The sequence below is a fragment of the Roseivirga sp. genome (genome assembly GCF_049099775.1).
In the GTDB taxonomy this organism is placed as follows: domain Bacteria; phylum Bacteroidota; class Bacteroidia; order Cytophagales; family Cyclobacteriaceae; genus Roseivirga.
Genome location: NZ_JAGDZM010000007.1, coordinates 230,686 through 346,028, shown reverse-complemented (window position 1 = coordinate 346,028; position 115,343 = coordinate 230,686). Strand labels below are relative to the sequence as shown.

Here is a 115,343-nt window from a genome sequence, read left to right as displayed (position 1 = left end):
TACCATCAGCAGCCATAAACATTTCGCCTGTTCCTCTCATTAACCATTCCGCAGAAACCTGCTTTTGCTCTTTTTCTAAGCTTAATATTTTCTCTAGCACCGGCCCACTAGGATAGCTCAATCTACCCTTCTTATTCACTATGTTGAACATAACTGAGCTAGACACTTGAATCCGCTTTGCGAAACCACTCTCGGAGTCTCCAAATGCTTTAATAAGTTCTCCTATTCTGTGGTTTATAGTAGACATTTAGAAATAACTTGGTCTAGAAGTAGAATTTGTAATTGCGCTGCAACTTAAGCAACCTGGTTCAATTAATTTTTCATCTAAAAGACATTGAACGCATCCGAAAGGTACCGTTAGGAGTGGAAAGACCTTATCTCCTAAAAAAAGACATGGGTCAACAAAAAAGACCGGTATATCATTGTTCGTCATCAGTAAGCGCGTGGTATCAATACCGATTACCTCAAAGAATCCAAAGACTTCCTCCTCCGGATCGGAGCTCTTGATATTCCCTTGCAACTTACCTACAATCGGATCGAATATCGAACCATTTGTGATTGTCAGTGTACGCACTTTTTCCCAATAATCATGATTTTCTTCACTAATAGAAGACTGAATCAAATTGAAGTAATGTTTATTCTGAAAGCTGTTATCTATTTTTCTAGTGATTATTGGCCGATTGTTTAAATCGCTTCTCCGGATGTTTCGCCCATCTAGTAAATAGATTTGGTCGGCACCTAGTTTATTTTGGATATAGCATTGGCCTCTACCTCCTGCTCCCGGAAACCAGAAGACTGGTAAAAAGGCAGTCAGCGTAGAGTAAACTTCTTCAATTTCCCAACGAATGAAAAAGTCTTCGGGTAAATCAGAGGGTAGCTTAGAATCACCAAAAATTCTGACCACATCGTTTTCAATATTGGCTCCTGAAGATGTTATATCACGTTCTACACCAATCTCGTATCTCAATTCATCTTGCGCAATAATAGGCATCAACTCTTGAAAGTCTGTACGATAAATTCGACCTGATACATCGGCTTCTAAACGATATGAATTGCCAAAATCGCCTGGAGAGTCCGAAGGCTGCATTGTATAAACACCCGGCTCTTTTTCAAGAAATATTCTTACCAAACCATTATTATCAATTACACGAACTGTTGCTCCAGAAATTGGCGTTGGTGCTGTTTCCGGGCCGCGTGTTCTAGATATGATCACCTCATTAGCGCTATTACTATTGCTGATTCTACCGTAAATAACAAGACCATCCTCTACTTCTTGAATATCTAATTCAATTACTTCAGTACACCCAGTAAACAATACTAACAACAATAAAACCATTCTCGCTTGGCGCTTGATATAGTTTGGGACGTATGACGTATTATATGGCATTAGTAAGCATTTAAAAATAGCTCGGTCTACTAGTTGAATTAGATATTGTGAAACAAAAAAGACATTCTTCCTCTATCAATTTTTCATCTAAAAGACATTGAACACAGCCGAATGGTACTGTTAAAAGCGGTGGTACTTTATCACCCAAAAAGAGACATGGATCTACGAAAAAAACGGGTATATCGTTATTTGTCATTAGCAGTCTCGTTGTATCTATGCCTATCACTTCAAAAAAACCAAACACCTCTTCGGTTGGATCTTCACTTGAAATATTACCATTCAATTCTCCAACAACTGAATCGAAGATTGACCCATTGGCTACGGTTAAAGTTTTTACCTTTTCCCAGTAGTCATGATTTTCTTCACTAATAGAGGATTGAATCAAATTGAAGTAATGCTTATTCTGAAAGCTATTATCAATTACTCTTGAAATGATCTTTCGGTTGTTCAGTTGGCTATTTCTGATTTGTCTTCCATCCAGTAAAAAGATATTATCGCCTCCCAACTTATTCACGATGTAACATTGCTGTTGCGGTGGTGCGCGGGGAAACCAAAATACTGGTAGCACTGTGGTTAATGTACTGTAAGCCTCTTCTATTTCCCATCTGATAAAAAACTTTTCAGGCAGATCGTTTGGTAAACTAGAATCGCTAAAAATATTCACCACATCATTGCTGATCGACGCACCAGAAGCTGTGATATCTCTTTGAACGCCAATTTCATAGCGTAATTCATCCTGAGCGATGACTGGCATTAGCTCTTGAAACGCTGTTGAATAAACTTGTTGATCGACGACGGCTTCTAAACGATAAGAGTTGCCAAATTCGCCTGGAGCATCTGAATTTTGGAGCACATATAAACCGGGTTCGGTTTCGACAAATAGCCTTGCCACATCATTGTTGTCTATCACACGAACGGTAGCTCCACTTACCGGTAACTGTGCTCTTTCTGCTCCTTGAGTTCTAGCAATAGTAACCTCGTTGGCATTGTTACTATTGCTGATTCTACCATAAATAACAATGCGATCGGCAGCTTCTTCAATGTTCAGTTCTATAACCTCCGCACAAGCCGTTAGGAAAAGTAGAGGCAATAACACAAGGCTAGTTCCTTTCTTTAAGGTGGTAAGAAAAGAATGTGCCTTTTTATTCATTGTGCTTTATTAAAAATAACTTGGTCTACGAAGACTACTGTTCGGTATTAAATTACAATAGATACATTCTGCCTCAACAATTTTCTCTTCAATAATACAGCTTACGCACTCAAACGGAACCCTGAGTATTCTAATGAAATCCTCTCTATTAACTTGACAAGGGTCAAGAAAAAATACTGGTATATCATTTTGGGTAATCAGTAATCGGGTTGTATCAGCACTTGATGCCTCGAAGAAACCAAAAACCTCTTCTTCCGGATCTGTACTGGTGAAATTACCAGGTACTGCTGCAGGTGCCACATCGAAAATAGAACCTTGTCGAGTGGTTATGGTCTGTAGTCTCTCCCAATATTGGTGAGACTCTTTATTTAAACCGAATTGAATGATGTTAAAGTAGTGCTTCTTATCAAAACTGAAATCTAATTGGCGAGCGGCAACTTCCCGATTCGATAACTGAACATTGCGCACCTCAGTACCGTCCACTAGGAATATATCCTGTGCACTCAATTCATTAGTGACATAGCATTGTAAGGGAGAATATCTTGGAAAATTTTGAAGTGGCAAAAGCATTCCCGTTACCGTATATACCTCCTCCATTTTCCATCGCAAGTAAAACTCTTCCGGCAAGGTTTCAAACGTACTATTGGCGATAATTCTTATCACTTCTCTACTAACTTGCACACCAGCGGGGGTTATTTCCTCTGCAATATCAAGCTCATAGTCAAGTTCGTCGTTTGCAATAGCCGGCATCATTTCTTGTAAAGAAGATGTGTACGTTTTACCATCCAGCTCCACTTCTAAGCGATAAACACCACCAACTTCTCCCACCACAAGATTGCGACCTAAGTCGTATACGCCAGGCGACGATTCTACATACTGTTCGCGATTTCCATTTTCGTCAATCACTACAACAGTAGCACCACTTACATTCAATGGCGCTAGCCCTTCTTCCTGTGTTCTAGTAATGTTCACGCTATTGCCATCTCCTCCGTTAGTAATTCTTCCGAAAATCACCAATTGGCCACCGGTACGCTCATTTTTCAAGTCAATTACCTCAGCACAACTGAAGGTTATAAAGACAAGTAAGAGCAATAGTACTATTCGCTTCATAACTGATTAAAACTTAAAATTGTATGTGATGTTTGGGAAAGCTGCACCTAGTACAGTAAGTCGGTGAGCGCGCGGTATCAAGCTCAGATCATCTGGTCTTTTAAAGAACACCGAAAAAGCATTCTTCCGAGATAGAATATTATAAATACCAATGGTTAAAGTACCGCTATAGTTTCTGCCCTCAAGTTTTTTTCTTGTCTCAGCTTTCAGAATATCTCGGCCGAAAGTAAAACTCAAATCAAGTCTGAAATAATCCGGAATTCGGAATTCATTTCTTTCCGAGAAATGTGGAACCACCGTACTGCCTATTCTATAATTAGTAACTATACCGTTTATTGGTCTGCCTGTGCTATAAACTATATTCCAGTTAAATGAGCTTTGTCCTCTTAGCTGCACTGTAGACACCCAAGAGAAATTATGTGTTCTATCGAAATTGGCTGGGTACCAATCCCCATTGTTGATCGTATCATCTATACCTTCTCCGTCAATCTGAATTTCTGTTCTTGAGAGCGTATAGGACAACCACCCCGTCATTGGTCCTCGTGTTTTCTTCACAAATAATTCTAATCCATACGCTCGGCCCTTACCCGACAATAAATCTGTCTCTAGGTGATTATTTAAGAGCAAATCAACAAAATCTTTATAGTCTAAAAGATTGTCTATATCTCTGATGTAGGCTTCAATACTGGTTTCCCAGAGGTTGTCTTTGAAATTTTTGAAATACCCAATAGAGGCATTATTTGAAATTAGTGGTTTGATGTAGCCATTACTCAATTGTAAGATATCGGTTGGCGTAGCGGCCGTACTATTTGAAAGTGTATGAATATACTGTCGTGTACGGTTTAGACTGGCCTTAATAGAACTTTCATCATCCACTTTAAAGCGAAGGCCAATTCTTGGTTCAAACCCTGAATATCGGGCAATCACATCGCCTTCGCCGTATGAGATAGTATCAGTAATGTTTTCAAGCAAAATATCGGCACCATCGGCATATTGAAACACATCATAAGGACCTCTATTCTCAAACATGGAGTACCTGAGTCCAACTGATAGGGCTAAATCCTTTGTAATAGTTACTTCATCGTTTACAAAGAAACCATATTCATTGCCCTGCTCCTTAAATACTCTTTCGGCTTGAATTCCAGAATCAGGACCAATAGGCCTAGCTGTTTCATCAAGGCCGTCGTAACGAACGAAATCAAAACCGAAGTTGATATTATGCTTATTACTTGGGTTATAAAAGAAAGTCTGGTTGGCCTGATAGTAGTCCATGCCATTAGCAACTTCCGCAGCATCTATTCCAGAAGGATCAAATAACTTACTCTGATAAGTTCCTTTTACTAAGCGTGTAGACGATATCAGATTATCAGTAAGACTACTCTGCCAATTAAAGTTGAGAATATCGGTATCCCATTCGAAGCCAAAATCTTGCGCAAAACGGAAGAAATCTCCACTTCTATAATAACTGGCAGTCACTTTATTTTTTCTACCAAAGCGATGGCTCAATTTTAAATTGACATCATGAAATCTTGCCGCACTGTTTTGTACATCGAAGTTTCTTGCTTGGCCGAGCACCCAATCGGAATAGGAAGACCGCCCTGCAACAAGGAACCTTGTTTTTCCTTCATTAATTGGTCCTTCAACCACTAATCTACTGGCAACAAGCCCTAGCCCACCCCTTACTTTTACCTTTTCGCTATTGCCCTCTTTCATGGTTACATCTAAAACCGATGAAATTCTTCCGCCAAATTGCGCCGGCATATTTCCTTTATATAATGAAAAGGTTTCAGTAGCATCCGGATTGAAAGTGGAGAAAAAACCGAGCACGTGAGAGGCATTAAAAAGAATGGCACCATCCTGAAGAATAAGGTTTTGATCGGTACGACCGCCCCTTACATTGAATCCACTTGCTCCTTCGCCAACACTAGAAACGCCTGGCAATGATTCCAAACTTTTCACAACATCTACTTCACCCATAAAGGCGGGTAAACTTTCAATTTCTCTAATATTTAATCGGTTAACTCCTGCACTAATTCTTTGCACATTTTGATCTTCCGCCTCCCCTTCGATTAAAACTTCGTCCAAATCTACGGCAGCATCAATCATTTGTACATCTAGGCGACCGCTACCAATAATTTGCACCTTATAAGTGAGTGTTGTTTTACCTACAAATTGGAAAACGAATTCATAAGATCCGGGCGAAATTCCGAATTCGTAGTTACCGTTTTCGTCGCAGACTCCGCCGATATTTGTCCCCTTTACGGCTACAGTAGCACCAAAAAGGCCTTCTCCGTCTTCTTTCCCCGTTATTTTACCCTGAACTCTGGCTCTTCCTGTAGAAGTTTTTGATGGGTCGCCGATGACAACCTCTTTATTTTTTTGAGCATACGAGCATATAGATAGGGAGGTAAGTATCAATACGATCAAACATTTTATTCCCTTTTGCATGTGGTGTTTATTGTTAGGTAATCAACATTAAAAGTGCATTTATCTGAATGTAGTCTTTAATGCATAGAAAATTAGTTAATTACTCTATGCAAACGATTTCATAAACTATAAACGGTCGCTCTTTTGTCTTGATTGTGGCATTTAAACGATATGTATTACATAAAGGGACATAGAAGCCAATGATAATACCACTTTTGAACTGACGTTTATTACTTTTGAAAATCAAACGTATAGGTGTTGAGCAAGAAATTATTTCTCATTTACGGCATTGCAATGTTCGCTACTTTATGGAACACAGAAGTTCCTAAGCGGGCCTTTAGGCTCTATGATAAAGGGGACATTGCAAAAACAGTAGAAGCGCTGGATAAGTCTTTGGAAAAAGATACGCTAAATCCCGGTGCATATATGCTATATGCTAAGGTTTACATTGATACAGCTTTTGCCGGTTTTAATGTAGATACGGCATATGCTTATACGAATAAGGCCATTCAACAACTGCCGCTCGTAACGGATGAAAAAGACATTTCTTCACTAGGGAGTCTGTCCGTCGATTCTGTGAATTTGGAACTTCTGAAGGACAAAATCGACAGCCTGAAGTTCTTAGACATACAGGCATTGCATACTATCGACGATTACAATGCCTTTGTAGCCAAATTCGACGATGCGAAAGAAAGGCCAGAAGCTATTCGCTTGCGAAATACCATCGCCTTTAAAAATGCAGCCAATACCAATACTTGGGAAGCCTATGAACAATTTATAACGGGCTACCCTATTGCTGAAGAGTTTACCGAGGCCAGAAACAGATATTTAAGACTTCTTTATGAAGAACGTACGGCCGATGGGTCTTACCAAAGCTTGGTTTCTTATTTAGAAGACTTTCCTAACTCACCTTATCGAGCAGCCGTAGAAAGTGGCATTTTTCCTTTTGCTACAACTTCTAATACACTAGATGCCCTAACTGATTTTCTAAGGAAATATCCGAATAGAGCTTATTCCAAAAATCTATCCGATCGGGCTTACCACATTTATAAGGAAAAATATCCTGACAGCTATTTCTTAAATGACTTTGACTTTGGCCTTAATACTGATTCCCTAAAAAACGCAATAAGTTCAGAAAGTGGCGTTTGGCTTCCAAAACTAGAAGAAGGCACCATCTCCTTTATGGATGACGGCGGACAAACGAAGCTGAAAACAAACTTTAAAACGATAAGCGAAGATTGCCTTTGCGCACCACAAACCGTCGATTTTGTTTATGGATCGAATGGCGAACAAAGCCAAGTTTGGGGAAGAAATGGGGCTTTGATTTATGAGGGCACATTCGACCACGTATCTGACCTTGGGTATGGCCTTTTGAACATTCATAGTGCTGATGGTGAACGACTGATCCATAAATCTGGCGAAGTAGTCATTGAGACGCCGAAGGAAGATATCTCTGTTTTAGACAATCGGTTTATTAGAACCCGAACCAAAGGCTTGTACGGGTTAGAAAGCTATGCTGGCATTCCATATCTAGGTAATGAGTATGTCCAAATAGATACTTTCGGCAATTATATCTGGCTAGAAAAAGAGAACGGAATTGCACTTGCAAACCCTGATGACATTGCCGCGATTTTAGACGGAAAACCGTTCAGTTTCCAACCTCAATTCGACGAAATCGAAGCTTTGCCAAATGGTCAGTATTGGGTAACGAGAAATGAAGAAGAAAGTATCTTGAATAGCGATTTAAGTACTTTCATTCCTTTTGCAAAGCACGAAATTTATGACCGTGCTTACGGATGGCGGATTCAATCTTCACAAGGTGTTTCCATAATTCACAAGCGTTACGCAGGCTTAGATAAAGACACTTTCTATGATCGTGTCCAAGAAAACGACAAATGGTTGGCCTTAGAAAAAGACAGCTCTTGGTTGCTGCTAGATCAGCTCGGAGAAATCGCACCTTCAAAAGGTTATGATTCGCTTGCTTTTTGGGGTGAAAACATGGTGATGCTTTTCAGAAATGATTCGTCGTGGGCTCAGTTTAAAACAGGCAAACGCATACTTATGAAGCGCGCGTGGACTCCCAAACTGTTGATTCCACAGGAATATATTTCAACAGGAGAGAAAGCCACCACTGACTTTTTTATGCTTTCTAGCGCGAAAGATTTCCGTAAGATTTACAACAATACAGGCCGAGAAATTCTATCGTCCACCTACAAAGATGTGACAGCCTTAGGCCCCAATATGATCCGCCTGCAAAAACGTAATGCTGCTTTAGCCGATAGTACGGGTAAGTACCTGCTAAATTTTATTTATGATGGCATAGGGTCGAGTAACAAAGGCTACGTTAGCATATTAGACAAAGGAAAAGTTGGTGTAATCAATCCTGAAAAAGGAATTAAAATTGCTCCATTCTACGACAAATTGATAGAGCCTTATGCCGACACAGTATTGGTTGCTTCTGATGGTAAATTCAAAGGCTTCATAAATAAAGACAATAAAGAACTCACCACTTTCGAGTTTGATGAGGTAAAGTATTTATCAGACACAATTGCCCTCACAAGGATAGAAAATGAGTGGCTGATCTATCACATTGGATTAGATGAAGCGCTTATGGAGGGAATTACAAACTACAGAGAACTCGACATCAATGTGGATGATAAATTACTCTTGATTAAAACGGCATCTGGGGAAGGCATTTATAGTTTAAGCAAAGGGGAATTAGTAGAGCCTACCTATACCGAAATAAAAGTATTGGGGACTTTAGAAAACCCTATATATTTTGCCATGAAGCTTGTAGCAGAAGCTAATTTTTATGTTGTTCTCTATTTTGACAAAAACGGTAACAAACTTTTTACACAGAGCTTTCGGCAAGACGAATATTTTAGAATAGCTTGCCCATCAAAATGATACTGTCATGAAGAAGTCCATCTTATTGATTTGCCTTTTTACGCTTACAATAGCTTTAAAGGCACAAAACGATAACCCAAAATTAGTTGTTGGCATTATGGTCGACCAGATGAAACAAGAATATATCTGGCGTTTTCAAAGCGATTTCGGTGAAAATGGATTCAAGAGATTAATGCGCGATGGTTTTGCGGCTAAAAACGGGCATTACAATTATGCTTCTACCAGTACAGGCCCTGGACATGCTTCAGTATACACCGGGACTACACCTTCAGTGCATGGTATAGTAAGCAATACTTGGTATAGCCGATTACTCAATAGACCTGTTTATTGTGCGGAAGATACTGCCGTTGTAGCGGTAGGGGGTTCAGCCAGAAACGGGAAAATATCTCCAATGAATTTATACAGTTCTACCATTACTGATGAGTTGAAGATTTCTACCATGCAGCAGGGAAAAGTTATTGCCATGTCGATAAAAGACAGAGGTTCTGCTCTTCCTGGTGGCCATTATTCAGATGGTTCTTACTGGTATGATTCTAGAACGGGTACTTTCATGACATCCTCTTATTATATGGATGAATTGCCAGATTGGATGGTCAAATTTAATAGTCAAAAACTAGCTAACCATTACCTGAACCAAACTTGGAACACCATTAAACCCATAGCGGAGTATACTGAAAGCGGTATTGATAACTCTCCGTATGAGGGAGGTTTTAGAGGAAAAGACACCCCCACTTTCCCATACGACTTAAAAGAACTTAGAAAAACGAATGGCAATTTCAGTCTACTTTCCAGTACACCATTCGGAAATACTATACTGAATGATTTAGCATTAGCGGCCATCGATGCAGAAAGCTTAGGTGCCGATGCTATCACAGATTTTCTAGCCGTAAGCTTTTCTAGCACTGATTATATCGGTCATAATTTTGGCCCACAATCGAAAGAAGTACAAGACACTTACATAAGATTGGATAAAGAAATAGAAAGACTTTTAAATGCATTAGATAGCAAAGTAGGTAAAGGCAATTATGTGGTATTCCTTTCGGCGGACCACGCCGTAGCTGAGAACTCTAAACGCATGAAAGACGATAAATTTAGAGTAGATAACCTAAATGGAAGTGAATATTCAAAATATTTGAATACGGCCGTTAATGAGAAGTACGGAGAGGCAGAATGGTTTGAAGGCCCAATGGGTTATGACTTGTTCTTAGATCATGATGTTGTGGCAGAAAAGAATGTTGATCTCTATGAATTACAAATGTTTGTGGCGCGCAAAGCCATGCAGTTTGAGGGCATTCATTTGGCGCTTACAAGTACTGATATGGCGCGTAATAGTTACACCGAAAAGACTCGTTCTTTAATGCAAGAATCGTTTCACCCAAAAGAATCCGGCGACATTAAAACCATTCTCGATCCAGCTTGGCAAAGAGGAAGAGACAAAGGAACAGGGCATGGTAATGCATGGACTTTAGATACGCATGTACCAATAATCTTCTATGGATGGGGCGTGAAACAAGGTACTTCCGTTCGGGAAATGCACATCACTGATATAGCAGCTACAGTAAGCATGCTGTTGCAAATCCGCTTGCCAAATGGTTCCAAAGGGCAACCAATAATTGAAGCCATCCGCTAGTTGCTAGCTGAAATTTCACTAATTGATTATAAGGTTATTGTTCATCAATTAAACCTCCAAACAATCCGTTTGTCCAACTGGCACTTAATGCCCCATTCCATGAAAAGAATATTTTTACTCATGGTGATTGCAGTTTTTGCCAATCACCTAAATGCTCAAAACACAACATACTTTACCGGAACATCCTCCATAGATGGTTTATCTTCCGATTGGTCTAATGAACTCATTTCAGTAGATGAGAAAACGAAGTTCAGTACAGCCATAAGAAACGACACAGAAAACCTCTATATACTTTTCCAAACAGCCGATCGATTGGCGATTAATAAGCTGCTACAAGCAGGTATGGAAATCAGCTTTAAAGCTAAAACCAAACCAAAAGTAAATGCCAAACTAGAATTCCCTTTAGAAACTGTTAGAGCGCAAGGTGCTGCTAGAGGACAGGGCCAAGGTCAAGGACAGCGCAATACCGATGAGGATATTGACAGAGAAAAGCTTTTAAAAGAGCGCATGGAGAGACAATTGAAGACAAAAAATCAAGCAAAACTCAAAGGGTTTAGTGCTAGCAACGGCCATTTATTACTGTCAGATTTAGATGGTGTAGAAATGGCACTTGGCATGGATGATACTTCCGAAACGCCAACTTTTGGCTATGAATTAAAAATCTCCTTAAAAACACTTTATGGTTTAGACCCGAACTGGGACAAAGTTTACAATACTGATTTGAATATCAATATTACTGTTAACGGACTTGAAAGACCTCAAGGTGCTGGCGGAGGAACTGCCGTGAGAGGCGGTGGTGGTAGAGGTGGTGCCGGAGGCGGTCGCGGTGGAGGAGGCCGTGGCGGAGCTGGCGGTAGAAGACCAAATGCTAATCAAGCCCAATCTAATAGCGGCGTTGATATGTTTAGCGATCAAACCATCAAGCTAAATTATACTTTGAGTAAGGAGAATTAGAAAGATCAATGCATAAAAAAAGCCTCGCATATGCGAGGCTTTTTTTGTGGAGAATACCGGAGTCGAACCGGTGACCTCTACACTGCCAGTGTAGCGCTCTAGCCAGCTGAGCTAATCCCCCATTACTTTATCTACCCTGAAGCTTCTTTCAGAGGGCAGGCAAATATAGGATTGCCGTTTATTAAATCAAAGGATTCGTCGACCGCTCAAAAAGCGTTTCAAATAATATGGAGAATAGAGGTTACTTTCGATTACACCCAATGAGGTAGAAGCATGAATAAAGCGCACCTGATTTTTACCTGAAACGGAAGTAACAATTCCGGCATGGGTTACTTTTCTTTTCTTATCACCAGTCGCAAAAAACACAAGATCTCCTACCGCCAATTGCTTCAATCGAACTTTATCACCTCTTTTCGATTGGTCGGCGGTAACGCGGGGCATGTCTATGCCAATACTTCTGTAGGAATGGTAAATCAAAGCGGAACAGTCCAAACCAACTCGGGTTGTGCCGCCCCATTTATAAGGCGTTCCTGTATAGGATTTTGCCGTTTGAATGACTCTATTAATATTGTTGCTTCGTGAAGTATTTCCTGCGCAGCCCACAAAAAGCAAGGTGCATAACACTAATAGACCAATACTTCGTTTTTGAACTGTAGACAACGTATTTCTCTTTGGTTTATCAAAAATAAGACAATTGATGAAATCACTGTTAATCGAGCGAAGCTATCAACAAATCTTTATCTTGCTATCCGAATGAAAAAACCTATTATCCTGCTGTTACTTCTCTTAGGCATAAATACCTCTACGCTTGCTCAGCGGAAATGGAAGGACAGTTATTATACTACTTTAACAGACGAAAATTTCAGGGATTTTAAGTTATTTCAGAAGTCTATCAACCTAAAAAAGATCGATTACAAAGTTTTAAACGCAGCAGTATTCTTTGTTACTAATGAAGCGCGATTAGAGCGCGGTCTGAAGGAGTTAGAGTTTCAACCTAACCTAGAAATAATGGCATATAACCATTCTATCAGTATGGCAAAGAAGGACTTCTTCGATCACTATAATAAAAAAGATAAAAAAAGGCGCGATCCGCAAAAAAGAGCCGGATTAGCAGGCGTAAAAAACCCAGCAATAGCCGAAAACATATCAGCTGTTGGTGGAAGAACATTTGGCACTTATTTAGACCTTGCCGATCACTTAGTGCAAGGTTGGTTAGATTCACCGCCACACCGCAAAACGTTATATTCAGAAACTGCCGTTCAACTCGGCTGTGGTACTTACTATTACGATGGTATTTGGCAAAAAAATAAAGCGGTTTACCGACAAGGCAATGGCTTCTGGCTAGCCACACAAAATTTTCAACTTTATAAACAGGTCGTTACCAAAAAAGCAAAAGATAAGGGCCCGTCTAACTAAATTCGATGATGAACAAAAAATTCCTTTATACACTCCTCGCACTTGTTCTGATGACCGCATCAGTATCAGCACAGCGCTTATCCAAAGAGACCCAATCCGATATCACCAAAACAGTAGCCGCTTTTATTAAAAGCACTATAAATAATGATTACGAAGGGGTATTGAAACATACGTACCCGAAGTTATTTACAATGGCGAGTAAGGAAGATATGTTGGCCTCTTTACAGGGTATGGAGGCCATGGGACTCCACATGCTGGTTGACGAAATGGGAATCAAACGCATTGAAGCACTGCATGAAACAGAAAAAGATCAGTATGCCTTGGTAAATTATACTACTAAAATGCGCATCGGCCTTTCTGGTCAATTAGCTGAACCAAATGCTATGGCATCGATGGAAGAATCCTTTAAAAATACTTATGGCAAGGATAACGTTAGTTTTGACGAGGAGAATAAGCAGTTCAACGTTTCTGGAGAAAAATTTATGGTGCTGATAAAAGAAGAAGCCTATGGTCCGGAGTGGTACATTATGGAATGGAACGATGAAATTCCAGAAGTAATTTCTGCGTTATTGAGTAAAGAGGTAATTGAAAAAGCTACCAAAAGAATAAAACCATAAGCCGTAAACAATATGGCACTTGGTACGTCTTTTGTGTACAGATAGAAAAATTTAGCAATGAAAAGAATCATATTAACGCTGGTAATCGCACTCACAACAGTCGGGCTTAACGGACAATCACTCAGTGGATCAGATGATAAAGCGATAGAAAAAAGAACGGAGAGCTTTCTCGAACAAATTAAAGCTAGGAAGTATTCTAACGTAGCCAATTACATATACCCGCCACTTTTTGAGCATACTGATAAAAAAGGAATGTTTCAAATTTTCAATATGCTCGAGCAAGCTGGCATTAAGCTTAATTTCAATGAATTAAACATTACTGAAAAGAAGCTCTTGCCATCGGATGACGACGTAAAATACGTTTTCATTAAATACGCAATGGACATGACCTTGCCGCTAGATACTGATGATTTAAAAGGGATTGCAGCGTTGTTAGTCCCTGCAATTGAAAGCAGTTTCGGTAAAGAAAACGTTGATTATAACCGATCTGAAAGCTTCGTAAATGTAAAGGGCGAAAAATTCTTATTGGCCATTGAAGACCCAAAGTATTCTGAATGGATGTTTATCATCTATGACGACAGCTTCAAAAGTGCTATCCAAAAAACGATTCCTGCCAAAGTAAATCAAGCGGCAGCAAGCAACACAAAATAATATAGGAAGGCCTCGCCCGACGTTTCGGATGCGAGGCCTTTCCTTTTGCCAAACTCAACTCATTGAATAAATAAGTAGAGAATTATCTTACTGCGGCGAGCCCTTTTAGACTCTTTGCCAAGAACCTTGCCCGTGCCTCTACGCTATCTTGCACCACATCTATTTTAATATTTTCGAATAAGGAGATCATCTTAGGGTCATGCGCTATACCTTGCCCCTGCTTGAAGTCGAAATGATAGAACTTTGTCCATAGCACCGCTTTTACGTGCGTAGCGTCTTTATCCAACATGGCCATTTCGGCTTTTACATAGCGTTCTGTAAAATCGATAAGTGACGTTTCAATACGTACTTCCTCCATTACATTGGCGGGCTTTAAATAGGCAATCTCATTGTGTCCGACGAGCCATGAACGCTGTTCTTTTTGAGCCATCGCGAATACGTTGACATCATATTCATGAATCAAATGATCTTCTCGAACATTGATCATGTAATCCAAATATTTCGCATTGTTAAGATGACCGTAAGGGTCACAATCCTGAAACCTGATGGTTCTTAAGCCGAATGGCCTTTTGGTTATTTCCTTCATAGTACAAAATTTTACAGACCAGTCGGTCTAATTGTCTTCAAATTTTTTTATGCTTCCAATATCACCTTGATAAACTTCTTCTGCATTTCCAGATAGTTTAAGTCTCTGTGTGCCTTACTTAAGACATAGCCACCTTCGAACATAGCATAGAGTTCATTGGCTTTTTCTTGTGCGTTGGTCACCCCTCTTCTTTCGAGGTAACCTGAAAGGCTACTTTGCCAGCCTTTAAACACCCGATCGCAGGTCTTTCGGATCTTCTCGTCAATTACACCAGAAGCCAAGGCAACCGCTGCAATAGGGCATGCATCCTCAAAATCGGAGTTTCTGAGCTCATTAACCATTACATCAACCATAGCACTTAAGCCTTCCTCAGCTTCTTTTCCGCGAAGGGCCTCTCCGTACTTCTGCATCATGGCTTCTCCGCCATAAAGAATAGCCGCCTGAATCAATTCATCCTTTCCTTGTGGGAAGTGATGATAGAGACTTCCTTTCGGAACTTCTATTGATTTAAGAATCTCATTTATCCCCGTACCGAAATATCCTTTCTTACGAATAAGCTTAGAAGTAGTCGATACAAGTTTCTCTCGGGTATTCACACTTCAAATATATACAAATAGACTGAATGGTCTAGCGTAATAACGAAAAAAGCCTCAATAAATATTGAGGCTTTTTAATCTATATGAATGAGAGGTTCTTATTTAACCTCCTCGTACTCTACGTCTGACACGTCATCCGCACCACCTTCTGTTGCTGTAGGATCTTCACCTGCAGCTCCAGCATCTGAGCCTGGTTGACCAGCAGCTCCACCTTCAGCAGCTTGCTGTGCAGCATACATCTCTTGTGATGCAGCTTCCCAAGCTTTATTTAAGGCTTCCATGGCCGTGTCGATAGAATCAACGTCTTGGCTACCGTGCGCTGTCTTTAAGTTAGCTAAAGCTTCTTCGATTGGCTTCTTGTTCTCATCAGACAGTTTGTCACCGTAATCTTTCAACTGCTTTTCAGTTTGGAAGATCAGTGAATCAGCACCGTTCAGTTTGTCGATTTTCTCTTTCTCCTTCTTATCCGCTTCAGCATTTGCTTCAGCTTCCTGCTTCATTTTATCAATTTCCGCATCAGTTAAACCAGAAGAGGCTTCAATTCTAATATTCTGCTCTTTTCCTGTGCCTTTATCTTTAGCAGATACTTTCATGATTCCGTTAGCATCAATATCGAAGGTTACTTCAATTTGAGGTACGCCTCTTTGTGCTGGTGGAATATCACTTAAATGGAAACGACCGATAGTTCTGTTATCCTTTGCCATAGGACGCTCGCCTTGTAATACATGAATTTCTACAGATGGCTGGTTATCAGCAGCGGTTGAGAATACTTCAGATTTCTTAGCAGGAATTGTAGTGTTAGACTCAATAAGCTTCGTAAAAACACCACCCATTGTTTCAATACCAAGAGAAAGCGGCGTTACATCTAGTAACAATACATCTTTCACTTCACCGGTTAAAACACCACCTTGGATAGCAGCGCCAATTGCTACAACCTCATCTGGATTTACTCCTTTAGACGGCTTCTTACCAAAGAATTTCTCAACTTCTTCCTGAATAATCGGGATTCTTGTAGAACCACCAACCAAGATTACTTCATCAATGTCAGAAGTGCTGTATCCAGCATCGTTCATGGCCTTTTTCACAGGCTCCATTGATCTTTTCACCAAGTTATCGGCCAATGATTCAAACTTAGCTCTTGAAAGAGTTCTAACTAAGTGCTTTGGCACACCGTCAACAGGCATGATATAAGGCAAGTTAATTTCTGTAGAAGCAGAAGACGATAATTCAATCTTTGCTTTTTCTGCAGCTTCTTTCAAACGCTGAAGTGCCATTGGGTCTTTTGTTAAATCAATGCCTTCATCAGCTTTGAATTCACCTGCTAACCAGTCAATTATCACTTGGTCGAAGTCATCACCACCTAGGTGAACATCACCATTAGTAGATTTTACTTCAAAAACGCCGTCTCCTAATTCAAGTATTGAGATATCGAACGTACCTCCACCTAAATCATATACCGCAATCTTCTGATCAGTATCTTTTTTATCTAAGCCATATGCTAAAGCAGCAGCAGTTGGCTCGTTAATAATTCTTTTTACTTCAAGGCCAGCAATTTGTCCTGCCTCTTTAGTCGCTTGTCTTTCAGCATCGTTAAAGTAAGCTGGAACTGTTACAACAGCTTCCGTTACTTCCGTACCCAAATAATCCTCAGCCGTAGACTTCATTTTCTGAAGAACCATTGCTGATAATTCCTGAGGCGTATAATTTCTGTCACCGATTTTAACCCTTACGGTGTCGTTATTACCTTTTTCTACTTCGTAGGCAATACCTCTTAACTCTTCAGAAACGTTGCTGTGCTTTTTGCCCATAAAACGTTTCACTGAGCTGATAGTGTTTTGCGGGTTGGTTATGGCCTGTCTTTTAGCAGGGTCACCAACTTTTCTTTCACCGTTACCGTTGTCCAAAAACGCCACAATTGATGGTGTCGTTCTTTTTCCTTCACTGTTAGGAATTACAACTGGCTCGTTACCTTCCATTACCGCTACACACGAGTTGGTAGTACCTAAGTCAATTCCAATAATTTTTCCCATGATCTATAAATAAATATCTTTCAAAATTCTTTTCAACATCCTCCTTTTATCAATGGTTGTGCCAATTGGTTTTCGCTGACATTTGGTGACACATTGGCAGAAATGAGCGCTGGTGAGTAAAACATGTCTGACACATGTTATATTTGCAGCTTATAATTGAATAACCATTGCGACTTTTCTACTATTTAGTCATTAAGCCCATTTCACTACTCCCTTGGCCAGTGATCTATGGCATTTCTAACCTCTTATATATTGTCGGTTATAAGATAATCAGACATAGAGTTGATGTTGTAAAGCAAAATTTAGCCAACTCCTTCCCCGATAAATCTCCTAGTGAGTTAAAACAACTTCAGAATGATTTCTATCGCCATTTCTGCGATATCATGCTGGAAAGCTTCAAAATATTTAGCATCAGTCAAAAAGAAGCAAATGAACGATTTGTAGCCTTGAACCCTCAAATACTAAAACCCTTCCATGATAAAGGGCAAAGTGTTATTCTAGTGGGAGGTCATTACAATAACTGGGAAATGCTAGCCGTAGGGTTAGACTATTATATAGACCACCAAAGTGTTGCTATTTATCATCGCATGAAGAACAAATTCATGAATGATAAGGCACTGAAATCCAGAGGTAAGTACGGTTTAAAAATGATTTCTCGCCAAGAAGTGAAAGAATTCTTTGCAGAATCAAAAGACCTGACCATTACCATTTTTGGTGCTGATCAATCGCCGAGCATTGCTAAGAAAGTATATTGGACAAACTTCTTGAATCAAGAAACTGCTGTAATGTTTGGGGTAGAGAAATTTGCAAAAGAAAAGAATCTACCCGTCATTTTTGGAGGAATTACCAAAGTAAAACGGGGCCATTACGAGTTCAAAATGGAGGTTCTTATCGAAGATCCTAGTCAATATGCTCATGGTGAAATTACAGAAGCCCATACCAAACGATTAGAGAAACAAATCCTAGAAGACCCTCAATATTGGCTTTGGTCTCATAAACGATGGAAGCGAAAAAGGAAGTCGGAAGACGCTTAGTGTTTCTTTCCAAAACAGGCATCTGTTCCATTTAGAAACACAGTACAAAAGCGCGATAACAGTAAATATCTTATTATCAATTAGTTACATGATTGGCACAAGCCTTGGCTACTGACTAGCCAAACGAGAAAATCATGAAAAACTTAAAGATATACATCGCCGCTTTATTACTAATCATTACAAATCAATTTGCAATTGCTCAGGTCAAGGGAAATGGTCAACCTGAAATGAGGGCATTCGATATGAAGAATATCGAAAAGATTGTTTTCAATGTAACAGTGGATGCTGAAATAGATATGTCGGTTTCAGATGAGCTATTCGTTAGTGTAGATAATAACCTATTCGATCATATGGTCATTAAGCAAAAAGGCAATACGCTATACATTGATCAAAAAGATTGGATATCCCCTTCAGAAAATATCAAAGTAATATTTGGAGCCCAAGGACTTAAAAAACTCAAAAACACGGCATGGGGTCATATTAGATTAATCAATGTTGATCAAGGCGCTTTCGATGCCCAAATGAACGTAGGTACTTTGCAAATGGTAGGCAAACTGAAAGAAATCACGGTTTCTACTAACTCGGGGAAGGTCGACCTCAGTAAGCTACAAGCCGATAAAGCCAAAGCCACAATTAACGGGAATGGACGCATAACGCTGAATGCAAACGAGATTGATTATAAAGGAGAAAGCTTTGGTCAGTTAATCTACTTAGGTTCACCGAAGCTAAATGCCAAATCGACAAATGCTGATTTCAATGTGACATCATACGAGCAGTTTCAAAAACAAGCAAGCGTAGCAGTAGAATTTGTTGATGTGAAACTCAAAAACAACACCTTGAGAAGACGCAACATCAAATTTCAAGGCCCTATTGAAAAACCATTCGGATATGGCGCACCTATCGGCCCGAAAGCGGTGAAAAATGAAACACTACCTGTCGGAACAAGAATTTATCAAGAAAATGCCCTTGGAAAAGACAAGCTACTCGTTACCATTACTAAAGCCAATGCCGGAAAGGTTGTGAAACTGTTTAAAGACTAGATAAAAGTCATACGCATTATTTAAAACCATTTGCCAAGAGCGTGAATGGTTTTTTTATGCCTTTACATTCCATATTCTACCTGACGCCAATCATCAATAGAAATGGCCTAAAAAAGGCGAACTGTTTCTAAAGCTGGGTTTGAATAATTAAATTCAGATTTCAGGAATATGTTAAAGAGCGCAAAATCAAAATTAGACTTCAGGCATGTAATCATTGCCTTAATTCTTTTTACAAGTCTTGTAGTTTTAAAATCTTGTCAAAAGAAAGCGCAGAACGATTCTAAAAACATTTCTGAAGACGAGGCTTTAACTGAATCTGCCTACATACCAGAAGTTGTTGATTTCAACATTCATGTAAAACCGCTCCTTTCTGATAGATGCTTTGCCTGCCATGGACCGGACGCTAACAAAAGAGATTCTGGGTTCAGACTCGACACTGAAGAGGGTGCTTATGCAGCCTTAAAAGATAGAACAGACGTTTTTGGTATCGTACCAGGAGATGTTTCGCAATCTGAGGTAATCAAAAGAATAACATCCGAAGACCCAGACCTTATGATGCCACCACCGGCATCGAACCTCGCACTGTCGGAAACCGAAAAAGAAATTCTTGCGAAGTGGGTAGAACAAGGAGCAAAATGGAAAAAGCATTGGTCTTTTATTCCAGTGGTAGCTCAAGACCTACCTGATAGTAATGACTGGACTCAGAATGAAGTCGATCATTGGGTAGCTCAAAAGTTCGAAGAAAAAGGCTTCACCCCTGCTAAAAAAGCATCGAAAGAAAGGCTTTTACGTCGAGCCAGCTTCGACTTAACCGGACTACCACCAAGCGACGATCTTCGAAGATCGTTTTTGGCCGACAATTCGGAGGAGGCCTTCGAAAAAGCCGTGGACCAACTGATGGGCACTCCAGCGTACGGAGAACACATGGCATCGGCGTGGCTCGACTTGGCGCGCTATTCGGACACACACGGATACCAAGATGACCTTGAGCGCATTATGTGGCCGTGGAGAGATTGGGTAATCAAGGCTTTTAATGAAAACATGTCGTATAAGACTTTTGTAACGTGGCAACTTGCTGGTGACTTGTTACCAAACCCTTCAAAAGAGCAAATACTAGCAACCGCTTTCAATAGAAATCATAAAATAACCCAGGAAGGCGGGGTAATTCAAGAAGAATATCGAGTAGAATATGTTACTGATCGCGTGAACACCTTTGGTAAAGCTTTCATGGGGCTTACACTAGAATGTGCCAAATGCCACGATCACAAATACGACCCCATTTCGCAAAAAGAGTTTTTCAGTGTTTATTCTTTCTTTAACTCCATTCCGGAAAAAGGCAGAATTGATTATGGCGAAATACCAGCGCCAAAAATCAAAATCACTGATAAAGATTTGAAAGGTGTACTGAAATTCGTGAACACCAAAAACTTTAAAGGCGACGATCTGAGTGTAATGGTGATGAAAGATTCGGTAAAACCCAGACCAACTTTCGTTTTAAATAGAGGACAATATGACGCTCAGGGCGAGCGTGTTTACCCAACTACGCCAGAAGCCGTAAATGCTTTCGGCAATGAACTTTCTAAAGACAGAATGGGCTTAGCGAAATGGCTCTTCGACGAAAAGAACCCACTTACTGCTCGTGTTACTGTCAATAGAGTTTGGCAAGCCTTTTTTGGTACCGGTTTAGTCAATACACCTGCAGATTTCGGCAACCAAGGCAGCCTACCTTCTCATCCAGAATTGTTAGATTATTTGGCCTATGAATTCATGAAGTCGGACTGGAACATGCAGGCACTTCAGAAGAAAATATTGCTTTCTGCCACCTATCAGCAAAGTTCTAAAGTAACACCCGAACTGCTTGAAAGTGACCCTGAAAACAAATGGCTTACGCGCGGACCACGCTACAGAATGTCGTTTGAAATGATTCGAGACAATGTACTTGCAGTAAGCGGTTTATTGAATAAAGAAGTCGGTGGACCTAGTGTAAAACCCTATCAACCCGAAGGCCTTTGGGCTGAAACAACTTCAGGTGTCGGCTTAACGAAATACATTCCTGATGATGGTGATGCCTTGTACAGACGGAGTCTTTATACTTTCTGGAAGCGAACAGTGCCACCTCCTGCCATGATTACTTTCGATGCGGCATCACGAGATTTGTGTGAAGTTGACCGTCAAAAAACGAATACCCCACTTCAGGCCTTGGTAATGATGAATGATCCTCAAGTGTTAGAAGCCTCGAGAGTTTTGGCTTACAATGCCATCGGCCAGAAAGAGAGTAATACAGAACGCATAGACTATGTCTTTGAAAAAATTCTAGGCCGATCGCCATCTGATGAAGAACAAAGGATTTTGAGTGAGTTTTTAACAGAGGAACTTAGTCGATTTAAAGCATCCCCCGAAAACACTGAAGCTTATTTAAACGTGGGTAATTACCCACAAGAAATAGAATCTGCCGAAGCAGCGGCATATATGTCTGTAATTAACACCATTTTCAATTTAGACGAGGCTATATCTAAAACTTAAGATGCATAAAGAAGAGCAAGATTTTCATTATAACATGAACAGGCGGCACTTTCTATCGAAAGCAAGTCTTGGATTGGGTGGCTTGGGTTTAGCGTCGCTACTCTCCCCCAAAAATCTGTTTGGTGGATCAAGAACTCCAGGTCCTGAAGATTTTAGGCACATAGCGCCAAAGGCTAAAAGGGTGATTTATCTATTCCAAAGCGGTGGCCCTTCTCAGCTAGAACTTTTCGATTATAAACCGACTCTTAGGCAAATGAATGGCGAAGAACTGCCAGAATCTGTTCGAAATGGACAACGCTTAACGGGTATGACTTCAGGGCAAAAGAACTTTCCCCTAGCCGGATCAATTTTTGACTTCAAACAGTATGGGCAAAGCCGTGCTTGGGTGAGTGACATTATGCCCTATACTTCGAAAGTGGTCGATGACCTCTGCTTTATTAAGAGTGTTCATACAGAAGCTATTAATCACGACCCAGCGATCACTTTCTTTCAAACCGGATCGCAACAGCCCGGCCGACCGAGTATGGGGTCTTGGCTGAGTTATGGTTTGGGGAGTGACAATGATAATTTACCGGCCTTTTCGGTGCTATTATCGCGTGGTAGCGGACGGCCGCAAGGTCAACCGCTTTATTCAAGATTGTGGGGAAATGGTTTCTTAAATTCGGTACATCAAGGAGTGCAATTCCGTTCTGGAAAAGACCCCGTACTCTACTTAAAAGACCCCAAAGGTATGTCTAAGATGGATCGCCGCAGTATGCTCGACCATTTATCTCAATTGAATTCAATACATTCTGCTGAATTTGGCGATCCTGAAATCAACGCCAGAATAGCACAATATGAGCTGGCATACCGTATGCAGACTTCGGTGCCTGAAACTATGGATATTTCGAAAGAGCCAGACCATATCTACAGAATGTATGGTGCAGACGTGGCACAGCCGGGCACCTTTGCAGCAAATTGCCTTTTGGCTAGGCGTTTAGCAGAACGTGATGTACGCTTTATTCAATTGTATCATATGGGTTGGGATCAGCACGAAAACCTGCCCGGTGCTATTGAAAAGCAAGCAAAAGACGTAGACCAAGCATCGGCAGCACTGATTCTTGATTTGAAACAACGGGGTATGCTAGATGATACTTTGGTGATTTGGGGTGGCGAATTCGGTCGAACTAATTACTCACAAGGCGCACTTACTGAAACTAATTATGGAAGAGATCATCACCCAAGATGTTTTACCATTTGGATGGCAGGCGGTGGTGTAAAACCGGGTATTTCTTATGGCGAAACAGATGATTTTGGATACAATATTGCCAAAGACCCAGTTCATGTACATGATTTTCAAGCAACTATGCTTCACTTATTGGGTATCGATCACGAAAAACTAACCTATAAATATCAGGGAAGAAGGTTCAGGCTGACAGATGTTGGTGGTAGAATCATTCATGATATTCTTGCATAAGATGATGAACAGAAGGGCTTTTGTACAACGATCTTTGACAGCGGCAGCGGGTATTGCGACTATGCCTACTTTGATTGTTCCCAACCGTACGGATGACTTGATTTTAGGCCATAACTCGCATCGTTATACCATTGACACTAATTGGGGGAAACTTAATCCAAAACAATACCCTGTTAAAGACTGCCACGAAATGGTGCAAGACTCCCAAGGCAGAATCCTCTTATTAACCAACGAAACAAAAAACAATGTGCTCGTGTACGATAAATCGGGCAAGCTCCTGAAATCGTGGGGCACAGAATACCCTGGCGCTCATGGATTGACACTTTCGAAAGAAAATGGAGAGGATTTTCTCTTTATCTCTGATAACAACAGACACCAGGTGATAAAGACTACGATAGATGGTAAGGTAGTCATGACCCTAGATTACCCTAAAGAATCGGGTCACTATGAAAAACCAGAACAGTATGTACCCACTGAAGTGGCTATAGGGCCAAATGGGGATATTTATGTGGCTGATGGTTATGGTGAACAGTGGATCACCCAATACGATCATGGAGGAAAATTCATCCGTTCATTTGGTGGAAGAGGTAATAGCGAGGAAAACCTTCAAAATGCACATGGTATTTGTTTGGATACTAGAAACGCAGCAAACCCTACACTGATTATATCCGCACGCGAGCAAAACGCTTTTAAGAAATACACGCTATCAGGAGAATACTTGGAAACTATCCCCCTACCCGGCGCCTATGTGTGCAGGCCCGTTATTAAAGGGGACTATCTGTATGCCGCAGTTTTAAAATCGAGAGCTTATGGTGACGATCCTTCGGGCTTTGTTACCATTCTGGACAAAGAGAATAAAGTGGTCTCCAATCTGGCAGGAAGCGACCCTACTTATTCCGGAGGAAAGCCAGACGAGTTGTATCAAACGATGAAAGTGTTCCTATACCCTCATGATGTATGCGTAGATGATGACGAAAACCTATATGTTGCCCAATGGAATTCAGGGCACATTTACCCCTATAAACTGAATAGGATATGAAAAGAATATTGATGCTTGTTATGTTATGTTCAGGATTCCTATTGACCGGACAAGAGTATCAGTTGGCAAAGCCATTAGTGAAAGTTGAGGGAGAAAGCTTCTTTGAAAATAGTGCTATCGTTCGCTGTGAATTCGATTTAAAGGGAGCTGTGATTCGCTACACATTAGATGATAGTGAGCCTAATCAAAGATCAAAACGCTACAAAAAGCCACTAACAATCAAAAAATCTACAACGATCAAAGTAAAAACATTCAAAAATGGTTTTCAGGCTTCGAAAACTGTTCGTCTGGACCTTTTCAAAATGACGGCTCCACTAGCCTCAATCAAACTTAGCCCTGAACCTAGCGGTACCTATATGGCCGAAGGAGCCAAAACATTGAATGACCAAAAGGCAGGCTCCTTCAACTTTCGGGACGGTCGTTGGGTAGGTTACAACAAGGGACCCATCACGATAGATATTGATTTAGGCAAGATCGTTGAAAAAGAAAAGATTGTATTGAATACCCTTGTAAGTCCAGACTCGTGGATCATGAGGCCTGAATACCTCAGCTATACACATTCACTTGATGGGAAAAAATTTGAACAGGAAACCAGAATTGGGATGATTGGGATGATCTCTAGTGAAACAGCCTACAAGACGTTCTGGCGTTTGATTATGGATGGACCTTACAGGTATGTGCGCATCACAATTAGCCCCCTCTCTTCCATTCCAGACTGGCATCCTGGCAAAGGCCAACCAGGTTGGTTGTTTATTGATGAAATATTTATTCAGCAATGAGCTTAAAAAAAGGACTAAATATCTCTCTTTTGGCTGGCAATGCCCTACTAAGTTTACTCTACTTAGTACCATTTGCTGAACCTCCCGTCTTTTTCCAATTTGTAGGACGTTTACACCCATTATTGCTTCATTTTCCTTTAGTATTGCTGCTGGTGGCCTTCATCTTCGAGATTTATGGCAAAAGAAAACCCAACTGGAAAGAGCCTGCTGAATTTCTATTGATTGCTGGTGCTGCTACTGCCTATGTCAGTGCATTGGCTGGCTTCCTACTATCCTCAGGTGCCAACTACTCGGGGCAAACCTTCGAACTACATAAATGGCTGGGACTGACCATGTCTTGGTTAGCGACTATCATTTACACGGGTAAAAGTTATTTGGCCTCCAAAAATTACTATCTACCATTGTTTGGTGTCGCCTGTTTAGTAATCATCGTAACAGGACATTATGGCGCTTCGCTCACTCATGGCGAAAGCTTTCTTACCGAAGTTTTCGATGAAGAAAAGGTAATGACATTAGAACCTACCGCACCAGTATTTGCACAAGTCGTACAACCTTTATTGAAGTCGAAATGTGAGAGTTGTCACAATCCTAATAAGCTAAAAGGATCATTGTCACTTGCCTCGAGAGATGATATGCTAAAAGGTGGGGAAACTGGGGCAATTTTTATTCCGGGTGATTTAGAAAACAGCATTTTAATCAGTCACTTATTGCTTCCTTCAGAAGATAAAAAACATATGCCACCGAAAGGAAAACCTCAAATGACCAATGAGGAAGTAAAAATGCTTTCATGGTGGGTAGAAAACGGCGCTTCTTTCGAACAATTAGTCAATGAGGTGCCTGCCGATGATGCTATACAAGCGACCCTGGCCAGCTATTTCGCCCCTGAAGAGGAAATAGACATTGATTATGTGTCCGCTAACGAAATCGCTGAACTCAACACAACCAAAATCAGTGTAAAGCAGATTGAGGAAGACAAGCCTTATCTAGAGGTTTATATTGGTCAGCATGACTCGCTCAGCGTAACTGAAATGAAATCTCTTCGCGGAATTAGAGCGCAAATTTACACGCTCGATTTAGGGAGTAGCAATGTTGATAAAGCGATTCTAAAAGAGGTAGCCAAATACGAAAACCTCAATAGGCTTTACCTAGATAATACCGAAGTCGACGATGATATGATAAGTGCCATCAAAAAGCTAAACAACCTAGATTATTTAAACCTTTACGGCACTAAAGTTTCGAAAAAAGGTGCCGGTCAAATGTTGAAACTCGATAACCTTTCGAAAATTTTCCTTTGGAAATCTGCCGTTACCGAGGAAGATGTTGAAACGCTTCAAATAGATTTTCCTGATATTGCTATTAATGGTGGCCTCTCCACTGATTCGGACTTTACAAAAGCCGAACTCAATGCCCCTCAGATGGTATATGAATCGACCTTCTTTAGCGATGAAATGATCATAGAAGTGCCATATAGCTTATCCGAAACAGAAATTTACTATCAATTAGGTAGTGAAGATCCACAGTTATTGAAAACCAAAGAAATTCGACTTACAAGAAGTACTAAGCTTTCTGTATTCGCTAAAAAAGAAGGATGGGAAGACAGTCCGCGAACTGAACAGGCCTTTATTAAAGTAAAACCCAATTCGCTCGCGGCTAAATCACTACAGTTCGGACCGAAAAGGTCTTATAAGGCAAAAGGAATCGAAACGCTTTTCGATTTAACCAAAGGCAGTGAGAATTTCCGCGATGGCCAATGGCTTGGCTTTAATGGTGACGACATGGTTGCCAATGTTACGTTGAGCGAAAAAAGAACACTTGAGTCAGTATTTATCAGCACAATGGATGATACAGGTTCGTGGATTTTCCCTCCTACCGCCCTCGAAGTATGGGGAGGCACTGAGGCAAACGGCTTAGTAAAACTTCAAACGCTCGAAATAACACCGCCTGAAGGACCAGGACCAAAACATATGCTGATCCATCAGCTAGCGTTTCCTGCTAAAGAAATAAAGTACCTAAGGGTAATCGCCAAAAACTATGGAAATTTGCCCGAATGGCATCCTGGAAAAGACACGCCAGCTTGGCTCTTCATTGATGAAATTGCATTTCAGTAGGCATTAGTAGTTCCCTATTTCATTTGTTATTGAAGAAACGATTATCATCATTCAATCGCATTTTTTAGCTATTTTTGCAGCTCAAATTGGTTGCAATGAGTTTAGCGCAGGAGATAGATAAAAGAAGAACTTTCGGTATAATAAGTCACCCTGATGCGGGTAAGACTACTTTAACAGAGAAGTTGCTTCTTTTTGGGGGAGCCATTCAAAAAGCCGGAGCGGTAAAGTCGAACAAGATCGACATGCATGCACGATCGGATTGGATGGATATTGAGAAGCAAAGAGGTATTTCCGTTGCTACTTCCGTAATGGCTTTCGAATATGAAGGCAAAAGAATCAACCTTCTGGATACACCGGGTCACCAAGATTTTGCAGAAGACACTTACCGAACTTTAACGGCTGTGGATTCCGTGATCATGGTCATTGACTGTGTAAAGGGCGTTGAGATTCAAACTGAAAAACTTATGGAGGTTTGCCGAATGCGTAAAACGCCTGTGATCTCCTTTATCAATAAACTAGACCGCGAAGGACAAGATCCTTACGATCTATTGGATGAAATCGAAGGTAAACTGGGCATTAATGTTCACCCTTTAAGCTGGCCTATCGGTATGGGCAAGAGCTTTCAAGGAGTTTATAGCCTTTACGACAAAAGCTTAAGGTTATTTAAAGCCAAACAGCAGCAACTTCATGAAGAGGCAACCAAATTAGAAGACTTAAACGACCCAAGATTAGAAGAATATATTGGCGAAACACATGCTGCACAACTTCGCGAAGATGCCGAGATGCTATTGGACTTATATGGCCCTCTCGATGTGGATGCCTATCTCAGAGGTGACGTTGCCCCTGTTTTCTTTGGTTCTGCGGTAAATAATTTTGGTGTTAAAGAGTTACTCGATGCCTTCCTTGAAATCTCTCCGCGACCGATCGCTAGAATGATGGATGAGCGTGAAATTGTGCCGGATCATAAGGCCTTTACAGGCTTTGTTTTCAAGATACACGCCAATATGGATCCTAAACACAGGAACCGAATCGCCTTCCTCAGAATTTGTTCTGGGAAGTTCGAACGTGGGTCTAATTATTACCATACACGTCAAGACAAGAAATTTAGAATCTCTCAAGCGACCGCTTTTATGGCGCAAGACAAAGAGACGATTGATGAGGCTTACCCTGGCGACATCATCGGTTTATATGATACTGGGAACTTCAAAATAGGTGATACACTCACTGATGGTGAAAACGGTGTATACCGAGGTATTCCGAGCTTCTCTCCTGAAATATTCAGGGAAGTGATCAATAAGGATGCGATGAAGACCAAGCAGCTTGAAAAGGGGCTTAAGCAACTTATGGATGAAGGTGTAGCGCAGCTTTTCAATTTCGAATTAGGAAGCAGAAAGGCTGTAGGCGTTGTTGGTCAACTGCAATTCGAAGTTATCCAACACAGGCTTAAACATGAGTATGGTGCTACAGTAGAATTTGTGGGTATGCAACTTTTCAAGGCCTGCTGGATTTCGTCTAACGACGAGAAAAAGCTAGATGAATTCATTCGTTCTAAACAACGACATATTGCCCGTGACAAGGATGGGAAACTTGTTTTCATGGCTGAATCCAAAGCATGGTTGCAGATGGTTCAAGACAACTTCCCAGATATTGAATTCCACTTTACAAGCGAGTTTTAATGGAAAAGATTGTTCAACCACTATATGAAGACAATCACTTGCTGATTGTCAACAAACCTGCCGGAATTCTTATTCAAGGAGATTCTACTGGAGATAAACCGCTTGTAGAGCACTGCAAAGATTACATCAAAGAGAAGTACAAAAAACCAGGAGCCGTTTTTCTTCATCCTGTTCATCGATTAGATCGGCCCGTAAGTGGCGTGATTGTTTTTGCCCGAACTTCGAAGGCGCTGGAGCGAATGAATAAGATATTTGCCAGCCGGAAAGTTCAAAAAACTTATTGGGCGATTGTGAAAAAGCATCCCCCTCAGAAGAAAGGGAAATTAGTCAGTTGGCTAGTAAAAGATACCAAACGAAATGTTACGACCGCTTATGCTGAGCCTGTAGAAGGTGGACTAAAAGCGGAAACGAATTTCAAATGGATGGGGAAGCTAAATAACCACCATTTAATAGAAGTTGAACCTTTGACGGGAAGACCGCATCAGATTCGAGTTCATCTTGCGGAAATGGGCTCTCCTATTCGTGGTGACTTGCGTTATGGGTTTTCGAAACCAAACCCTGACAAAAGCATCAATCTGCATGCACGCCGATTATATTTTGAGCACCCTGTAAAGAAAGAACCACTAATTATAACCGCAGGACTACCAACTGATCAGTTTTGGGAGCAATTTCTTACGCTTGACGATATAAAAGTAAAAGATAAGTACGTCGATAAAATGTACTAGAGGCAACTCCTTTTTAGTTGAATTAATAGCCAAATCCATGAAAAAGACGCTTCGAATTGTCAGTATTATATTCCTCAGCTTGATTATCATTCTATTTGTTGGCTATGTGGTATTAAATGAAAAATTACCTGAAGGTGAGATTTCGCCAGAAGCAGATTCCCTTGCTGAAAAAATGACCAATGCCTTGAATATGGAGGCTTGGGAGCTTACAGAAAAAATCAGTTGGACTTTTAGGGGAACGCATTCATATGAATGGGATAAGGCTGCCGATGTGGTAAAAGTAAGGTGGGATGATTATGAAGTTATTCTCAACACCAGAACCGAATCAGGCTTAGTTGTTAGCAGTAAGAATGAATATTCTGCCGACCAATTCGATGCTCTAATTGAAACTGCGTATAACTTCTTCAATAATGATAGCTTTTGGCTTTATGCTCCTTTTAAAGTATTTGATCCTGGAGTTGAAAGAAGCATCATAACGCTCAAAGATGGTAGCCAGGCTTTAAAAGTAACTTATACCACTGGCGGTAGTACACCGGGCGATTCTTATCTCTGGATTTTAGGAGAAGACTACAAGCCAGTCGCGATTAAAATGTGGGCATCTATTCTACCCATCGGCGGAATGGAATTCACCTGGGAAAACTACCTTACCCTACCCACGGGCGTTATGATTGCACAGGATCATTTCCTTTATGGTTCAATGAATGTAGCATTGACATATATAAAGTGATGAATTACTGATATGACGTAATTTGACGTAGAGCTGTTTAGGGCTAGATGTGGTTTAAATAATGATAGATGTTATTATTGAAACATGAATCGTCTCAAAGATATAAGAATAACCAAAGGGCTTTCACAAGAAGGCTTAGCCACCATCTCTGGTGTCAGTCTCAGAACAATTCAGAGAATAGAGAATGAAGAGGCAGAACCTAGAATTCAAACCCTGCAAACCCTGGCTAAATCATTAGAAGTTGAGATCGAACTTCTTACAAAAGTACCCTCTGGAGTAAGTTCAAATTTTAATGACAAAATTCCACATAAGAAGTACGCTTTGATTAATGGGATTGCCTATCTGATATTTCCTATTTCTGCGATGATCATCAGTTGGATCACCTACAAGACTCAAGAAAACAATGAGGTGAAAAAGTACTTTTCCAGTCTGATCGGTTTGGACATCATTGCATTTACAATAAACATAATGATTCCGCAATTTTTTAAACTCGAAGGCTGGTCTGGAGGGTTAGAGATTGCTATTATCCTACATGTAGCGTTCTTTTTACTTATTCTTGGATCAGGGTTTATCCTTAGAAAATCTACAGCTATAAAAGCATAAAAAAACCCTGACGAAGCAAGCTTATCAGGGTTTCTATATTTCCAAACTTTTTATATTAGTCACCTTGCCTTAGATGAGAATTCATTCCTCGCGGTAATACAAGAAATTGAAGGGTATCAAAACAATACATTGAATGAATCAGGTTCCGCATACGAAAGTATGAGCTCAACTAATTCAGATCTCACTCAGATTCTGAGACCAATGATTGATAATGGACAAGTGATTCACAATGAAATGAAAGAGATAATCTACAATTCAGAATTTTACCTAGAAATGACTAATAGTGAGCAAATTGAGATGGTGTCAGAAATAGACAACCTGAATAACGAACAGCTAGTACAACTTTCGTTAGCATTAAGCATTAGTTATTATGCAGAATCTGGAGCAGTATCAGACATCGATTGGGAAAGAATCTTACACTGTGCAGCTACAGCAGTGGGTATAAGCTCAATAAAAGAAATACTTAAGAATAATATTGCAGCCGCCAAAGTTGAAACTATGATCGGGGCTCTAAAGCATATTGGCAAAAGATACCTCGGCTGGATAGGAGTTGGTTTGATGATTTACGAATTTGTTCAATGTGTTTATTAAAAATATGGAAGAGCATTATCTAGTGAACCAAAGATTAAAGAAACTAATACTTTCAACCAATACGATTTTGGTTATCGGGTTTATAATCTATTCTTTATCTCGAAATGATTTTATTCCAGAAGGTTATATTGGACTATCATTAATTCCGTTAGGAATAAACTTTGGCTTATTTCTATATGCTGGTCGTATTGCAGTGACTATTTTAGATTTAAAAGAGCCTATTTTTAGAAATAAAATTGTTCTGAGCCTAATTGGAAATCTTCTCACAACTATTACTCTGCTCATATTAGTAGTACTAGAAATCTAACACAATCATTTAGTTCAGATTAAACAATTGGAATAAATGACAATGCCTTTGAAAAAAGGCCCTAACTATTCGTCAGGATTCTATTTATATATCGAATCAATTCTTAGTCTTTGAATACAGATTCTGCTAAAACATTTGGTAAATGGTTTTGCTGCCATTGGTGAATATGGCGGAACTAAGTATTTTTTTAATAAGAAATTAGGTGACATTGATAAAACTTGTAAGAAGATAAACTAATGAATTACTTAAAAGCAGTTTTGATAAGCACACTTATTTACTCTACACAACTAACTAATGCTCAAACATTTAAAGCTGATATTCAATATGTCACGATAGAAGATACCCTACTAATTCAATCAATCAAATCAATTTTAACCTTGGAAAGTAAAAATGACACTCTATTTGCTAAAGGCTTTGGTTACCTAAATGTTGGAATTGATTGGATGGTCAGTGAAGGCTCTGGTATAGGCAGTGCTAGAATCGACACTGTCAGGACTTACAATATCTCAGTGTCATTTGCTCATCCAAATAAGACTCATAATAATTTAATGCCTTTTTACCCTAAATATTACAGTATAATTGATGAGAGAGTGGTTGCTTTTGAACTTCCTGAACGACACATTAAATTCAGTGCTAATAGCGTCAAAGTTTATGAACAAATAATAGAGAAATATCTAGAGCCGTTTGGTTCGCCTTCTACAAGGCTACTTTGGAAACTAGACTATAATTATCGAGTCAACATACTTCAAAATCAATTTAATAGTGATTATGAAGATCCAATAATCTCCAAAATCAGCTTAACTCAAAAATAATAACTCGACCTTTCACTATTACACAATAATGAATTTTGCCCCCATGATTTTTCTTATTCTGCTTACAATACAGTCTAAGTAGCAACTCAAGATATGAACTCAAAGGGTTATTTTGGAGATGAATTAAGGGAAGGATCAATCATTTTAATATTAGACGAATTAAGCACCAAGGAAATCCCTGATAGTCTCTGGAACAACGCAGAACTGATAAGACTTACTATTCAAAAAACTAGACCAAAAACGAAATGGGGTACTCATCCTCCTTTGTCATGGTATGAAACTGTAGAATTTACGCCACCTTATTGGGAATTAAGTGACAAAGTTGGAAAGCTGAAACGTCTAAAGTCTTTAATTCTAGCTGACCTAGACATTAAAACACTTCAAGAGTCGATTATACAACTTAAGCATTTAGAAATACTAAACTTATCGTTTAACAAATTAGAACTCTCCGAAGAGCTTAGTAAGCTAAAAGCACTCAAGAGCCTGAAGCATTTAATTCTTATAGGGAATCATTATGACCCCCACGAGATGGAAGATTACCAGAAAGAATTCCCAAATCTTCGGATTGAATATAAGGCAGAGGAGAATTAAAAAAGAGTAATAAAAAAAGCCCCGACTTTCGTCAGGGCTTTCCTTTTATATATTGAATGATTTCTTAGTCTTCAATCACAGACTCTGCTAAAACAATTACGTTGTTGTTCAACACTTCTACAACACCGCCATCAATAACAACTACATCCTGCTTACCTGAAGCAGAAATTGTCATTCTACCTTTACCTAAGGCACTGATCATTGGTGCGTGATTATCGAGTACTTGAAACTCTCCATCACTTCCAGGAAATATTACTGAAGACGCTTCGCCTTCAAATACTTTCTTGTCGGGTGTTACAACTTCTAATAGCATAGTCGATCTTAATTAGCGGCAGCTTCAGCCAATAACTTCTCACCTTTCTCTCTAGCTTCTTCAATGGTTCCTACCAAGTTGAAAGCAGCTTCTGGAAGGTCATCATGCTTACCATCCATAATTTCGTTAAATCCTTTGATGGTATCCTTAATGTCTACAAGCACACCTTTCAATCCAGTAAATTGCTCAGCAACATGGAATGGTTGAGAAAGGAATCTTTGTACACGTCTTGCTCTTGTTACAACTAATTTATCCTCATCAGATAGTTCGTCCATACCAAGAATCGCAATGATGTCTTGAAGTTCTTTATAACGCTGTAGTGTTTCTTTAACACGTTGCGCGGTATTATAGTGCTCATCACCTAAGATGTCAGCCGTTAAGATTCTTGATGTAGAATCCAATGGATCTACCGCTGGGTAAATACCTAGCTCAGCAATCTTTCTTGAAAGTACAGTTGTTGCATCAAGGTGAGCAAATGTTGTCGCCGGAGCAGGATCCGTTAAATCATCTGCAGGTACATATACTGCCTGTACAGATGTAATTGAACCGTTCTTAGTCGACGTAATTCTTTCTTGCATGGCTCCCATTTCTGTAGCCAAAGTTGGTTGGTAACCTACCGCTGAAGGCATACGACCTAGAAGAGCCGATACTTCAGAACCTGCTTGCGTAAATCGGAAGATGTTATCGATAAAGAAAAGGATATCTTTTCCTTGACCATCTCCTTCGCCATCACGGAAGTATTCAGCAATAGTAAGACCCGAAAGGGCTACTCTTGCTCTCGCACCTGGAGGCTCATTCATTTGACCGAATACGAAGGTTGCTTTTGAATCGGCAAGTTTCTCACTAGTTACCGATGAAAGATCCCATCCACCAGACTCCATAGACTCATTGAATTCTTCACCGTATGTTACGATACCAGATTCAATCATCTCACGAAGCAAATCATTTCCTTCTCTCGTTCTTTCACCAACACCGGCAAATACTGAAAGACCACCATGACCTTTTGCAATGTTATTGATTAGCTCTTGGATCAATACTGTTTTACCTACACCAGCACCACCAAACAAACCAATCTTACCACCTTTTGCATAAGGCTCGATAAGGTCAATTACTTTGATACCTGTGAATAAAACTTCAGTTGAAGTAGAAAGGTCTTCAAACTTAGGAGCAGCTCTGTGAATAGGTAGTCTCTGCTCTCCTTTCGGTTGTGCTATACCATCGATAGCCTCACCAACTACGTTGAAGAGTCTACCCTTAATGTCATCACCAATTGGCATTGAAATGGCTAAACCTGTATCGGTTACGACCATTCCTCTTGTAAGACCTTCAGAAGAATCCATAGCGATGGTTCTTACTCTATCTTCTCCAAGATGTTGTTGACATTCTAAAACAATTTTTTGACCATTCTCTTTGGTTACTTCTAACGCGTCAAGAATGTTAGGTAGTTTTGATTCAGCTGCATCGAAACTAACGTCTACAACAGGACCAATTACCTGCGTGATCTTTCCAAGGTTTGCCATTTGTTCTTTATTGTAAAAGGAAAAATGCGATTAATTTTTCTGGGGGCAAAGGTAAATCTATAATGTATTAAAGCAAAGTTCTAGAGAACAATAATTCTCTAATCTATCGACCTATATTTTGAGAAAATTAAGATGGGGTTTCTGTTTACATTTTGCCTAGCCGTTCCCTTGTACATTTGATAATCAGAAATTTCTCTCAATTGATCTTCTGAGAATCGATTTTCAAAATAACTAAGAACACTAGATACTTGTTCTTCGGATAAAACGGTTACGTGATAATCCTTATAGACGCTTACAGGGTCAATACGGAAATTACCCTGACCCCTAACTAAACTCCTATAAGTCAAGCTTTTACCCGTGGACTTCTCGTAAATCGTTTTGTACTTTAGACCAGACAAGTAAAAATCAAAATAAATTGAGTTTTTTGCCTCCAAAAAATTAGATATAGAATAGACTAAACCAGATTCGGCAATATATGCATCAAAGGTTCCCATGGGTTGATTGAAAGATTTCAATACTCCATCCTTCAGACTTTTCTCTTTGAAATCAAGAAAGTAGGCCGGCCTTAATAAACCGTTCATCGTATCGGGTTGATAAGCCATATTCGTATACAAAGGAATATAGTTTAAGATTTGAGAATTATAACTAGGAAAGATGTTTCTCTGAGTCACAAGTCGAATTTTATCTAATCCTTTTTCGGACTGACGAAAGTATCCTTTCAATAAATTATTCGATGAATCTGTCACGAAAGCCATGCGATTATCATAATCACTATTCCCGAAGTTACTGTTTGGTATTGAACTGTTGTGAAACAATCGACCTCCACCATGAAGAGGTGTAAAAGTTTTAGTGTAGAAGGGGTAATTTACGGCACTTCGAAACTCTCCAGTATTGATATCGTATTGCGCAACCCTCTGACGCCTAGTATCCAAGACTTCTATGACTTGAGCTTTATTATTTAAACCGAAGTCATCAATTTTGACATATTCTTCTGGCCCATAACCGGGTTTATGAATGTTGAAGACTAAATCTCCAGCCAAATTAAAGCAGAAAATCTGATCATTGTTTTTGTCTGAAATGTAAATCTTATCTTCAGAAAAGACCAGTTTAGTGACATAAAACAAGACTGACTCGTGAGTCTTTAAATATAGAACCTTAACATCCTCTTGTATGATCTCCGAGTATAAAACATCCTTTCTATGAAAATCAACACGAATGGTATCAACTTCTGATACTCTAACTAAATCAATATTCTCTTTTTCATTCTGACATGAGATAAAACATAAAAGGCTCAACCAAAGAATGGCGAACCTTTTACAAATAAAGGTGTACTCCATAAAACACAAACTCTATTCCACCAATTCAATACACGCAGATGCGATCATTACACTCTTCCTATGCGTTGACGCCACTGGGTTACAGATGTTATCGGCATACTCACAAGTATAACCTGAATAAGAGCTCTCTATCTCAGCAAAACACATCTCCCCATCCGCTCCATGGAAATCACGAGTTTCAATCACAGTTATCGTGTAACTCTCATACCAACCCCAATCAGAATTCTCGGCGAAGGCCTTTTGACCCAATTCAAAAGAATTGGTATTGAAACTATAACATGGACCAATAAAAAATATTAGAGCTAATATAAATATACGAGTATCCTTCATAATAATAAGTTTTATATAAATATAACTTAAACTTATTGTCTATTCAAAATAATTCGAAAAACAGTACCGACATCGGCTTGTGAAGATTTGACAAAAATGCGCCCCTCGTGATAATTTTCGATGATTCTCTTCACCAAAGTAAGCCCTAATCCCCAGCCTCTTTTCTTAGTGGTAAAACCTGGTTTGAATACGTCTTTAGTGCCGCCCTTCACTATACCTTTCCCATCATCAGAGATATCAATGAAAATCTGTTCTTGGGAAAGCTCCCCTATCGTAACATTAAGGTGACCAATTCCGCTCATGGCATCTACTCCATTCTTCACAATATTTTCTAGCACCCATTCGAACAAGGGCTTGTTTAACTGAGCTTCTATGCCTTTATCTTCTGTGTTAATATTAAACTTAACCTTAGACGAAACACGGGACTTCAGATAATTCAATGAGCTATCAATTACATCAAATACATTTTGACTTTTAAGCACTGGAACTGAACCAATATTTGAAAATCGTTCTGTAATCATTTCTAAGCGCTTGATATCCTTTCCCAATTCAATGATGATATCGTCTCGACCTTCCAATTCAGCCATGCCCTTCATATACTCTACCCAAGCGATCAAAGAAGAGAGTGGTGTACCTAATTGGTGTGCAGTTTCTTTGGCCATACCTACCCAAACACGATTTTGTTCCGATTTGCGAGAATAACTAAAGGCTAAATAAGCTATGAAGGCGAAAATGGCGATTACCGATAATTGCACATAAGGATAGGTGCCCAGTTGCCGCAAGAGGTAAGAATTCCGGAAATAGACGTACTGAACATCTGAAATGGTGCCACCTTCTCCATTTCGAATTAGGATTTTAAACGGTGGGTTTTCCTTACGCATTTTGTTCAAAACACGTTTTTGTGAAGCTAAACCCTCTTTTACATTCATGACCTGGTTGATTTCTTGCGTGGCAGAGTCAATGACGATAACGGGCAGTGTATTATCTGGTGTAATCAGGTTTAATGATATAAAAGTGAGTGCGGATGGGTCAGCATCTGGAGAACTGGAAAACTCAACAGCTTTTGCCCAAAGCCGTATTTTCTCTTCTTCTCCTTTTTTCAATTTTGCTACCAAGCTGTTCGTATAGATAATTGAACCGACGCCAATTATTATAGCCACAACCAATACAATCCACTTTATGGTGGACTGATTCGAATAAAAATCGATATTGAAAGAACCTTTGAAAGGATTTTTCATGCAATAAACTAACGAAAAAAAATCAACCTCTATTTCGAAGTATGTGCAAAATAAAAGCCGTCTCAATTTAATTAAGACGGCTTCTATTCAGTTTATGAGCAGTTTACACTTTCATTGTGAACCACTTAGCTAATGTTTTATAGTTGACTTTTACGCCATACATTAAAATTCCGATGCGATAAATTCTACCGGCAAACCAAATAGTCCCCATAAAACCACCTACTAATAAGACCATCGACAGGGCCAATTGCCAATCTGGAACACCAAATGGTATTCGTGCCATCATGATAATCGGAGAGGTTAATGGTATTAAGGATAAGGTTACCGCCAAGCCGCCATTTGGGTCTTCCAATACAAAGAACATCGACATAATTGCGGCTAATATTGGCAAGATGATCGGGAACATAAATTGTGATGCATCTTGAATACTATCTACTGCTGAGCCAATCGCGGCATAAAGCGCTCCATAAAGGAAGTATGCTCCTAGGAAGTAGAATAGGAAACAAAGTAATATTTTAACTACTGGCACTGATGAAATTAGTCCCCTGATCTCGACCACCATTTCTTGCTGCTCAGTAAGTTGCTCCATGGCTTCCCCTGGCACTTGCTGTGCTGCGGCTTCCATTATGGCATCACTATTACCTGCCATTATGCTGAGTCCTACGGTGGAAAGTCCACCTATAAGCACAAACCAAATTAACAGCTGCGTAAAGCCGACAGCGCCTACACCTAGCACTTTACCCATCATTAATTGGAAAGGCCGAACTGAGGATACGATAACTTCTACAATTCTACTCGTCTTTTCATCTAAAACAGACTGCATGATTTGTGAACCATAAATAAATATGAACATGTAAATCAGGAAGCCAGTACCATAACCAATGGCGAAACTGAGTTTAGAGTTACTCTTTTTAGCTTCACCAGATTCAGAAATATTAAAAGAATTGAGGCTTACGCTTACTTGAAGATTATCAATCACTACAGGATCTAGGCCAGATTTCTCAAGCTTAATATCTTCAATCTTATTTCTAATATTCCGTTCCATTCTCTCAATAGAAGAGACGCTGGCGTTGGTTTTAGAATAAAGTTCAAAGCCGGAAAAGCTCTTTACAGAGATGTCAGACAAATCTACTTCAGGAATATAGAGCAATCCAAAAGCGCCTTCATCCATAAAGCTAGTTTTGGCAGATTCGAGCTCTCCTTCTATGTATTTAAAGTTGTAACTATTTACATCAAACACATCCTGAAAAAGACCGCTCTTGTCTAATACTAATATCTCATCACTTCTAGAATCCTTTTCTCGTGTAGAGAAATAGACAATAGTTAAGATGATAGCAGGGAATATTAGCGGTGTAAGTATAGTAGCCAGCAAGAACGACTTCTTCTGAACTCTTGTCAGGTATTCTCTTTTTAAAACTAAAAATATCTGGTTCATGATTGTCCTCCTTCTACTATGTTGATGAAAATATCATTGATAGATGGTATCACTTCAACAAATGAGTGAACCTCTACCAGGCTTATGAGTTCTTTTAAAATATCGTTTGGCGATTGGCCTTCTCCTACTTGAAGTGTAGATTCTGAAAGATCATTATCCAATGCTTGTGTATTCATAACATCAAAATTGGCACTAAGTCCGTTCAATGAACCTTTATAACTCACCACATACTTGCCTGACTTGTAGGAGTTTTTGATTTCCTTTTTGGTTCCGTCTAGTATTTTCTGAGACTTATTGATCAGCGCAATGTCATCACAAAGTTGTTCTACGGATTCCATTCGGTGCGTAGAAAAAATTACAGTAGCACCTTTCTCTCTTAATTCAAAAATTTCATCTTTAATCAAGTTGGCATTTACCGGATCAAAACCAGAAAATGGCTCATCAAGAATCAAAATTTCTGGCTCATGCATAACTGTGGCAATGAACTGGATTTTTTGTGCCATACCTTTGGAAAGGTCTTCTACTTTTTTTCCAGCCCACTCAGTTAAACCGAGTTTATCAAGCCAATGCTTAATTCGCCTTTTGGCTTCGGAAGTTGATAGGCCTTTCAATTGTGCCAAATACATCAATTGTTGACCCACCTTCATTTTTTTATAGAGACCGCGTTCTTCGGGAAGGTAGCCGATGCTCTTTACATGTTTCGGCTGGAGTTTTTCACCATTGATGGTAATTTCTCCTTCATCCGACATGATAATCTGGTTGATAATTCGAATGAGTGTCGTCTTACCTGCACCATTTGGGCCCAATAGGCCAAAAATGGATTGCTTTGGTATAGCAATGCTCACATCATCTAGGGCTTTGTGTGCCGCATAGTTCTTTGTGACATTGTTTGCTTCAAGAATATTCAATGCATTGTCGATTTTGGTGGTTACTAAAATTAATGTCTTTGAAGGATCAAACCTAAAAAGCACCCCAATTTGAAAAATGGAATCGATTCAAAAACTGAATAAACGTTAAGCGGAAGAATTCAAGCCCTTTCGGAAATTCAGAGCGTTGAGAATTTATAGCTACTTGGAAAAAAGGACGCTGCCCATAGAAACATCAATATTGAACTCCAATAAATTCTCTGCATCTGCCTCGTAATTTTCACTTACAAATACACGTTTTCGGATTTCTGAATAACCTTCTGGAATTTTGAATTTTCTATATGATGTATCTTTTAACCTTATAATGATAGGGGTATTTTCTTTCGGTAAATTTATTTCCAAAGAACCCGCACCTACTCTGGCCCAAATGGCACTAGACGTTATCGGTAACTCTTCAAAGTCTAAGACTAAGGAACCAAAACCTACTTCTGCCAAAATATTTTTAGCACGTGCTAAACTCAAACGCTCAATTTCCACATCGCCTAAGTCTACACTTACCATAAAGGTGTCCATCTCTATTTTGTTCTGCATTTTAGAGAGATAGCCTACTTTCACATGTGCATTTCCAGAGGTTACTTTTAGATTTTCTACTGCTATATCTGATAAGTCGATATAGGCTTTACCTACTCCGTAAGATAGGTCTAGACGGTAAGGTTTATAATCGGTAAAATAGATGTTCCAATAGTTGTCATCATCCATTTTCTTTCTCCCTAGAATTTTGGAAACCTTCGTACCAAAGCCTTCATTTCCATTATCCTTTAGGCTAAACCAAGCATTTAGGGTTTCTCCACGATGAAGTTGACCAAATTCACTTGTAATGTATTCTTCATTATGAGTGCCAAGAATGTTGATGGGTGTATTTCCCTTTCGGGTTCTTATCTCGCAAGTGCCAGAGGCTGCTTTAAGATAGAAATTCACATAAGAACAGGAATCCTTATCCTGAACTGTAAAATGCTTTTTTGTTTGCCCCACCACACTGACTCCTGCAATTCCCACAGCGGCTAACAGTAAAAGTACTTTTTGCATTCAGTTGATTACGTTTAGTTCAAAGTTAGGGTTACAAAAAATATGTTAGTGATTACCCAAATGATCTGCTAAAAAATATTTTTTTGACGAATAAAAAAAGCCGCACAAGGCGGCTTTCAAATTTTTGATTGCAAAAAGTCCTAAAAGAACTCTCTAACTCGGTCGAAAAAGCCTTTTTCTCCTTTACCAGGTTTAGGCACAAAATTCTCTGACTCTCGGAGTTTTTCTAACATTTCAGTTTCTTCTCGTGTAAGTTTTTTCGGTGTCCAAACGTTCACATGAATTAGCTGATCTCCTTTTCCGTAACCATTTATGTCTTTAATCCCTTTGCCCCTTAGCCTAAGAATTTTACCACTTTGTGTTCCGGGATCTAATTTGATTCGCACTTTACCATCGATAGTTGGCACTTCCATACTTTGGCCTAAAGCTGCATCAGCAAAATTGACAAAGAGGTCGAATACAACATTTGTTCCGTCTCTTTGAAGTGATTCATGTGGAATTTCTTCAATTACGATTAATAGATCGCCAGGAACGCCGCCACCAGGGGCCATATTTCCTTTTCCTGACATTGAAAGCTGCATGCCATCACCTACACCTGCTGGGATTTTAATCGGAATAACTTCTTCCTGCATTTCCAAACCTGTGCTATCCACACCGGGAGGTCGTTTATCAATTACTTGACCACTACCACTACAGGTACTACATGTAGTTGCTGAAACCATTTGGCCTAACATGGTATTAACCACTTTTTTCATTTGGCCAGAGCCTCCACAGGTACCGCAGGTTTTAAATGTAACGCCAGCAGCGTTTACTAATCGGTTTACTTTGATCTTCTTTTCAACCCCGTTGGCAATCTCTTCTAAGTTCAGCTTCAACTTGATGCGTAGGGCAGATCCTTTTCGTTGTCTTCGACCACCGCCTCCGCCGCCACCGAAGAAGCTATCGAAAGGGCTACCGCCGCCACCGCCAAAAATATCGCCGAATTGGGAGAATATGTCATCCATATTCATACCACCACCTCCGCCACCGAAGCCGCCACGCATACCGTCATGCCCGAATCGATCATACTGCGCTCGCTTTTCAGCGTTGCTCAATACTTCATACGCTTCGGCTGCTTCTTTGAATTTATCTTCTGCAGTTGGATCGTCAGGATTTTTATCTGGGTGAAATTTAATGGCAAGCTTGCGATAAGCTTTCTTCATTTCATCTTCAGAGGCACCTTTGCTTACGCCTAGAATTTCGTAGTAATCTCTTTTAGCCATATTTTAGGAACCTATAACCACCTTAGCAAAACGAATTACTTTATCTCCTAGATAGTAACCTTTTTCAACGGTATCGATGATTTTACCTTTCAATTTTTTCTCTTCTACTGGAAACTGAGTAACCGCTTCGTGCAAATCTGCATCGAAAGCCGTTCCTTTTTTGGTTTCCATCACTTTTAAGCCTTTGCTTTCAAGTGTTTTATATACTTTGTTATGAATCAGATTGAAACCTTCCTTCAGTGAAGCTACATCTTCTTGGTTTTCATTCGCCTGATTTGCTCTTTCGAAATCGTCGATAGTTGGCAGCAAATCTGTCATTAGGTCAGAAGATGCAGTTTTCACCAACTCCATTCTTTCCTTAGCATTTCTTCTTCTGAAGTTTTCGAACTCGGAATATAGACGCAGGTATTTATCTTTTGCCTCAGCTAATTCTATCTGAAGTTTTTCTTCTGTCGTCAATTCTTCTACCTCTTCCACTGATTCTTCGCTATTTTCTGCATCAGAATCATTTTCTTCTGTAGCATCTAATACTTGCTCTTCAGTAGCAGCGCCAGTTGTTTCTTCAACTGTTTCTTTCTTCTCCTTGTCTTTTGCCATTTTTGCTTATTCTAAACTTTCTGGCCTTGTACAATTTTATTGCCAACATAAAATACGTGTCAATATGACATGATCCCTCTTGATTTAAGCCTTTTCACAAATTCTTATCGATCTATACATGCCATTTCATTGATAACCAAAAGTCTTCAATTCTCGTCTATTGCATCTGACCCATAACTCTAATCATATTTTTCAACTGGGTCTAATTGATTTTTTTCAAACCAAAAAAGCAACTATGAAACACAAGTACATTTATTCCTTATGCTGTATGATTGCATTGGCGTTTGCAGGCACAAGTGCAATGGCACAGGGTAGCGTAACAGTACCACGGGCGGCAAGTCCGGCAGCTGAGGTAAGCCAGACAATTGGTATTTCGAAAGTATCGGTAAAATATTCAAGACCAGCAGTGAATGGTAGAACTGGAAAAATCTGGGGACAGTTAGTGCCGTATGGTTATACAAATCTAGGTTTTGGCAATGGAGGTAACAATCCATGGAGAGCAGGCGCAAATGAAAATACGGTAATTACTTTTTCGCATGATGTAAAGGTTGAAGGACAAGAATTGTCAGCAGGAACTTATGGTTTACATATCGCCGTTTTCGAAAATGGTGAGGCTGAAGTGATATTTTCTAATAACACTACTTCTTGGGGAAGTTATTTCTATTTAGAATCGGAGGATGCTCTTCGCGTAAAAGTAAAGTCTGAAGAAAACGCTTTTACTGAGTCATTGACTTACAGTTTTGTGGACATTACTCCAAATTCAGCCAATTTGGTGTTAGACTGGGAGAATAAGAGGTTTCCAATTGGTGTAGGTTTTGCTGTTCACGATATAGTGGTAGAGAATGCTAAGAATGAATTGAGAAGCACTGCTGGATTTGGATTTCAAGGTCCGCTTAGCGCTGCTCAATATTTGGCAAGCAACAATATTCAGTTAGACCAGGCTTTGACTTGGGCAAATCAAGCAATTGGCTTGCAGCGAAATGCGAATACACTCGGTTTGAAGGGTCAAATACTATTTGCGTCTGATAAAAACGAAGAAGCTTATGCAGCAATGGACGAAATGGTAGACCACCCAACTGCTCAACCGAATAACTTCTATAACTATGGTATTCAATTACTGACCAAGGATGAGGACGATAGGGCTTTGGCTTTGTTTGAAAAAATGAACAAACGATTCGAGAATAATGTGTTTGCTCAGCACGGTTTAGCGAGGTCTTATTCGGCCAAAGGCAATTTCAAAAAAGCACTGAAATTTGAGAGAATGGCATTGAAAAACCCTGGACTACCACCGGGCAATGGACCGGCTATTCAAAACTTTATTGATAAGCTGGAAAAGGGAGAAGACATTAACTAGTAATCATTCAAAAGCTATGAAAAAAGCCGTTTAGCTAAGTATGCTAAACGGCTTTTTTATTTCTTCTGGTAAGTCTAAAAGCTTACGAATTAATCAGTACCCAAATTTTATCTTTCAGTTCTTGTAAACCGCTTTGGATAACGGATGAAATAAAAAGCGTGTCAATATCGGTAGGCAAGTCTTGTTTTATTTCTTCGATTAGTTCTTCATCCAACATATCACTTTTAGATATGGCCAAGATCCTATTTTTATCTAATAATTCTGGGTTGAACTTCTTGAGTTCGGCAAGAAGGATTTCATATTCTTTTTTAATATCATCCGCATCGGCAGGTACTAAAAAAAGTAAAATTGAATTCCTTTCAATATGCCTTAAAAACCTTAAACCAAGTCCTTTTCCTTCTGATGCTCCTTCTATAATTCCAGGAATATCGGCCATTACAAATGACTTATGATCTCTGTAGGCTACCACCCCAAGATTTGGTACGAGTGTGGTAAAAGGGTAATCGGCAATTTCTGGCTTGGCTGCTGATACTACTGATAATAATGTTGATTTGCCTGCATTGGGAAACCCTACTAAGCCAACATCGGCAAGTAGCTTTAGTTCAAGTATGCAGAGTTGCTCAATACCTTCTTCGCCGGGCTGGGCGTATCTAGGTGTTTGTTTGGTAGAGGTTTTAAAATTCTCATTACCTAACCCTCCTCTACCTCCTGCCAAAAGCACTATTTCCTGCCCTTCTTCGGTAACTTCTACAAGTACTTCACCGGTTTCTTCTGAACGTGCGATTGTACCGAGTGGTACATCAAGATAAATGTCTTTACCATCTGCACCGGAGCTTCTTTGGCCACTTCCACCTTCTCCATTATCGGCAGTTACGTGTTTTCTGTAACGCAGGTGAAGCAAGGTCCACAGTTGAGTATTGCCCCTAAGAATTATATTACCACCACGGCCTCCGTTTCCACCATCGGGGCCTCCTTTAGGCACGTGTTTTTCTCTTCTAAAACTTACTGCTCCTGGCCCACCATTTCCTGATCGACAGTAGATTCTTACGTGGTCTATGAAGTTTGAACTTGCCATTGTAGAATGAATAAAAAAAGATGACCAAAAGGTCATCTTCAATTTAAGTTTTTATTAGGCGTTAAGCCATATGTGAGCTAATCGCCTCAGAAATATCTGCGAATATACTTTCTATTGTACCTACACCATTAATCTTACACGTTTTGCCTTGACCTTCGTAGAAGGTTGCCACAGGTAAGGTCTTATTGGTATACTCTTGTATTCTAACGTTGATCTTCTCTTCGTTTTGATCATCTGCTCGACCAGAAGTTTTACCTCTTTCTAACAGACGCTTTTTAAGTTCTTCTTGTGGTACGTCTAGCATTACCATACAACCGATAGTGGTCTGGTGTTTTTCTAAAAGCACATCTAGTGCTTCTGCTTGTGCTACTGTTCTTGGAAATCCATCGAAGATAAATCCTTTAGCATCAGTGTTTTCATTAAGGAAGTCTTCTACCATTCCAATAACGACCTCATCTGGCACTAGTTTACCGTTATCCATGTAAGACCTGGCTTCTTTTCCAAGCTGAGTTCCTTCGCCTAAATGCTTTCTAAATAAATCTCCTGTTGATATATGTTTTAACCCGAATTGGGCAATTATTTTCTCGCTTTGCGTTCCCTTTCCTGCACCTGGAGGACCGAATAATACAATATTGATCATTAATTGATTGGATTTGACAAGCTGCAAATATAAGGATTAAACTTGGTCTAGCTTGAGTTGATAAATATCTTTAAAATTCCTTCCATACCCATCATAATCGAGGCCATATCCTACCACAAATTTCTCTGGAATATCGAAACCTCTGTACTTTACGTCCAACTCGCATTGAAGCGCATCTGGCTTCACCAATAGGCTAGCAATTTCTACCGAATTAGGATTTAGTGTATGAAAATATTTGAGGGCCTTCTGCATAGTTAATCCTGTATCGACGATATCTTCAACCAGAATTATGTCGCGACCGGCAACTTCTTCCTGTAGACTCATGATAGTTCTCACTTCACCCGTACTTTTCGTGCCTGTGTATGAAGAAAGCCTCACAAACGTTATTTCGCAAGAAACATCCACGGCCTTCATCAGATCACTACAAAACATAAATGCACCGTTTAAAACTCCTATAAACAATGGCGTTCGCCCTTTGTAGTCAACAGTTATTTGCTGCCCTATTCTATTGATGGCAGTTTGAATTTCAGTCTCACTCAAAAAGAGTTGAAAGGTTTTGTCATGTACTGTAATGTCGTTCAAAGCTCGGAGTCTTTAGTATGAAGAAGGTATTACAATTTTTGCATTAGTTGGCTATATAGGGCAATCATACAGGCAATATCATGTTTATGCACTATTTCATCGGGGCTATGAACATTGTCTTCCGGTGCGCCAACAAAACACCAATCAAATGGATAAGGCGAAACCTGCAATTCTCGCCCATCGCTTGAACCAGCACCTTCTACTTCCAACTGAAAATCAACACCACTTTCTCTCGCTAGCCCTATAATTTTATCAATGAAACTACGTCTTGGCACATTTCTGTCACGCATAGAAATTGCCACCCCTTCGCCATGAACTACGCCTTCGGTAACCCAAGTGATATCTGAAATCAAGGCTTGTCTTACACCCCACTCTTCATAGATGAATTTGGCAATGTATGGGACTGAGCCTCCGCCGTGTTCTTCCCAACACGAAAATACGATTACTCCATGTTCAAGTGTTTCTGCCACTTTCAACGCATTAAAAACACCTAGACGATTGTCTAGGTAACAAGATTGTACAAAGTCCGCCGTCTCTCGAAAATCTTTCTTAAAAACAAGTTCAGTACCCCTATCAATTCCTCGAGGAAACTTGTAGTGTAGATCGCCATCATTCTCTACCAATTCGCATTCGATAAAACCTAAAGAATCTTCGCCCGTGAGTTTATAACCAGACTCTGCTCGTGGCCCACCGATTGGCACCAGCTGATCCTGATAGCGAACGGTAAAGCCAATACTATCCATATGGGCAAAAATGGCTGTTTTCGGCTGACCAAATTTTAGAACAATGGCATCTTGAAAGTGTTCGCCCTCGTGTACGGTTGGTTGTACTGCCCAATTGGCTTGATGCTTTTTGATATAATCTAAAAGAAAGGCTTTCATGGCCACTTCGTTGCCCGAAGGTGCATGAATTCCGCATAATTGGTCTAAAAGAGAAAAGTCCATCGAAATAATTTCAAGTAAAATTAAGATAGACGCAACACTTTGTTGTTGTTGAAGTATAGAAAAATATAAATTGCCCTTCGAAACCTGATCTATGTTTATACTGAATGAAAATAACTCTGTGGCAAACACCTTCTTGGCGGAACTCCGAGACGAGACTGTGCAGAATGATAGACTAAGATTTAGAGAGAATCTCAAACGATTAGGAACACTATTGGCCTACGAAATTTCCAAGTCGCTATCTTATGAGCCAAAGCAAATCAAAACTAGCCTTGCAGCGACGACAATCGATGTGGTCTCAGATGACCTAGTAATTGTTTCTATTTTACGAGCGGCGATACCGTTTAGTGAAGGTTTCGTTTCCATATTCGATCATGCTGAAGTTGCCTTTATTGGTGCTGCCCGAAAAGAGGGCGCTGGCGATATTGAAATAGCACTAGATTACGCAGCTGCGCCAGATTTAACGGGCAAAACTTTACTCATCGTTGATCCTATGTTGGCCACGGGCAAATCGCTTATTGAAAGTGTGGATAGATTGATGACCAATGGAACACCCAAAAAGATACATTTAGCATCTGTAATTGCCGCTCCTGAAGGAATAGAATTTATTAACCAAAACTTAGACCTAGATTTCAGCATCTGGACATGTGCGCTAGATGAAAGACTCGATGAACAATCTTATATAGTTCCGGGGTTAGGTGATGCGGGCGACTTAGCCTTTGGGCCGAAATTATAGTAGTGTAGATGCTGTTGGATATTCTCATTTTAATTGTTGGACTAATCACACTGATTTTAGGTGGTGATGTATTGGTGAAAGGTGCCTCGAGGGTTGCTTTGCGTTTCGACGTAAGCCCTATGATTGTGGGCCTCACGATTGTTGCCTTTAGTACTTCAGCTCCAGAAATGCTGGTGAGCTTGAACGCTGCCTTTAAAGAGGTTCCAGACTTTGCTATGGGCAATGTGGTTGGTTCGAATATTGCCAATTTATCCTTAGTTCTTGGCACGGCTTGCTTGTTCGGGTATATCCCAATTCATAAGGGAACTGCGCGAAGAGATTGGTTGGTGACAATGCTTGCTTCTATTCTTCTCTTCTTCTTTACGCAAGATGGAGATCTTGTGCTTTGGGAAGGAGCCATCTTGTTTTCAGGGCTTATCATATACTTAAGCTATCTGCTCGTAATTACAAAAAAGGATCAGATTAAACTTGATGTCACCTACGATAGAACGCAAGATTCACGGTCCGACAAGGCCAAAGACTTACTTTATATTACACTAGGAGGCGTTTGCCTTTATTTTGGCTCAGACTGGTTTATCAGCGGGGCTGAATCATTGGCAACTGACATAGGGGTTTCTCAAAGAGTTATCGGATTAACGGTGCTGGCTTTAGGAACAAGTTTACCAGAATTGACTACTTCAATAATTGCGGCCAGAAAAGGCGAAACTGATTTAGCTTTAGGCAACTTATTCGGATCTAACATCTTCAATATTCTATCCATTTTAGGTATTACCAGTATGGTACATGGCTTAGGCGTAAATACCATGATCATTGATAATGACTTGCTCTGGATGCTCGGTTTAACGCTTGGTATTCTTCCGTTGATGCTATTTCGTAGAAAGCTTAGTACGATTTCTGGCATTATCCTCCTCTCCTATTATGGACTTTACATCTTCATGATTCTAAGGTAAAATGGAAGAGGTACTGGCATACATTGGCATATTTCTGCTAGCCTGTTTAAAGTCAATTTTTCCACCTGTTTTAGGCCCTCAAGTTGGCATGACCAATTTGGAAATCATCCTGATTACTCTTGCTGGGCTGATGACGAGCGTAACGCTATTCACTTTTTTAGGGGAAAAGATTAAAAGGCACGTCATTCCAGTATTTGTTAAGAACCCGAAGAAATTTTCGCCTAAAAGCAGGAGAATGGTTCGTATTTGGAAGAAATATGGAATTGTTGGCGTATGTTTTCTTACGCCTCTTATTCTTTCTCCACCAGGCGGAGCCCTACTGGTTTCATCTGTGGGGGCACCTAGAAAACAAGTCTTCTTCTATATGCTTCTATTCGGAATCATGTGGTCTGTTGTTTGGACTTATTCTGTAGACTGGCTGATGGATATTGGCTTAGTTAACTCCCATTAGGCTACTCCTCATCAGGAAGCATTTCAATATCTTGAATCAGTACTTTTTTGGAAATTGCTTGACCTGTTGTCGTTGCGGCTAAGCCGCCCATAGCGGTTTCTTTGTAACGCGTTTCCATGCTTTGCCCTACCTCTCCCATGGCCTCTACACATTCATCCACAGGAATAACAGCACTAACATCGGCTAGGGCAATCTGAGCTGAACTATTGGCAATGGCCGCTGCACTTGCATTTCTTACAACGCAAGGCACTTCAACCAAGCCTGCTACTGGGTCACAAACCAAACCGAGCATACATTGAATAGTAATCGCTACGGCGTTGAATACTTGATTTGTATTACCGCCTAAGCAGTAAACAATGGCTCCTGCCCCCATAGCTGCTGCACTACCGGTTTCTGCTTGGCAGCCTCCAACAGCACCAGCAATAGAAGCTCTTTTTTCCAGAATTAAAGCTACTCCAGCGCCAACAAGTAAGCCTTCCATGATTTGCCTATCGGATAGGCCTTGAATTTCTTGTAATGTTACGAGTACTCCGGGTAGTATTCCTGAAGCACCAGCTGTTGGAGCCGCTACAACCCGTCCCATGCACGAATTGACTTCTTTGGCCGCGAGTGCCCTAGAGATCAGCACTTGAAACTCCTTTGAAAGTACGGTTTGTTTATGGTTGAAGACTTTTTTAGCGCCATTGTCGATCATTCCAGACTTAGACTTCATATCTTCAGTTAGCCCAGTCTGAACGGCCTCTTTCATCACACGATAAGCGTTTTCCAAACCCTGCCAAATGAGTGCTTCGCTTATTTCTTTTTGTTCTACTTCATAGTCGATAACTGATTGATGCAGCGACTTATTATGTTGATCGCAATACTCCTTCCAACCTTTAAAATCTTCGAACAAGAAACTCATATGAATTCATTTTTTGTAAAACTAAGTCATTTCAGGCAAACGATTGCCTAAAGCGAATTTTAGGATCAAAAATTTAATCTTGAGACAAATCGAATCTGGCAAATAAATAAGACTAAACTATGTTTATCTTTGCCTTATGGAATTGCAAAACGACTTGTTGATAAGAGCAGCGAAAGGCGAAAAAACCGAAAGAACACCTGTATGGCTTATGCGCCAAGCGGGTAGAATTCTTCCTGAATATCGGGCTGTAAGAAATTCACTTAGTGGTTTTATAGAATTGGTGACGACTCCTGAATTAGCGGCTGAAGTTACGATTCAACCTGTTGATATTTTGGGGGTTGATGCGGCCATTATCTTTTCAGATATTTTGGTAATTCCTGAAGCCATGGGGCTTAAATATGAAATGGTGGAAAAAAAGGGACCTTGGTTTCCTGAAACTGTAAATGGCTACGACGATTTTGCCAAATTAAAGAAAGCTGATGTTGAATCGGATTTGGGTTATGTGCTTGAAGCTATCAAGATTACTAAAAAAGAACTTAATGGCCGTGTTCCTTTAATTGGGTTTGCGGGCGCTCCTTGGACCATTTTCTGTTATATGATAGAAGGCCAAGGAAGTAAAACCTTCTCTAAAGCTAGAAGAATGCTTTATAATGAGCCGCTTCTTGCCGATCAATTATTGCAGTTAATTACGGATAGCACAATTGAATATCTAAAGGCTCAAATCGCCGCAGGAGCAGATATTGTTCAGGTATTCGACTCATGGGCCGGCATTTTACCTCCCGATCATTACCAGAAATATTCAATGAAATACATCACTCAAATTTGTGATGCCATTGACGAAGTTCCGGTTACTGTATTTGCCAAAGGTGCTTATTTCGCTCGCCAAGAAATGCGTCATCTAAATTGCCAGACAATTGGTCTGGATTGGAATATGGACATTCAAGAGTCGAGACGTTTAATTGGTGAAAACAAGACGTTACAGGGTAATTTAGACCCATGCACACTTTATGGGTCTGTTGCTGATATAGAAACCGCGACTAGAAAAATGTTGGATAATTTTGGGCCTGGTAGACATATTGCCAACTTAGGTCATGGGGTTTATCCTGATACAGATCCGGAAAAGGTGAAAGTATTCATTAATACTGTAAAAGAGTATAGTGCTGTCATGCACAGCACCAACGACTAGCTTGAAAAGCGCTTTTCTTTTTACTTCTTATCGGATTAAAGTATTTTGCTTGCTTAAGCAGAAAAAATGAAGCGAATCCTATCCATTGCAGTAGCTATATTCTTAACTACTGCACTTACATCGACTAATTTCAAAACCGATCCTAAACCAAGCCTCAAGGAAAAGGTAATTGAACTTTCAAAAACTGTAGAACCAAAGGTTGTCAACTGGAGGCATTGGGTTCACGAAAATGCAGAGTTATCGAATAGAGAGTTTAAAACTGCTGCGTATGTAGCCGCACATTTGAAAAGCCTAGGTCTGGAGGTAGAAGAAAACGTAGCAAAAACCGGAGTTGTTGGAATTCTAAAGGGCGGAAAACCCGGCCCAGTCATTGGCTTAAGGGCGGATATGGATGGACTTCCTGTAAAGGAGCGCGCTGATATTCCTTGGGCTTCTAAGCAAATGGGCGAATATAATGGTGAGCCTGTACCAGTTATGCATGCTTGCGGTCATGATACACACGTCGCAATTTTAATGGGTGTGGCCGAAGTATTAAGTGCCGTGAAGTCTGACTTAAAAGGAACAATCAAGTTTATTTTTCAGCCTGCTGAAGAAGGGGCTCCTCCGGGCGAAGAAGGTGGAGCTGCTTTAATGGTAAAAGAGGGTGTTACGGAAGGCATGGATGCAATCTTTGGCCTGCATATTAATTCGAAGACCGAAGCGGGTAAAGTACGCTATCGCCCGGCAGGTATTATGGCTGCTGTTAATAGCTTTAGCATTAAAATCAAAGGTATTCAAACGCACGGATCGACTCCATGGACGGGCATAGACCCTATTGTAACTGCGGCGCAAATCATTAATAATGCTCAAACAGTGGTGAGTAGAAGTTTGCCGCTGACAAAGGCCGCTGCGGTGTTGACTTTTGGTAAAATAGAAGGAGGCGTTAGAAGTAATATTATTCCTGAAGAGGTAGAGCTTGTTGGTACGATTAGAACCCTCGATGCGGGTATGAGACAAACACTTTTCGATCGCTTTGAAACGATTGTTAAAAATACTGGAGAAAGCAACGGGGCTGAAGCAATTTTAACTATTAATAAAGGATATCCGGTTACTTACAATGATCCTGCATTAACAGCTATGATGGCCGAAACATTTACTGAAGTTGCTGGTGCAGCTAATGTAGAATCAAGTATGGATGCGATTACAGGAGCCGAAGATTTTTCGTTCTTCCAAGAACAAATTCCAGGGCTTTACTTTTTCATCGGTGGCATGAAGAAAGGTCAAGACCCTGCTACTGCTGCCCCACATCATACTCCTGATTTTTATGTAGACGACTCTGGCCTGCTCAACGGCATTAAACTTTTGAGCAGGATGGCAGTTGATTACGGTGAGAAGAGTCAATAAGAAAAACCTCTAGCTTAATTCTATAATGGACAAAGAGAAACTAATACACACGCTAACCTCTACAAGATTTCAGGTTTTGGGAATGCTAATTTCCATCGCTTTTGTAGTTTTCAATCTTATTCAACTGAACAACCTTGACCCAGTTGAAAGTGTAAATTATGAATTGAAACGGAGTATTCTGATTGGTACAACGATAGTCTTCGGTCTTTTGACTTGCCTCAGTCTATTTACTCTATTTTTCAAAAAAGGAAGAACAATAAAGTAGACACTAAAGGTAATCCTCTCTCACCGGACTAAAGGCATCCAAGAGTTGGCAGTCAGTAATGGCTCTACCGCTGTGCACTACATTAGATGGAATAACTGCTACATCACCCGGCTTCATTATTTTAGATTCTCCACCTAAAATCAATTCAAATTCGCCAGAAATAACTTGTGCCGCAATTTGCTCATGTGGATGACTGTGCTCTGGTAGCACACTGCCTGCTTTAATATCCCAATAGGCAAGTGTCATTTTCTCCGAATGGATCATTTTAACAGAAAAACCTGGCAGTAATTCCCTTGATTCTACATTTCGAAGATTAATAAAAGGCATTAGTCAAAAAGTTTCTGTTCGTCAGCTTCCGTTTGTAGCGCATCGCGATTTACTGGTACAACGCCAATATATTCGCACACTAGGCCTCCGCCTAAATTAGCTAAGGCAGCAGTTCTTCTAGCATCTAAACCAGCAGCCAAACCACAGGCTACGATACTAATTACAGTATCACCAGCACCTGAAACATCAGAAATTTGACGTATATGGGCCGGAATTAGGTGTGTATCTCCGTTATCTTTTATGAAAACACCGTGTTCGGAAAGGGTAACCATTACCATTTTCGCATCTAAGACATCTTGCAAGGCTTTGGCTCCTGCTTTTACTGATTCCAAGTCAGTAGGATCACAATCTATCTCTAAGCCTTCTCTCAATTCCTTCAAGTTTGGTTTAAATAGTGTGGCGCCTTTATAGGCTAAGAAGTTTCTCTTTTTCGGATCAACAACGGTTGGAATATTGAGCCTATTTGCTTCACTTATCGTTTCGGAAATGATGGTTTCGTTAATAACACCTTTGTCATAATCCTCAAATATCACTGCGTCGCATTCTGGCAACAAGTTCTTAATATGCGCAAGAAGACTTTTCTGTTCTAAAGCACTAAGTGCCTTATCCGTTTCCGTATCAACTCGCAATAATTGATGGGCTCCAGAAAGCACACGTTCTTTTACAGTTGTACTTCTTTCGTTGCTGATGATCATCCCCTTTCCTGGTATTCCTTTTTCTTCCAGTCTATCCAGAAAGAACTGTCCATCTATATCGTCTCCAACTATTGCGCATGGGATAGGTGTAGCACCTAATGCTTGCACATTTAAGGCTACATTGGCCGCTCCGCCTAGTCGTTTCTCTTTTTTATTCGCAAGTACTACAGGTACCGGTGCTTCTGGTGAAATTCTACTAACACTTCCCCAGACATAAGAATCAACCATTACATCGCCAATAACAAGTATTTTCAACTTGTCAAAAGCATTAAAAAGTGAACTGGCGTTAGTGAAACTCATCTATGAAAGTTTAGATAGTGCCTTTTTAATTCTCGAAATCGCTTCTCTCAAATCTTCTTCAGATGCCGCATAGGATAACCTAATACAATTAGGATCACCAAATGCTTCTCCTGTAACCATGGATACATGGGCATGATCTAGCAAATACATACTCAGATCGCTGGCATTATTGATGGTAGTTTCACCATCAGATTTACCGAAATAGGCACTGATATCTGGAAAGAAGTAGAAAGCGCCTTGCGGAATGTTGGTCTTAAAACCTGGTATTTCGTCTAATAGATCCTTTACAAAGTCTCTTCTTCGTAAATATTCTTTAGCCATTTCTCTTGTTGGCTCCAAATCAGAAGTCAGACCTGTTAAGGCTGCTCTTTGTGCTATTCCGCAATTGGCAGAGGTGAACTGGCCTTGTACTTTATTACATGCCTTGGCCAACCAAAGCGGTGCACCTATATAACCTACCCTCCAGCCTGTCATGGCAAATCCTTTCGCCATACCGTTTACTGTTACAGTTCGGTCGAGCATGCCAGGAAGTGTGCCAATGCTCGCATGAGCTCCAGTGTAGTTGATGTGCTCATAAATCTCATCGGCTACTACTACAACATTTTCATGTTTCATAATTTCTTCAGAGATAGGAATCAGTTCTTCTTTTGTAAATACTGAACCTGTAGGATTACAAGGGGAAGAGAATATAACGGCCTTCGTTTTTGAGGTGAAAGCACCAGCCAACTGATCGGCTGTCACTTTAAAATCAGTAGTAATATCGCCACTGATTAAAACAGGAATACCTCCTGCTAATTCAATCAATGCTGAATAACTCACCCAGAACGGTGCGAAGACGATTACTTCATCTCCTTCATTAATTATTGCTTGGAAAACATTGGCAATTGACTGCTTAGCTCCGTTAGATACGACAATCTGATTGGGTCCATAGTCAAGTCCATTTTCTCTTTTAAACTTATCGCTAATGGCTTCTCTCAAATCAACATATCCGTTTACAGGAGGATAAGCAAAATACTTTCCTTCATCGATCGCCGCTTTTGCGCCTTCTTGAATATGCTTCGGTGTTTTAAAATCAGGCTCACCTAAACTAAGGCTTATTACATTGATACCTCTAGACTTATATTCTCTCGCCTTTGCCGCCATAGCCAGTGTAGCTGACTCGGCCATATTTTTCACACGATTTGAAAGCATTTCCATAATTGGATTTATTCGTAATTGGTTCTTGTCATTATACTTCGGCCAAGTGTCACTTCATCGGCGTATTCTAGTTCTCCACCGATCGGTATACCCCTGGCTATAGAGGTAATCTTCACCCCAAATTCTTTTAATTTCTTCGTCAGATAAAATGCCGTTGTATCGCCTTCCATCGTCGGATTTAAGGCCAAAATTACTTCTTCTATTTTGGGCTCACTATCTTTTACACGATTTATTAGCGTATCAATATTCAGTTCGTCAGGACCTATGCCTTCGATAGGTGATATTATTCCTCCCAATACGTGATAAAGCCCTCTATACTGAGCTGTATTTTCAATCGCAATGACGTCGGGCGTGTCTTGCACTACGCAAATGGTAGTTAATTCCCTTTTTATAGTTCGGCAGGTGCAATCCGTTGTATCAGAAATGATATGACAAGTACCACAATACTGTGTTTCTTCTCGAAGGCGTTTTAGAGCTTCGGAAAGATCCGCAGTTGTAGTTTTATCTTGTTTTAGAAGGTGTAATACTAGACGTAGTGCCGTCTTTTTACCGATACCAGGTAGTTTCGATATCTCCTCTATTGCGTTATCGACAAGTTTGGGAGGAAAATTCAATGTATTGTAAAGTAGTTATGGGTTGAATTACATTACCGTTGCTGTGATTCCAGCAGCTAATATGTTCTCACACATTGGTCTTAATTCAGTAAAAGAACCAGTCTTTACTGTACACTTCCCTTTATAATGAATCAAGAGTGTACATTGTTCTGCTTGCTCTGACGAATGTTTACATACTTTAATAAGAATGTTAGACACATGCTCGAAAGTATTGACATCATCATTGAAAACAACCAAATCACAAAGATCATCCTCAACGGCAACCTCTAATAATTCCACTGCTTCCTCTTCTTGATAATTCATTTGCATGATTTAGATTTTTGACAAATTTACTAAAATTTCAGCATTCAAGCCAGTGCTACTTATTGGTTATTCTTCTCAATATTCTCCATCCTTTCCATAAGGGATTTAAGCTGTTCTTCGACAGAATGAACTTTTGCCTCCATTTTCTGGGGAGAATTTAGTTTGGTACTCATCTTACTTTTCACAAGCCACAACTCCAAAAGTCTTTCTGAGTCAATTTCGAAAGGCTTGAAATTCGAATTATCTGGATTTAAATGAAAAGCCTCGCCTTCGCTAATTCTACCAACCACAATTACATCTTTAGTAACCGCAAGTAGAACTTCTCCGGATAAGGACTTCAAATCTACATCCAAGTCTAATTTTTCGCACAACAGGAAGTCGCCATGATGAATTCCCTGTTGGTCGACAACCATATGATCGCCCATCATTTCGAATAAGCGCTGCTTGCCTTTTGTTGAATATGGAAGTTCACATTTGGGAAGGTTTTCTAAATAATCACGCTTTTGATAGTTGACTAAATAGTCTAATTGTTGGCTTTGAGCTACTAAACTAGCTTGTGAGGTTAGTTTTTGTACGGGAACTCCTTGATGCAACGCATCTAGTTTTTGATTGACCAAATTAAAGCTATAGAGCTCTTTTACAGTCAGCTCTTTGGTCAAAAGCACGTCTATGGATAAGCCAAAATAATGAGCAATATCAATGACGGTTTGAATTTTTGGTTCAGATCTACCCTCTTCATACGCCCCAACACTCGGTCGAGCTAAATTAAATAACTCAGCAAATTTGGCCTGTGAGAGGTTTCTGACAGCCCTAATACGTTTTATATTCTGGCCTACGAACGACATTGAAAAATAATTGCTAATATTTTGAGCATATCTAAAACTTTTTACATCTTTGCCCCGTAAACATAGAGTAAATAATTCAAAACATAAACGGTCATGATTAAAATTACGCCTCACAGGCATCAAATCAAAAGTTTCCGAGACCCTCCAAATCTCATGAAACCTTGAGCTCACGGTAACCTTAAATTTCTAAATTTATGTTATCATAAAACAGACAACAAAATCAACTAAAAAATGAATAGTCACTTTCAAAAAGTAAAAAACTACATAATCGACCTAGACTTCTCAATTCTAATGGAAGATGAGTCAGACGGGTTAATGGTCATAGAAAGCGAAGAGAATGGTATCAAAAATTTGGTACTAGGAGTTGAAGAGCCATTGCTGATTATAGAACAATCACTTGTAAACTTAAGCGATACTTCTGCAGCAACATACCTTCACTTACTTCAAAAAAACAGAGACATGGTGCATGGTGCATTCGTGATCGATGAGACCGGCAAGCGTGTAATTTTCAGGGACACCTTACAATTAGAAAATTTAGACCTGAATGAATTAGAGGCCTCATTCAACTCATTGGCCTTAGTGCTCAGCGAGCACTCAGAAGAGTTATTAAAAGTTGCAGAAAAATAAAAAACATAGATATGAACGTATTCAAAAGAATTTTCAAAATGGGTCAGGCAGAGACACATTCTGCTTTAGATAAATTAGAGAACCCTATAAAATTAACCGAGCAAGGCATTAGAGATTTGAAAAAAGATCTTGACGAAAGCTTAAAAGCACTTGCTGAAGTTAAAGCGATGGCCATTCGCTCTCGCAACGATCTTCAGACTTCAAAAAACAAAGCCAAAGATTATGAAAACAAGGCTATGCTTCTTTTGAAGAAAGCCCAGAACGGCGATATCGATGCAGCTGATGCTGATAGATTGGCTAGTGAGGCCTTAGTGAAGAAAGAAGAAGAATTAGAGCAAGCAACAAGATCTCAAGAAGAAGTAAATCGATTTGAAGGAAATATTGGTCAGTTGGATCAGAATGTGAAGAAAATTCGATCTACTATCAGTAAGTACGAGAACGAATTGAAAACCTTGAAAGCTCGTGTAAAAGTTAGTGAAGCTACTAAGAAGCTTAACAAGCAAATGGCTCAAATTGACTCTTCGAGCACAGTTACAATGCTAGAACGCATGAAAGACAAGGTTGCTCAAGACGAAGCATTAGCTGAGTCTTACGGAGAGATTGCCAATGAGAGTAAATCTATTGACGACGAAATAGACAAAGCCCTTGAAGGTGGTGAAAACCAGGCGAAGGCGTCAGATAGCCTTGCTGCTTTGAAAAATAAACTGGGAATGGAGTAATCCATTCTTAGTTTATTCAACCACAACAATCTTCGGTCATGATTGCAAAAAAGTCAAAATACTCAAAATATATCAGCCTCACATTAGGTATTGTAGTGGCACTTCTATCCATCTGGCAAGTCAGTGGAAGAAGAATAGAAATGAGCAGTCGTTTTAGGAAAGTCGTACACAGCGCCGTTTTAGTACCTGTACTTTACGGCAGTAGTATGACCGCCCTTACTTTACACATTAATCAGTATTTAAATCAGTGAGATGAGAAGTTTAAGTTATATGGGAAATTTAATTAAAGCTGTTCTGGCAATAATTGTCATTGTGTTTGTCTTTGGGTTCCTCTTTAGTTTTCTATTTAAGGTAGGCATCATTATGTTTATCGGTTTAGGAATCCTTTACCTAATCAGAAAAGTATTTATCGACTAACATGGGAGTATTTGATTTTCTGAAAAAGAAGAAAGAACCTAAGTACGATGTCACCAATTTAAGTGTGAAAGACTTGGATGAGGGTTTTGTGTTTGACTATAACTTGAAAAGTTGGGTAGTCAAAGAGGTATACCAATATGATTGGGGCAAAAATATATTTACTAAGGAATACAAAATTGATTCGGGTGACGAAGTAGCGTTTTTGAGTGTTTCGGATAACGGAGAGCTAGATCTTAGCATAACCAAATCAATAAAGATGCAAGAGCTCGGTGATGGTATTCGGGAAGAAATTCGCAAAAAAGAGGCCCCAGCAGAACTTGAATATGAGGGTACAAAATACCTTCTAGATGAAGATTCTGCTGGTTACTTTAATGATGTTACGGCTAAGAGCTCTGAATGGGAAGAATTGATCAGTTACGACTACTTGAATGAGGAAGAAACCCTTTGCATTTCAATTACACAATGGGATGAACGTAACTTTGAAGCTTCGGCAGGTAATGTGATTCAACATTTTGAGATATCTAATATCACACCAGATGCATAGGGTTGTCTGACAGGTTTTAGTTAACTTGTCTGCCTATACTTGAATCTGCACAACAATTAAGCAAGAATTCTATTTTATGAAATACGCAAAATCAGCTTCTCTAGTACTACTTCTACTCGTTGTGGCGAGTTGTGGTGGACGAGAAAAATTCGTAAAAAACCCTTTAGATGATATCATTCGTGATATGCCTGCTGATAGGGTGTTTTCAATTGAACTATACGATATGAATGTGGAGGGTAACTTCTTTGAGGATTACTTCCATCAGTACAGAATTATCGAAGAGAAGACACCAGGTCAACCTGAAGAACGAACCACTGAGTGGATGCAAGTGTCTGAAAGCCAATTTCAAAAACATGTAGAGGACATGGGTATGGAACTGGCCTCAAGGGGAGAAGATGGCAAACTCGTAAAAGATGTTAGCCCTCCAGGTTATAACAACTATGTAGGCAATGAAAAATATGGCAACTGGGTTCAGAGAGATGGCGGAAGCTTTTGGGAATTCTATGGCAAATATGCTTTCATGTCTTCCATGTTTAGGATGTTCACTTATCCTGTAAACAGATCTTATTATAACGATTATAGAGGAAACTATTACGGAAGAGGTCGTTCTTACTATGGCCCAAGAACTACTACTGGAGGCTCATACTACGGCACAAATAGTAATTATAATAGAACTTCTAAACCAAATTCTACTTGGAGCAGCAATCGTTCAAATTTTAAAAACCGTGTTAATAGTAGAACATCTAGATCTAGTAGCGCAAGTTCAAGAACATCTAGATCATCATCCAGATACGGCGGTTCAAGTTCTCGTTCAAGAGGCGGAGGATTCGGAAAATAAGCTTCAACCTACACTGACAATTATGGAATACCTTGACGGAATAATCTATTCAATTTTATATTTAGCTGCCTCATTTATACTTTTCTATATAGGTAAGGTCGCTTATCAACTTTTTCACCCAAAGATTAAAGTAGCAGAGGAATTAGTCGTAAAAGACAATTTTGCTTTTTCTGTAGCATACGTTGGATATTATATCGGCCTAGTGATTGCACTGGGCGCTGCTGTTTATGGGGAATCAAACGGATGGCAGTTAGATTTAATGGACATGGGGGTTTATGGTTTATTGACCATTATTCTCTTGAACCTATCCCTGCTAATAAACGATAAGCTTATCCTTAATAAATTCAGTGTTAAAAAGGAGATTCTTGATGATCGGAACGTAGGAACGGGTGTTATTGAAGGTGCAAATGCGGTAGCTACTGGCTTAATTGTTCTTGGTGCCATACATGGCGAAGGACATGGTTTCGGTGGACCTATCGTGACAGGCATTCTTTATTGGCTCCTAGGTCAAGTACTTCTATACATCACGGCCAAAGTATACATTGCTATTACGCCTTACGATGTTCACGGAGAAATTGAAAAGGATAATGTAGCTGTAGGTATCGCTATGGCTGGTGCTATGGTTGCCATTGCCAATTTGATAAGATTCGCGTTAATGCATGATTTCGAAAGCTGGTTGATTACCGTTGAAGATGTGGCGATTGATGTTGCCATAGGACTGGCGTTTTTACCATTAGCTCGGTTACTTACTGACAAGATTTTACTGCCCGGTAGAAAGTTAACTGACGAAATTGTAAATCAAGAAAATCCCAATAATGGTGCTGCTCTTGTAGAAGCTTTCGCCTATATCGGTGGCTCGGTATTAATTACTTGGGCACTGTAAGTTTCTTTTAATCCTCAAGCGGGGAGAATTTCTGTAAATGTCGAAATCCAACATACTTAAGTTAGCCCTATTTGCTACAGGACTCTCTGGTATTGTAGCCGAGTATGTGCTTTCTACATTGGCCACCTATTTCTTAGGAGATTCAGTATTTCAATGGACGATGATTGTTTCCATTATGCTCTTCTCAATGGGACTAGGCAGTCGCATAAGTCGTTATATCTCAGGAGATTTATTACAGCGGTTCATTTACATAGAATTTACGCTTTCTCTTCTCACCGCTTTTGTTTCTGTAATCACCTATTTATCATCAGCCTATTATGGCGATAACACGGTTATCATATATGGTATGAGCATTCTCGTCGGCTTGTTAATCGGCATGGAAATTCCCATTGTGATGCGATTGAACGATGAACACGAAGAACTCAAAATCAATGTCTCATCGGTTATGGAGAAAGACTACTACGGTAGTTTACTCGGTGGGGTATTTTTCGCGTTTATCGGTTTACCATATTTAGGTCTTACCTATACCCCATTTATTCTAGGTAGCATTAACTTTTTAGTCGCTTGCTTGCTCATCTACATTCTTTGGAAATCTATTGACTCTAAATACCGAACTCGACTAATCGTGATGATCGGAGGAGTAGTCGTAATTATTGGAGGGGGTGCCATTTGGGCGAAAAGCATAATAGATTTTGGAGAAGAACTGCGCTATAAAGATAGAGTCGTCTTTTCTGAACAAACCAAGTATCAGCGTATCGTCATTACACAATCAAAAGAAGCGCATTGGTTGTTTATTAATGGCAACCAACAATTGAGTTCTATTGATGAAATTATGTACCATGAACCTTTGGTACATCCTGTGATGGGGCTACTGAAGAATCCGAAACATATTCTAGTTATGGGTGGTGGTGACGGTGGCGCTGTCCGTGAAATTCTGAAATATCCTTCAGTAGAAAAGATTACTTTGGTCGATTTAGACCCTCGAATGACGGAACTTGGTCAAACGCAAGATTGGTTAGTGAGCATGAACCAGAGCTCAATGAACGACCCAAAAGTAGAGATTATCAATGCCGATGGTTTTACTTGGCTAGAAGCGAACAATGAATTTTATGATGCCGTAATAATTGATTTACCTGACCCCAAAACAGTTGAATTGGGAAGACTTTATTCTTATGAATTCTATCAGTTATGTTACAATCATCTCAGGCCAAATGGTGTAATTACCACGCAAGCCGGCTCTCCTTATTATGCAGCCAGAGCCTTTAACTGCATTGACCAAACAATGACTGAAGCTGGGTTTACTACAGCACCACTTCATAATCAGGTTGTTACTTTAGGAGAATGGGGGTGGGTTTTAGGCGTAAAAAGTGGAGAAAAGGAACAAGTGAAAAGAACGCTTCAAGCATTACGTTTTGACGATATTACTACCGAATGGATTAACAAAGAAGCCATGACTCTGATGACTTCTTTCGGCAAGAAAGTATTCCCGGATGATGATAAACCAGTGGAGACTAACCGAATTCACAATCCGGTTCTTTATAAATATTACTTGAAAGGGAAATGGGATCTTTACTAGCAAAAAAGATTAACAAATTCGAAAAGGATGGATTTACTATTTTAAAATCTGTGTTTTCTGATGAATCACTATCGAAAGTTTCGAAAAAGATAGATACTTACATTTCAAAAAATCAGCCAGACGAAAAAAAATCATTCTATGCAATACGTCATCTATTTAAAGAAATTCCTGAACTAATAGAGTTGATTTTAACTCCCACTTTCAAGAATATCATTGAAGTTTATGCTGGTAAAGACTACTTCATTTCTAAGGCGATCTACTTTAGTAAACCATTAGATCAAAATTGGTTTGTTTCTTATCATCAAGATCTTTCAATAAACGTCAAAAATTATACCGAGAGCAAAGAATATAAACACTGGATAGAACGGAGTAACAGTTATTCAGTGAGACCTTACTTAGAAATACTCCAAAAAACCATAACACTCAGGATCCACATAGACACGTGTAATGAATCTTCTGGATCTTTAAAAGTTCTAAGTGGAAGTCATTTGTCTGGAGTTAAAAAAAGTGAGTCTATACATAAAGAACAGTTTGAAGAGAAATTTTGTAATGCCAACACAGGGGATGTATTACTTATGAAGCCTTTACTTTTTCATGCGTCGAACAAAACAACAATCCCAAACCGAAGAAGGATAATTCACATTGAACTTTGCAATAAAGAATTAAAAGATTCCTTGGAGTGGTTTGAAAAAATCTCTTTCTAATCTTTTAAATATCAAACCCGCCAACATCCATGTCGCCAAAGTCAAACCAGCTACCGTCTGAACCGGCGTCGGTTACTGTATCAAACCCACCAACATCACCTAGGCTATCGGCTCCTACAGTATCAAAATCCATATCGGCATTGAACAAATCTGCATCTCCAGCATCAATTCCTTCCGCACCAATAGAACCTAAAACGTCGGCATTATCTCCAACCAGGGTAACATCACTTACGTGCATATGGTGATCCTGCAACAAGGTTGACCAAAGAAAACTATAGAGTAAAATATCGCCAAAACCATGATAGCCATCAAACACAGGATCGTATTCTCTAGATGGATTCTTCCGTCTTCCTTTAAAAACAGGTTTTCGATCTTTGGTTTTAGGCATAACCACGCGTTTGTCAACTTGCACCTTAACATCATCGATTTTCATGTGCTTTCTAATCCTCAAGCCAATGTCGTTGATGAATGTCTCAAAGGCTAGGTGCTGTTCCTGAACAAACTGATCCAGTACTTCTTGGCCAGAAAAGCGAGTTTTCATTTTCGCTTTGACGCTTTCTTCGTTCTCTCCATCCTTTTTTCGAAATTCTTTCATCAAAGCATTCACTTTGATATCGATTGGATATACGCCTACTGCATGAGTTCGATTTATATCAATTTCGATGAGGTAAATAAAGTTGCTGTCCTCATGTTCCAAAACCATATGTAGCGTCTTGAAATGATGAGACATCGCATCATTGATGGTTAACTCATAAGCATCAAGTGCATCTTTTAAATCATCCTTCTTACCCTCTTTATCGTAGTAAATATCGATGTCGTCGTGAGAAAGGCGGATAATGTTATTGATATCTATTTCCCAAAATAGTCTGTTCAACTGCTGCAATACCGATACGGTGGTAAACGTCTCGTGCTCCACTTTTTTAGACGTGGCCCCTGACGTTACATAGTGAAGAAACTTCCTGAACATTTCATCAGGCTCAACACGCTCTATCTTTGTAAGTTGGGAAGGGTCGATTGATACCCTGGCACTGAAATACATATTTTGAGATTTAATTAATATCCTTCAAGATAGCAATTAGGCTTGTTTCAACCCACATTTTCATCATGGAAAAAGCCCGTTTAACAATCCATGTCCCCAAGTAATCTAGCCGCTTGGATTCCTGAATCCATCGCCTCGAACAATAACGGGAGTCTTGCATTATCTACCCCAGCGAAGGTCATGTTTTCGTAAAGACGATTTTCATTTTTATCAGAGAATAGATAATTGGGTTTTGGAATAGGCATGGCATGCCCCATTACCTTGATAAATACGTGCTCCACTAGATCAGTCAAATCCTTTTCGAAGTATTCGTTCAAGTACCCAAGCGTTTTCGAGACTATCACTTCACGATTGGCTTCTACATTCTTTAAATCGTTTCTCGATGATGAGGGTAGGCAATAATATGCGGTGAGTACTCTTTTATCAGAATCATTCGTTTCCTGCATGTCCGAGTCTACAAAACCCATAAAGGTTTCATCGTCCGTAAGCATTTCATTTTGCCAATACCCTTTCTTTTCGATGCCATCTTTCATAACAAAATTCAACACCAACCAAGGAGCATATTCTGTATTTTGAAACAGTTCATACTGGTCGGGCATAATGTATTTAAGTGCATGCTTCTGGCCCGCATAAATAATGTTTTTAGAGCTAATTGTTTTTACAAGATTATTTTCAATATCTATAACCTCAGTTAAGAATCCATCCGCTACTTTTTCTACAGACTTGACTAAATGACTGGTCAATAATCTATCATTTGGTAGTTGATCTCTCATTTTATCTATGAAATAACCATTCCCACTCGGAGGAGAAAACAAGTCAACGACTTGTGTATTGTATGGCCGGCAAGTGAAATAATGAATGCCGGCAAGTGCGGAAACCTGTTCGGTAGTACCTCCCCAATCATCGAGCATATGATAGTCTAAACCACGCTTAAATCTATCTGAAATATTCATTCGATCATTTAAATAGTCGAAAAAGCTGACTTCATTAAGCACCGAATGTTTTTCGTCAATCATAGTGCTCGGCATCAACATTTGGCCGTAAAAAGGCTTAAGAATTTGGTGAAACTTCTCCTTTTCCTCTCCTTCTACTAATACATCTCCACGGAATCTGCCTTGTTCAAAGCAGATGTTTTTTCTGGCATTAGAAATAAGGTATTGTTTGTCTGAAAAGCTCCAACTGTCTTTCCAAGGCTGAAACTCAATTACTTTCAACTCCTCTAAAAGGGATAAAACCTCATCGCCATAGTTAGAAGGGTAGGCCAAGTCGTAGTGTGCTCCTTGAGCAAAAGTGGTATTACCCAAGGCTGAAAATGAAGAGGTACCTCCTAGTTTTTCAGAAAGTTCGAGTAGCATAAAATCTCGATCCTTCAGGCTATATGCTGCACTTAAACCCGCTATTCCTCCACCTACGATTGCCGTTTCTACTGAAATAGAATCACCTTTTTCAAACCCTTGACTTTTGAAAATAAGATGCCCCGTATGGATGTCTGTATGAACTGTAATAGGAAATCCATTAGTGTCTTCGCTCCAGTCGCACGATTGCAGAATAATCGGCAAAGTAGCCAGAGAAGTGAGCTTTATAAATTTCCTTCTTTTCATATACGATTGCGGCTGTTACTTGAAGGTATAATTACCATTTAAGTAGTACTTGTAAAGCAACGGGGCTTTGATTGTATTCACTTTAAATTCTCCTGTTTTCCTGGAAGGCTTGCCAAAACTTAGCATCATTTGCATAGCTTCTTGATTTAACCATCTTGTAGGGTACTCGTTAAATTTACTTTCAGTAAGCCTATTCTTCATTTCTGTAGCACTTAAGTTTAATGAACCAATGGCCCAAGACCATTCTCCTAAGGTTAAAACTTGGTTGTGAAATGACGTTACATTAAACCCCGAAGCACTCATTGTCTTTAAAACAATATCATATGCTTCTGTGGCAAAATAAGGGCTACCAGATTGTGTCACCATGGCACCCTTTGGAGTCAGTCGTGCACCGATCAAATCATAAAATTCTTTGGTGAAAAACTGATTCCTTTCTATGTCAATGGGGTCTGCAACATCTAGAAAAATAAGGTCGTACTTTTTCAAGTTGGCATTCAAGTAATCAAAGATATTATCGGAAATCATTTGGCTCATTCCTTGCGTTTTATTGTCGTTGTTATAACGCAAAAACAACTCCTCTTCTCTTGCTATTTGAAGCAATTCTTCATCGATGGGTACTTGGTCAATATTTGATAATCCCGCCTTAAAAAGTTCGTTTATCAACATTCCATTCTCACCACCAACTACTAGGATATTATCAGTTTCTGGTACCAGTTTCAGCACAGGGTAAGCAAAAGGTTCGTAGAATAGCCATGCATCGATCGAACTAAATTGATTAATACCATCAGTGTAAAACCAATGATCGCCTTTCCATTCTGTAACATCCACTCGCTGAAGATCGGTGGTATATGAGTAAACTACTTTATCGTGAAAATTTGATTGGGTCTCAAAGAATTTCGGAGGGTCAAAATAGTTTGCACCTATCAAAAGTATAATTACCGCCAAACCTGAAAGCAGCGACAAAACCCTCTGTTCTTTCCAATGTGAAGCAATTAGCCCAGTTACAAAAAAGAGTACAAGCAATTCAGAAAGACTATGTTCTTTTGATAAGAAACTCAATAAAAAGCCAGCCATAAAAAACGGAACGAGAATGAAGTAAGTCCATTTCGTTGCATTTGGTACAATTGGATACTTAAAAAGCGCGTAAGCAGAAATTCCGAGGGTAAACACTTCTAGGTAAAGCACAAACTGTGGCGCATCTATAGTCGAATACAACCAGTAATCGAGCTTTAGCCAAGCTAATGGTAGAATAATTAGGGCGAAAACCAAGTATTTCAATCCAGCCAATTCTTTCAAGAACTTTCTGGTCAGCAGCAAAGCACTGATAAAAATCAGAACGTAACCGGAAATGTCGATGAGCGGCTTTTCGTAGAAATAATTTGCCAACAACATAGGATATGCTAAACAATAGCCCACTATGCACCAGCCAATGATGATTACATATCCTTTGAAGAAATTACTCATTCCTGATCCTTATCCTTTTTCTTTCTGTTCTTCAATTCAGATTCGAATCCTGCTGCCACAATACCTGCTGGCAAAGCAAAAAGCCCAACGCCCATAATGGCAATAGCTGCACCCAAAAGTTTACCTAAAGCAGTTACGGGATAGACGTCGCCATAACCTACAGTGGTAAGCGTAGCCACACCCCACCACATAGTTTCAGGAATGCTCTGAAAACCAGGTTTATCAGGTTCATATTCGATATAGTACATCAGTGTTGAAGCAAATATCAGCATGATGATTAACAAGGTTAACGTTACTATAAGTTCTTCCCTACGCTTTTTTACTACATCCGAAATAAGCGTTAAGGCTTGTGAATAACGGCCTAATTTGAAAATTCTCACCAGTCTAGCTAATCTCAAAATTCTGATGATTCGCCCATCTGAATGATTCAAAACAAATGGTAAGTAGAAAGGTAGGATTGCCAATAGATCTATAATGGCTGAAGCTGAGAACATGTACCTGATCCTTCCAAATAATGGATGCTTATACTTTTCTAAAACGGTACAAGCCCAAACTCGGAAAAGGTATTCGGCACTGAAAACAACAACAGAGAACACTTCGAAATATTGAAAATAAAGACTGTATTGATCGTGAATAGAGTCTACAGTTTCAATAATTACAGCAGCAACATTGAGTAAAATCAATGTCATTATAAACGTGTCAAACCGTTTACTTAAGGTGTCTGCCTCTTCTGCTCGATCGAGCGTTTTAAGAACTTTACGTTTGGTCGCCTTACTCATTTCAGAAAGATAAAGATTTATAAGCCTTTGGTGGCTCTGGAAAAATCAATCATATTGAAATTTATACAAATACTGACATTTCATGAGCCCAGGTTTGGTAATCGGTCTAATAGCCGGATATTTTGCACTATTAGTAGTTATAGCAAGAGTGACATCGAAAGGTGCTACTTCGCAAACTTTCTTTACGGCTAACAAACAGTCTCCGTGGTTTTTAGTGGCCTTCGGCATGATCGGGGCTTCATTGTCAGGCGTTACCTTTATTTCCGTCCCAGGCGAAGTTGGCAATAGTTTCTTTTCTTACTTCCAAGTGGTATTGGGCTATTTACTTGGTTACCTCGTGATAGCTAAAGTCTTATTGCCGCTTTACTACAAGCTGAACCTTGTTTCTATTTATGGATATTTAGAGCATCGATTCGGTTTTTGGTCCTATAAAACGGGCTCTGCATTCTTTCTTTTATCTCGTACGATTCAAGCCTCATTCAGGCTGTTTTTGGTTGCCATAGTTCTGCAAACAGCACTGTTCGATGCATTTGGTGTACCTTTTTGGGTATCTGTAGCCGTTACAATTATTCTTATTTGGATTTATACCTTCCAAGGGGGTATCAAAACGATAGTCTGGACGGATGCCTTACAAACATCATTTCTATTAATTGCAGTAATCACTACCATATACATTATTACAAAAGAGCTAGGCTGGGGTTTAGGCGAAACGATCGCAGAGATTCAATCCAGTGAAATGTCTAAAATATTCTACTTCGATTGGGGTAACGCTCGCTTCTTTCCTAAACAGTTTATTTCTGGGGCTTTAATTGCCATTGTTATGACGGGGCTCGATCAGGATATGATGCAAAAGAACCTCACTTGCAAAACTTTGAAAGATGCCCAAAAGAATATTTTCTGGTTTAGTGTGGTCTTAATCATTGCCAATATTCTGTTCCTTAGCCTTGGTGCATTGCTGTATTTATATGCTGAACAAAATGGAATCGCCATCCCCGATAGAACCGATGGATTATACCCTTTATTGGCTTTAAACCACTTGGGAACTTTTGCTGGAGTAGTATTTCTGTTGGGAATTATTGCCGCGGCTTATTCAAGTGCTGACTCAGCATTAACTGCACTTACTACAGCATTCTGTGTAGACTTTCTGAACTTTGAAAAGAGGGAGGAAAACGAAAAGAAACCAATAAGACTCAAAGTACATATTGCTTTCTCCGTAGCGCTTTTTATCATCATTCTTATCTTTAATGGAATCAACGATGATAGTGTGATCAACTCTATTTTCCGCGCGGCAGGCTATACTTATGGACCTCTTCTCGGATTGTTTTCCTTCGGCTTACTGACCAAGCGCATAGTAACCGACAAGTACGTTTTGGCCGTATGTATTTCGGCGCCTATCCTATCTTATATCATAGATATGAATACAGGAGGTTGGCTCGGGTTCTTTGTACTAGCGCTCAATGGAGCACTTACTTTTCTAGGTCTTTTAGCAATATCTAAATCGAAAAAGTAAGCCGAACCGGTTTACTTTATACGCTTCTTCAACTTTACAGCTTCTACTTTTCTTCGACGTCTCATATTCAAGCTTTCCACCGCCAATGAGAAGAATACAGCAAAATAGATATAACCTTTTGGTATATGTTCACCTATGCCTTCTAGCACCAACATAAAGCCAATCAGGATTAAGAATGACATGGCCAACATTTGAAGGGAAGGGTTCTTATTAATGAAGCTGCTAATTCTACCTGCGAAAGTCATCATTACAATCATGGCGATGATAACAGCGACTATCATAATCAAAATCTCTTCTGTTAAACCCACTGCCGTAAGTATGGAATCGAAAGAAAAGACCATGTCTAGCGCTACAATTTGAAGTATAACCTTAGCCATAGACGTAGCCTTTTTCTTTGTTTCATCATGCTCATCTATCTCAAGCGACTCATGAATTTCTGTAGTACTTTTACCAATTAGAAACAGTCCACCTACAATAAGAATTAGATCTTTAATACTGATATCATGCTCAAAAGCAGTGAACAATGGCTCGGTAAAACCGATAATCCAGCTGATGCCTAAGAGCAAACCAATTCTCATTACCAAAGCTAAAAGCAAACCTAGGTTTCGTGTATTCCGCTGCTTCTCCTTCGGTAAGCGATTAGAAATAATCGAAATGAAAATTATGTTATCAACACCGAGCACAATCTCGAGGAACGTGAGTGTTAAAAGGGCTATAATGCCTTCAGAGGTAAGTAAGACTTCCATTTAAGTTTAAAAAGAATTGGTAGAGTAATTTAGGAACAAATATATATGATTTAAAGGGCGAGCTCTATGGTAGGGTCCCAGTATACTTGATCGAGGTTTTGAATTTTATCATTAACTACCTTTACGCCCTCCGCTTCCAATCGTTCTTGCATTGGGTTAACCGTCCCAAAGTGATGTTTACCGGTCAGAATTCCGGCTCGATTTACCACCCTATGCGCTGGTACGTCTTCATGAATACCGGAAGCATTCATTGCCCAACCAACAATCCTAGCACTCCCTTTTGAACCCAAATAATGTGCAATAGCTCCATAACTTGTTACACGTCCTGATGGGATTAAACGAGCAACGTCGTATACATTATTAAAAAAATTGGAGTGATCTTTTGCCATGTTCTAAGCTAATAAAAAAGTCCCAACCAAGGGAAGGGACTTTAGTATTTTGATTTTAATTCGTGATTAACCGCCTCCAGCGAAGATGCCGAATACACCCATCATATTGAGCAATACTAGTAGAATTACCACTGGACATACATAACGAATAAAGAAAATAAACGCATTCGAGGCAAAAGTCCCTGCTGTCCATTTTGAGCCCAAATCAATTTCGGAAACAATGTTCTTGATTGGCATTTTCCATGCTACATAAACACAAGTAATTAATGCTACAATTACAATGAAGAACGTTCCGAAGAAATAGTCGAGAATATCCATAAACCCGTTGTATGTATCACCAAAGATCGTAACGCTCATGTTTGTAAAAAACTCAGAACCACCAGAAGAAAGTGCCGAAGGAATTCCCACAATAAACAATGCTATTCCAACAGTCCAGGCTGACTTTTTTCTACTCCATTTCTTTTCATCCATGAAGTAAGAAGCCGGAACTTCAAGCATAGAGATAGATGAGGTCAATGCCGCAACAGTCAATAATAAAAAGAAGAAAGCACCAATAATCGCTCCTCCAGGCATTTGAGAGAAAATTTCCGGAAGTACTTGGAAAACCAATGTAGGCCCTGCTTCAGGAGACAGACCATAAGCAAACACCGCTGGGAAAATCATGAATCCTGCAAGTAATGCTACGCCAGCATCCATAAAACCAACCCAAACGCCACTACTTACAATATTTGCAGTTTTAGGTAGGTAAGAACCATAGGTAATCATAATACCCCATCCAATACTCATCGAGAAAAACGCTTGCCCTAACGCAGCTAATATGGTATTGCCAGTGATTTTACTGAAATCGGGGTTTAGATAGAAATCCACACCCTTCATAGCACCTTCTAAGGTCAAACTTCTAATGGCCACTACAGCAATTAGAAGAAATAGAACAGGCATCAATATTTTAGCAGCCTTTTCAATACCTCCAGATATACCCTTGTTAACAATAAAGATTGTTACCAAAGTAAATGCAGCCATCAAAGGAATGGTTATAGTTGGGTTTGCCGCGAAATCAGCAAAAGATTCAGTAGATCCAGATAAAGATTTTCCGATATAACCGATTGTCCACCCAGCAATAACTCCATAATAGGAAAGCACGAAGAAACTTACTAGAAGGGCCAGTATAGCACCTAAACCCATAAAGAAAGGTTTAGCCCCTGTGTCTTTGAATGCACCAATGGTACTCTTTTTTGTAAATCGGCCAAAACCCATTTCGGTAAAGAGTAATGGAACACCAATTAGGATAACACAGAGCAAATAGACGAGGACAAATGCCCCTCCTCCATTTTCTCCTGTAATGTAAGGGAAACGCCAAATGTTTCCCAATCCGACTGCTGAACCGGCTGCTGCCATGATGAACCCAAATTTGGATCCCCACTGCCCGCGGTTGTCGGAAGAAGCATTTACTGCCATAGGATTAGTATTTAAGGTTTGTTGAGATTAAAAAGTAACAGACCAATATATCCAAAATAGAGCAGACTGCAATTCTAATTGATTTAGATGGCCATTTTAAGACATCTGCCTAACCAGTATGTCTATTCCTTCCACAAAAGACCTTGGTGAATACCCTAAATCTTTAACCGCTTTGTCAATTAAAAGACCCGTCTTTGGGGGCCTTTTAGCGGTTTGTGTAAATGTTGAAGCATCGGCTCGCTCCATAGTAGCCGTGCTCAAATTAAAAAATTTGGCAGTAGCAATGGCCATTTCATACGGCGTCATTAAATCTTTTCCGCTTATATTAAATACTCCTTCAGCGCGCTGATCGGCGATAAGATAACAGCCCATGGCTAAATCTTCAGCCAGTGTTGGACTTCTTAGTTGGTCATCAACTACTTTAATTTGCTTCCCTTCTTCAAGGCTCTTTTTCACCCAAAGCACAATATTAGATCGACTCATGTCATGTGCTATGCCATATACAAGTACTGTCCGAGCTATTGCCCATTTTACATTAGATGCGAGCAAGAGTTTTTCCGCAGCAAGCTTACTTTCTCCATAAAAGCTAATCGGATTTGCTGCTGCTAACTCGTCATAAGGCCCATCAGCCCCATCAAATATAAAATCGGTAGATAAATGAAGCAAAAATGCATCAACCGCCTCGCACGCTTCAATCATGTATGAAACTGCATCCACGTTTTGTTTCCAGCAATCGTCTTGTTCCGTTTCTGATTGATCGACATTTGTCATTGCCGCGGTATGGATAACAACATCAGGTTGGTGTGACTTAATAACCGTTAGTACCTGATCTCGGTTTGTAATATCTATTTTATCATAGATGTAATTGTCTTCCGAGTAAGGTAATCGATTAGCTCCTCTTGCCGTGGCAATTAGCTCGTCGTTTCCCTTGTCTAATATCAGCTTAACGAGTTTCTGTCCGAGTAGACCGTTTGATCCAGTGATTAAAATCTTCATTTATTTCTCTGGATATGTTATGCCATACTTTTTTGTAATCTCGGATTTGGACATGGGTATTACTTTCATTTCCATGCGAATATCCTGCAATGGCTTGTCCCTTCGGTTCCTTTCAACCGCAGCTATTTTATCGATTACATCTAGACCTTCCACTACTTTACCAAATACGGTATACTCTGCATCTAAATGAGGTGCGCCTCCTTTTGTAGCATAGATTTCTTTTGCGAAATCTGGATACCCAGGATCGTCTTGATTTCCGAAACGCTCTTCTATAATATCCATTGAATTATAAATCAAAGTGCGTTGTGCCTTTTGAAAATCGTAAGTTGAATCTTCTCTGGATCGTTCTAAATGATAGTTATACTTCTCTGTTAGCTCTGGAAATTTTTTAGAATTAAGCATGCGCTGAAATAAGCCATTGACTTTAAGGTAATGCCGTCTATCTGCTCTGGTTTTTAAACCTTCTTCGTCGAAAGTCTCCCCTTGAACAATATAGAATTGAGACCCACTTGATTTTTTAGTAGGGTTACCAGCATCTCCAGTTCTTGCTGCTGCCAATGCCCCTTTTTCATGGATATATTTTTCAGCCATAAATTCAGCATCGAGTCTATATTTCACTCCTGTTTCAAGTTTACCGGTTGCTAGATCACCCGTTTGAATCATGAATTTTTCGATCACACGATGGAAAATGACAGAGTCATACATACCTCCCATGGCTAACTTCAGGAAGTTCTCTTTATGTAAGGGTGTTTCATCGTAAAGAACAGCGGTCATATCTCCATAGGGGGTCGAAATAACAACTACATCGTCCATTTCGGCTGGAGCACAGCCAATAACATTGACCATTGCCATAAGGCAAGCGAGCTTAAAAATTTTCATAGTGATGAATTAAATTCGGTATACTAAAGATATTAATTATAGACATACCCATAAAGCTTCGTGATTTTCTTACGCTTCATTCTCTTTACTGAGATCATAATCCTTAAATCTTCAATAGGTCTATTTCGAGCATCTACACTTACTTTGGCCAATTCGTCTATAATTTCTAGGCCAGTAATTACTTCTCCGAAAACTGTATACTGACCATCGAGATGTGGGGCACCTCCCGTTGTGGCATAGACCTGTTTTTTGTCTTGAGTAATGATAACAGGAATTCCAGTTAGGGCAAATACTTCATCTGCCTTATCAGCTATAGCTGCATTTAAGGCACCTTCTTCTTGTGCGCCGTAGAGCTTTCTGAATGTAGTGAGGAGCTCATGATCTGGGCTAATCCCTTGTAGCCTTTCCATTGCTTTATTGAAATTGGATCTTGTCAATCGTTTTAGCTCCATTTCATCCATCACCTTGCCCTGTACAATATAGAACTGACTTCCAGATGAAGTTCTTTCCGGATTTGTCTGATCGCCTTTTCGGGCTGCGGCCAAGGCTCCCTTCTTATGAAAATGATTGGGCAAGATTTCTGCGGGAATCCGCTCACTAGGCCCTCCATTACCAAGTCTTTGCCTGGGCTTAGCATTTCTACTATTTGGATCGCCCGTTTGAATCATGAAAGAATTAATTACACGATGAAATAGTAGACTATCGTAATAGCCTTGCTTAGCCAAGGTGATAAAATTATCCTTATGTAGTGGGGTATCATCAAAAAGCACAACCTTCATTTCACCGAAGGTTGTGCTTATTGTGACGAGTTGGTCGAACTTACTTTTTTTCTGAAAAGCTGAAATGCCTTCAGTGTTTAATAAAAGTATTAGACCTAAAAGAAGTGAGGTAAAACTTCTCAACTCTTATTCATTAATTGCCGTAACAGGATACTTATAGTCAAACTTTTCTTGAATATCCGCGCGAGACATTTCTTCTACAGTGATCCTCATTTTTACATCTTCTAGCGGGCGATCTTCAACCTGTTTGTTTCTTGTTTCAACTTCGGCAATGGCATCAATTACTTCCAAACCAGAAATTACTTGACCGAAAACAGTGTAACCACCATCTAAAGGAGGGTAACCTCCTACAGTTGAATAAACCTCAATTTGATCTTCAGGCATTTCAAACCTAATACCTGTTTTTTCACTCAACTGATCCATTGTAGCATCTACTTTGGCTTGAATAGAATCGTTGTTACCAGGGTATTTAGCCATTACTTCATTGTATTCTATGGCTAAAGGATCGTTCGGCATATTTTGCATTAGCTGACCGAAAGCCTGATAAATAAGGTTCTGGTTAATACCTTCTAGCTGAGCTCTAGGCGTAACATTTCCGTGTACAATGTAAAATTGGCTACCACTTGATGCTTTCTGAGGATTAACCTGATCTGGTTGTCTTGCCGCTGAAAGGGCACCTTTCCTGTGGAATAAATCAGGGTTAATTTCTGCAGGAATCGTATAATCAGGACCGCCGCTTCCTAATCTTTGTTCAAGTGCCGCCCCTCTAGAGTCAGGATCTCCACCTTGAATCATAAAGTTCTTTATCACTCGGTGGAATAAAAGGTTATCGAAATAACCTTCATTAGTCAATTTCAGGAAATTTGCTTTGTGCTCTGGTGTTTCATCGTACAAGATCACCTTCATGTCACCAAAATCTGTCTTTATAGTGACTAAAAAGTCATTTCCTTCTATTGCTTCTGAAGAGGAATCTGAGCCTCCACATCCTACAATCATTAGCGCCACAAACGCCACCATTAAAACCTGAGTTAATCTATTTTTCATTGATTTTATTTTTAATCTCTCTCAAAATTCTTTCTCCGCCCGAAGATAGTATTTCTTCGGCGAGTTGCCTTCCTAATTGATCAGCGGTATGACTTTCTGCAGTAAATTTCTTAATCCTTTTTTCACTTCCATCTAGACTAATAATACCGCCTTCAATAGTCAACTTGTTATTATCCATCTGCGCTAAAGCAAAAACAGGGATACTACAACCACCATCAACCACTTTGAGAAAAGCGCGTTCTGCTAAAATGCATTGTTCGGTTTCTTCATGGTTTAAGATAGATCGGATGGCCTTAGACTTTTCAGTATCAAGGGACTGATGCACTTCAATGGCTACGCTCCCTTGTCCAACGGCAGGAATGAACATATTAAGCGGCATTTCGCAAACGATCAAATCTTCATAACCCATTCTGTGAACGCCCGCATATGCCAATAAGAGGGCATCGCAGGTGCCTTCTTTCATTTTTCGGATTCTTGTTTGCAAGTTTCCACGAACAGGCGTTGTTTCAATGGCAGGCATAATATGCTTGAGCGTTGCGACTCTGCGGGTAGATGAAGTGCCCAGAACGAAAGGCGTAGTGCCATTCATTTCAATATTCTCTTTGTGACTGATAATTACATCATTCGGTTTTTCACGTTCCATAAAAGCAATCAACTCGAAACCATCTGGCAAACTCGATTGCATGTCTTTGGCGCTATGCACCGCAATATCGATTTGGCCGTTTTCTAACTGAGCCTCTATTTCTTCAGTAAAAACACCTTTACTACCAATCTTAGCAATGGAAACATCTAAAATCTTATCCCCTTTTGTTTCAATTGTCACAATTTCAGTATCAAAACCTGCTTCTTGCAGCTTTTTTTCCACATGATGTGCCTGCCATAATGCCAATTTGCTACCTCTGGTTCCTATTCTTATGCTCATGACGTGTTTTTGGAATGTTTCCTTTGTTATGGAATCCACTTATTATCAAATACTTAAGGGATGTACTTCATTTTAACAGCTCAACCTTAAGCCCGTGCAATTTGGCCAATCGTCATTGATAAATCAAGGAAGAGAATTTTGGGATTTGCATTGCGCTCAATATGATACTGCGCTTCGTCTAGCTTTGGTGTTACGCTCATTATTTTTTCTGGGGTAAAAACACTAGCGAACTTCTCAATAAATCCCTTTTCCTGTTCTGGTATTCTGGATAGGCTATCGAGCGAAGCAGAACTGATAATTGCCTCTCTCATAACTTTAGTGCCCACACCAAGCAACTCTTTCTGAAACTCTTTGCCTTTCTTTTGAAATTCATCGGCCATTTTAGTGAGTTCTTGAAAATTGAAGGTAAAACATTGTCTGAACCAATTTTTAAAGTAGTCTTGGGTTTCATTATCATCACCTGCTACCATTTGCAGTGCCATGCGCATGCTTCCTTCAGACATATAGGCAATACGATCGGCGCGTTCCGATTCAACTCCAGTTGACTGAATGGTTTCAGCGATTTCTTGATCTGAAAATGAAGGCACTCTTAGTTGCTGTGTTCTGGAAGTAATGGTGGTCAATAATTTATTCGCTTCACTCGATACCATCAAGAAAATGGTTTTCTCTGGTGGCTCTTCCAGAATTTTAAGAATACCATTGGCCGCATTCCCGTTCATGAGTTCTGGCAACCAGATAATCATAACCTTGTATTCTCCCTCAAATGCTTTTAGTGAAAGTGCCTTTACTATATTCCGACTTTCTTGACGCGGAATCATCAAAAGCTTGTTTTCCCAACCAAAGTGACTGCTCCAGTCTTTCACATTTCCATAAACAGATTGTAGCAAGAAGCTTCGCCACTCTGTCAAAAACTTATCGCTGGTAGCATCCTCTCTTTTTAATTTAGGTGTAGCTGCTGAAGGGAAAACAAAATTTACATCGGGATGAACGAATTTGGAATTCTTTACGCAAGAGGAACATTCACCACAGGAGTCGCCGTCAGTACGATTTTCACAATTTAAATAACTTGAAAATGCTAATGCCATGGCTAAATTGGCAGAACCTTCATTGCCTACAAACAACTGAGCATGTGCTACATGATTGTTCGCAACTGCTTCAACAAGCTTTGCTTTAGTGCTTTCTAACCCTGGTATATCTTGGAATCTCATGCTTTATTTTCCCACACTCTGTTTGTAGCCGTGGCTTCAAAAATAGTCGATAGTATATTCTTTTCAACATCGTCCAACGCTAGGCCTCTACGGTTCATGACTGCAGCGGCTACTTCGTAGAACTTTCTTAGCTGAAATGTTGTAAATCCATTGGCTCCACCCCAGGCATATGAAGGCACAAAATTCCTCGGAAAACCAGCCCCAAAGATATTCGATCCTACGCCTACAACCGTTCCGGTATTAAACATAGTATTGATACCACATTTTGCATGATCGCCCATCATTAGCCCGCAAAATTGCAGACCTGTATTGGCGAATCTATTGGTACCATAACTCCAAAGTTTTACTGGAGCATAATTGTTCTTCAGGTTTGAAGTATTCGTATCGGCGCCAAGATTACACCACTCCCCAATAACTGAATTCCCTAAAAAGCCATCGTGCCCTTTGTTGCTGAACCCGAAAATCACCGAATTACTAACTTCTCCACCCACTTTTGAATGTGGACCAACAGTCGTATCTCCTTTAATTTTAGCTCCCATGTTGATATGAGAACTTTCACACAAAGCAAAAGCGCCTTTTATAATAGTCCCTTCATGAACTTGAGCATTTTTACCGATGTAAACCGGCCCATCTTCAGCATTGATAATGGCTGCTTTTATTTTAGCACCCTCTTCTATAAAGAGGTTTTCTTTTCCATAAACGATAGTATGAGGGTCTGTAATTTCTGCCGATGTTCTACCTGCCGTGATTTTTGTAAAATCAGCGACGATCTGCTCTTTATTAAAGCCAAATATTTCCCAAGGCTGAGTGATTAAACGGAAGTCTCCTTCAAAACTGATGGCCTCGCTACCATCTCCATAAACCGCTAAATCTTCTTCTCCAGAAATCAATCGTTGGTCTTTCTGAAGTGAATTAATTGCTTTTACTAGATCATCATTAGGACATAAAGCACCATTAATTCTTAATTCGGAACCGTTATTCGGAAACTTTTCTTGAAGATATACTTGTGTTTCGTAACCTATACTGAATCCGTAGGCCTCCCATTTTTCTGAAATCTTTAGAATACCAATACGGACTTGGGCCACTGGCCGAGTAAAGGTAAAAGGCAATAAATTCTGCCTTATGGCTGAAGAATCAAATAGAGTAATATCCATTCAGTAAAAATAGAAAAGCTTCAGAATTTATATACTACTATAAAATAAACTTGAGAAAGAATGATCTTGAACAACCTAGGTATAGAATCGATTTGTATACAAATGCGATATTTAATCAAATTCTAGAATTTGAGAAAAACAGTAATGCTGAGCTAGTAAAAGCGAACAACAAGTTGATCGAAATTATTGATCCATAGACCAAAAGACAAGTTCTTATAAACAGAAAAAGCCTCCCCGATCAATCGAGGAGGCTTCTTAATTTTTTCAAATACAGAATTACTTCTTCTTGTATCTTTTGTTGAATTTCTCAACTCTACCAGCAGTATCTACAAATAGTTTCTTACCAGTGTAGAAAGGGTGTGATGCTGAAGAAACCTCAACTTTAATAAGAGGATATGTATTTCCGTCTTCCCATTCAATAGTTTCACTTGAAGTCATCGTAGACTTTGTCATGAACTTGAATTCACTTGATGTGTCATAAAAAATGACTGGGCTATATTCCGGATGAATGTCTTTTTTCATTGTATTAAATTTTACTTCCCTCAAAAAGGACTGCAAATGTAGTGACTTGTAGAATATTTCACAAACATATTGGTTTTATAAATTAAAGAAATCTATCTCATGCGATTAATCTCTGGTTGAAACGAATCAAGTCACTATCTTTCATTTTCAATACGCCTATGAAAAAGCTGCTCATTTTACTTTTTATCGTGGTTTGTCAAAGTTTTGTTCAAGCCCAAAGTACGTTTATTCCATATAATCGAGATTACTATCACCTGATAGACCGTTTCCAGATTAAGTATGGAAATCAAGAAAACTTGCTCCAAACCACCTTCAAACCTATCAGAAGGGTAGATCTTTCAAACTTTCTGTTAGCCATAGCCTCAAAATATGACTCGCTTTCAGCGCAGGACAAATTCAATTTTGAATATTTAATGAACGATAACTGGGAGTGGACGAATTCAACTTACAATGAAAATGACAAATCTTGGTGGGACCTTCTCTACACTAAGAAGTCAGACCTTTATTACTATAAAACAAAAAACTTTAATCTTAGGATAAATCCAGTAGCAGAGTTCACTATAGGTAATGATCCGGATGCGATAAGCACTGTCTTCACCAATACTAGAGGGATCGAAGCTCAAGGTATGATCGATGATAAAATCGGATTCTATACTTTCTTAACCACCACGCAAGCTGTATTTCCATATTATGTAAGACAAAGCATTCTTGATAAAAATGCATTCCCGAATGAAGGCTTTTGGAAACGAGACGATGGTGAATATGACCTAACACATGCAAGAGGCTATTTCACTTTCGACCTAAGTCAGAGTATTGACATTCAAGCTGGTTATGACAAGAAATTTATTGGCAAAGGCCTGAGGTCAATGGTGCTATCTGATTATTCCAGCCCATTCTTATTTGGCCAAATAAATACTAGGCTTGGCAAATTTCAGTATACCAATTTATTTGGTGAGCTAACGGCTGACATCATTTTTGCCAATTCCAATTCTCCAGGTGATGGAGATTACCCAAAGAAGTATTTAAGCATGCACAGGCTAGGTGTTAACATTACCAATAGCTTAGAAATTGGTGTGTTTGAGACTATTATATCTAGCAAGGCCAACATTAACTACTTTAATCCATTAGTCTTTTATAGAGCAATCGAGCAGCAAGAAGGAAGTCCTGACAATGTCTTAATTGGACTAGATGTTAATGTAAACCTAAAAGGTAAATACCAGCTTTATGGCCAGTTTATGCTAGATGAGTTTGTTCTAGACGCACTTAGAAGTGGTGAAGGCGATTGGCGAAATAAGTTTGGTATTCAGTTAGGCGCTAAGTACATAGATGCGTTTGATGTTCCAAACTTAGATTTACAGGCAGAATACAACGTGGCAAGACCATATTTCTATGCCTCTGAAACTAGTGAACTGAGTTATACAAACTATCGGAATCCTTTAGCACACCCTATGGGAGCTAATTTCAAAGAAATCGTGCTTGCTGGTAGATATCAGCCAATGAATAAGTTATCAATTATGGGTAAAATCATAAGAACCAACTTTGGAGAAGACGAAAACGGATTGAATTACGGAGGAAATCTACAGCTAAGTACAGATGATCGAATTGGCAACCTTGGCAATACAATTGGTCAAGGTGTTGCCACTACCAACACGTACATAGAAATTTCAGGGTCATACATGCTTGTACAGAACCTATTCGTCGATTTAAGGAATATCTACAGGAATTTCGACAGTGCTATTAATGCCAGGTCAAAAACTAGCTTCATCACCATGCTTTCGCTTCGTTGGAATCTTCCGCAAAGACAACATGAATTCTGATTTAAATATGCATAACTTGCGCCCTAATTACTGCTTATGAGTACTTACGGTCGGATTATTTCATATGCCAAACCTTATCACAGGTACTTCCCTCAGTACATTGTTTTTGCCCTTTTGGCAATCATTTTCAGCCTAACCAATCTGGCATTACTTGAACCATTGTTCACCGTAATATTTGAAAATGACGATGATGGGAAGAACCTTGCAGAACTTGCAGATACTACGGGTTTAGATTTTGGAATTGATTATTTAAAAGCTTCCTTTTATCAAGAGTTGATCGGTTTCCGCGAAACCTATGGCCAAAGTAGTATGCTGATATATGTCAGCATCGTAATTGGGATATCAGCGTTACTCTCTAACCTATTCACCTATATATCTAATGTAATTATGGGGTATATGAGGGCTGACTTAATTGAAAAAATTAGAAATAAGGTTTTCAATAGTACTTCGTCGTTGCATTTGGGGTTCTTTGCTGGCGAAAGAAAGGGTGACATCATGTCTAGAATGACAAATGATGTCCAAGAAATTGAGGTAACCTTAATGAGTTCAATTAAGGTTTTCTTCCGCGAACCAGCTACAATCATTGTCTACCTGATATTTCTATTCAGCACATCGGTAAAACTGACACTCTTTACCTTAGTTTTCTTCCCAATTATGGGTTTGATCATCTCTGAGATTGTTAAAAAACTTAAGAAAAAGGCAAAACTGAGCCAAGAAAGCCTTGGCAGAATCGTGAACCTAATGGATGAAACCTTTGGCGGCATGCGGGTGATCAAAGCCTTTAATGCCAGAAACTATGTGGGCAACTTGTTCGAAGCAGAGACACGCACCTATAGGAAGATAAACGTTTCTATGGCGCGCAAAAATGAATTAGCCTCTCCAGTATCGCAGTTTCTAGGCATCTTAGTTGTTGCTACCCTATTAGTAGTAGGCGGAAACCTCGTCTTGGAAGGAGATACTACCATGAAAGCACCTGGGCTTTTGGTTTATATCGTGGTGTTTAGCCAAATCCTTAATCCAGCCAAAAGTATTTCTCAGTCAATTAGTAATATTCAGCGGGGCATGGCCTCGGCAGACAGAATTTTCAAGTTGATTGATGAAAAGCCGTTAATTCAAAATACTGAGTCAGCAGTCAAAAAATCATCTTTCGAGTCTGACATCAATTTTAACAATGTTGGTTTTACTTATGAGAAGGAAGCTGTTTTAAAAGACATTAACCTCACCATTAAAAAGGGACAAACCATTGCCTTGGTGGGCTCTTCCGGTGCAGGAAAATCTACCTTAGCCGATTTAGTACCTCGCTTTTATGATACTACTATGGGCGACATTACTATTGACGGTATTTCTATAAAGGAAATAGAAGTTGATTCTTTAAGAAGCTTAATGGGTATTGTTACACAAGAATCGATTCTATTTAATGATACGGTGGCAAAAAATATTGCTTTCGCGATGCCAAACGCCAAACACGATGACATTGTAAAAGCTGCTAAAATTGCCAATGCTCATGATTTTATCATGGAACTGGAAAACGGTTATGAAACGAGTGTAGGTGAACGTGGTGGTAAGCTTTCCGGAGGACAAAGACAAAGGCTAAGCATTGCAAGAGCCATTATGAAGAATCCTCCAATCTTAATTCTTGATGAGGCTACCTCAGCATTAGACACAGAATCGGAAAAACTAGTTCAGGAGGCCTTAACTAATTTAATGAAGAATAGAACCTCATTAGTTATTGCGCACAGGCTAAGCACAATACAGCATGCAGACACAATTTTAGTGATGGACAAGGGTCAGATTGTTGAACAAGGAAACCATGAAGCACTTATTCAGCAAAAAGGCATTTATGAGAAACTCATCAACATGCAGTCAATCTAATTCAGTCTGCTTGTTTTATTAAAATAAAATCATTTTATTCCATTAATATTTATAATATGAGTCACCGGAAGTTAATTTTAGAAGAATTAGAGGAAGCCGCTAACGTTTTAAATCGGTTTCTATCGGATAACGCCAATCTCATTCAAATTGAATCGGCGGCTAAAGTTATGGCTGATGCTATAAATAATGGTGGAAAGATTTTCTCTTGTGGCAACGGAGGTTCGCACTGTGATGCCATGCATTTTGCTGAAGAACTCACCGGACGCTATCGGGAAGACAGAAAAGCGCTCCCTGCTATTGCTATTTCTGACCCAAGTCACATGTCATGTGTATCAAATGATTTTGGATATGACTATATTTTTTCTCGTTACATAGAAGGACTAGGGAAAGAAGGTGATGTACTGTTAGGAATCAGTACTAGTGGTAGCTCTAAAAATGTGCTGCGTGCGGCTGAAATGGCCAAGCAAAAAAAGATGATCGTGGTAGGTTTAACTGGTAAAAACGGAGGAGAATTAGCCGATATGGTCGACGTTGAAATTAGAGTTCCTCACTTAGGCTTTGCCGATAGAATTCAAGAAATCCACATCAAGGTGATCCATATTTTAATTCAACTGATAGAAAAACAAACCCTTGATTCTCAGTAAAGGATACGGCAGCGCTGTTTATGGCGTAGATGCACAACTTATTACTATTGAAGTAAACATTGTAGATGGCCTAAAATTTCATTTATCTGGCCTACCAGACAACGCCGTCAAAGAAAGCCAACATCGAATAGAATCTGTTTTCAAATATTTGGGTTATCGAATGCCTCGCAGAAAGGTAGTCGTAAACATGGCGCCCGCCGATATTCGAAAAGAAGGATCAGCCTATGATTTACCTATAGCGCTCGGTGTATTGAAATCTTCCGGCCAAATAGCAGCTGAAAAGCTGGATGAATATCTCATTATGGGAGAATTGGCACTTGATGGCACCCTAAGACCTATCAAAGGGGCATTGCCAATTGCCATTGAAGCCAGAAAAAAAGGGCTCAAAGGATTTATTCTCCCAAAGGAAAATGCCAATGAAGCTGCAATAGTCAATGATTTAACAATTATCGGTGTTGACAACCTTAGCGAAGCGATAGGACACCTTGAGGGTAAAAAGAAGATCGACCCTGTTGTTTACGATACGCGTGAGCACTTTTATGATAATTTAGACAACTATGACGCCGACTTTGCCCATGTTCAAGGGCAAGAAAACATTAAGCGAGCACTAGAAATAGCTGCAGCTGGAGGACATAATGTAATTATGATTGGACCACCAGGGGCCGGAAAGACCATGCTCGCGAAAAGACTCCCATCAATTTTACCGCCTCTTTCTCTTCATGAAGCCCTAGAAACTACTAAGATACATTCGGTAGCAGGGCGGCTCGGGAGTAATGCAGAGTTGATTACTCAAAGACCATATAGAAGTCCGCATCATACTATTTCCGATGTAGCATTAGTTGGTGGCGGTGGCGTGCCACAACCTGGAGAAATTTCGTTAGCTCACAATGGTATTCTATTCTTAGACGAACTTCCTGAGTTCAAGCGAACGGTGCTTGAAGTAATGCGTCAACCCCTTGAAGAAAGAAAAGTTACCATTTCACGGGCAAAATTATCAGTAGAATTTCCAAGCAATTTTATGCTTATTACCAGCATGAACCCCTGCCCTTGCGGCTATTATAATCATCCCGAAAAAGAATGTGTTTGCGGGTCTGGGCAAGTCCAGCGATATCTTAATAAAGTTAGTGGACCTCTTTTGGATAGAATTGATCTACACGTTGAAGTTACTCCTGTTTCTTTTGATCAAATGACTCAAAACAGAAAGGCCGAAAGTAGTGCGGAAATACGCGAAAGGGTTATAAATGCAAGAGAAATTCAACAAACTAGATTAAAAGAGTTAGGCATCCATTCTAATGCCATGATGGGTAGTCAAATGGTGAAAGAAGTTTGTAAAATCAATGATGGTGGGCGCATACTTCTTAAAAAAGCAATGGAAAGACTTGGGCTTTCTGCGAGAGCATACGATCGTATCTTAAAAGTAAGCCGTACCATAGCCGATCTAGCGGGTAAAGATGACATCCAAATAGAGCATCTCGCGGAAGCTATACAATACCGAAGTTTAGACCGAGAAGGATGGGCAGGGTAAACTAAACTCTTTCCATATAAAACATACATTAATGCTATTTTAATATATAGAAATATTTATATTTAAGATTCAACTATAATCACATGAATATACTTAAAATAGCAACTGTATTATCCCTTTTAATATTGACTTCATTTAAAGCCTCTTGCCAAAGAGGTTATCAGAATGGTTATGTCATAAATTCTTCACAAGAAAGGTTAGAAGGCGAGGTCAAGTTTTTGATTAATAAATCGCGATATAAAACGGTTCGTTTCAAACAAAATGGACAAGTGCTACAATTTAATGCGAATGACATTAAGGAATATGGAACAAAAGACGGATTTCGTTTCATCTCAACCCTAATTGAAGGAGAGTTTGTTGAAGTACTGGTTACCGGAGAAATCAGTCTCTATAAATCAAAAAAAGGCTACCTCTACACCGACTCAGACCAAAGTATTAATCTATTATATGAAGAAACGAGCGTCAACAGTCTTAATAATGGTATTTTGACTTCTATCAACTCCAAATGGAAAGCAGACCTTTTAAAAAATATGTCAAGTTGTGCGTACATCAATACCGAAACCATCCGGGATTTAAAACTAAGAGAATCGCAATTGGTCACATTAATCGATGAGTTTAACAAATGTTCGCAGGGTACCTCTTTGGTAAACAAGGCCAAAATCAAACCTATCCATAAAAGCGCAGGCATTAATCTTGGTCTTACCACCACTACTGTTATTTCGGATATAAATGGTAGTTCGACTATACCAAGCTATTTAGAAACAGAATCAAAAATTTCAAGCATATCGGGGGGACTCACATTTGATTTCTCACCTAAACAAAGGATTCAAAACATATCGTACCGAGTAGAACTGAATTACTATAGTATTGAGGAGATCGACGAAGCATTTAGTATAATTGAAATTGCTGTTCAGGGCCAACCTGTAACGTCCAGAATTACGTCTACAACAACTTACAAAATTAACAGTTTCTCTACGCCATTGCTTGTAAACTATTTAGCAGACGGATGGACCCTACCATTTAATATACAAGCTGGGGTTCTGATCAATTACAACAATGTTAATCTTGATATTGAATCAAGAAGAGCTGGAAGTATTCCATATGAGTTTGATCCTAATCCAAAAATCTCAAAATTACAAATGGGATTTATGGTTCGAGCTGGTTTTTCCAAACCATTTGGAAATAGTAAAGTAGGAATACAAGTAGGATATCAGTACAACCCATCGCTTTCATCTACAGAGGCTTCATTTAGGAAGGTAAATAGGCTAACTTTTTCCATTTACAGCCTATTTCTATAGCATCAGCAATTTCTGGTTGAATAGTTTAAAAGTTAAGTAGTTAGTCTTCACAGTTATTATAACATTCAGGTTGAATCACTATCTTTTCGACCATGTTCGAAAATTTTCTCGAATCCGTTACCAATTATGGACATTTCACAAAGGGTGAACAGGAGATGCTTTGTGATGTATTAAAACCTCAATCGGTAAAAAAAGGTGAACTTCTTTTAAAACAAGGTGATGTAAGTCGAACTACATACTTCATACAACAGGGCAGTGTAAGGCACTACCGAGACATTGATGGGTTTAGCGAAATGACCGCAAACCTATTTATTGAAGGTGATTGGGTACTTGACCATAAAAGTTTCACGAGTCAAAAACCTTCAGCTAACCATATTCAAGCGTTTGAAGATTGTGAATTATTGGAATTTAGTATGAACTCTATGCATGAACTGATCTCAAAATCTCCATCATTCTTTAGGCTTGGAAAAATTCTCGATAACCCGCGAAATTTAGATGACTTAAAGCTAATGAGCCCTGAAGAAAGGTATAATCAGTTGATGGAAACGAACCCTCGGCTTATTCAAAGGTTTCCTCTCAAACATATCGCTTCCTATTTAAATATGACGCCTGAAACACTTAGTCGTGTTCGAGCGAAATTCTAGTCTTTCTTGATTTCAATCAAGCAATCGTAGTCCATGTCTGAATAATCTTTGTGAGATAAACTTCTATCTCATGAAAAACTCTATTCAAAAACAAGCTGGTATCTCCATGATTATTGGTGCATTGCTAGCTACCATTACGATGGCCTTGCATCCAGTTAGTGGAAATATTGAACATCTCATTCAAATTTCCCCCATCATTATCACGAGCCACGTCATAGCTCTTTTTTCAGTACCACTTATCCTATTCGGGTTTTGGGGACTTGCAAAAAGTATTGGCTTCGACAAGTCACTCTCAGTTTTGGCCTTTATCATTGGAAGCATGGGCTTATTTGCTGTTATGATCGCAGGTGCGATCAACGGTCTGGCCATTCCCTTTTTTGTTGAAGATATGTCTGGAATAAGTGGTCAGAAACAGGAATTAGCAAGATTAATTCTGAACTACGGTTTTTCACTAAACCAGGCCTTTGACTATATTTTTATAGGTGCTATTTGTGAAGCATTTCTCCTATGGTCTTTTACCATGTTTAAGGAAGGAAACTTTCCAAAGTGGGTGTCAATCCTCGGCATACTTTTGGGCATTGGCTTTTTAATTGCCATGATATTCGGGTTCGTACTCGTCGATCTTCATGGCTTTAGAGTATTCATTTTTGGCATTGTCATCTGGATAGCCGCTGTCGGTATTTTGATGACCAAAAGGAAATAAGCAAAAAGGCCTCCTTTACTCATAAGGGGCCTTTTAATATATTCTAACAATCACCTGCCTATCTATTCAACTGAGTTACAAGGCTTCCATTTTCCGTCACTCCACCTACAATCTGCAACTACATTCGGACCTTGTGAAATACATGACCCTCCTTTAGTCACACAACCCGTCCATCGTTCTTGTGCTCCACCCTCATGTGTTTCAATAAATTGAAACAATTCATACTTAGCCCAATCTTCATCATCAGACGCTTCAAAACTCGCAGCATTTACACTGCCTAATAGGCAAAACACACTTAATAGCATCACCAATTTGATCTTTTTCATAATTAAAATTTTATATGGTTTTTAAAATAACTACTCAACATTTTATCACCAGCTATATCTTGACTTGTCAAATTCTTTTCGGCTACAATCAATCCTTCTTCTATTTCTAAAAATCGTATATATTCCATAGGAAATTCTTCTTCTATCAAATCATAGTCTTTTATCTTTTCTTTTATATCCCTCAATACAGTAACACCTCTGAATTCAATACGTGATAAAAAGTTTCCGACTTGAGCCTCATACACTTCTCCGATAAAGATTAAATTGATCTTTCCATCATTTTCATTATTTCTTAAAAAATTAAAAACCACATCTCTGCATCCTTTACAGCTCCCTTTTGGTATTATAATATAAAGCCCATTCTCAAGCTCTTGATTAAATACATCGGTCAAATATTCATCAAGTCTAAGTTTCCGTTTATGCTGTTCTTTACAACCGAACATAAAGACAAACCCAATAAAAAAAATCAAACACCTATTCTTCATTTTTAAAAAAATCTACTCTGACAAATTTTTTAATGCCTTCACGATTTTCAACCGCAGAATCCAAATATGGCAACCATAGGCCATCTTCATCAATAATTTCAACAGAGGGGACTTTATCCCTTCGAAAAATTCTTTCACCTAAGATTTTAAAATCTTTATCCATAACCATAATGGAGTAATCCTGATCCCAAAGGTTTTCGTTATCTCCAGACAGAATTGCTCTTTCATTAGGGTGATGTACGAATCGATAGAAATATTTTCTAAACGGATCAAAGACAATCTTAAAATAGGAGGTTTGTTGATAGTAATATTGATATGCTTCTTTACTGTTTAAGTCTTTTTTATTCCATTTTTGCAGCTCTTTAGCGTACCTACTTGGAGCATATACTCGTTTTGGTTTATCAATTCCTATACGATTTATGAATATGCTATCACTTAAGTCAAATGAATAAACCCATGTTAAGGAGTCTACATTGGTTGCAGAGAAGAAATGTTGATTAATTACCCAATGATCAGTTAAAAGTAACTCTGGAACACCAAAATGATATTGAATACTTCCATTCTCTAAGTTTACTTCCAATAAAGTTCTCGATTTTTTAAGCCCCTTTTTATCCGAAAGATTTAGATCGGCATCTGCAATAAAGTATACCCGGTTCTTGACAATGGTCATTTCAGAATTTGTGAAATAACGAGGCAACATAGAAAAGGGCTTTTCTGGATCTATTAGTTTAATTCGCTGAATCGCCTGAACTCTTGAATCAAAAATAACCAGCTCATATTTAAAAGCATCGACTATATATAGTAGTCCATTGCTATACTGGAAATTTGAAATTTGACTAACACTGTTTGGTCCCTCTAATGTTAATTCAATTGTTTTGAATGCACTCCCGCCAGTACTTTTATAAAAATCTATTGCATGGTTTCTTTTATCTGGCGCAATAATTATTGACTCATTTTCTATTTTCACCGTCTTTGCCCTAGTGAATATTGGGTAAGACATATCATCATAGGTATATTGTCTTACTTCATCGGAAATACCTATTTCCAATAAGTCTACGAGTGGTTTATTATTAGACTTCTGTTCGACACAACCGGATAAGACTGTTAGGTAAACACTTAAAAAAGGAGTGAACAATAGCTTTTTATAGATGCTATTTTTTCCGCTATTCAAAACCACATGGACTCCATTTACCGTTGTTAAGACAGTCTTGATCAATATTTGGCCCTTGCGTAAGACAACTACCCCCTGGGGTAACGCATCCAGTAAAACGGGCACCAGTACCATTCTCATAGGTCTCAACATGTTGGAAGTATACTCTATAACCCCAGTTGCCTTCTTGTGAATCTGGCATATGACTTGCTTTTATTGTTGACATACATAATATTACCACAGTAAAAATAGATATCAGTACTTTATACATTCTTTTTATATATCTCATCTTTTATTATTTATATTTCAATATAAAAAGAATCGAATAAATAACAATCATTCATTTACTTATGGTTAGGAAACAAAAAAGCCTCTCCGTGTCTGGAGAGGCTTTATATACATCTGAATCTAATCTTCTATTCCTTGTTAATGAATTTCTGATTCATAAAGAAAGCCGCTATAAAACCTATCCCTAGCATTAAGAATATACTAAAGAAGTAAGGTCCAGGACTACTATTATTTCTTCCAAAAGCTCCGCTATCCTGCAATGCATCTTCAACTATAAACCCGAGCCCTATACCCAACGCTAGGCATATGAATAGAATGCCAAGGAGCATAGAAAAAAAGTAAGACTTCTTTCTAGGGTTGGATTGGAATAATGAAGCATCGGCTCCTTTTTCAATAAGCTGTGTGCGCTCTCTATGCCTTGTAAGCAACCAAAAGAATATTAGTCCAGCTATAGAAAACACCATAGAAGCCATAAACATAAATGCTGCAAATCCGTCGTTCATCGTTTTATCAATTTTGTTTCAAAGGCTTTGATGCCACTTCTAGATATCAAGTTACACCCTAACTCAAAATTTATACAAACACTTTACTTTTTTAAAGGGCTAAAAAGAATTCTTTAACTTAATGTAACCTATCTGTACACGCCATAGTCAAACCAGAAAAATGAAAGCAAACAATGAGCAATATGCTATGGAGTTGATTATCGCGAAGGTTAAAGAAGGCGATATGGCTGCATTCAATGTGCTGATTGATGAACATAAGGCCATGGCATTTACATTGGCTTTAAAGCTGATGAAAAATCGCGAAGATGCTGAAGAAGTTGCTCAAGATGCTTTCTTAAAAGCGTACAAAAACATTCAGCAGTTTCAGGGAAGCTCAAAGTTTTCTACCTGGCTTTATACTATTGTTTATAACACGGCTTTAACAAAGCTCAGGAAGAAGAAAATCGTTACTACCGATATTGCGTACCACAATGAAGAGAAGCTATCGTCTTTCAGTGAATCAGACAAGGAATGGCATAGGTTGCAAAAAGCAGAGCGATCGGGTTATATAAAACAGGCGTTGGACTTACTATCTTCTGATGATCAGATAGCAATAACGCTGTTTTACCTAAATGAAAATTCGCTGCAAGAGATTTGCGAAATCACCAACTGGGAATTGTCTAACGTAAAAGTTAGATTGCATCGCGCCAGAAAGCGCTTACTCAAGGTGTTGGAACAATTATTAGATACTGAAGTAAGATCACTATTATGAATGAATTCAATCTTTCGGATAAGGAGTTGAAAGCTTTACTTGAAAATGAAGGTTTAGAAGAACCCTCGCTTAGCTTCAACAGGGTTATCTTAGAGAAGGCTAGAGCTGCTGACCAACCTAGGTCGATTCTCATTCCGCTTTGGACTAAGCTGATCTTTACGGTGCTTATACTGGCGCCCATGGGCTATGTTGCATTTGTTGGAGGCATTAATTTAGGTGTAGAAGAATTGAATTTAACACCCAGCCTCTCTTTGGACTTGGGTCTCGATAGTACTTTTCAATATATTTCTCTGCTGAGTGTTGGCGTGGTTTGGATGGCTTATCTTTTCAATAGATTTTTAAATCATCAAAACCAGCACAAGGTTAAAAACGGTTAACAACTTATTTTCTAGAACTTTATTTCTGAAATTCGTTTGCTCTAAGCGGATGAATAAGGCTATCTATCTTTTCTTATTACTACTGATATCAGGTATGTTATCAGCCCAAACGAAGCCTAGTTTCCTATTCAAAGGGCGCGTTGTAAGCAAAGATAGATTGGAGTCAATTCCTTTCGCCAGCGTCTTCGTAGTTACGCAAAATAAAGGAACTGCCACATCTCCTCAAGGCAACTTCAATTTCAGGGTATACATTGGCGATTCAATACGGATCACATCTGTTGGCTATGCGGATTATGCAGTAGTAATGACACGTGAAATGGCTAAAAAAGATAATATAGTCACGATTGAATTGAGTCCAAAAGCAATTGATTTAGATGATGTTGAGGTCATACAGCTTTCGGATGATTTTTACCTTCGACGTAAAAAATGGGATACGCTGAAACTAGATCTCCCAGATAATATCATGCAGCTTCCCCTTGGTCCAGGTTCAAATGAAATAGCCCCCCCTGCAAACACACCCATCAATTTCCCCATTGCATCGATTCCTATATTTCAAGAAATAAGCCGAAACCCAAAACAGGCAAGAATCATACGAAAAATGGAGGAGGCCGAGACTTTCCTTACGCTCAGAGAACGTGAAAGATTGAAGTATTTCAACAAAGATATTGTTAAGAAAGTAACTAGAATCGATAATCGAGTAATTGATGAATTTATGGAGTTTTGCCAATTTCTAGACGGAGAAATCATTGGCAAATCAGAATACGAAATCACGCAAAAGATACTGAAGCGTTACAAGGCTTTTCTACGGCGCTAGTCTAGGTACTTTTTAATATCATTCCACACCGTTTCTGCTACAATTTTATGGCCTTCAACATTAGGATGTATTCCATCTGAAAGGTTCAGCTCTGGATAACCTCCAACATTTTCCAAGAGAAAAGGGATAAGCTCTGAGTTGGTATCAGAAGCAACTTTCGGGAATAAGTTCTTAAATCTAGCCGTATAGTCTTGTCCTAAATTGGGCGGAATTTGCATCCCCGCTAAAATCACGATCGCTTTCGGATTTTTAGTTTTAACGCGCTTAACCATCTCCTTTAAATTCTTTTCTGTCTCATCCAAACTAAGCCCTCTAAGCCCATCATTGCCGCCAAGTTCTAGTACAAATACATCAGGTTTTGATTTTAAGATCCAATCAATCCGTCCCAATCCTCCTGCAGAGGTCTCTCCGCTTAGGCCAGCATTTATTACTTCATAAGCCATCTTATTGGAATCTAGTTTCTGTTGAACAAGTGCAGGAAAAGCTTGCTCTGGAGAAAGTCCATAACCAGCAGTAATACTGTCTCCGAAGAAGACGATTCTCTTCTTAACGTCTTGTGTATTAAAGTCCATCACACTAGCAGTTAAACTTAGCGCGATCAACAAAGTGCCAGTAACATTCAAGAGTTGTATATTGGGTCTCATTTATTATTTAGCTGACGAACCTAAACGGCTTACATTCGTCTTCATTATATCAAACATTTCAATCTCGAATATGTCAAATATTCTTGAGGTTTCTAACCTCACTAAAACATACTCAAGTGGATCAAAATCTTTAACGGTACTATCCGACATAAGTTTTTCTATCCAAGCGAGCGACAAGATAAGTATTGTAGGGTCATCAGGCAGTGGTAAAACCACATTGTTAGGCCTTTGCGCGGGTTTAGATCGTGCAACCTCAGGTTCAATTACCTTAAACGGAATAGCACTAGATAACCTCAATGAAGATGAACGGGCATTCGTTCGCAGTCAGCATGTAGGATTCATTTTTCAGAACTTTCAATTGCTCCCAACACTTACTGCACTTGAAAATATTATGGTTCCTATGGAACTTAGAAAGGAAAAGGCTATTAAAAAAAGAGCCTTAGAGTTGTTGGATAGAGTTGGACTTGCCGAAAGACATGACCACTATCCTACTCAACTATCAGGCGGCGAGCAGCAAAGAATTTCTATCGCTAGGGCTTTTTCTAATGAACCAAAAATTTTATTTGCGGATGAACCAACTGGGAATCTAGATGAGGAGACTTCTGAACGAATAGAAGCCTTGCTTTTTGACCTTAACAAAGAATCTGGCACTACGCTTGTTTTAGTTACACATGATCTTGAGCTCGCACAAAAAACTGATCGTATTATCAGATTAAAAGGAGGAATTCTGCAGCACAATGGATAAGCAAGTTGGTGTTTCTCCTCAAAAAGTATCCAGAAAATGGATTCTGAAAATGGCTTGGCGCGACGCTCGAAAGAGCCGATCGCGATTGCTATTATTTATCTCATCCATTGTAATAGGAATTGCTGCGCTTGTTGCCATTAACTCATTCAGTGATAACCTCCAAAGCGATATTAATAGTCAGGCGAAGGAATTATTAGGCGCCGATTTAGAACTGGCTAGCAACGATCCCAATTTTAGTTATGGAATAGTCGATTCGATGAATACGGAAGTTTCATTTGAAAACAGTTTTGCTTCAATGATCTTCTTTCCGAAGAACCAAGAAAGCAGGCTTGTGGATGTGCGTTCTTTGGAAGGTGGGTTTCCATATTATGGTAAACTAGAAACTGAGCCTATAAATGCTGAAGCAACTTTTAGAGATGGATCGGCAAAGGCACTCGTTGACCAAAGCGTTTTGGTTCAATATAACGTAGGTGTAGGCGATTCAATTAAAATAGGTCAGGTTACGTTTAAAATAGAAGGGGCTTTGATCAGTTCACCTTCTCAATCCATGGGCGCAACCCTTGTGGCTCCGGCAGTCTATATACCCATGTCTTATTTAGATAGTACAGGCCTAATTACTAGAGGAAGTCGTGTTTACTATCGTCGTTTTTACAAGTTTATAAATCCCCCGAAAGACTTTGACATAGATGCTCAGATTAGAGCGGATAGTGATTCGCTTAGGCTTTGGAAAATCAGTAGCGAAACGATTAGAGAGCGTAAAGAGGATACTGGAAGAACTTTCGATGACTTGGCAGACTTCCTAAACCTAGTGGCTTTTGTAGCACTTTTACTTGGCTGTGTGGGTGTTGCCAGTGCTGTGCATATCTATATCAAGGAGAAAATTAGACTTGTTGCCATCCTCAGGTGTCTTGGGGCCAGTGGTAAAGATGCCTTTTACATTTACCTAACACAAATTGGCATTTTCGGGCTTTTCGGCTCTATCCTTGGCGCCATTGCGGGTACTTTTATTCAAACTGTACTGCCTAAAATATTTGCTGAATTCTTACCTGTAGATGTGACTATCGCGTTGTCATGGACTTCAATTCTGGGTGGTGTAATCACGGGCCTTTTTATGTCCGTTTTATTCGCGTTGTCTCCATTGGTTTCCATTAGAAAAGCATCTCCTTTGATTACGCTACGAGGAGTAAACGATAATAAGCGTAGAGGTATAGACAAAATTCAGGCACTTATTTATAGTGCCATCTTTATTTTCGTTATCAGCTTCGCTTTCATCCAGATCGGGTCTTTCATTGATAGCCTTTGGTTTACGTTATTCATAGCGCTAGCCTTTGGTTTCTTGGCGTTAATCGCCAAAATTTCCATGTGGTTGGTCAAGAAATTCTTTCCGAGCAGCTGGAGCTATGTTTGGCGACAAAGTCTTGCAAACCTATATAGACCCAACAATCAAACACTAATTTTAATCTCATCGATTGGTTTAGGAACAGCACTGATTACCACACTTTACTTTATTCAAAGCTTACTCATCAGTCAGGTAGAAATTACTACTAATGAAGATCGACCAAACCTGATGATTTTCGATATTCAGAGCCATCAGGTAGCGGCGCTAACTCAGTTGACAAAGGATACAGGATTACTTGTAATGCAAAGTGTACCTGTAGTTACCATGCGGTTGAAATCTATCAATGGCCTTTCATATCAAAAAGCTATGGAAGATACGGTTAGAAACTTTCGGGGGAGTATGTTCCGACGCGAATGGCGAGTCACCTATAGAGACAGCCTGATTGAATCTGAAGAATTGGTTCAGGGAAGTTTACAAGAGAGTAATTCTACCGGAGACAACTTACCAGCTGTCAGTTTGGAAGAGAGTTACACCACAAGAAATAATCTAAAACTAGGAGATACTTTAGTATGGAATGTGCAAGGCGTGCCGATTTCGACTGTTTTGGGAAGCACGAGAGAAATAGATTGGAACAGAGTACAAACCAATTTTTTGGGCCTTTTCCCTTCGGGTGTTTTAGAAGCTGCTCCACAGTTTCATGTGCTGATAACTAGAGTACAGAGTGTGGAAGAAGGTGCTCTTTTTCAAAGAGAAGTAGTAAAGGCTTATCCCAATGTTTCAGTTATCGATGTGGGCTTGATTCTAAATACGCTCGATGACATTTTAGACAAAATAGCTTTCGTAATACGGTTTATGGCACTCTTTAGCATTGTGACAGGTCTTTTGGTGCTCATCAGTTCTGTAATTCTTTCAAAGTTTCAGCGCATTAAAGAAAGCGTGCTACTTCGAACAATGGGTGCTACAAGAAACCAAATACTCAGTATCAACAGCTTGGAATACTTCTTTTTAGGCAGTTTAGCTTCATTATCTGGTATTTCCTTGGCCATGTTGGGCAGTTGGGGACTTGCTTATTATTCGTTCGATTCAACCTTTATTCCGAACTTACTGCCAATAGCACTGGTCTACCTTACCATTACAGGGCTTACTATCATTATCGGGTTAATAAATAGCCGGGGAATTATTAGTAAACCGCCTTTAGAAGTACTAAGAAATGAAATTCAGTAAGGCTATACCTGCGGTTAACCCATCAAGGCACCACTCAACATGAGGTTAGCCTTGTTAAAAACAAATTTTACTAACATTGAAATTCAATTAATTCAATATCCATGAAAACAATAATGACTTTAATACTAGGGACCTTTTTGATGGTTCAAACAAGTGACCCTGCAAAAATAGCTGGTGATTGGGAAGCTACACTTGAAGCTCCAGGACAAAGTATTCCGATCGTTTTCCATATTACAAATACCGAAGGAAAACTATCTGCTACGCTTGATGTACCTAGCCAAGGTGCAATGGGTTTAAAAGTTGACACCATCACGTTTAAAGGCGACAAGGTGAAAATGGTTTTAAATCTTATTCCTGCTACTTATGAAGGCACTTTAAAAGATGGTAAAATATCAGGGAAATGGACACAAGGTCCTAACTCGGTAGATGCGGTGCTTACTAAAGTAAAGAAAGAAGGAAAGAGCTAAGCTACTCCTGTAAAGTATGTTGTTAAAGGTTGGGTTATTCTCTATCTTTTGAGAAGTCAACCTTTAATAATATGCGAATTAGAACCTACCTAGTCGGACTTTTCTGTCTGCTAATACTCTCATTTAATTCATCCTTTGCCCAAATTGAAAAAGCACCAGACCGTGCTGAAGGTGAAGGCCCGTTCAAAAGGCTTATTGTTCGAGGGGTTACGCTCATCAATGGAAACGGCGCACCTCCAACCGGCCCTGTCGACATTGTTGTAGAACAAAACATCATAAAAGGCATTTACAATGTCGGCTATCCAGGTCTTGCAATCCGCGAAAGAGACAGACCAAAAGCCAACCCCGGCGATCAAGAACTAGATGCTGAGGGCATGTATTTACTTCCCGGATTTGTCGATATGCACGGCCATATTGGAGGCACAGGTCAAGGAACTCCTTCCGAATATGTATTTAAGTTATGGCTAGCCCATGGTATTACAACCATTAGGGATCCATCGGCAGGTAATGGCTTAAAATGGGTTCTGGAACATAAAGAAAAGAGTAATAAAAACCTGATTACGGCACCTAGAATCTTAGCCTACACTGGATTTGGTCAAGGGGCAAAAGCGCCGATTTCTACGCCTGAATTAGCGAGACAATGGGTGAGAGACAATGCTAAAAACGGAGCTGATGGGATTAAATTCTTTGGCGCGGCACCAAACATTATGCAAGCTGCATTAGAAGAAAACAAGAAACTTGGATTACGATCAGCAATGCATCATGCTCAAATGGATGTGACAAGATGGAACGTACTTAACTCAGCGCGCGCCGGTCTTACTTCTATGGAACATTGGTATGGTTTACCGGAAGCGCTCTTCACTGATCGTATTGTGCAAAACTATAGCTTAGATTATAATTATAGAAACGAGCAAGATCGATTTGGAGAAGCTGGTCAACTTTGGAAACAAGCAGCAGAGCCCTTTTCCGAGCACTGGAATAAAGTAATGGATGAGCTAATTTCACTTGATTTCACCCTAGATCCTACTTTCAATATTTACGAGGCGAATAGAGACTTAATGCGCGCCTATAGTGCGGAATGGCATAAGGACTACACACTCCCTTCTTTATGGGAATTTTATAGACCAAGCAGAAGGTCTCACGGTTCTTATTGGTTCGATTGGGGCACTGAGCAAGAAGTGGCTTGGAAAGAGAATTACAGACTTTGGATGACATTCATTAATGAGTATAAAAACCGTGGTGGTCGTGTTACAGCGGGATCGGATTCAGGATTCATTTATCAGCTTTACGGCTTCGCATACATCAGAGAATTGGAGCTTTTAAGAGAATCTGGGTTTCACCCACTTGAAGTTATCATGTCAGCCACTCTGAATGGTGCCGAAGCAGTTGGTATGGACGATAAAATTGGTACAATCGAGGTTGGAAAATATGCCGACTTCTTCATTGTAGAAGAAAACCCGCTAAAAAACCTGAAAGTGCTCTATGGTACTGGCGCACTTCGCTTAAATGACAATAATGAAGTAACAAAAGTTGGTGGCGTTAAATGGACGGTGAAAGACGGCATTATTTACGATGCTAAACAGCTACTAGAAGACGTGCGTAAGATGGTAGAGCAGAAGAAAAATGGCCTTAGCTTTAAAATGACAACCAAATAGCGGCATGAAAAAACTTCTAGTCTGTGGCCTTATTCTTTCAGGAATACTTTTCAGTTCCTGCGAAAAGCACAAGGAACCTATTTACATACCAGAAAGCTTTCAAGCAGTTTCACTTTTGGGTGACTCATTAAATATACCCTTAAGAAATGTACGTACTGATTCTATTCTAAAAGCAAATATTGCACAAGCACAAAACGACTTCGATCTTGATAATAGTGAGATGAATACGATTTGGCTAGGCAGAAGACATGCTTATTTGAGCGATTATAAAAAGGCAATAAACATTTTTTCTGATGGAATAAAACGGTTTCCAAATTCGTACAAACTTTATCGCCACAGAGGGCATAGATATATCAGTATTCGCCAGTTTAACAAAGCAATTGCAGATTATCAGAAAGCCTATGAGCTAATGCCAAAAGGGGTTGAAGAAACGGAACCGGATGGGGCTCCAAACCAAATGAACATCCCTTTGTCTAACACACAGTTCAACATACTATATCATTATGGCCTGGCGTATTATCTATCAGGAGACTTCGAGAAGGCAGAAGAAATCTATAAAGAATGTATGGACTATTCTGGAAACCCTGACTTAAGAGTGGCTACTACTGATTGGCTTTACATGACTTTGAGAAGACTAGGTAAAACTGAGCAAGCCAAACGGCTTTTAGAGTCAATCGATCCTGAAATGGAAATTATTGAAAACGATAGCTATTTGAAAAGACTCAGTATGTATCAAGGAGCTTTAGCTGCTGAAGAGCTACTTCAAGGCTCAGGTGATGATGTGGCTTTGAGTTTGGCTACACAGGGATATGGTTTAGGAAATTGGTATTTGTATGAAGGTGATACTGCCAAAGCCAAGGAAATTTTCCAACGTGTTCTCCAAGGTAGTTCTTGGTCTGCATTCGGATATATTGCCACTGAAGCAGATTTCAAACGGCTGAATTAATTTTTAAATCCTTAAAACTAAAAAAGCCCAAGGTTGATACAACCTTGGGCTTTTTTACGATTTGTCTTTATTAACCTCTCTTCTTTTTTGCTAAAATCTGATCGGCTAAAAGTTTAATACTTTCCTTCAAATAGGCGTCTTTCATATCATCTAAAGATCTACCGCCTGCCGAAGAAGCATCGTCCAAAGAATCACCAATACTTACAGTGGCCTTTAATTCTCTATCTTTTCTACGCTTCTCAATATCATCTTGTTCTTTCTTGCGCTCCGCATAGTTTAGAGATACATATTTACGCTTTCTGTTTTCTCTCAGCTGCTTAATGTCCTCTTGTAAGTCAATTAACGTCTGATCTTCTTTCAAGCGTTGCTGATGCCTCTTTTCTAAGATTGAAAGCATATTTGGATCAACGTAGTCTAAAGTCTTAAAGTCTGCAGAAGCAATCTTGTCCCATGGCAAAGCACTAGGTTTAGAACTCTCACCAAATTCATCTGCACTGTATACAGATGGATATTCAATATCTGGAGTAACGCCTTTGTGTTGTGTACTACTTCCTGTTACGCGATAGAACTTAGCTATTGTGAATTTTAATAAGCCCAATTCATCTTCGCCTTTTTCTCTAAGAAAATCACTTAAACCACGAACGTTTTGAACCGTTCCTTTCCCGTAAGACTGCTCTCCTACAATAACACCTCTTTTATAATCTTGAATTGCACCGGCAAAAATCTCTGATGCCGAAGCTGAAAAACGATTAATCATTACATTCATCGGTCCTTCATAAGTCATCCCTTTATTGTCATCATCATACTTTTGAATCTGAGCTCGGCTGTCTTTTACTTGAACAACAGTACCACCTGGCAAAAACAAACCCGACAGGCTAATTGCCTCAACAAGCTGACCTCCACCATTATTTCTAAGATCGAGCATAATGCCATCAACACTTTCTGCCTCTAATTCCTTTATGATTTTTCTAACATCGTTGGTTGTGCTGGTGTAATCCTCTCCACCTTTATCGTAACCTTCAGGATCGAGGTAAAAATCTGGAACCGTTACAATTCCAAAATTGTAGTCTTTACCACCTTCAGTATATTTTATCACTTTACTACTCGCACGCGATTCATCAAGTTTAATCTTATCGCGAACTAGCATTACTTCCTTCATTTCAGAACCTGGAGTTGCTCCAGCTGGTAAAAGCTGTAACCTAACGAGTGTTCCTTTCGGGCCTCTAATTTGACCTGCTACTTCATCCGAACGCCAGCCCACTACATCAATCATTTCACCATCAGCTCCTTGCGCTACACCTGTCACTCTATCTTCTGCTTCAATTTCACCACTTAAGAAAGCTGGTCCACCAGGCCTTAATTCAGTGATTTTAGTGAAGTCATTATCTTGCTGTAAAGTAGCACCAATCCCTTCCAAGGACTTGCTGCTTTGCATTTGAAAATCTTCAGCATTCAAGGGTGTAAAATAATTCGTATGCGGATCGAAAGCGTTCGTCACCGAATTCATAAACATTTCAAAAACATCGTTGCTATTATATTTAGAAACATTACTCTGGAAACGTTCATAACGCTTTGTTAAAACATCGACTATTTTATCATAATCCGAACCACTAAGTTTCAATTGTAAAGCTTGATTCTTTATAGTTTTGCGCCATAAGTCATCCAGTTCCTCCACATTTTCAGCATATGGCTCTTTCTCTCTGTCGAATATTAAGCGTTCCTTTTTATCAAAGTCGAACTCATCGGTAACGTGTGCCAAAGCATATTCCAACCTTGCTTCTACCCGCTTTTTATAAATATTGAAGATGTAAAACGCTGGAACTAAGTCGCCTTCTTTAGACCTGTTATCAAGCTCATAACGATACTTTTCGAATGACTTGATATCACTTGCTAAGAAGTAATTCTTATTCCCATCTAGGGTTTCTATAAAATTATTGTAGATGACAGATGAAAGGGAATCATCGAGATCGGTTTCTCGGTAATGGAAGTAGTCCAAAATCTGGACAATTATTCTTGATTCTTTCAAATGAGCAGCCGTGGGCTGCAAATATTCCGTTGAATCTCTTTCTGCACCATAAACTGGTACGGTAAAGAAGATTGCCAACGGTAACCATAATAACTTTTTGATCATCTTCATTTCAACGCGGATTATTCTTAAACGTTACCCATCACAGGATATTAAATGTAATGAAATTCACCTGAATTAATGGGCTATGATATTACGCACTACAAGTATAATACCATAAGCGGTCAAAGTAGTTTCAACTTTGATGTAAACGGATGTTAAAAAATGCTAAATCATTGGCACCTCAGCGAATTTGTAGGGTTTGTGGTGGCGGCCTTTACCGACTGGAAAGTAACCGTAATCAAAGCAATAGACATGGCTACAACTGCTGAGATGACAAACCAAAACCAATCTATTTCTACCCGATATTCAAAATCGCCAAGCCAAGACTTCATAAGGAAATAGGCAACAGGAACGGCCAATAAAATGGCGACTCCAATTAATTGGGAAAACTGTTTCGACAGCAATAAGATAATACCAGAAATGCTTGCACCAAGTACTTTTCGCACACCAATCTCTTTGGTTTTTTGCTCTGCAGTAAACGCTGAAAGACCGAACAGTCCGAGGCACGCTATAAAAATAGCCAACCAAGTAAAGCTGAATACTAGCTTTCCAAAACGTTCGTCGGAAGCATATTGCTGCCCGAATTCCTCATCAAAAAACCGATATTCAAAGGGACTATTGGGGAATACCTCATTCCAAGCTGCCTGAATGGACTCAATTGTTCCACTAGCATCATTGGCCGCAAACTTTATGGCCAAGCTGCCACCATTATTAGGATTGTAGCGCATGGCTAAAGGTTCAATCTTGTGGCGCATATTGGTAAAATGAAAGTCTTTTACCACGCCAATGACTGTTGTTTCTTGTTGGCCAAAATTCAGCTTTTTTCCTACTGGATCTTCCCAAGCCAATTCTTTAGCCATAGCTTCATTAATGAGAACGGCTTGTTGTTGATCGGTTTGCATGTTGCGATCATACCCTCGCCCGTCTACGATCTCCATGCCCATTAAATCCATGAATTCATCATCGAAACTAAAAACGGAAATGATCCAAGTATCTTCAGCTGAGGCGCCTTCAGGTCTTACACGGTTTCTACCGAATGTCCTTCCTGGCATTCCTGCTGTTCGAGCAGTTTTATTCACCTCTGGAATTTCCTCTAGTTTATTCATAAAAACAGGCAAAGCTTGCTGCAAAGTTGGGTGACCTACGTTTAGCGTGACAATCTGCTCGGGATCAAACCCTTTATCAATATTCCGCTGATGTTGTAGCTGATCATACACGATCGCCGTGCCGATAATCATGGCAATGGAAATAGTGAATTGAAAAATTACCAAGGACTTCCTCAGTAAAACACCTTTAGCACTTGTTTTAAAAGAACCTCTTAATATGCCAATGGGATTAAATCCTGAAAGCATAAGCGCAGGGTAGCTCCCTGAAAATAGACCAAGAAATAAAACAAATAGCACTGAACCGATCAGCCATTCAACATTGCGTAAGAAGTAGACGGCTAAATTTTCCTCAATTGGCAGGTTCACTAATGGGCTAACTAAGGTCACAAACCCAATGGCTATGAATAAAGAAAGGAAGCAAATAACCACAGATTCTACCATAAATTGATTGATTAGCTGCCTTCTAAATGCCCCAAAAACTTTCCTTACACCAACTTCTCGAGCTCTATTGGTAGACCTTGCTGTAGATAAGTTCATGAAATTGAACGATGCGATGAGCATGACAAATAATCCTACCGCTGCGAGTGTATAGACATAATTAATGTCCGTTTGACTCAGGTTATAATTCTGAAATAAGATTCCACTGGATTTCAAATGAACATCGGCCAAGGGCTGTAGCGTTACACTGAAATTTTCTCCAACGTCATTCACTCTAATGAGTTCTTCCATTTTGCCTTCAACATTGGACTCGTTAGCCGGCGAATTCAGTTGAACATAGGTAGTCATGCTTATCGATCTCCATGACTGAATAAATTGAGCAAAATTGGAAGTTGTATCAGCCTGCAGCATCGATACCACCACATCAAAATTTAGGTGCGAATTCTCATTTACATCCCGCATTACAGCAACCACTTCAAGCCCCGTTTGGCCGCCAATATCAACGCGCTTCCCGATAGGGTCATCCGTGCCGAACGTTCTCTGAGCCATTGACTCGGATAGTACAACTGTATTTGGCTCTGACAGTGCTTTGTCTACATCCCCGTCTATTAATTTGAAATCGAAAACTTCAAAAAGCGAAGGCTCAGCATAGGCAAAATGCTCTGAATAATAGCCTTGCTGATCATAGGTGATGAGCTGACGGCCTTGGGTTAGCATTCTAACGCTATTCTCTACTTCCGGGAAATTATTCTTCATGGATTCCCCTAGAGCAGGCATTGTAATTCCTACCAAATTACTGCTCACGCCGAGCGCCTCGTCAATTGTTAAGACTCGAAATATTTCGTCAGATTTATCATGAAACTTGTCGAAACTGGTTTCATTCTGAACAAATAGGAAAATGATGATACAACAAGCAATTCCTGTTGATAAGCCCAGCACATTAATTAAGGAAGTACTCTTACTCTTTAAAAGACTTCTGAAGGCAATTTTTAGATAGTTTTTAAGCATGGTTTAGTTCTTAACCGATTTTGAAAAAAATTTGATACCAACATTATTTAAGTCTTCCAGCAGTTTCAAAGACCTCAAGCTTTAAAAATGGTTACCGGCTTAGTTGTTTAATTCTAGTTTGGCCAATTCAATCGCCTTATCCAAGGCCTTATCGGCAGGTATTTGAATGTGAGGCGCTATGCCTACTCCTTCCCAATTGGTTTTGGTAATTGGGTTAATCGCTTTTCCGCGAGGCACATTGACAATAAAATCACTAGTGATAATAGATGGGCCACCTGGATGTGCCCCGCCACCTGTGGTTTCTCCAATAATGGTGGCACGCTCTAAGTTTTTAAGGTTATAGGTAAACTCTTCTGCGGCTGAAAATGTGTAGTCGCTTGTTAGCACATATACTGGAATATCGGGCTTGGTTTCACTGGCAAATTCAGGGTTCGTCCATGTCTCAGAGTAGCTATCAGACGGCCGCCAATAAAACGTATTCAAATGAACCTTTTCATCGCCAAAAAGGTAGCTCGAAATAAATCGGATCATGCTAGGTGATCCTCCTCCATTCTGCCTCAAATCGAAAATGAGTGCGTCTGATTTGATTAATTTATCCATGGCTGGCTTGGCCACGTCCTCAGCCATACCGATGTCCATAAAACCTCTTAAATCAAGATAGCCAATGTTTCCGTCTAGAATTTTTACTTCTTCAAATCCAAATTTTCCATTCGACTCAGGACCAGGTCCAAAATCTCGGTTACGGATCGCTTTGGCCCTTTCACTATTAAAAGTCACTCGAATATGTTTATCGTTGATCACCGACCTCAAATCTTTTTCTAAAGCTGCCGCAAAAGACTGTTCCGTATTAAATTGACTGTAAGCATCAGATTTCAACTTAGAAAGTACCAAATCATGCATTGCCTTCCCTTTTTCAGGGTAGACATAGTTCTCATTCATGATTTTGGCTAAGCGTTGTACAACCTTCTTTTTATCAAATTCCTGAGCGGACAAGGAGAAGCTTAGCACAAATAATAGGACACAGATTTTTTTCATATTCTTAATTTATGTAAGTGCTTACGTATAATAGTAAGGTTGGTTTAAGAAATAACACTCGTTAACACTATTTGGACTTTGTTCTTAGGCTTGAAAGGAACGGATTCGTTCGTACATAGACTTATTATCCAAGGCTTCTTCCACCTTATCGAGGCTTTCTAGAAGTATCCCGCCCGATTCATCCAACAGCTCATCGTTGGCTTTTTTAATTTGACCCCAGAGGTCACTCATATGTGAAACGAGTTTTTCTCCTTTAGTAGAAAGCCTCAATAGGCGCTTTCGCTGATCGGCTTCATCTTTTCGCTCGTTTACCAATTTATTGGCCACTAAGACATTGGCCACTTGATTAATAGCAGGGTGTGTTTGCTTGAGCATAGAAGATAGTTCTGTCACTGCAAGTTCTTCTCCTTCTTTTAGGGCATAGACGAGCGTAAACCAACGAGGCTCAAAATCTAATTCAGACTCCTTATATATTTGGGAAACATCTTTGGCAAGACGTTCACTAAGATTTTTTAAACGGGTAGCCAATGCCAGGCTACCCAATTCTTCTATAATATCGCGTTCCAATTATTTCTTCTTTTTAGGCGCTATAAAAGGAACTTTCTCTGCCCTAATCAGCTCCATTAGCTCTTCCATTTTTTGATTCACTTTGGTAGCACCTACGATAGCAATTACATACTCTGCCTTTAGCGTTTCCACTCTGGCCCTTTGGCCATCGGTAACCGGTGGTTCTATGCCATCAATTGTTCCGTAGATGTGTAAAAGTTGTACCTCAAGTTTATTTTCAAAATTGATTACATCTTGAAATGTCTTTTGCTTCGGCTGTACAAAGTCAGCTTCCACCTCATTAATCATTTCTACAAGCTCATCTATGGCTTCGTGTACATTCGCAAATTCTTCCTGATCAATTCGCGATTTCATATCATTAACCTGAGTTCTTACTGATCTAACATTATTAGCCGTTTCCTGAATAGATTCAATCACTTCACGTACCTCTTCTAATAATTGTTGCTGTTCTTGATACTGCGCTGTAGTGGCTTCCCATTTCGGATCTGGTGACACATTTAATCGTTTCACAACTTCTTGATCGCCATAAGTCATTTTCATGGTATATGCCCCAGGTGCTACGCGATGCCCTCCGGCACCTAGCCCTACAAATACACCTTGAACGCCATCAAAATTCACTCTTGACAGGTTCCAATTCAGGCGATTCATACCCGACTTCTTGGTCAGTTTCTCTTGGCGATTGGCAGCGTCAGTTGCAAAACTTCTTACTACCATGCCTGATGCATCCATAAACTCGACTGACAAAGGAATAGAATCAACGTTTTCCTTGATGTAGTACATAATAGAAAAGCCCGGATATGGGTTTTGACCAATCGAAGTATTTCCGGTTCTGAAAGCATTGTCTCTAATCGCATTTTCTGGTTCAAACACATGGAAATCAGTATTCTGTGCATCCTTCAGTTCATATAATGGATTTAAGTCGTCCATTACCCAAAAAGCTCGGCCTTGGGTGGCAATGATTAGATCGTTTCCATGAACCATTAAATCTGTAATCGGTACAATAGGTAAGTTTTGCTGAAATTCATTCCATTTCACTCCTCCATCAAAAGACACATACAATCCTAGCTCAGTACCGGCAAAAAGCAAATCTTTTTGTTTTGGATCTTCCCTAACAACTCTTACGTGCGCTTCGCTTCCAATGCCATTTACTATTCTATTCCAAGTCTGTCCGTAGTCAGTAGACTTGAAGATGTGCGGGGTAAAATCGTTGAACTTGTATTTATTGAAAGCAACATATACTGTACCCGGATCGTGTGGTGAAACTTCTATTTGATTCACCATTCCATCTCCTGTATCAGGAATGGTTATTTCTGTCCAATCAGCACCGCCGTTTTTAGTAATGTGCAACATGCCATCATCAGCACCTGTATAAATTACGTCTGGCGTATGTGGCGATTCGGCTACATAGTATATAGCATGATAGATTTCTCCACCAGCACCTTCGTTAGTAATCGGGCCGCCACCCCAGTTGATCTTTGTACTATCATTTCTGGTTAAATCAGGGCTAATCTCTGTCCAAGTAATTCCTCGATTAGATGTTTTTAAAAGCTTATTACCGGCGTGATAAATCACTGAAGGATCGTGCTTTGACGCAATAATTGGTGCGTTCCAATTGAAGCGATATTTCACGTCTCGTGGATTTGTGCCTAAGCCTTGGAAAGGATAAGCCATTACGTCTTTCGTAAGCTTTGTTTTAGCGTTCCACTCGTCGATAATACCTTGGTAGCAGCCTGAATATATGTACTTAGGATCGTCAGGATCGAAGGCCGAGTAAGCACTTTCGCAACCACCTACTGGGAAAAAGTCCGAATTACTAATCCCTCCACCATTCACTCTAGACGCAATCGAAACCGAGCTATTGTCTTGCTGACCTCCATAAATTCTATATGGAAATTGTCTATCGGCATTTACTCTGTAGAACTGTGCCGTTGGTTGGTTGTCTTGTCTAGACCAATCTTTCCCACCGTTTATCGAAACATTCGCGCCACCGTCGTTGGCATTGATCAAGTACTGTGGCTTTTCTGGGTTAATCCACACTTGGTGGTTATCACCATGTGGAGTGTTTAAGTTCACAAAGGTTTTACCATTATCGGTTGATTGAACCAATGGTGCATTCATTATATAGACACTTTCTTCATCTGTCGGGTGAGCCTGAATGTGCATGTAATACCATGATCTTGCTCTTAATAAACGATCAGGATTAATAAGCTTCCAATTTTTACCGCCATTATCCGATCGGTACAAACCACCTTTATCGGCTTCGATAATAGCCCAAACTTTATTAGGGTTGGCTCTAGATACACTTACACCAATTTTTCCCATTACTCCTTTAGGCAGTCCTTTTGATAGCTTCTTCCAAGTCAATCCACCGTCGGTAGATTTCCATATACCACTACCAGGTCCTCCGCTTTGAACTTTCCAAGGAAATCTTCTGTGGTCCCAATAGGCGGCATAAATAATTCGTGGGTTGGTCATGTCCATACTCAAGTCACTAACCCCAGAATTTTCATCTATATAATGAACTTTAGTCCAAGTCTCACCACCATCTTCTGATCTATAAATACCTCGATCTTCTGTAGCGGCATAAGGACTTCCTTGCGCACCAACGATTAACACATCAGGGTTATCAGGATGGACTACAATTTTAGAAATCTGCCTAGTTTTCTCCAGGCCCATATTTACCCAAGTCTTGCCTGCATCGGTCGATTTATAAATTCCATCACCATGAGAAGTCATTACCCCTCTTACAGGTGCTTCACCCATACCGACATAAACCACATTAGGGTCCGATTCTGATACTGCGATAGCACCTACGGAAGCGGTTTTCATAAAGCCATCGGAAACATTTTTCCAGCTTTCGCCGGCATCGTCCGTTTTCCAAACTCCACCAGTAGCCCCCATGTAATACGTCATAGGATCTTGAACCACACCAGCTACTGCGGTAGCCCGACCACCTCTGAAAGGACCTACCAATCGAAACTCCATGGCATTGTAAAGGGCGGTATCATATGAAACGCCTGCAGGGGCTTCATTTTTCCTTTTTCTTCTTTGAGAAAGGGCATCTGGGGAACAGATAATAAAAGTTAGAGTTACAAGTATAAATAGTCGAAGCGTATTCATAGGTTTTAGTCTTGATGATCGGAAGGAACTAGAATTCGCTACCGATAAGTTTGGTTGAATTCTTAAGATACGCATTGCCAACAGTAAAAACCAACGGCATTTTGAAAGGTGATTTTGTATATTGGCTCAAACTGCTTTTTTCATGAAATTTAAACTACTGACTTCCTTCCTTTTACTAGCGTTTTTGTCGTTTACAGCTTGCGAGGATGGCGACGATCACGAGGAAGAAAAACAAGAAGAAGTTTCTCGCTTTGAGCGTGAGGGTTCGTCCATTCTTAAAGGTGTCAAGATCCCTGAAGGTAAATCTCTCTATTTGGCAAGTGGCATAGTGGCCACTGAAATAGATGCTAGCATACCTGCCGGAGATAGAGGTCGTTTTGGCGATACCTACGATCAGAGCGTGAGCGCCTTAAAAAGAATCGAAAATTACCTTTCTGAAGAAGGGCTTGGCCTAAAAGATGTAGTGTCTATGAAGGTTTATGTGGCTCCTGACCCAGAAAATGATGGAAAACCCGATTTTCAGGCATGGTTTAAAGCCTATGGCGAATACTTCGGTACTGATAGCAACCCTAATAAAGTGGCAAGATCAACCATTGGCGTTTACACTTTAGTCGACCCCAATAAATTTATTGAAATAGAAGTAAGAGCTGTTTACCCTTAACAGTTAAGTGAAATAGAAACCGATGAAAAAACTCAAATCAATTTTTTTAGCGCTGTTAACTTTAGCAGCATTTAGCCTTCAAGGGCAAACTCATAATGAATATGAAATCTCTTTCGATAATCGTGTTCATCATGAAACGAATATTAAAGTCAAATTTTCAAACCTCGAAAATAAGGTATTAGAAGTTCGCATGAGCCGAAGTTCACCGGGTCGCTATGCGGTACATGAGTTTGCTAAAAACGTGTATGCCGTTAAGGCAACAGATAGCAAGGGTAATGCACTTATCGTTACACGATCGGACCCAAGCCAGTGGAATATTGCCGGTCATGATGGAACAGTAAATTTTGAATATACACTCTATGCCAATAGGGCTGGAGGAACCTACTCTGGCATAGATGAACTACATGCACACCTGAATATTCCCGCTACTTTTGTTTGGGCGAAAGACCTAGGACACAGGCCTACGCGTCTTAAGGTTAATATACCTGACGGTTCAAATTGGAAAGTAGCTACCCAACTAAGAAACGAGGGCAATAACACATTCTATGCTCCTGATACTTACTATTTCATGGATAGTCCTATCCTCATGGCCGACTTGCACATGAGGGAAAGAATGATCGATGGGCAAAACATTCGATTAGCCTTAAATACGCCGGCCACCGATGCAGAAGTAGATGCATACTTCGAAGAGGTAATCAAAATCGTGGAGCAACAGAAAGCAGTATTTGGAGAACTGCCAAAATTCGACTTCGGAGCTTATACTTTCTTGTCTAATTATATGCCAAATGCCAGTGGTGACGGTATGGAGCACAGGAATTCTACCTTTGTCGTGAGCGGTAAACCTTTAGACAGACCGCTGGGTAATACCAGTATGGGCACCATGTCTCACGAATTTTTCCATGCTTGGAATGTAGAACGAATAAGACCTGCATCTCTAGAGCCCTTCAATTTCGAGGATGCGAATATGAGTGGAGAACTCTGGTTTGCCGAAGGTTTTACAAGCTACTACACCAACTTGATTAGAGCACGCTCGGGGAACATCACAAAAGAGCAATATATAAATGGTTTAGGCGGCGCTGTAAACTATGTAATAAATGCCCCTGGCCGTAAGTACTTCAACCCAATCGAAATGAGTTATCGCGCACCTTTTGTAGATGCAGCGGCATCCATAGACCCAGATAATAATGCTAACATTTTTATTTCTTATTACACCTATGGCTCTGTTCTCGGCCTTGCTTTAGATATGTCTTTAAGAAGCATGGACAATGGCAAAAATTTAGATGATTACATGAAACACGTTTGGAATACGCAGGGTAAAAAAGAAATTCCATATAGCGTACGAGATTTACAATCACGTTTGGCCGAATACGCTGGTGAAGCATTCGCTAATGAGTTTTTTAGCAATTACATTTTCAAGAGTGACATGCCTGATTATGAAGGCCTCTTCCAAAAGATGGGCGTCACCTTCCAACACACTAACCCAGAAGCACCTACACTCAGTGCATTTATAAGGATAAACAATGGTATTGGTAGATTGGCTGGTAATGCGATCATAGGGTCGCCTTTGTACCAAGCAGGTATAGAAAGAGAAGATAAACTGATCAGTATCAACGGTAAGTTACTTGCTGATGTGAAGAACGCGAACGAAACTATTTCGGACTTGAAACCGGGCGATCAAGTGAGTGTTGAAATTGATAGATGGGGTAAAAAAATGACCAAGATGGTAACTTTGGCTGCCAATTCTTCTATGCGCACAGGATGGGATCAAAATGCTGATGCTGAAGCCCAAAAAAGGCGTGAAGACTGGTTGAAGAAGAAGTAATTAGAGTTAATGATATCCTGTGATGAGTAAAGACAAATGAAGCCAAGCTATTATGTATATATCACAACTAACCCATCAAAAACTGTATTATATATTGGAAGAACCAACGACCTAACTCAAAGACTTACCGAACACTGGCTTGGAAAAGGTAGTGCAAAAACATTTGCTGGTAAGTATTACTGCTATAACCTTTTGTACTTTGAAGAAACCCAATATGTACTGAACTCAATCGATAGAGAGAAACAACTCAAAGGTTGGAGAAGGTCGAAGAAAGAATGGCTTATTGACCAGACTAACCCAGATCGAAGGTTTCTTAACAATGAGATTATGATTTGGCCTCCCCAAAACCCTTTCCATAGGAAAGAATTCGATTAGCGATATAAACAATTAGAAAATAGACCCTTCCGTAAAGTCAGGGTAAAAAAAGAGAGTGGCAAATAATAGTTTTTTCTATCCTGAGTTTATCGAAGGATCTTCATTAATAACAAAAAGGCCAAAACAATGGGTTTTGGCCTTTTTTATTTGAAAGTGGAAAAACTATAGTTCTACCACTTTATCTACATTAACAAATGATACTTCTCCTTGAGCATTCATTTCAATACTAACTACCGAGTCTTTTTGAATTTTACCAGAAAGAATCTGTTTCGATAATTCGTTTAGCACCTTCCGCTGAATTACTCGCTTTAAAGGTCTAGCTCCAAACTGAGGGTCATAACCTATTTCACCCAAGTAATCGAGCACTTCTTCTGTTGCCTCAATCTCTATCCCATTTTCTTTCAGCTGATTTTGAATAAGACCAAATTGAATCGACACAATCTGTCGGATATTAGCCTTACTCAATGGCATAAACATGATCGTCTCATCAATCCTGTTTAAGAATTCGGGTCTTACAGACTTTTTCAACAGATCGAACACAGAATTCCTTGTATCCTCAATCAGTTCTAACACATTATCCTCATTAATTTTTTCGAAATTCTCTTGAATCAAGTGCGACCCGATATTGGTTGTCATGATAATGATCGTGTTTTTGAAATTTGCCACACGCCCCTTGTTATCAGTTAACCTTCCGTCATCCAAAACTTGAAGCAGAATATTAAAAGCATCAGGATGTGCCTTTTCGATCTCATCTAAGAGGATTACTGAATATGGCTTTCTTCGAACGGCTTCCGTCAGCTGCCCCCCTTCATCATAACCAACATAACCTGGAGGTGCTCCAATAAGGCGACTTACGGCGTGTCTTTCTTGATATTCAGACATATCAATCCTCACCATATTGTTCTCATCGTTGAAAAGGTATTCAGCTAAAGCTTTCGCCAGTTCGGTTTTACCTACTCCAGTTGTTCCTAGAAAAATGAATGATCCTATAGGGCGTTTTGGATCTTGCAAGCCTGCCCTACTACGCCTTACCGCATCGGAAAGTGCTGCAATCGCCTCACCTTGACCTGCCACTCGATTCCCTAGCTCTTCTTCTAAGTGCAGTAGCTTCTCCCTTTCGGACTGAAGCATTTTAGCCACAGGAATACCCGTCCACTTTGCAACCACTTCGCCAATGTCCTCTGAATCAACTTCCTCTTTCAATAAGGTAGATCCATCTTGCATATCGTTCATTTTCAGTTTTAAGCCTTCCAATCTCGATTCTGCTTCTGTGATTTTTCCGTATCGGATTTCCGCCACCAAACCAAAGTCTCCTTCGCGTTCAGCTTTCTCAGATTCCATCTTATACTTATCGATATTTTCCTTTTCGGTTCGAATTCCTGTGATCACACTTTTCTCATTCTCCCACTTACCTTTCAAAGCATCACGTCGCTCTGATAATTCAGCAATCTCTTTAGAAAGTACCGATTCTTTATCCTTATTCCTCTCACGTCGGATGGCTTCCCTTTCAATTTCGAGTTGCATAATCTTTCGATTCAATTCGTCCAATTCTTGCGGAAGAGAATCAATTTCTATTCTCAATTTCGCCGCTGCCTCGTCCATTAAATCAATGGCTTTATCTGGCAAATAACGATCCGAAATATATCGACTGGAAAGCTCAACCGCAGCAATTACGGCATCGTCTTGAATCCTGACACCATGGTGAACTTCATACTTTTCTTTAATACCTCTCAATATTGAAATGGCATCTTCCTGATCAGGTTCATCAACTACAACTGTCTGAAACCTACGCTCTAAGGCCTTGTCTTTCTCTATATGCTTCTGGTATTCTTTTAACGTGGTTGCTCCTATGGCATGCAATTCACCTCGA

Annotated in this window: 111 protein-coding genes and 1 tRNA gene (2 of these 112 only partly in view); 54 read left to right on the top strand and 58 right to left on the bottom strand. The window is 39.6% G+C overall.

Going from position 1 to position 115,343, the window contains the following annotated elements; genetic code table 11:
* The 5 genes in view from JXQ92_RS12585 to JXQ92_RS12565 are tightly spaced (at most 10 nt apart) and all read right to left on the bottom strand, a layout consistent with a single transcriptional unit that may run on beyond the window.
* On the bottom strand, window positions 1–247 hold the 5' portion of the coding sequence (locus tag JXQ92_RS12585; RefSeq protein ID WP_421986972.1) for a hypothetical protein. 77 nt of this gene lie to the left of the window's left edge; only the first 247 of its 324 coding nucleotides appear in the window; the start codon lies at window positions 245–247; its stop codon lies off the left edge, out of view.
* Window positions 248–1,387: a DUF4249 family protein gene (locus JXQ92_RS12580; RefSeq protein WP_421986971.1), complete on the bottom strand. Its 1,140-nt coding sequence runs from the start codon at window positions 1,385–1,387 to the stop codon at window positions 248–250.
* A gap of 10 nt (window positions 1,388–1,397) precedes the next feature.
* On the bottom strand, window positions 1,398–2,537 hold the full coding sequence (locus JXQ92_RS12575; protein WP_421986970.1) for a DUF4249 family protein: 1,140 nt from the start codon (window positions 2,535–2,537) through the stop codon (window positions 1,398–1,400).
* A 9-nt stretch (window positions 2,538–2,546) separates the two neighbouring features.
* A complete protein-coding gene (locus tag JXQ92_RS12570) occupies window positions 2,547–3,647 on the bottom strand; it encodes a DUF4249 family protein (protein WP_421986969.1) in 1,101 nt (366 codons plus the stop codon).
* 6 nt (window positions 3,648–3,653) lie between these two features.
* On the bottom strand, window positions 3,654–6,095 hold the full coding sequence (locus tag JXQ92_RS12565) for a TonB-dependent receptor (protein WP_421986968.1): 2,442 nt from the start codon (window positions 6,093–6,095) through the stop codon (window positions 3,654–3,656).
* Window positions 6,096–6,332: 237 nt separating this feature from the next.
* On the opposite strand from JXQ92_RS12565, the gene JXQ92_RS12560 reads away from it, so the two are divergent.
* The 3 genes from JXQ92_RS12560 to JXQ92_RS12550 all read left to right on the top strand — a co-directional run bounded on the left by JXQ92_RS12560 (window position 6,333) and on the right by JXQ92_RS12550 (window position 11,565).
* Window positions 6,333–8,981 (top strand): WG repeat-containing protein, encoded by a 2,649-nt coding sequence (locus tag JXQ92_RS12560; protein ID WP_421986967.1) that lies wholly within the window; start codon window positions 6,333–6,335, stop codon window positions 8,979–8,981.
* 7 nt (window positions 8,982–8,988) lie between these two features.
* Entirely contained in the window at window positions 8,989–10,611 is a 1,623-nt protein-coding gene (gene pafA / locus JXQ92_RS12555) for an alkaline phosphatase PafA (protein WP_421986966.1), read from the top strand.
* Between the two features lie 99 nt (window positions 10,612–10,710).
* Window positions 10,711–11,565, top strand: a complete 855-nt coding sequence (locus JXQ92_RS12550) for a hypothetical protein (protein WP_421986965.1) — start codon at window positions 10,711–10,713, stop codon at window positions 11,563–11,565.
* A 47-nt stretch (window positions 11,566–11,612) separates the two neighbouring features.
* Here JXQ92_RS12550 and JXQ92_RS12545 read toward each other — a convergent pair.
* Window positions 11,613–11,686: transfer RNA gene (locus JXQ92_RS12545), tRNA-Ala, on the bottom strand.
* Between the two features lie 65 nt (window positions 11,687–11,751).
* The gene (locus tag JXQ92_RS12540) at window positions 11,752–12,225 is read right to left on the bottom strand and encodes a C40 family peptidase (protein ID WP_421986964.1); all 474 of its coding nucleotides are present in this window, start codon (window positions 12,223–12,225) and stop codon (window positions 11,752–11,754) included.
* Between the two features lie 93 nt (window positions 12,226–12,318).
* Here JXQ92_RS12540 and JXQ92_RS12535 point away from each other — a divergent pair, with 93 nt between their 5' ends.
* Genes JXQ92_RS12535 through JXQ92_RS12525 form a run of 3 tightly spaced genes read left to right on the top strand, consistent with a single transcriptional unit; the run spans window position 12,319 to window position 14,249 of the window.
* Window positions 12,319–12,981, top strand: a complete 663-nt coding sequence (locus tag JXQ92_RS12535; RefSeq protein ID WP_421986963.1) for a CAP domain-containing protein — start codon at window positions 12,319–12,321, stop codon at window positions 12,979–12,981.
* Between the two features lie 5 nt (window positions 12,982–12,986).
* On the top strand, window positions 12,987–13,598 hold the full coding sequence (locus JXQ92_RS12530; RefSeq protein ID WP_421986962.1) for a hypothetical protein: 612 nt from the start codon (window positions 12,987–12,989) through the stop codon (window positions 13,596–13,598).
* Window positions 13,599–13,655: 57 nt separating this feature from the next.
* Complete coding sequence (locus JXQ92_RS12525) at window positions 13,656–14,249, top strand: hypothetical protein (RefSeq protein ID WP_421986961.1); 594 nt, start codon at window positions 13,656–13,658, stop codon at window positions 14,247–14,249.
* Between the two features lie 82 nt (window positions 14,250–14,331).
* On the opposite strand, the gene JXQ92_RS12520 is transcribed toward JXQ92_RS12525, so the two are convergent.
* The 3 genes from JXQ92_RS12520 to dnaK form a co-directional block, all read right to left on the bottom strand.
* Complete coding sequence (locus JXQ92_RS12520; protein WP_421986960.1) at window positions 14,332–14,835, bottom strand: acyl-CoA thioesterase; 504 nt, start codon at window positions 14,833–14,835, stop codon at window positions 14,332–14,334.
* Window positions 14,836–14,882: 47 nt separating this feature from the next.
* Window positions 14,883–15,431 (bottom strand): TetR/AcrR family transcriptional regulator, encoded by a 549-nt coding sequence (locus JXQ92_RS12515; protein ID WP_421986959.1) that lies wholly within the window; start codon window positions 15,429–15,431, stop codon window positions 14,883–14,885.
* A 98-nt stretch (window positions 15,432–15,529) separates the two neighbouring features.
* A complete protein-coding gene (gene dnaK, locus JXQ92_RS12510; protein WP_421986958.1) occupies window positions 15,530–17,461 on the bottom strand; it encodes a molecular chaperone DnaK in 1,932 nt (643 codons plus the stop codon).
* Window positions 17,462–17,628: 167 nt separating this feature from the next.
* Here dnaK and JXQ92_RS12505 point away from each other — a divergent pair, with 167 nt between their 5' ends.
* From JXQ92_RS12505 to JXQ92_RS12435, 15 genes are all read left to right on the top strand, one after another.
* Window positions 17,629–18,495 carry a lysophospholipid acyltransferase family protein gene (locus JXQ92_RS12505; RefSeq protein ID WP_421986957.1) on the top strand — a complete coding sequence of 289 codons (867 nt, stop codon included), beginning with the start codon at window positions 17,629–17,631 and terminating at the stop codon, window positions 18,493–18,495.
* 134 nt (window positions 18,496–18,629) lie between these two features.
* Entirely contained in the window at window positions 18,630–19,535 is a 906-nt protein-coding gene (locus JXQ92_RS12500; RefSeq protein WP_421986956.1) for a GIN domain-containing protein, read from the top strand.
* 168 nt (window positions 19,536–19,703) lie between these two features.
* Window positions 19,704–22,058, top strand: coding sequence for a PSD1 and planctomycete cytochrome C domain-containing protein (locus JXQ92_RS12495; protein ID WP_421986955.1), 2,355 nt, complete (start codon window positions 19,704–19,706; stop codon window positions 22,056–22,058).
* Between the two features lies 1 nt (window position 22,059).
* Window positions 22,060–23,514 (top strand): DUF1501 domain-containing protein, encoded by a 1,455-nt coding sequence (locus tag JXQ92_RS12490; RefSeq protein ID WP_421986954.1) that lies wholly within the window; start codon window positions 22,060–22,062, stop codon window positions 23,512–23,514.
* Window positions 23,498–24,553, top strand: coding sequence for a 6-bladed beta-propeller (locus tag JXQ92_RS12485; protein WP_421986953.1), 1,056 nt, complete (start codon window positions 23,498–23,500; stop codon window positions 24,551–24,553). The genes JXQ92_RS12490 and JXQ92_RS12485 overlap by 17 nt, the downstream gene beginning before the upstream one ends.
* On the top strand, window positions 24,550–25,332 hold the full coding sequence (locus tag JXQ92_RS12480) for an FN3 associated domain-containing protein (RefSeq protein ID WP_421986952.1): 783 nt from the start codon (window positions 24,550–24,552) through the stop codon (window positions 25,330–25,332). The genes JXQ92_RS12485 and JXQ92_RS12480 overlap by 4 nt, the downstream gene beginning before the upstream one ends.
* A complete protein-coding gene (locus JXQ92_RS12475; RefSeq protein WP_421986951.1) occupies window positions 25,329–27,440 on the top strand; it encodes a c-type cytochrome domain-containing protein in 2,112 nt (703 codons plus the stop codon). The genes JXQ92_RS12480 and JXQ92_RS12475 overlap by 4 nt, the downstream gene beginning before the upstream one ends.
* Window positions 27,441–27,535: 95 nt before the next feature.
* Entirely contained in the window at window positions 27,536–29,116 is a 1,581-nt protein-coding gene (locus JXQ92_RS12470; protein WP_421986950.1) for a peptide chain release factor 3, read from the top strand.
* Window positions 29,116–29,841 (top strand): RluA family pseudouridine synthase, encoded by a 726-nt coding sequence (locus JXQ92_RS12465; RefSeq protein ID WP_421986949.1) that lies wholly within the window; start codon window positions 29,116–29,118, stop codon window positions 29,839–29,841. Before JXQ92_RS12470 ends, JXQ92_RS12465 begins: the two co-directional genes overlap by 1 nt.
* A 37-nt stretch (window positions 29,842–29,878) precedes the next feature.
* The gene (locus JXQ92_RS12460) at window positions 29,879–30,568 is read left to right on the top strand and encodes a hypothetical protein (RefSeq protein ID WP_421986948.1); all 690 of its coding nucleotides are present in this window, start codon (window positions 29,879–29,881) and stop codon (window positions 30,566–30,568) included.
* Between the two features lie 84 nt (window positions 30,569–30,652).
* On the top strand, window positions 30,653–31,171 hold the full coding sequence (locus tag JXQ92_RS12455) for a helix-turn-helix domain-containing protein (RefSeq protein ID WP_421986947.1): 519 nt from the start codon (window positions 30,653–30,655) through the stop codon (window positions 31,169–31,171).
* A gap of 159 nt (window positions 31,172–31,330) precedes the next feature.
* Window positions 31,331–31,762: a hypothetical protein gene (locus JXQ92_RS12450; protein ID WP_421986946.1), complete on the top strand. Its 432-nt coding sequence runs from the start codon at window positions 31,331–31,333 to the stop codon at window positions 31,760–31,762.
* Between the two features lie 4 nt (window positions 31,763–31,766).
* Window positions 31,767–32,069, top strand: coding sequence for a hypothetical protein (locus JXQ92_RS12445; protein WP_421986945.1), 303 nt, complete (start codon window positions 31,767–31,769; stop codon window positions 32,067–32,069).
* Window positions 32,070–32,305: 236 nt separating this feature from the next.
* Entirely contained in the window at window positions 32,306–32,881 is a 576-nt protein-coding gene (locus JXQ92_RS12440; RefSeq protein WP_421986944.1) for a hypothetical protein, read from the top strand.
* Window positions 32,882–32,974: 93 nt separating this feature from the next.
* Entirely contained in the window at window positions 32,975–33,472 is a 498-nt protein-coding gene (locus JXQ92_RS12435; protein ID WP_421986943.1) for a hypothetical protein, read from the top strand.
* Between the two features lie 64 nt (window positions 33,473–33,536).
* Here JXQ92_RS12435 and atpC read toward each other — a convergent pair whose 3' ends face one another.
* The 10 genes from atpC to JXQ92_RS12385 all read right to left on the bottom strand — a co-directional run bounded on the left by atpC (window position 33,537) and on the right by JXQ92_RS12385 (window position 43,456).
* Window positions 33,537–33,785, bottom strand: coding sequence for an ATP synthase F1 subunit epsilon (gene atpC, locus JXQ92_RS12430; RefSeq protein ID WP_421986942.1), 249 nt, complete (start codon window positions 33,783–33,785; stop codon window positions 33,537–33,539).
* A gap of 8 nt (window positions 33,786–33,793) precedes the next feature.
* Entirely contained in the window at window positions 33,794–35,305 is a 1,512-nt protein-coding gene (atpD, locus tag JXQ92_RS12425; RefSeq protein WP_421986941.1) for a F0F1 ATP synthase subunit beta, read from the bottom strand.
* 98 nt (window positions 35,306–35,403) lie between these two features.
* Window positions 35,404–36,642: a 6-bladed beta-propeller gene (locus JXQ92_RS12420; protein WP_421986940.1), complete on the bottom strand. Its 1,239-nt coding sequence runs from the start codon at window positions 36,640–36,642 to the stop codon at window positions 35,404–35,406.
* Window positions 36,643–36,654: 12 nt separating this feature from the next.
* A complete protein-coding gene (locus tag JXQ92_RS12415; RefSeq protein WP_421986939.1) occupies window positions 36,655–36,972 on the bottom strand; it encodes a hypothetical protein in 318 nt (105 codons plus the stop codon).
* A 32-nt stretch (window positions 36,973–37,004) separates the two neighbouring features.
* A complete protein-coding gene (locus JXQ92_RS12410) occupies window positions 37,005–38,210 on the bottom strand; it encodes an ATP-binding protein (protein ID WP_421986938.1) in 1,206 nt (401 codons plus the stop codon).
* Between the two features lie 103 nt (window positions 38,211–38,313).
* Window positions 38,314–39,645: an ABC transporter permease gene (locus tag JXQ92_RS12405; RefSeq protein ID WP_421986937.1), complete on the bottom strand. Its 1,332-nt coding sequence runs from the start codon at window positions 39,643–39,645 to the stop codon at window positions 38,314–38,316.
* Entirely contained in the window at window positions 39,642–40,553 is a 912-nt protein-coding gene (locus tag JXQ92_RS12400) for an ABC transporter ATP-binding protein (RefSeq protein ID WP_421987373.1), read from the bottom strand. The genes JXQ92_RS12405 and JXQ92_RS12400 overlap by 4 nt, the downstream gene beginning before the upstream one ends.
* 159 nt (window positions 40,554–40,712) lie before the next feature.
* On the bottom strand, window positions 40,713–41,597 hold the full coding sequence (locus JXQ92_RS12395; protein ID WP_421986936.1) for a hypothetical protein: 885 nt from the start codon (window positions 41,595–41,597) through the stop codon (window positions 40,713–40,715).
* A gap of 140 nt (window positions 41,598–41,737) precedes the next feature.
* On the bottom strand, window positions 41,738–42,859 hold the full coding sequence (gene dnaJ, locus JXQ92_RS12390; RefSeq protein ID WP_421986935.1) for a molecular chaperone DnaJ: 1,122 nt from the start codon (window positions 42,857–42,859) through the stop codon (window positions 41,738–41,740).
* A 3-nt stretch (window positions 42,860–42,862) separates the two neighbouring features.
* A complete protein-coding gene (locus JXQ92_RS12385; RefSeq protein WP_421986934.1) occupies window positions 42,863–43,456 on the bottom strand; it encodes a nucleotide exchange factor GrpE in 594 nt (197 codons plus the stop codon).
* Window positions 43,457–43,691: 235 nt separating this feature from the next.
* Here JXQ92_RS12385 and JXQ92_RS12380 point away from each other — a divergent pair, with 235 nt between their 5' ends.
* Window positions 43,692–44,810 carry a DUF2911 domain-containing protein gene (locus tag JXQ92_RS12380; protein WP_421986933.1) on the top strand — a complete coding sequence of 373 codons (1,119 nt, stop codon included), beginning with the start codon at window positions 43,692–43,694 and terminating at the stop codon, window positions 44,808–44,810.
* Window positions 44,811–44,892: 82 nt separating this feature from the next.
* Here the strand turns inward: JXQ92_RS12380 and obgE are convergent, their stop codons facing one another.
* From obgE to JXQ92_RS12360, 4 genes are all read right to left on the bottom strand, one after another.
* On the bottom strand, window positions 44,893–45,885 hold the full coding sequence (gene obgE, locus JXQ92_RS12375) for a GTPase ObgE (protein WP_421986932.1): 993 nt from the start codon (window positions 45,883–45,885) through the stop codon (window positions 44,893–44,895).
* Between the two features lie 61 nt (window positions 45,886–45,946).
* Entirely contained in the window at window positions 45,947–46,525 is a 579-nt protein-coding gene (locus JXQ92_RS12370; protein WP_421986931.1) for an adenylate kinase, read from the bottom strand.
* 36 nt (window positions 46,526–46,561) lie between these two features.
* The gene (gene hpt, locus JXQ92_RS12365; RefSeq protein ID WP_421986930.1) at window positions 46,562–47,107 is read right to left on the bottom strand and encodes a hypoxanthine phosphoribosyltransferase; all 546 of its coding nucleotides are present in this window, start codon (window positions 47,105–47,107) and stop codon (window positions 46,562–46,564) included.
* Between the two features lie 29 nt (window positions 47,108–47,136).
* Window positions 47,137–48,051: a M20/M25/M40 family metallo-hydrolase gene (locus JXQ92_RS12360; protein ID WP_421986929.1), complete on the bottom strand. Its 915-nt coding sequence runs from the start codon at window positions 48,049–48,051 to the stop codon at window positions 47,137–47,139.
* Between the two features lie 91 nt (window positions 48,052–48,142).
* On the opposite strand from JXQ92_RS12360, the gene upp reads away from it, so the two are divergent.
* Genes upp through JXQ92_RS12345 form a run of 3 tightly spaced genes read left to right on the top strand, consistent with a single transcriptional unit; the run spans window position 48,143 to window position 50,185 of the window.
* The gene (gene upp / locus JXQ92_RS12355) at window positions 48,143–48,784 is read left to right on the top strand and encodes a uracil phosphoribosyltransferase (RefSeq protein WP_421986928.1); all 642 of its coding nucleotides are present in this window, start codon (window positions 48,143–48,145) and stop codon (window positions 48,782–48,784) included.
* Window positions 48,785–48,792: 8 nt separating this feature from the next.
* Window positions 48,793–49,734: a calcium/sodium antiporter gene (locus JXQ92_RS12350; RefSeq protein WP_421986927.1), complete on the top strand. Its 942-nt coding sequence runs from the start codon at window positions 48,793–48,795 to the stop codon at window positions 49,732–49,734.
* A gap of 1 nt (window position 49,735) precedes the next feature.
* Window positions 49,736–50,185 (top strand): hypothetical protein, encoded by a 450-nt coding sequence (locus JXQ92_RS12345; RefSeq protein ID WP_421986926.1) that lies wholly within the window; start codon window positions 49,736–49,738, stop codon window positions 50,183–50,185.
* 1 nt (window position 50,186) lies between these two features.
* On the opposite strand, the gene sdaAA is transcribed toward JXQ92_RS12345, so the two are convergent.
* On the bottom strand, window positions 50,187–51,086 hold the full coding sequence (gene sdaAA / locus JXQ92_RS12340; RefSeq protein ID WP_421986925.1) for an L-serine ammonia-lyase, iron-sulfur-dependent, subunit alpha: 900 nt from the start codon (window positions 51,084–51,086) through the stop codon (window positions 50,187–50,189).
* 136 nt (window positions 51,087–51,222) lie between these two features.
* On the opposite strand from sdaAA, the gene hemE reads away from it, so the two are divergent.
* The gene (gene hemE / locus JXQ92_RS12335) at window positions 51,223–52,272 is read left to right on the top strand and encodes a uroporphyrinogen decarboxylase (protein ID WP_421986924.1); all 1,050 of its coding nucleotides are present in this window, start codon (window positions 51,223–51,225) and stop codon (window positions 52,270–52,272) included.
* A gap of 66 nt (window positions 52,273–52,338) precedes the next feature.
* Window positions 52,339–53,655, top strand: a complete 1,317-nt coding sequence (locus JXQ92_RS12330; protein ID WP_421986923.1) for an amidohydrolase — start codon at window positions 52,339–52,341, stop codon at window positions 53,653–53,655.
* Between the two features lie 268 nt (window positions 53,656–53,923).
* Here JXQ92_RS12330 and JXQ92_RS12325 read toward each other — a convergent pair whose 3' ends face one another.
* Genes JXQ92_RS12325 through JXQ92_RS12300 form a run of 6 tightly spaced genes read right to left on the bottom strand, consistent with a single transcriptional unit; the run spans window position 53,924 to window position 58,201 of the window.
* A complete protein-coding gene (locus JXQ92_RS12325; RefSeq protein ID WP_421986922.1) occupies window positions 53,924–54,247 on the bottom strand; it encodes a cupin domain-containing protein in 324 nt (107 codons plus the stop codon).
* Window positions 54,247–55,242 carry a bifunctional heptose 7-phosphate kinase/heptose 1-phosphate adenyltransferase gene (locus tag JXQ92_RS12320; protein ID WP_421986921.1) on the bottom strand — a complete coding sequence of 332 codons (996 nt, stop codon included), beginning with the start codon at window positions 55,240–55,242 and terminating at the stop codon, window positions 54,247–54,249. The genes JXQ92_RS12325 and JXQ92_RS12320 overlap by 1 nt, the downstream gene beginning before the upstream one ends.
* Window positions 55,243–56,442 carry a pyridoxal phosphate-dependent aminotransferase gene (locus JXQ92_RS12315; protein ID WP_421987372.1) on the bottom strand — a complete coding sequence of 400 codons (1,200 nt, stop codon included), beginning with the start codon at window positions 56,440–56,442 and terminating at the stop codon, window positions 55,243–55,245.
* 5 nt (window positions 56,443–56,447) lie between these two features.
* A complete protein-coding gene (gene recR / locus JXQ92_RS12310) occupies window positions 56,448–57,053 on the bottom strand; it encodes a recombination mediator RecR (RefSeq protein ID WP_421986920.1) in 606 nt (201 codons plus the stop codon).
* Window positions 57,054–57,080: 27 nt separating this feature from the next.
* Entirely contained in the window at window positions 57,081–57,356 is a 276-nt protein-coding gene (locus JXQ92_RS12305; RefSeq protein ID WP_421987371.1) for an ATP-dependent Clp protease adaptor ClpS, read from the bottom strand.
* A 59-nt stretch (window positions 57,357–57,415) separates the two neighbouring features.
* On the bottom strand, window positions 57,416–58,201 hold the full coding sequence (locus tag JXQ92_RS12300; RefSeq protein ID WP_421986919.1) for a helix-turn-helix domain-containing protein: 786 nt from the start codon (window positions 58,199–58,201) through the stop codon (window positions 57,416–57,418).
* Window positions 58,202–58,432: 231 nt separating this feature from the next.
* Between JXQ92_RS12300 and JXQ92_RS12295 the strand changes: the two genes are divergently transcribed.
* From JXQ92_RS12295 to JXQ92_RS12260, 8 genes are all read left to right on the top strand, one after another.
* Window positions 58,433–58,828 carry a YbjN domain-containing protein gene (locus tag JXQ92_RS12295; RefSeq protein ID WP_421986918.1) on the top strand — a complete coding sequence of 132 codons (396 nt, stop codon included), beginning with the start codon at window positions 58,433–58,435 and terminating at the stop codon, window positions 58,826–58,828.
* Between the two features lie 11 nt (window positions 58,829–58,839).
* Window positions 58,840–59,547, top strand: a complete 708-nt coding sequence (locus JXQ92_RS12290) for a PspA/IM30 family protein (RefSeq protein ID WP_421986917.1) — start codon at window positions 58,840–58,842, stop codon at window positions 59,545–59,547.
* A gap of 38 nt (window positions 59,548–59,585) precedes the next feature.
* Window positions 59,586–59,798 (top strand): hypothetical protein, encoded by a 213-nt coding sequence (locus JXQ92_RS12285; RefSeq protein ID WP_421986916.1) that lies wholly within the window; start codon window positions 59,586–59,588, stop codon window positions 59,796–59,798.
* Window positions 59,799–59,965: 167 nt separating this feature from the next.
* A complete protein-coding gene (locus JXQ92_RS12280) occupies window positions 59,966–60,508 on the top strand; it encodes a DUF4178 domain-containing protein (protein WP_421986915.1) in 543 nt (180 codons plus the stop codon).
* Between the two features lie 76 nt (window positions 60,509–60,584).
* Window positions 60,585–61,346: a hypothetical protein gene (locus JXQ92_RS12275; RefSeq protein ID WP_421986914.1), complete on the top strand. Its 762-nt coding sequence runs from the start codon at window positions 60,585–60,587 to the stop codon at window positions 61,344–61,346.
* A complete protein-coding gene (locus JXQ92_RS12270) occupies window positions 61,234–62,229 on the top strand; it encodes a DUF350 domain-containing protein (protein WP_421986913.1) in 996 nt (331 codons plus the stop codon). Before JXQ92_RS12275 ends, JXQ92_RS12270 begins: the two co-directional genes overlap by 113 nt.
* A gap of 37 nt (window positions 62,230–62,266) precedes the next feature.
* Window positions 62,267–63,805 carry a polyamine aminopropyltransferase gene (locus tag JXQ92_RS12265; protein ID WP_421986912.1) on the top strand — a complete coding sequence of 513 codons (1,539 nt, stop codon included), beginning with the start codon at window positions 62,267–62,269 and terminating at the stop codon, window positions 63,803–63,805.
* On the top strand, window positions 63,790–64,509 hold the full coding sequence (locus JXQ92_RS12260) for a phytanoyl-CoA dioxygenase family protein (RefSeq protein WP_421986911.1): 720 nt from the start codon (window positions 63,790–63,792) through the stop codon (window positions 64,507–64,509). Before JXQ92_RS12265 ends, JXQ92_RS12260 begins: the two co-directional genes overlap by 16 nt.
* Before the next feature lie 4 nt (window positions 64,510–64,513).
* Here the strand turns inward: JXQ92_RS12260 and JXQ92_RS12255 are convergent, their stop codons facing one another.
* The 4 genes from JXQ92_RS12255 to JXQ92_RS12240 all read right to left on the bottom strand — a co-directional run bounded on the left by JXQ92_RS12255 (window position 64,514) and on the right by JXQ92_RS12240 (window position 69,392).
* Window positions 64,514–65,548, bottom strand: a complete 1,035-nt coding sequence (locus tag JXQ92_RS12255; RefSeq protein ID WP_421986910.1) for a hypothetical protein — start codon at window positions 65,546–65,548, stop codon at window positions 64,514–64,516.
* 80 nt (window positions 65,549–65,628) lie between these two features.
* Entirely contained in the window at window positions 65,629–67,149 is a 1,521-nt protein-coding gene (locus tag JXQ92_RS12250) for an FAD-dependent oxidoreductase (RefSeq protein WP_421986909.1), read from the bottom strand.
* A 15-nt stretch (window positions 67,150–67,164) separates the two neighbouring features.
* Window positions 67,165–68,613: a hypothetical protein gene (locus JXQ92_RS12245; RefSeq protein ID WP_421986908.1), complete on the bottom strand. Its 1,449-nt coding sequence runs from the start codon at window positions 68,611–68,613 to the stop codon at window positions 67,165–67,167.
* Complete coding sequence (locus tag JXQ92_RS12240; RefSeq protein ID WP_421986907.1) at window positions 68,610–69,392, bottom strand: ion transporter; 783 nt, start codon at window positions 69,390–69,392, stop codon at window positions 68,610–68,612. The genes JXQ92_RS12245 and JXQ92_RS12240 overlap by 4 nt, the downstream gene beginning before the upstream one ends.
* A gap of 82 nt (window positions 69,393–69,474) precedes the next feature.
* Between JXQ92_RS12240 and JXQ92_RS12235 the strand changes: the two genes are divergently transcribed.
* The gene (locus tag JXQ92_RS12235) at window positions 69,475–70,902 is read left to right on the top strand and encodes a sodium:solute symporter (protein WP_421986906.1); all 1,428 of its coding nucleotides are present in this window, start codon (window positions 69,475–69,477) and stop codon (window positions 70,900–70,902) included.
* A gap of 11 nt (window positions 70,903–70,913) precedes the next feature.
* On the opposite strand, the gene JXQ92_RS12230 is transcribed toward JXQ92_RS12235, so the two are convergent.
* From JXQ92_RS12230 to JXQ92_RS12180, 11 genes are all read right to left on the bottom strand, one after another.
* Window positions 70,914–71,648, bottom strand: a complete 735-nt coding sequence (locus tag JXQ92_RS12230) for a TerC family protein (protein ID WP_421986905.1) — start codon at window positions 71,646–71,648, stop codon at window positions 70,914–70,916.
* A 50-nt stretch (window positions 71,649–71,698) separates the two neighbouring features.
* On the bottom strand, window positions 71,699–72,037 hold the full coding sequence (locus JXQ92_RS12225) for an MGMT family protein (protein ID WP_421986904.1): 339 nt from the start codon (window positions 72,035–72,037) through the stop codon (window positions 71,699–71,701).
* A 66-nt stretch (window positions 72,038–72,103) separates the two neighbouring features.
* Window positions 72,104–73,492, bottom strand: a complete 1,389-nt coding sequence (locus JXQ92_RS12220; RefSeq protein WP_421986903.1) for a sodium-dependent transporter — start codon at window positions 73,490–73,492, stop codon at window positions 72,104–72,106.
* A gap of 96 nt (window positions 73,493–73,588) precedes the next feature.
* On the bottom strand, window positions 73,589–74,488 hold the full coding sequence (locus JXQ92_RS12215) for an SDR family oxidoreductase (protein ID WP_421986902.1): 900 nt from the start codon (window positions 74,486–74,488) through the stop codon (window positions 73,589–73,591).
* Window positions 74,489–75,367 (bottom strand): peptidylprolyl isomerase, encoded by an 879-nt coding sequence (locus tag JXQ92_RS12210; protein WP_421986901.1) that lies wholly within the window; start codon window positions 75,365–75,367, stop codon window positions 74,489–74,491.
* Between the two features lie 32 nt (window positions 75,368–75,399).
* Entirely contained in the window at window positions 75,400–76,269 is an 870-nt protein-coding gene (locus JXQ92_RS12205) for a peptidylprolyl isomerase (protein ID WP_421986900.1), read from the bottom strand.
* A 3-nt stretch (window positions 76,270–76,272) separates the two neighbouring features.
* A complete protein-coding gene (locus JXQ92_RS12200; RefSeq protein ID WP_421986899.1) occupies window positions 76,273–77,190 on the bottom strand; it encodes a peptidylprolyl isomerase in 918 nt (305 codons plus the stop codon).
* On the bottom strand, window positions 77,180–78,112 hold the full coding sequence (hemC, locus tag JXQ92_RS12195; protein ID WP_421986898.1) for a hydroxymethylbilane synthase: 933 nt from the start codon (window positions 78,110–78,112) through the stop codon (window positions 77,180–77,182). Before hemC ends, JXQ92_RS12200 begins: the two co-directional genes overlap by 11 nt.
* A gap of 86 nt (window positions 78,113–78,198) precedes the next feature.
* Window positions 78,199–79,320, bottom strand: coding sequence for an ATP-binding protein (locus JXQ92_RS12190; RefSeq protein WP_421986897.1), 1,122 nt, complete (start codon window positions 79,318–79,320; stop codon window positions 78,199–78,201).
* Window positions 79,317–80,474 (bottom strand): GlmU family protein, encoded by a 1,158-nt coding sequence (locus JXQ92_RS12185; protein ID WP_421986896.1) that lies wholly within the window; start codon window positions 80,472–80,474, stop codon window positions 79,317–79,319. The genes JXQ92_RS12190 and JXQ92_RS12185 overlap by 4 nt, the downstream gene beginning before the upstream one ends.
* Before the next feature lie 276 nt (window positions 80,475–80,750).
* Complete coding sequence (locus JXQ92_RS12180; RefSeq protein WP_421986895.1) at window positions 80,751–80,996, bottom strand: type B 50S ribosomal protein L31; 246 nt, start codon at window positions 80,994–80,996, stop codon at window positions 80,751–80,753.
* A 158-nt stretch (window positions 80,997–81,154) separates the two neighbouring features.
* Between JXQ92_RS12180 and JXQ92_RS12175 the strand changes: the two genes are divergently transcribed.
* The 7 genes from JXQ92_RS12175 to JXQ92_RS12145 all read left to right on the top strand — a co-directional run bounded on the left by JXQ92_RS12175 (window position 81,155) and on the right by JXQ92_RS12145 (window position 89,499).
* Window positions 81,155–82,813: a capsule assembly Wzi family protein gene (locus JXQ92_RS12175; RefSeq protein ID WP_421986894.1), complete on the top strand. Its 1,659-nt coding sequence runs from the start codon at window positions 81,155–81,157 to the stop codon at window positions 82,811–82,813.
* A gap of 36 nt (window positions 82,814–82,849) precedes the next feature.
* Window positions 82,850–84,685 (top strand): ABC transporter ATP-binding protein, encoded by a 1,836-nt coding sequence (locus tag JXQ92_RS12170; RefSeq protein WP_421986893.1) that lies wholly within the window; start codon window positions 82,850–82,852, stop codon window positions 84,683–84,685.
* A gap of 56 nt (window positions 84,686–84,741) precedes the next feature.
* Window positions 84,742–85,329: a D-sedoheptulose 7-phosphate isomerase gene (gene lpcA, locus JXQ92_RS12165; RefSeq protein WP_421986892.1), complete on the top strand. Its 588-nt coding sequence runs from the start codon at window positions 84,742–84,744 to the stop codon at window positions 85,327–85,329.
* Window positions 85,319–86,854, top strand: coding sequence for a YifB family Mg chelatase-like AAA ATPase (locus JXQ92_RS12160; protein WP_421987370.1), 1,536 nt, complete (start codon window positions 85,319–85,321; stop codon window positions 86,852–86,854). The genes lpcA and JXQ92_RS12160 overlap by 11 nt, the downstream gene beginning before the upstream one ends.
* A gap of 83 nt (window positions 86,855–86,937) precedes the next feature.
* Entirely contained in the window at window positions 86,938–88,152 is a 1,215-nt protein-coding gene (locus tag JXQ92_RS12155; protein ID WP_421986891.1) for a hypothetical protein, read from the top strand.
* A 92-nt stretch (window positions 88,153–88,244) separates the two neighbouring features.
* Window positions 88,245–88,796, top strand: coding sequence for a Crp/Fnr family transcriptional regulator (locus JXQ92_RS12150; RefSeq protein ID WP_421986890.1), 552 nt, complete (start codon window positions 88,245–88,247; stop codon window positions 88,794–88,796).
* A gap of 70 nt (window positions 88,797–88,866) precedes the next feature.
* The gene (locus tag JXQ92_RS12145) at window positions 88,867–89,499 is read left to right on the top strand and encodes a hypothetical protein (protein WP_421986889.1); all 633 of its coding nucleotides are present in this window, start codon (window positions 88,867–88,869) and stop codon (window positions 89,497–89,499) included.
* Between the two features lie 62 nt (window positions 89,500–89,561).
* On the opposite strand, the gene JXQ92_RS12140 is transcribed toward JXQ92_RS12145, so the two are convergent.
* From JXQ92_RS12140 to JXQ92_RS12120, 5 genes are all read right to left on the bottom strand, one after another.
* On the bottom strand, window positions 89,562–89,825 hold the full coding sequence (locus tag JXQ92_RS12140; protein WP_421986888.1) for a hypothetical protein: 264 nt from the start codon (window positions 89,823–89,825) through the stop codon (window positions 89,562–89,564).
* 2 nt (window positions 89,826–89,827) lie between these two features.
* Window positions 89,828–90,310 carry a hypothetical protein gene (locus tag JXQ92_RS12135; RefSeq protein ID WP_421986887.1) on the bottom strand — a complete coding sequence of 161 codons (483 nt, stop codon included), beginning with the start codon at window positions 90,308–90,310 and terminating at the stop codon, window positions 89,828–89,830.
* Window positions 90,300–91,526: a DUF4221 family protein gene (locus tag JXQ92_RS12130; protein ID WP_421986886.1), complete on the bottom strand. Its 1,227-nt coding sequence runs from the start codon at window positions 91,524–91,526 to the stop codon at window positions 90,300–90,302. Before JXQ92_RS12130 ends, JXQ92_RS12135 begins: the two co-directional genes overlap by 11 nt.
* Window positions 91,474–91,686 carry a hypothetical protein gene (locus JXQ92_RS12125; protein WP_421986885.1) on the bottom strand — a complete coding sequence of 71 codons (213 nt, stop codon included), beginning with the start codon at window positions 91,684–91,686 and terminating at the stop codon, window positions 91,474–91,476. The genes JXQ92_RS12130 and JXQ92_RS12125 overlap by 53 nt, the downstream gene beginning before the upstream one ends.
* Window positions 91,687–91,876: 190 nt before the next feature.
* Window positions 91,877–92,251: a DUF6249 domain-containing protein gene (locus JXQ92_RS12120; RefSeq protein WP_421986884.1), complete on the bottom strand. Its 375-nt coding sequence runs from the start codon at window positions 92,249–92,251 to the stop codon at window positions 91,877–91,879.
* A 160-nt stretch (window positions 92,252–92,411) separates the two neighbouring features.
* Here JXQ92_RS12120 and JXQ92_RS12115 point away from each other — a divergent pair, with 160 nt between their 5' ends.
* The 3 genes from JXQ92_RS12115 to JXQ92_RS12105 are packed head-to-tail and all read left to right on the top strand — an operon-like array spanning window position 92,412 to window position 94,193.
* The gene (locus JXQ92_RS12115) at window positions 92,412–93,002 is read left to right on the top strand and encodes an RNA polymerase sigma factor (RefSeq protein ID WP_421986883.1); all 591 of its coding nucleotides are present in this window, start codon (window positions 92,412–92,414) and stop codon (window positions 93,000–93,002) included.
* Complete coding sequence (locus tag JXQ92_RS12110) at window positions 92,999–93,379, top strand: hypothetical protein (protein ID WP_421986882.1); 381 nt, start codon at window positions 92,999–93,001, stop codon at window positions 93,377–93,379. The genes JXQ92_RS12115 and JXQ92_RS12110 overlap by 4 nt, the downstream gene beginning before the upstream one ends.
* 49 nt (window positions 93,380–93,428) lie before the next feature.
* Window positions 93,429–94,193, top strand: coding sequence for a carboxypeptidase-like regulatory domain-containing protein (locus tag JXQ92_RS12105; RefSeq protein WP_421986881.1), 765 nt, complete (start codon window positions 93,429–93,431; stop codon window positions 94,191–94,193).
* Here the strand turns inward: JXQ92_RS12105 and JXQ92_RS12100 are convergent.
* The gene (locus JXQ92_RS12100; protein ID WP_421986880.1) at window positions 94,190–94,837 is read right to left on the bottom strand and encodes an arylesterase; all 648 of its coding nucleotides are present in this window, start codon (window positions 94,835–94,837) and stop codon (window positions 94,190–94,192) included. The genes JXQ92_RS12105 and JXQ92_RS12100 overlap by 4 nt on opposite strands.
* A 70-nt stretch (window positions 94,838–94,907) precedes the next feature.
* On the opposite strand from JXQ92_RS12100, the gene JXQ92_RS12095 reads away from it, so the two are divergent.
* The 5 genes from JXQ92_RS12095 (at window position 94,908) to JXQ92_RS12075 (ending at window position 101,213) form a co-directional block, all read left to right on the top strand.
* Window positions 94,908–95,582 (top strand): ABC transporter ATP-binding protein, encoded by a 675-nt coding sequence (locus tag JXQ92_RS12095; RefSeq protein ID WP_421986879.1) that lies wholly within the window; start codon window positions 94,908–94,910, stop codon window positions 95,580–95,582.
* Window positions 95,575–98,145 (top strand): ABC transporter permease, encoded by a 2,571-nt coding sequence (locus JXQ92_RS12090; RefSeq protein ID WP_421986878.1) that lies wholly within the window; start codon window positions 95,575–95,577, stop codon window positions 98,143–98,145. The genes JXQ92_RS12095 and JXQ92_RS12090 overlap by 8 nt, the downstream gene beginning before the upstream one ends.
* 101 nt (window positions 98,146–98,246) lie before the next feature.
* Window positions 98,247–98,612: a hypothetical protein gene (locus JXQ92_RS12085; RefSeq protein WP_421986877.1), complete on the top strand. Its 366-nt coding sequence runs from the start codon at window positions 98,247–98,249 to the stop codon at window positions 98,610–98,612.
* Between the two features lie 71 nt (window positions 98,613–98,683).
* Window positions 98,684–100,267 carry an amidohydrolase family protein gene (locus JXQ92_RS12080; protein ID WP_421986876.1) on the top strand — a complete coding sequence of 528 codons (1,584 nt, stop codon included), beginning with the start codon at window positions 98,684–98,686 and terminating at the stop codon, window positions 100,265–100,267.
* A gap of 4 nt (window positions 100,268–100,271) precedes the next feature.
* The gene (locus JXQ92_RS12075; RefSeq protein ID WP_421986875.1) at window positions 100,272–101,213 is read left to right on the top strand and encodes a tetratricopeptide repeat protein; all 942 of its coding nucleotides are present in this window, start codon (window positions 100,272–100,274) and stop codon (window positions 101,211–101,213) included.
* Between the two features lie 70 nt (window positions 101,214–101,283).
* Here the strand turns inward: JXQ92_RS12075 and JXQ92_RS12070 are convergent, their stop codons facing one another.
* The 5 genes from JXQ92_RS12070 to JXQ92_RS12050 form a co-directional block, all read right to left on the bottom strand.
* Window positions 101,284–103,350 (bottom strand): carboxy terminal-processing peptidase, encoded by a 2,067-nt coding sequence (locus tag JXQ92_RS12070; RefSeq protein ID WP_421986874.1) that lies wholly within the window; start codon window positions 103,348–103,350, stop codon window positions 101,284–101,286.
* Between the two features lie 161 nt (window positions 103,351–103,511).
* Window positions 103,512–105,893, bottom strand: coding sequence for an ABC transporter permease (locus JXQ92_RS12065; protein ID WP_421986873.1), 2,382 nt, complete (start codon window positions 105,891–105,893; stop codon window positions 103,512–103,514).
* A 99-nt stretch (window positions 105,894–105,992) separates the two neighbouring features.
* Entirely contained in the window at window positions 105,993–106,928 is a 936-nt protein-coding gene (locus JXQ92_RS12060; RefSeq protein WP_421986872.1) for a S41 family peptidase, read from the bottom strand.
* Window positions 106,929–107,012: 84 nt separating this feature from the next.
* On the bottom strand, window positions 107,013–107,495 hold the full coding sequence (locus JXQ92_RS12055; RefSeq protein WP_421986871.1) for a MarR family winged helix-turn-helix transcriptional regulator: 483 nt from the start codon (window positions 107,493–107,495) through the stop codon (window positions 107,013–107,015).
* A complete protein-coding gene (locus JXQ92_RS12050; RefSeq protein ID WP_421986870.1) occupies window positions 107,496–110,615 on the bottom strand; it encodes a VPS10 domain-containing protein in 3,120 nt (1,039 codons plus the stop codon).
* 142 nt (window positions 110,616–110,757) lie between these two features.
* Here JXQ92_RS12050 and JXQ92_RS12045 point away from each other — a divergent pair, with 142 nt between their 5' ends.
* From JXQ92_RS12045 to JXQ92_RS12035, 3 genes are read left to right on the top strand one after another with little or no spacing between them, the layout of a single operon-like run.
* The gene (locus JXQ92_RS12045; protein WP_421986869.1) at window positions 110,758–111,276 is read left to right on the top strand and encodes a RidA family protein; all 519 of its coding nucleotides are present in this window, start codon (window positions 110,758–110,760) and stop codon (window positions 111,274–111,276) included.
* Window positions 111,277–111,298: 22 nt separating this feature from the next.
* On the top strand, window positions 111,299–113,098 hold the full coding sequence (locus tag JXQ92_RS12040; protein WP_421986868.1) for a M61 family metallopeptidase: 1,800 nt from the start codon (window positions 111,299–111,301) through the stop codon (window positions 113,096–113,098).
* Window positions 113,099–113,134: 36 nt separating this feature from the next.
* A complete protein-coding gene (locus JXQ92_RS12035; protein WP_421986867.1) occupies window positions 113,135–113,473 on the top strand; it encodes a GIY-YIG nuclease family protein in 339 nt (112 codons plus the stop codon).
* A gap of 162 nt (window positions 113,474–113,635) precedes the next feature.
* Here JXQ92_RS12035 and clpB read toward each other — a convergent pair whose 3' ends face one another.
* Window positions 113,636–115,343, bottom strand: partial view of an ATP-dependent chaperone ClpB gene (gene clpB, locus JXQ92_RS12030; protein WP_421986866.1) — the 3' portion only. 905 nt of this gene lie beyond the right edge of the window; 1,708 of the gene's 2,613 nt are visible here — the last part of the coding sequence; its start codon lies beyond the right edge, outside the window; it ends in the stop codon at window positions 113,636–113,638.

What these genes read in the sequence shown, in the direction of transcription:
- JXQ92_RS12580 (WP_421986971.1), bottom strand. Translation starts at nt 1,387, where the DNA reads ATGCCATATAATACGTCATACGTCCCAAACTATATCAAGCGCCAAGCG.
- JXQ92_RS12575 (WP_421986970.1), bottom strand. Translation starts at nt 2,537, where the DNA reads ATGAATAAAAAGGCACATTCTTTTCTTACCACCTTAAAGAAAGGAACT.
- JXQ92_RS12570 (WP_421986969.1), bottom strand. Translation starts at nt 3,647, where the DNA reads ATGAAGCGAATAGTACTATTGCTCTTACTTGTCTTTATAACCTTCAGT.
- JXQ92_RS12565 (WP_421986968.1), bottom strand. Translation starts at nt 6,095, where the DNA reads ATGCAAAAGGGAATAAAATGTTTGATCGTATTGATACTTACCTCCCTA.
- pafA (WP_421986966.1), top strand. Translation starts at nt 8,989, where the DNA reads ATGAAGAAGTCCATCTTATTGATTTGCCTTTTTACGCTTACAATAGCT.
- JXQ92_RS12550 (WP_421986965.1), top strand. Translation starts at nt 10,711, where the DNA reads ATGAAAAGAATATTTTTACTCATGGTGATTGCAGTTTTTGCCAATCAC.
- JXQ92_RS12535 (WP_421986963.1), top strand. Translation starts at nt 12,319, where the DNA reads ATGAAAAAACCTATTATCCTGCTGTTACTTCTCTTAGGCATAAATACC.
- JXQ92_RS12530 (WP_421986962.1), top strand. Translation starts at nt 12,987, where the DNA reads ATGATGAACAAAAAATTCCTTTATACACTCCTCGCACTTGTTCTGATG.
- JXQ92_RS12525 (WP_421986961.1), top strand. Translation starts at nt 13,656, where the DNA reads ATGAAAAGAATCATATTAACGCTGGTAATCGCACTCACAACAGTCGGG.
- JXQ92_RS12520 (WP_421986960.1), bottom strand. Translation starts at nt 14,835, where the DNA reads ATGAAGGAAATAACCAAAAGGCCATTCGGCTTAAGAACCATCAGGTTT.
- dnaK (WP_421986958.1), bottom strand. Translation starts at nt 17,461, where the DNA reads ATGGGAAAAATTATTGGAATTGACTTAGGTACTACCAACTCGTGTGTA.
- JXQ92_RS12500 (WP_421986956.1), top strand. Translation starts at nt 18,630, where the DNA reads ATGAAAAACTTAAAGATATACATCGCCGCTTTATTACTAATCATTACA.
- JXQ92_RS12495 (WP_421986955.1), top strand. Translation starts at nt 19,704, where the DNA reads ATGTTAAAGAGCGCAAAATCAAAATTAGACTTCAGGCATGTAATCATT.
- JXQ92_RS12490 (WP_421986954.1), top strand. Translation starts at nt 22,060, where the DNA reads ATGCATAAAGAAGAGCAAGATTTTCATTATAACATGAACAGGCGGCAC.
- JXQ92_RS12485 (WP_421986953.1), top strand. Translation starts at nt 23,498, where the DNA reads ATGATATTCTTGCATAAGATGATGAACAGAAGGGCTTTTGTACAACGA.
- JXQ92_RS12480 (WP_421986952.1), top strand. Translation starts at nt 24,550, where the DNA reads ATGAAAAGAATATTGATGCTTGTTATGTTATGTTCAGGATTCCTATTG.
- JXQ92_RS12475 (WP_421986951.1), top strand. Translation starts at nt 25,329, where the DNA reads ATGAGCTTAAAAAAAGGACTAAATATCTCTCTTTTGGCTGGCAATGCC.
- JXQ92_RS12470 (WP_421986950.1), top strand. Translation starts at nt 27,536, where the DNA reads ATGAGTTTAGCGCAGGAGATAGATAAAAGAAGAACTTTCGGTATAATA.
- JXQ92_RS12465 (WP_421986949.1), top strand. Translation starts at nt 29,116, where the DNA reads ATGGAAAAGATTGTTCAACCACTATATGAAGACAATCACTTGCTGATT.
- JXQ92_RS12460 (WP_421986948.1), top strand. Translation starts at nt 29,879, where the DNA reads ATGAAAAAGACGCTTCGAATTGTCAGTATTATATTCCTCAGCTTGATT.
- JXQ92_RS12455 (WP_421986947.1), top strand. Translation starts at nt 30,653, where the DNA reads ATGAATCGTCTCAAAGATATAAGAATAACCAAAGGGCTTTCACAAGAA.
- JXQ92_RS12450 (WP_421986946.1), top strand. Translation starts at nt 31,331, where the DNA reads ATGAGCTCAACTAATTCAGATCTCACTCAGATTCTGAGACCAATGATT.
- JXQ92_RS12445 (WP_421986945.1), top strand. Translation starts at nt 31,767, where the DNA reads ATGGAAGAGCATTATCTAGTGAACCAAAGATTAAAGAAACTAATACTT.
- JXQ92_RS12440 (WP_421986944.1), top strand. Translation starts at nt 32,306, where the DNA reads ATGAATTACTTAAAAGCAGTTTTGATAAGCACACTTATTTACTCTACA.
- JXQ92_RS12435 (WP_421986943.1), top strand. Translation starts at nt 32,975, where the DNA reads ATGAACTCAAAGGGTTATTTTGGAGATGAATTAAGGGAAGGATCAATC.
- atpC (WP_421986942.1), bottom strand. Translation starts at nt 33,785, where the DNA reads ATGCTATTAGAAGTTGTAACACCCGACAAGAAAGTATTTGAAGGCGAA.
- atpD (WP_421986941.1), bottom strand. Translation starts at nt 35,305, where the DNA reads ATGGCAAACCTTGGAAAGATCACGCAGGTAATTGGTCCTGTTGTAGAC.
- JXQ92_RS12420 (WP_421986940.1), bottom strand. Translation starts at nt 36,642, where the DNA reads ATGGAGTACACCTTTATTTGTAAAAGGTTCGCCATTCTTTGGTTGAGC.
- JXQ92_RS12415 (WP_421986939.1), bottom strand. Translation starts at nt 36,972, where the DNA reads ATGAAGGATACTCGTATATTTATATTAGCTCTAATATTTTTTATTGGT.
- JXQ92_RS12410 (WP_421986938.1), bottom strand. Translation starts at nt 38,210, where the DNA reads ATGAAAAATCCTTTCAAAGGTTCTTTCAATATCGATTTTTATTCGAAT.
- JXQ92_RS12405 (WP_421986937.1), bottom strand. Translation starts at nt 39,645, where the DNA reads ATGAACCAGATATTTTTAGTTTTAAAAAGAGAATACCTGACAAGAGTT.
- JXQ92_RS12395 (WP_421986936.1), bottom strand. Translation starts at nt 41,597, where the DNA reads ATGCAAAAAGTACTTTTACTGTTAGCCGCTGTGGGAATTGCAGGAGTC.
- dnaJ (WP_421986935.1), bottom strand. Translation starts at nt 42,859, where the DNA reads ATGGCTAAAAGAGATTACTACGAAATTCTAGGCGTAAGCAAAGGTGCC.
- JXQ92_RS12385 (WP_421986934.1), bottom strand. Translation starts at nt 43,456, where the DNA reads ATGGCAAAAGACAAGGAGAAGAAAGAAACAGTTGAAGAAACAACTGGC.
- JXQ92_RS12380 (WP_421986933.1), top strand. Translation starts at nt 43,692, where the DNA reads ATGAAACACAAGTACATTTATTCCTTATGCTGTATGATTGCATTGGCG.
- obgE (WP_421986932.1), bottom strand. Translation starts at nt 45,885, where the DNA reads ATGGCAAGTTCAAACTTCATAGACCACGTAAGAATCTACTGTCGATCA.
- JXQ92_RS12370 (WP_421986931.1), bottom strand. Translation starts at nt 46,525, where the DNA reads ATGATCAATATTGTATTATTCGGTCCTCCAGGTGCAGGAAAGGGAACG.
- JXQ92_RS12360 (WP_421986929.1), bottom strand. Translation starts at nt 48,051, where the DNA reads ATGGACTTTTCTCTTTTAGACCAATTATGCGGAATTCATGCACCTTCG.
- upp (WP_421986928.1), top strand. Translation starts at nt 48,143, where the DNA reads ATGTTTATACTGAATGAAAATAACTCTGTGGCAAACACCTTCTTGGCG.
- JXQ92_RS12350 (WP_421986927.1), top strand. Translation starts at nt 48,793, where the DNA reads ATGCTGTTGGATATTCTCATTTTAATTGTTGGACTAATCACACTGATT.
- JXQ92_RS12345 (WP_421986926.1), top strand. Translation starts at nt 49,736, where the DNA reads ATGGAAGAGGTACTGGCATACATTGGCATATTTCTGCTAGCCTGTTTA.
- sdaAA (WP_421986925.1), bottom strand. Translation starts at nt 51,086, where the DNA reads ATGAGTTTCTTGTTCGAAGATTTTAAAGGTTGGAAGGAGTATTGCGAT.
- hemE (WP_421986924.1), top strand. Translation starts at nt 51,223, where the DNA reads ATGGAATTGCAAAACGACTTGTTGATAAGAGCAGCGAAAGGCGAAAAA.
- JXQ92_RS12330 (WP_421986923.1), top strand. Translation starts at nt 52,339, where the DNA reads ATGAAGCGAATCCTATCCATTGCAGTAGCTATATTCTTAACTACTGCA.
- JXQ92_RS12325 (WP_421986922.1), bottom strand. Translation starts at nt 54,247, where the DNA reads ATGCCTTTTATTAATCTTCGAAATGTAGAATCAAGGGAATTACTGCCA.
- JXQ92_RS12320 (WP_421986921.1), bottom strand. Translation starts at nt 55,242, where the DNA reads ATGAGTTTCACTAACGCCAGTTCACTTTTTAATGCTTTTGACAAGTTG.
- JXQ92_RS12305 (WP_421987371.1), bottom strand. Translation starts at nt 57,356, where the DNA reads ATGAATTATCAAGAAGAGGAAGCAGTGGAATTATTAGAGGTTGCCGTT.
- JXQ92_RS12300 (WP_421986919.1), bottom strand. Translation starts at nt 58,201, where the DNA reads ATGTCGTTCGTAGGCCAGAATATAAAACGTATTAGGGCTGTCAGAAAC.
- JXQ92_RS12295 (WP_421986918.1), top strand. Translation starts at nt 58,433, where the DNA reads ATGAATAGTCACTTTCAAAAAGTAAAAAACTACATAATCGACCTAGAC.
- JXQ92_RS12290 (WP_421986917.1), top strand. Translation starts at nt 58,840, where the DNA reads ATGAACGTATTCAAAAGAATTTTCAAAATGGGTCAGGCAGAGACACAT.
- JXQ92_RS12285 (WP_421986916.1), top strand. Translation starts at nt 59,586, where the DNA reads ATGATTGCAAAAAAGTCAAAATACTCAAAATATATCAGCCTCACATTA.
- JXQ92_RS12280 (WP_421986915.1), top strand. Translation starts at nt 59,966, where the DNA reads ATGGGAGTATTTGATTTTCTGAAAAAGAAGAAAGAACCTAAGTACGAT.
- JXQ92_RS12275 (WP_421986914.1), top strand. Translation starts at nt 60,585, where the DNA reads ATGAAATACGCAAAATCAGCTTCTCTAGTACTACTTCTACTCGTTGTG.
- JXQ92_RS12265 (WP_421986912.1), top strand. Translation starts at nt 62,267, where the DNA reads ATGTCGAAATCCAACATACTTAAGTTAGCCCTATTTGCTACAGGACTC.
- JXQ92_RS12260 (WP_421986911.1), top strand. Translation starts at nt 63,790, where the DNA reads ATGGGATCTTTACTAGCAAAAAAGATTAACAAATTCGAAAAGGATGGA.
- JXQ92_RS12255 (WP_421986910.1), bottom strand. Translation starts at nt 65,548, where the DNA reads ATGTATTTCAGTGCCAGGGTATCAATCGACCCTTCCCAACTTACAAAG.
- JXQ92_RS12250 (WP_421986909.1), bottom strand. Translation starts at nt 67,149, where the DNA reads ATGAAAAGAAGGAAATTTATAAAGCTCACTTCTCTGGCTACTTTGCCG.
- JXQ92_RS12245 (WP_421986908.1), bottom strand. Translation starts at nt 68,613, where the DNA reads ATGAGTAATTTCTTCAAAGGATATGTAATCATCATTGGCTGGTGCATA.
- JXQ92_RS12240 (WP_421986907.1), bottom strand. Translation starts at nt 69,392, where the DNA reads ATGAGTAAGGCGACCAAACGTAAAGTTCTTAAAACGCTCGATCGAGCA.
- JXQ92_RS12235 (WP_421986906.1), top strand. Translation starts at nt 69,475, where the DNA reads ATGAGCCCAGGTTTGGTAATCGGTCTAATAGCCGGATATTTTGCACTA.
- JXQ92_RS12230 (WP_421986905.1), bottom strand. Translation starts at nt 71,648, where the DNA reads ATGGAAGTCTTACTTACCTCTGAAGGCATTATAGCCCTTTTAACACTC.
- JXQ92_RS12225 (WP_421986904.1), bottom strand. Translation starts at nt 72,037, where the DNA reads ATGGCAAAAGATCACTCCAATTTTTTTAATAATGTATACGACGTTGCT.
- JXQ92_RS12220 (WP_421986903.1), bottom strand. Translation starts at nt 73,492, where the DNA reads ATGGCAGTAAATGCTTCTTCCGACAACCGCGGGCAGTGGGGATCCAAA.
- JXQ92_RS12215 (WP_421986902.1), bottom strand. Translation starts at nt 74,488, where the DNA reads ATGAAGATTTTAATCACTGGATCAAACGGTCTACTCGGACAGAAACTC.
- JXQ92_RS12210 (WP_421986901.1), bottom strand. Translation starts at nt 75,367, where the DNA reads ATGAAAATTTTTAAGCTCGCTTGCCTTATGGCAATGGTCAATGTTATT.
- JXQ92_RS12200 (WP_421986899.1), bottom strand. Translation starts at nt 77,190, where the DNA reads ATGAAAAATAGATTAACTCAGGTTTTAATGGTGGCGTTTGTGGCGCTA.
- hemC (WP_421986898.1), bottom strand. Translation starts at nt 78,112, where the DNA reads ATGAGCATAAGAATAGGAACCAGAGGTAGCAAATTGGCATTATGGCAG.
- JXQ92_RS12190 (WP_421986897.1), bottom strand. Translation starts at nt 79,320, where the DNA reads ATGAGATTCCAAGATATACCAGGGTTAGAAAGCACTAAAGCAAAGCTT.
- JXQ92_RS12185 (WP_421986896.1), bottom strand. Translation starts at nt 80,474, where the DNA reads ATGGATATTACTCTATTTGATTCTTCAGCCATAAGGCAGAATTTATTG.
- JXQ92_RS12180 (WP_421986895.1), bottom strand. Translation starts at nt 80,996, where the DNA reads ATGAAAAAAGACATTCATCCGGAATATAGCCCAGTCATTTTTTATGAC.
- JXQ92_RS12175 (WP_421986894.1), top strand. Translation starts at nt 81,155, where the DNA reads ATGAAAAAGCTGCTCATTTTACTTTTTATCGTGGTTTGTCAAAGTTTT.
- JXQ92_RS12170 (WP_421986893.1), top strand. Translation starts at nt 82,850, where the DNA reads ATGAGTACTTACGGTCGGATTATTTCATATGCCAAACCTTATCACAGG.
- lpcA (WP_421986892.1), top strand. Translation starts at nt 84,742, where the DNA reads ATGAGTCACCGGAAGTTAATTTTAGAAGAATTAGAGGAAGCCGCTAAC.
- JXQ92_RS12155 (WP_421986891.1), top strand. Translation starts at nt 86,938, where the DNA reads ATGAATATACTTAAAATAGCAACTGTATTATCCCTTTTAATATTGACT.
- JXQ92_RS12150 (WP_421986890.1), top strand. Translation starts at nt 88,245, where the DNA reads ATGTTCGAAAATTTTCTCGAATCCGTTACCAATTATGGACATTTCACA.
- JXQ92_RS12145 (WP_421986889.1), top strand. Translation starts at nt 88,867, where the DNA reads ATGAAAAACTCTATTCAAAAACAAGCTGGTATCTCCATGATTATTGGT.
- JXQ92_RS12140 (WP_421986888.1), bottom strand. Translation starts at nt 89,825, where the DNA reads ATGAAAAAGATCAAATTGGTGATGCTATTAAGTGTGTTTTGCCTATTA.
- JXQ92_RS12135 (WP_421986887.1), bottom strand. Translation starts at nt 90,310, where the DNA reads ATGAAGAATAGGTGTTTGATTTTTTTTATTGGGTTTGTCTTTATGTTC.
- JXQ92_RS12125 (WP_421986885.1), bottom strand. Translation starts at nt 91,686, where the DNA reads ATGTCAACAATAAAAGCAAGTCATATGCCAGATTCACAAGAAGGCAAC.
- JXQ92_RS12120 (WP_421986884.1), bottom strand. Translation starts at nt 92,251, where the DNA reads ATGAACGACGGATTTGCAGCATTTATGTTTATGGCTTCTATGGTGTTT.
- JXQ92_RS12115 (WP_421986883.1), top strand. Translation starts at nt 92,412, where the DNA reads ATGAAAGCAAACAATGAGCAATATGCTATGGAGTTGATTATCGCGAAG.
- JXQ92_RS12110 (WP_421986882.1), top strand. Translation starts at nt 92,999, where the DNA reads ATGAATGAATTCAATCTTTCGGATAAGGAGTTGAAAGCTTTACTTGAA.
- JXQ92_RS12105 (WP_421986881.1), top strand. Translation starts at nt 93,429, where the DNA reads ATGAATAAGGCTATCTATCTTTTCTTATTACTACTGATATCAGGTATG.
- JXQ92_RS12100 (WP_421986880.1), bottom strand. Translation starts at nt 94,837, where the DNA reads ATGAGACCCAATATACAACTCTTGAATGTTACTGGCACTTTGTTGATC.
- JXQ92_RS12095 (WP_421986879.1), top strand. Translation starts at nt 94,908, where the DNA reads ATGTCAAATATTCTTGAGGTTTCTAACCTCACTAAAACATACTCAAGT.
- JXQ92_RS12090 (WP_421986878.1), top strand. Translation starts at nt 95,575, where the DNA reads ATGGATAAGCAAGTTGGTGTTTCTCCTCAAAAAGTATCCAGAAAATGG.
- JXQ92_RS12085 (WP_421986877.1), top strand. Translation starts at nt 98,247, where the DNA reads ATGAAAACAATAATGACTTTAATACTAGGGACCTTTTTGATGGTTCAA.
- JXQ92_RS12080 (WP_421986876.1), top strand. Translation starts at nt 98,684, where the DNA reads ATGCGAATTAGAACCTACCTAGTCGGACTTTTCTGTCTGCTAATACTC.
- JXQ92_RS12075 (WP_421986875.1), top strand. Translation starts at nt 100,272, where the DNA reads ATGAAAAAACTTCTAGTCTGTGGCCTTATTCTTTCAGGAATACTTTTC.
- JXQ92_RS12070 (WP_421986874.1), bottom strand. Translation starts at nt 103,350, where the DNA reads ATGAAGATGATCAAAAAGTTATTATGGTTACCGTTGGCAATCTTCTTT.
- JXQ92_RS12065 (WP_421986873.1), bottom strand. Translation starts at nt 105,893, where the DNA reads ATGCTTAAAAACTATCTAAAAATTGCCTTCAGAAGTCTTTTAAAGAGT.
- JXQ92_RS12060 (WP_421986872.1), bottom strand. Translation starts at nt 106,928, where the DNA reads ATGAAAAAAATCTGTGTCCTATTATTTGTGCTAAGCTTCTCCTTGTCC.
- JXQ92_RS12050 (WP_421986870.1), bottom strand. Translation starts at nt 110,615, where the DNA reads ATGAATACGCTTCGACTATTTATACTTGTAACTCTAACTTTTATTATC.
- JXQ92_RS12045 (WP_421986869.1), top strand. Translation starts at nt 110,758, where the DNA reads ATGAAATTTAAACTACTGACTTCCTTCCTTTTACTAGCGTTTTTGTCG.
- JXQ92_RS12040 (WP_421986868.1), top strand. Translation starts at nt 111,299, where the DNA reads ATGAAAAAACTCAAATCAATTTTTTTAGCGCTGTTAACTTTAGCAGCA.
- JXQ92_RS12035 (WP_421986867.1), top strand. Translation starts at nt 113,135, where the DNA reads ATGAAGCCAAGCTATTATGTATATATCACAACTAACCCATCAAAAACT.